110 protein-coding genes, 2 tRNA genes and 2 pseudogenes (1 of these 114 cut by a window edge) are annotated in these 110,938 nt (G+C 69.6%); 64 read left to right on the plus strand and 50 right to left on the minus strand.

The features are described 5' to 3' along the window. The coding region (locus NO889_RS07780; RefSeq protein ID WP_256411723.1) for a transposase at positions 1-257 on the plus strand (257 nt) is incomplete at its 5' end. Positions 258-268: 11 nt separating this feature from the next. On the opposite strand, the gene NO889_RS07785 is transcribed toward NO889_RS07780, so the two are convergent. Beyond that, a complete protein-coding gene (locus NO889_RS07785; protein ID WP_256411539.1) occupies positions 269-421 on the minus strand; it encodes a DUF2080 family transposase-associated protein in 153 nt (50 codons plus the stop codon). 245 nt (positions 422-666) lie between these two features. On the opposite strand from NO889_RS07785, the gene NO889_RS07790 reads away from it, so the two are divergent. From NO889_RS07790 to NO889_RS07805, 4 genes are all read left to right on the plus strand, one after another. Further along, positions 667-1,155 carry a hypothetical protein gene (locus NO889_RS07790; protein ID WP_256411538.1) on the plus strand — a complete coding sequence of 163 codons (489 nt, stop codon included), beginning with the start codon at positions 667-669 and terminating at the stop codon, positions 1,153-1,155. Between the two features lie 98 nt (positions 1,156-1,253). After that, the gene (locus tag NO889_RS07795) at positions 1,254-1,988 is read left to right on the plus strand and encodes a hypothetical protein (RefSeq protein ID WP_256411537.1); all 735 of its coding nucleotides are present in this window, start codon (positions 1,254-1,256) and stop codon (positions 1,986-1,988) included. A 184-nt stretch (positions 1,989-2,172) separates the two neighbouring features. After that, the gene (locus NO889_RS07800; RefSeq protein WP_256411536.1) at positions 2,173-2,466 is read left to right on the plus strand and encodes a hypothetical protein; all 294 of its coding nucleotides are present in this window, start codon (positions 2,173-2,175) and stop codon (positions 2,464-2,466) included. Next, positions 2,459-3,193: a DUF4382 domain-containing protein gene (locus tag NO889_RS07805; RefSeq protein ID WP_379787464.1), complete on the plus strand. Its 735-nt coding sequence runs from the start codon at positions 2,459-2,461 to the stop codon at positions 3,191-3,193. The genes NO889_RS07800 and NO889_RS07805 overlap by 8 nt, the downstream gene beginning before the upstream one ends. Positions 3,194-3,273: 80 nt before the next feature. On the opposite strand, the gene NO889_RS07810 is transcribed toward NO889_RS07805, so the two are convergent. Next, positions 3,274-3,504: a hypothetical protein gene (locus NO889_RS07810; protein ID WP_256411534.1), complete on the minus strand. Its 231-nt coding sequence runs from the start codon at positions 3,502-3,504 to the stop codon at positions 3,274-3,276. Between the two features lie 341 nt (positions 3,505-3,845). On the opposite strand from NO889_RS07810, the gene NO889_RS07815 reads away from it, so the two are divergent. The 5 genes from NO889_RS07815 to NO889_RS07835 all read left to right on the plus strand — a co-directional run bounded on the left by NO889_RS07815 (position 3,846) and on the right by NO889_RS07835 (position 9,316). Continuing rightward, the gene (locus NO889_RS07815) at positions 3,846-5,618 is read left to right on the plus strand and encodes a glutamate--tRNA ligase (protein ID WP_256411533.1); all 1,773 of its coding nucleotides are present in this window, start codon (positions 3,846-3,848) and stop codon (positions 5,616-5,618) included. A 110-nt stretch (positions 5,619-5,728) separates the two neighbouring features. Then, entirely contained in the window at positions 5,729-6,058 is a 330-nt protein-coding gene (locus tag NO889_RS07820; RefSeq protein WP_256411532.1) for a 4Fe-4S dicluster domain-containing protein, read from the plus strand. A 65-nt stretch (positions 6,059-6,123) separates the two neighbouring features. Then, positions 6,124-7,515: a phosphoglucosamine mutase gene (gene glmM, locus NO889_RS07825; protein WP_256411531.1), complete on the plus strand. Its 1,392-nt coding sequence runs from the start codon at positions 6,124-6,126 to the stop codon at positions 7,513-7,515. 107 nt (positions 7,516-7,622) lie between these two features. Continuing rightward, positions 7,623-8,807: a bifunctional sugar-1-phosphate nucleotidylyltransferase/acetyltransferase gene (glmU, locus tag NO889_RS07830; RefSeq protein ID WP_256411530.1), complete on the plus strand. Its 1,185-nt coding sequence runs from the start codon at positions 7,623-7,625 to the stop codon at positions 8,805-8,807. A 14-nt stretch (positions 8,808-8,821) separates the two neighbouring features. Beyond that, the gene (locus tag NO889_RS07835) at positions 8,822-9,316 is read left to right on the plus strand and encodes a metal-dependent hydrolase (protein WP_256411529.1); all 495 of its coding nucleotides are present in this window, start codon (positions 8,822-8,824) and stop codon (positions 9,314-9,316) included. 91 nt (positions 9,317-9,407) lie between these two features. On the opposite strand, the gene NO889_RS07840 is transcribed toward NO889_RS07835, so the two are convergent. Continuing rightward, positions 9,408-10,388 (minus strand): NAD-dependent epimerase/dehydratase family protein, encoded by a 981-nt coding sequence (locus NO889_RS07840; protein WP_256411528.1) that lies wholly within the window; start codon positions 10,386-10,388, stop codon positions 9,408-9,410. Positions 10,389-10,581: 193 nt separating this feature from the next. Beyond that, positions 10,582-10,735 (minus strand) — tRNA-Met (locus tag NO889_RS07845). A 156-nt stretch (positions 10,736-10,891) separates the two neighbouring features. Between NO889_RS07845 and NO889_RS07850 the strand changes: the two genes are divergently transcribed. Further along, complete coding sequence (locus NO889_RS07850; protein ID WP_256411527.1) at positions 10,892-12,124, plus strand: DUF7115 domain-containing protein; 1,233 nt, start codon at positions 10,892-10,894, stop codon at positions 12,122-12,124. Positions 12,125-12,129: 5 nt separating this feature from the next. On the opposite strand, the gene NO889_RS07855 is transcribed toward NO889_RS07850, so the two are convergent. Next, a complete protein-coding gene (locus tag NO889_RS07855; protein ID WP_256411526.1) occupies positions 12,130-12,510 on the minus strand; it encodes a DUF5830 family protein in 381 nt (126 codons plus the stop codon). A gap of 140 nt (positions 12,511-12,650) precedes the next feature. Here NO889_RS07855 and NO889_RS07860 point away from each other — a divergent pair, with 140 nt between their 5' ends. The 6 genes from NO889_RS07860 to trpG all read left to right on the plus strand — a co-directional run bounded on the left by NO889_RS07860 (position 12,651) and on the right by trpG (position 18,928). After that, a complete protein-coding gene (locus NO889_RS07860) occupies positions 12,651-13,934 on the plus strand; it encodes a tRNA pseudouridine(54/55) synthase Pus10 (protein ID WP_256411525.1) in 1,284 nt (427 codons plus the stop codon). 147 nt (positions 13,935-14,081) lie between these two features. Continuing rightward, positions 14,082-14,753, plus strand: coding sequence for a universal stress protein (locus tag NO889_RS07865; RefSeq protein ID WP_256411524.1), 672 nt, complete (start codon positions 14,082-14,084; stop codon positions 14,751-14,753). 146 nt (positions 14,754-14,899) lie between these two features. Beyond that, the gene (gene trpD / locus NO889_RS07870; protein ID WP_256411523.1) at positions 14,900-15,964 is read left to right on the plus strand and encodes an anthranilate phosphoribosyltransferase; all 1,065 of its coding nucleotides are present in this window, start codon (positions 14,900-14,902) and stop codon (positions 15,962-15,964) included. Continuing rightward, positions 15,964-16,608, plus strand: coding sequence for a phosphoribosylanthranilate isomerase (locus tag NO889_RS07875; protein WP_256411522.1), 645 nt, complete (start codon positions 15,964-15,966; stop codon positions 16,606-16,608). The genes trpD and NO889_RS07875 overlap by 1 nt, the downstream gene beginning before the upstream one ends. After that, positions 16,605-18,299, plus strand: coding sequence for an anthranilate synthase component I (trpE, locus tag NO889_RS07880; RefSeq protein ID WP_256411521.1), 1,695 nt, complete (start codon positions 16,605-16,607; stop codon positions 18,297-18,299). The genes NO889_RS07875 and trpE overlap by 4 nt, the downstream gene beginning before the upstream one ends. Then, positions 18,296-18,928 (plus strand): anthranilate synthase component II, encoded by a 633-nt coding sequence (gene trpG / locus NO889_RS07885; RefSeq protein WP_256411520.1) that lies wholly within the window; start codon positions 18,296-18,298, stop codon positions 18,926-18,928. Before trpE ends, trpG begins: the two co-directional genes overlap by 4 nt. An 89-nt stretch (positions 18,929-19,017) precedes the next feature. Here the strand turns inward: trpG and NO889_RS07890 are convergent, their stop codons facing one another. Then, entirely contained in the window at positions 19,018-20,622 is a 1,605-nt protein-coding gene (locus NO889_RS07890; protein ID WP_256411519.1) for an amidohydrolase, read from the minus strand. Positions 20,623-20,741: 119 nt separating this feature from the next. On the opposite strand from NO889_RS07890, the gene NO889_RS07895 reads away from it, so the two are divergent. Beyond that, the gene (locus NO889_RS07895) at positions 20,742-21,191 is read left to right on the plus strand and encodes a universal stress protein (RefSeq protein ID WP_256411518.1); all 450 of its coding nucleotides are present in this window, start codon (positions 20,742-20,744) and stop codon (positions 21,189-21,191) included. 503 nt (positions 21,192-21,694) lie between these two features. Here the strand turns inward: NO889_RS07895 and NO889_RS07900 are convergent. Further along, positions 21,695-21,765: transfer RNA gene (locus tag NO889_RS07900), tRNA-Gly, on the minus strand. 120 nt (positions 21,766-21,885) lie between these two features. Between NO889_RS07900 and NO889_RS07905 the strand changes: the two genes are divergently transcribed. Next, complete coding sequence (locus NO889_RS07905; RefSeq protein WP_256411724.1) at positions 21,886-23,289, plus strand: M28 family metallopeptidase; 1,404 nt, start codon at positions 21,886-21,888, stop codon at positions 23,287-23,289. A 66-nt stretch (positions 23,290-23,355) separates the two neighbouring features. Here the strand turns inward: NO889_RS07905 and NO889_RS07910 are convergent, their stop codons facing one another. Next, on the minus strand, positions 23,356-24,324 hold the full coding sequence (locus NO889_RS07910) for an NAD+ synthase (RefSeq protein WP_256411725.1): 969 nt from the start codon (positions 24,322-24,324) through the stop codon (positions 23,356-23,358). Positions 24,325-24,629: 305 nt separating this feature from the next. Between NO889_RS07910 and NO889_RS07915 the strand changes: the two genes are divergently transcribed. Beyond that, positions 24,630-25,199 (plus strand): TrmB family transcriptional regulator, encoded by a 570-nt coding sequence (locus NO889_RS07915; RefSeq protein WP_256411726.1) that lies wholly within the window; start codon positions 24,630-24,632, stop codon positions 25,197-25,199. On the opposite strand, the gene truA is transcribed toward NO889_RS07915, so the two are convergent. From truA to NO889_RS07930, 3 genes are all read right to left on the minus strand, one after another. After that, positions 25,196-26,098, minus strand: coding sequence for a tRNA pseudouridine(38-40) synthase TruA (truA, locus tag NO889_RS07920; RefSeq protein ID WP_256411879.1), 903 nt, complete (start codon positions 26,096-26,098; stop codon positions 25,196-25,198). The genes NO889_RS07915 and truA overlap by 4 nt on opposite strands. Then, positions 26,098-26,535: a universal stress protein gene (locus tag NO889_RS07925; RefSeq protein ID WP_256411727.1), complete on the minus strand. Its 438-nt coding sequence runs from the start codon at positions 26,533-26,535 to the stop codon at positions 26,098-26,100. The genes truA and NO889_RS07925 overlap by 1 nt, the downstream gene beginning before the upstream one ends. A 99-nt stretch (positions 26,536-26,634) precedes the next feature. Continuing rightward, complete coding sequence (locus NO889_RS07930; protein ID WP_256411728.1) at positions 26,635-26,865, minus strand: DUF7999 family protein; 231 nt, start codon at positions 26,863-26,865, stop codon at positions 26,635-26,637. 263 nt (positions 26,866-27,128) lie between these two features. On the opposite strand from NO889_RS07930, the gene NO889_RS07935 reads away from it, so the two are divergent. Continuing rightward, the gene (locus tag NO889_RS07935; RefSeq protein ID WP_256411729.1) at positions 27,129-27,695 is read left to right on the plus strand and encodes a peptidylprolyl isomerase; all 567 of its coding nucleotides are present in this window, start codon (positions 27,129-27,131) and stop codon (positions 27,693-27,695) included. Positions 27,696-28,377: 682 nt separating this feature from the next. On the opposite strand, the gene NO889_RS07940 is transcribed toward NO889_RS07935, so the two are convergent. Both NO889_RS07940 and NO889_RS07945 read right to left on the minus strand, forming a co-directional pair. Further along, on the minus strand, positions 28,378-28,962 hold the full coding sequence (locus NO889_RS07940) for a hypothetical protein (protein WP_256411730.1): 585 nt from the start codon (positions 28,960-28,962) through the stop codon (positions 28,378-28,380). A gap of 380 nt (positions 28,963-29,342) precedes the next feature. After that, the gene (locus NO889_RS07945; RefSeq protein WP_256411731.1) at positions 29,343-30,596 is read right to left on the minus strand and encodes a KaiC domain-containing protein; all 1,254 of its coding nucleotides are present in this window, start codon (positions 30,594-30,596) and stop codon (positions 29,343-29,345) included. 117 nt (positions 30,597-30,713) lie between these two features. Between NO889_RS07945 and NO889_RS07950 the strand changes: the two genes are divergently transcribed. From NO889_RS07950 to NO889_RS07960, 3 genes are all read left to right on the plus strand, one after another. Then, positions 30,714-31,535 carry an NAD(+)/NADH kinase gene (locus NO889_RS07950; RefSeq protein ID WP_256411732.1) on the plus strand — a complete coding sequence of 274 codons (822 nt, stop codon included), beginning with the start codon at positions 30,714-30,716 and terminating at the stop codon, positions 31,533-31,535. A gap of 72 nt (positions 31,536-31,607) precedes the next feature. Further along, a complete protein-coding gene (locus tag NO889_RS07955) occupies positions 31,608-32,150 on the plus strand; it encodes a hypothetical protein (protein WP_256411733.1) in 543 nt (180 codons plus the stop codon). 23 nt (positions 32,151-32,173) lie between these two features. Continuing rightward, entirely contained in the window at positions 32,174-32,848 is a 675-nt protein-coding gene (locus NO889_RS07960) for a TVP38/TMEM64 family protein (RefSeq protein WP_379787516.1), read from the plus strand. Between the two features lie 186 nt (positions 32,849-33,034). Here the strand turns inward: NO889_RS07960 and surE are convergent, their stop codons facing one another. Beyond that, positions 33,035-33,961 (minus strand): 5'/3'-nucleotidase SurE, encoded by a 927-nt coding sequence (gene surE / locus NO889_RS07965; protein WP_256411735.1) that lies wholly within the window; start codon positions 33,959-33,961, stop codon positions 33,035-33,037. A 194-nt stretch (positions 33,962-34,155) separates the two neighbouring features. Then, positions 34,156-35,217, minus strand: a complete 1,062-nt coding sequence (gene carA / locus NO889_RS07970) for a glutamine-hydrolyzing carbamoyl-phosphate synthase small subunit (protein WP_256411736.1) — start codon at positions 35,215-35,217, stop codon at positions 34,156-34,158. A 415-nt stretch (positions 35,218-35,632) separates the two neighbouring features. Here carA and hisI point away from each other — a divergent pair, with 415 nt between their 5' ends. From hisI to NO889_RS07990, 4 genes are all read left to right on the plus strand, one after another. Then, the gene (hisI, locus tag NO889_RS07975; RefSeq protein WP_256411737.1) at positions 35,633-36,013 is read left to right on the plus strand and encodes a phosphoribosyl-AMP cyclohydrolase; all 381 of its coding nucleotides are present in this window, start codon (positions 35,633-35,635) and stop codon (positions 36,011-36,013) included. Continuing rightward, complete coding sequence (locus NO889_RS07980; protein WP_256411738.1) at positions 36,013-37,236, plus strand: DUF7118 family protein; 1,224 nt, start codon at positions 36,013-36,015, stop codon at positions 37,234-37,236. The genes hisI and NO889_RS07980 overlap by 1 nt, the downstream gene beginning before the upstream one ends. Before the next feature lie 69 nt (positions 37,237-37,305). Then, positions 37,306-37,704, plus strand: coding sequence for a DUF7975 family protein (locus NO889_RS07985; RefSeq protein ID WP_256411739.1), 399 nt, complete (start codon positions 37,306-37,308; stop codon positions 37,702-37,704). Between the two features lie 79 nt (positions 37,705-37,783). Further along, positions 37,784-37,948 (plus strand): DUF7838 family putative zinc beta-ribbon protein, encoded by a 165-nt coding sequence (locus tag NO889_RS07990; RefSeq protein ID WP_256411740.1) that lies wholly within the window; start codon positions 37,784-37,786, stop codon positions 37,946-37,948. Between the two features lie 28 nt (positions 37,949-37,976). On the opposite strand, the gene NO889_RS07995 is transcribed toward NO889_RS07990, so the two are convergent. After that, positions 37,977-38,882: an AEC family transporter gene (locus NO889_RS07995; RefSeq protein WP_256411741.1), complete on the minus strand. Its 906-nt coding sequence runs from the start codon at positions 38,880-38,882 to the stop codon at positions 37,977-37,979. Positions 38,883-38,974: 92 nt separating this feature from the next. Then, a complete protein-coding gene (locus tag NO889_RS08000) occupies positions 38,975-39,772 on the minus strand; it encodes an SDR family oxidoreductase (protein ID WP_256411742.1) in 798 nt (265 codons plus the stop codon). Positions 39,773-39,889: 117 nt separating this feature from the next. Here NO889_RS08000 and NO889_RS08005 point away from each other — a divergent pair, with 117 nt between their 5' ends. From NO889_RS08005 to NO889_RS08035, 7 genes are all read left to right on the plus strand, one after another. Continuing rightward, the gene (locus NO889_RS08005) at positions 39,890-41,140 is read left to right on the plus strand and encodes a CaiB/BaiF CoA transferase family protein (RefSeq protein ID WP_256411743.1); all 1,251 of its coding nucleotides are present in this window, start codon (positions 39,890-39,892) and stop codon (positions 41,138-41,140) included. Positions 41,141-41,230: 90 nt separating this feature from the next. Continuing rightward, positions 41,231-42,445: a threonine synthase gene (locus tag NO889_RS08010; protein ID WP_256411744.1), complete on the plus strand. Its 1,215-nt coding sequence runs from the start codon at positions 41,231-41,233 to the stop codon at positions 42,443-42,445. A 110-nt stretch (positions 42,446-42,555) separates the two neighbouring features. Next, positions 42,556-44,049: an SLC13 family permease gene (locus NO889_RS08015; RefSeq protein ID WP_256411745.1), complete on the plus strand. Its 1,494-nt coding sequence runs from the start codon at positions 42,556-42,558 to the stop codon at positions 44,047-44,049. A gap of 53 nt (positions 44,050-44,102) precedes the next feature. Then, positions 44,103-45,056, plus strand: a complete 954-nt coding sequence (locus tag NO889_RS08020; protein WP_256411746.1) for a decarboxylating 6-phosphogluconate dehydrogenase — start codon at positions 44,103-44,105, stop codon at positions 45,054-45,056. A gap of 596 nt (positions 45,057-45,652) precedes the next feature. Next, positions 45,653-45,997: a DUF5802 family protein gene (locus NO889_RS08025; protein WP_256411880.1), complete on the plus strand. Its 345-nt coding sequence runs from the start codon at positions 45,653-45,655 to the stop codon at positions 45,995-45,997. A gap of 467 nt (positions 45,998-46,464) precedes the next feature. Continuing rightward, positions 46,465-47,388: a Vms1/Ankzf1 family peptidyl-tRNA hydrolase gene (locus NO889_RS08030; protein WP_256411747.1), complete on the plus strand. Its 924-nt coding sequence runs from the start codon at positions 46,465-46,467 to the stop codon at positions 47,386-47,388. Positions 47,389-47,580: 192 nt separating this feature from the next. Then, complete coding sequence (locus NO889_RS08035) at positions 47,581-49,830, plus strand: PGF-CTERM sorting domain-containing protein (protein WP_256411748.1); 2,250 nt, start codon at positions 47,581-47,583, stop codon at positions 49,828-49,830. Between the two features lie 19 nt (positions 49,831-49,849). On the opposite strand, the gene NO889_RS08040 is transcribed toward NO889_RS08035, so the two are convergent. Beyond that, positions 49,850-50,209, minus strand: a complete 360-nt coding sequence (locus tag NO889_RS08040) for a response regulator (RefSeq protein WP_256411749.1) — start codon at positions 50,207-50,209, stop codon at positions 49,850-49,852. A 178-nt stretch (positions 50,210-50,387) separates the two neighbouring features. Between NO889_RS08040 and NO889_RS08045 the strand changes: the two genes are divergently transcribed. From NO889_RS08045 to NO889_RS08065, 5 genes are all read left to right on the plus strand, one after another. Next, entirely contained in the window at positions 50,388-51,419 is a 1,032-nt protein-coding gene (locus NO889_RS08045; RefSeq protein ID WP_256411750.1) for a phosphate signaling complex PhoU family protein, read from the plus strand. A gap of 94 nt (positions 51,420-51,513) precedes the next feature. Further along, a complete protein-coding gene (locus NO889_RS08050; protein ID WP_066418014.1) occupies positions 51,514-51,696 on the plus strand; it encodes a DUF7525 family protein in 183 nt (60 codons plus the stop codon). Positions 51,697-51,745: 49 nt separating this feature from the next. After that, positions 51,746-51,970: a DUF7123 family protein gene (locus tag NO889_RS08055; protein ID WP_256411751.1), complete on the plus strand. Its 225-nt coding sequence runs from the start codon at positions 51,746-51,748 to the stop codon at positions 51,968-51,970. A gap of 106 nt (positions 51,971-52,076) precedes the next feature. Beyond that, on the plus strand, positions 52,077-52,505 hold the full coding sequence (locus NO889_RS08060; protein ID WP_256411752.1) for an SRPBCC family protein: 429 nt from the start codon (positions 52,077-52,079) through the stop codon (positions 52,503-52,505). A 622-nt stretch (positions 52,506-53,127) separates the two neighbouring features. Further along, on the plus strand, positions 53,128-54,108 hold the full coding sequence (locus NO889_RS08065) for a presenilin family intramembrane aspartyl protease PSH (RefSeq protein ID WP_256411753.1): 981 nt from the start codon (positions 53,128-53,130) through the stop codon (positions 54,106-54,108). Positions 54,109-54,136: 28 nt separating this feature from the next. On the opposite strand, the gene NO889_RS08070 is transcribed toward NO889_RS08065, so the two are convergent. The 3 genes from NO889_RS08070 to NO889_RS08080 all read right to left on the minus strand — a co-directional run bounded on the left by NO889_RS08070 (position 54,137) and on the right by NO889_RS08080 (position 56,916). Then, on the minus strand, positions 54,137-54,640 hold the full coding sequence (locus NO889_RS08070) for a PUA domain-containing protein (protein ID WP_256411754.1): 504 nt from the start codon (positions 54,638-54,640) through the stop codon (positions 54,137-54,139). 67 nt (positions 54,641-54,707) lie between these two features. Further along, positions 54,708-55,988: an MFS transporter gene (locus tag NO889_RS08075; protein ID WP_256411755.1), complete on the minus strand. Its 1,281-nt coding sequence runs from the start codon at positions 55,986-55,988 to the stop codon at positions 54,708-54,710. A gap of 106 nt (positions 55,989-56,094) precedes the next feature. After that, a complete protein-coding gene (locus NO889_RS08080; RefSeq protein ID WP_256411756.1) occupies positions 56,095-56,916 on the minus strand; it encodes an HD domain-containing protein in 822 nt (273 codons plus the stop codon). 140 nt (positions 56,917-57,056) lie between these two features. On the opposite strand from NO889_RS08080, the gene NO889_RS08085 reads away from it, so the two are divergent. Continuing rightward, complete coding sequence (locus tag NO889_RS08085; protein ID WP_256411757.1) at positions 57,057-58,295, plus strand: MFS transporter; 1,239 nt, start codon at positions 57,057-57,059, stop codon at positions 58,293-58,295. A gap of 16 nt (positions 58,296-58,311) precedes the next feature. On the opposite strand, the gene NO889_RS08090 is transcribed toward NO889_RS08085, so the two are convergent. Next, the gene (locus NO889_RS08090; RefSeq protein ID WP_256411758.1) at positions 58,312-60,777 is read right to left on the minus strand and encodes a GH32 C-terminal domain-containing protein; all 2,466 of its coding nucleotides are present in this window, start codon (positions 60,775-60,777) and stop codon (positions 58,312-58,314) included. Positions 60,778-61,128: 351 nt separating this feature from the next. Between NO889_RS08090 and dapA the strand changes: the two genes are divergently transcribed. The 6 genes from dapA (at position 61,129) to NO889_RS08120 (ending at position 67,428) form a co-directional block, all read left to right on the plus strand. Beyond that, positions 61,129-62,115 carry a 4-hydroxy-tetrahydrodipicolinate synthase gene (gene dapA, locus NO889_RS08095; RefSeq protein WP_256411759.1) on the plus strand — a complete coding sequence of 329 codons (987 nt, stop codon included), beginning with the start codon at positions 61,129-61,131 and terminating at the stop codon, positions 62,113-62,115. Continuing rightward, positions 62,112-62,969, plus strand: coding sequence for a 4-hydroxy-tetrahydrodipicolinate reductase (gene dapB / locus NO889_RS08100; protein WP_256411760.1), 858 nt, complete (start codon positions 62,112-62,114; stop codon positions 62,967-62,969). The genes dapA and dapB overlap by 4 nt, the downstream gene beginning before the upstream one ends. Positions 62,970-63,030: 61 nt before the next feature. Continuing rightward, positions 63,031-63,870 (plus strand): 2,3,4,5-tetrahydropyridine-2,6-dicarboxylate N-succinyltransferase, encoded by an 840-nt coding sequence (locus tag NO889_RS08105; RefSeq protein ID WP_256411761.1) that lies wholly within the window; start codon positions 63,031-63,033, stop codon positions 63,868-63,870. Then, the gene (lysA, locus tag NO889_RS08110; RefSeq protein WP_256411762.1) at positions 63,867-65,204 is read left to right on the plus strand and encodes a diaminopimelate decarboxylase; all 1,338 of its coding nucleotides are present in this window, start codon (positions 63,867-63,869) and stop codon (positions 65,202-65,204) included. Before NO889_RS08105 ends, lysA begins: the two co-directional genes overlap by 4 nt. Continuing rightward, positions 65,201-66,175, plus strand: a complete 975-nt coding sequence (locus tag NO889_RS08115) for a diaminopimelate epimerase (protein ID WP_256411763.1) — start codon at positions 65,201-65,203, stop codon at positions 66,173-66,175. The genes lysA and NO889_RS08115 overlap by 4 nt, the downstream gene beginning before the upstream one ends. Continuing rightward, complete coding sequence (locus NO889_RS08120; protein WP_256411764.1) at positions 66,172-67,428, plus strand: M20/M25/M40 family metallo-hydrolase; 1,257 nt, start codon at positions 66,172-66,174, stop codon at positions 67,426-67,428. The genes NO889_RS08115 and NO889_RS08120 overlap by 4 nt, the downstream gene beginning before the upstream one ends. Before the next feature lie 49 nt (positions 67,429-67,477). On the opposite strand, the gene NO889_RS08125 is transcribed toward NO889_RS08120, so the two are convergent. From NO889_RS08125 to NO889_RS08145, 5 genes are all read right to left on the minus strand, one after another. After that, on the minus strand, positions 67,478-67,867 hold the full coding sequence (locus NO889_RS08125) for a zinc ribbon domain-containing protein (protein WP_256411765.1): 390 nt from the start codon (positions 67,865-67,867) through the stop codon (positions 67,478-67,480). A 60-nt stretch (positions 67,868-67,927) separates the two neighbouring features. Beyond that, positions 67,928-68,596, minus strand: coding sequence for a class I SAM-dependent methyltransferase (locus NO889_RS08130; RefSeq protein WP_256411766.1), 669 nt, complete (start codon positions 68,594-68,596; stop codon positions 67,928-67,930). A gap of 82 nt (positions 68,597-68,678) precedes the next feature. Next, positions 68,679-70,607 carry an ABC transporter ATP-binding protein gene (locus NO889_RS08135; protein ID WP_256411767.1) on the minus strand — a complete coding sequence of 643 codons (1,929 nt, stop codon included), beginning with the start codon at positions 70,605-70,607 and terminating at the stop codon, positions 68,679-68,681. A gap of 135 nt (positions 70,608-70,742) precedes the next feature. Then, positions 70,743-71,096: a hypothetical protein gene (locus tag NO889_RS08140; RefSeq protein ID WP_256411768.1), complete on the minus strand. Its 354-nt coding sequence runs from the start codon at positions 71,094-71,096 to the stop codon at positions 70,743-70,745. 127 nt (positions 71,097-71,223) lie between these two features. Further along, positions 71,224-71,721, minus strand: coding sequence for a LabA-like NYN domain-containing protein (locus tag NO889_RS08145; protein ID WP_256411769.1), 498 nt, complete (start codon positions 71,719-71,721; stop codon positions 71,224-71,226). A gap of 144 nt (positions 71,722-71,865) precedes the next feature. Here NO889_RS08145 and NO889_RS08150 point away from each other — a divergent pair, with 144 nt between their 5' ends. After that, the gene (locus NO889_RS08150) at positions 71,866-73,155 is read left to right on the plus strand and encodes a glycoside hydrolase family 68 protein (protein ID WP_256411770.1); all 1,290 of its coding nucleotides are present in this window, start codon (positions 71,866-71,868) and stop codon (positions 73,153-73,155) included. Here NO889_RS08150 and NO889_RS08155 read toward each other — a convergent pair. From NO889_RS08155 to tpiA, 5 genes are all read right to left on the minus strand, one after another. Further along, complete coding sequence (locus NO889_RS08155) at positions 73,143-73,934, minus strand: hypothetical protein (protein WP_256411771.1); 792 nt, start codon at positions 73,932-73,934, stop codon at positions 73,143-73,145. The two genes, NO889_RS08150 and NO889_RS08155, sit on opposite strands and share 13 nt — an antisense overlap. 4 nt (positions 73,935-73,938) lie before the next feature. Continuing rightward, positions 73,939-74,259 (minus strand): cupin domain-containing protein, encoded by a 321-nt coding sequence (locus NO889_RS08160; protein ID WP_256411772.1) that lies wholly within the window; start codon positions 74,257-74,259, stop codon positions 73,939-73,941. 55 nt (positions 74,260-74,314) lie between these two features. Then, positions 74,315-75,484, minus strand: coding sequence for a molecular chaperone DnaJ (gene dnaJ / locus NO889_RS08165; protein ID WP_256411773.1), 1,170 nt, complete (start codon positions 75,482-75,484; stop codon positions 74,315-74,317). Between the two features lie 116 nt (positions 75,485-75,600). Continuing rightward, on the minus strand, positions 75,601-77,538 hold the full coding sequence (dnaK, locus tag NO889_RS08170) for a molecular chaperone DnaK (protein WP_256411774.1): 1,938 nt from the start codon (positions 77,536-77,538) through the stop codon (positions 75,601-75,603). 204 nt (positions 77,539-77,742) lie between these two features. Continuing rightward, positions 77,743-78,387 (minus strand): triose-phosphate isomerase, encoded by a 645-nt coding sequence (tpiA, locus tag NO889_RS08175; protein WP_256411775.1) that lies wholly within the window; start codon positions 78,385-78,387, stop codon positions 77,743-77,745. A gap of 150 nt (positions 78,388-78,537) precedes the next feature. On the opposite strand from tpiA, the gene NO889_RS08180 reads away from it, so the two are divergent. Next, entirely contained in the window at positions 78,538-79,329 is a 792-nt protein-coding gene (locus NO889_RS08180) for a DICT sensory domain-containing protein (protein ID WP_256411776.1), read from the plus strand. An 81-nt stretch (positions 79,330-79,410) separates the two neighbouring features. Here NO889_RS08180 and NO889_RS08185 read toward each other — a convergent pair whose 3' ends face one another. Further along, positions 79,411-79,929 (minus strand): multiprotein bridging factor aMBF1, encoded by a 519-nt coding sequence (locus tag NO889_RS08185; protein ID WP_256411777.1) that lies wholly within the window; start codon positions 79,927-79,929, stop codon positions 79,411-79,413. Between the two features lie 196 nt (positions 79,930-80,125). On the opposite strand from NO889_RS08185, the gene NO889_RS08190 reads away from it, so the two are divergent. From NO889_RS08190 to NO889_RS08215, 6 genes are all read left to right on the plus strand, one after another. Further along, positions 80,126-81,094: an aldo/keto reductase gene (locus NO889_RS08190; protein WP_256411778.1), complete on the plus strand. Its 969-nt coding sequence runs from the start codon at positions 80,126-80,128 to the stop codon at positions 81,092-81,094. Positions 81,095-81,215: 121 nt separating this feature from the next. Further along, on the plus strand, positions 81,216-81,944 hold the full coding sequence (locus tag NO889_RS08195) for a hypothetical protein (RefSeq protein WP_256411779.1): 729 nt from the start codon (positions 81,216-81,218) through the stop codon (positions 81,942-81,944). 89 nt (positions 81,945-82,033) lie between these two features. Beyond that, the gene (locus NO889_RS08200) at positions 82,034-83,932 is read left to right on the plus strand and encodes a DEAD/DEAH box helicase (protein ID WP_256411780.1); all 1,899 of its coding nucleotides are present in this window, start codon (positions 82,034-82,036) and stop codon (positions 83,930-83,932) included. Between the two features lie 107 nt (positions 83,933-84,039). Further along, positions 84,040-85,737 carry a thiamine pyrophosphate-binding protein gene (locus tag NO889_RS08205; protein WP_256411781.1) on the plus strand — a complete coding sequence of 566 codons (1,698 nt, stop codon included), beginning with the start codon at positions 84,040-84,042 and terminating at the stop codon, positions 85,735-85,737. A 102-nt stretch (positions 85,738-85,839) separates the two neighbouring features. Next, complete coding sequence (locus NO889_RS08210) at positions 85,840-86,904, plus strand: Gfo/Idh/MocA family protein (protein WP_256411782.1); 1,065 nt, start codon at positions 85,840-85,842, stop codon at positions 86,902-86,904. A 101-nt stretch (positions 86,905-87,005) separates the two neighbouring features. Then, complete coding sequence (locus NO889_RS08215; RefSeq protein WP_256411783.1) at positions 87,006-88,214, plus strand: DUF418 domain-containing protein; 1,209 nt, start codon at positions 87,006-87,008, stop codon at positions 88,212-88,214. 13 nt (positions 88,215-88,227) lie between these two features. On the opposite strand, the gene NO889_RS08220 is transcribed toward NO889_RS08215, so the two are convergent. From NO889_RS08220 to NO889_RS08250, 7 genes and pseudogenes are all read right to left on the minus strand, one after another. Continuing rightward, the gene (locus NO889_RS08220) at positions 88,228-88,977 is read right to left on the minus strand and encodes a fumarylacetoacetate hydrolase family protein (protein ID WP_256411784.1); all 750 of its coding nucleotides are present in this window, start codon (positions 88,975-88,977) and stop codon (positions 88,228-88,230) included. A gap of 48 nt (positions 88,978-89,025) precedes the next feature. Further along, a complete protein-coding gene (locus NO889_RS08225; protein WP_256411785.1) occupies positions 89,026-89,424 on the minus strand; it encodes a DUF8048 family protein in 399 nt (132 codons plus the stop codon). After that, positions 89,424-89,744 (minus strand): MoaD-like domain-containing protein, encoded by a 321-nt coding sequence (locus tag NO889_RS08230; protein ID WP_256411881.1) that lies wholly within the window; start codon positions 89,742-89,744, stop codon positions 89,424-89,426. Before NO889_RS08230 ends, NO889_RS08225 begins: the two co-directional genes overlap by 1 nt. A gap of 45 nt (positions 89,745-89,789) precedes the next feature. Then, positions 89,790-90,068: pseudogene (locus tag NO889_RS08235) on the minus strand (ubiquitin-like small modifier protein 1); the annotation flags it as partial. 593 nt (positions 90,069-90,661) lie between these two features. Next, positions 90,662-90,787, minus strand: a pseudogene (locus tag NO889_RS08240) (IS5/IS1182 family transposase); the annotation flags it as partial. A gap of 122 nt (positions 90,788-90,909) precedes the next feature. Next, positions 90,910-91,827 carry a sulfurtransferase gene (locus NO889_RS08245; protein WP_256411786.1) on the minus strand — a complete coding sequence of 306 codons (918 nt, stop codon included), beginning with the start codon at positions 91,825-91,827 and terminating at the stop codon, positions 90,910-90,912. Continuing rightward, positions 91,824-92,543, minus strand: a complete 720-nt coding sequence (locus tag NO889_RS08250) for a helix-turn-helix domain-containing protein (RefSeq protein ID WP_256411787.1) — start codon at positions 92,541-92,543, stop codon at positions 91,824-91,826. The genes NO889_RS08245 and NO889_RS08250 overlap by 4 nt, the downstream gene beginning before the upstream one ends. Positions 92,544-92,718: 175 nt before the next feature. Between NO889_RS08250 and NO889_RS08255 the strand changes: the two genes are divergently transcribed. Further along, a complete protein-coding gene (locus NO889_RS08255) occupies positions 92,719-92,958 on the plus strand; it encodes a hypothetical protein (protein WP_256411788.1) in 240 nt (79 codons plus the stop codon). 112 nt (positions 92,959-93,070) lie between these two features. Here the strand turns inward: NO889_RS08255 and NO889_RS08260 are convergent, their stop codons facing one another. The 3 genes from NO889_RS08260 to NO889_RS08270 are packed head-to-tail and all read right to left on the minus strand — an operon-like array spanning position 93,071 to position 95,742. Beyond that, on the minus strand, positions 93,071-93,316 hold the full coding sequence (locus NO889_RS08260; protein ID WP_256411789.1) for a hypothetical protein: 246 nt from the start codon (positions 93,314-93,316) through the stop codon (positions 93,071-93,073). Between the two features lies 1 nt (position 93,317). Then, on the minus strand, positions 93,318-94,325 hold the full coding sequence (locus tag NO889_RS08265) for a cytochrome d ubiquinol oxidase subunit II (protein ID WP_256411790.1): 1,008 nt from the start codon (positions 94,323-94,325) through the stop codon (positions 93,318-93,320). Next, positions 94,318-95,742, minus strand: coding sequence for a cytochrome ubiquinol oxidase subunit I (locus tag NO889_RS08270; RefSeq protein WP_256411791.1), 1,425 nt, complete (start codon positions 95,740-95,742; stop codon positions 94,318-94,320). Before NO889_RS08270 ends, NO889_RS08265 begins: the two co-directional genes overlap by 8 nt. 295 nt (positions 95,743-96,037) lie before the next feature. Between NO889_RS08270 and NO889_RS08275 the strand changes: the two genes are divergently transcribed. From NO889_RS08275 to NO889_RS08300, 6 genes are all read left to right on the plus strand, one after another. Further along, complete coding sequence (locus tag NO889_RS08275) at positions 96,038-96,217, plus strand: DUF8073 family membrane protein (RefSeq protein WP_256411792.1); 180 nt, start codon at positions 96,038-96,040, stop codon at positions 96,215-96,217. Between the two features lie 110 nt (positions 96,218-96,327). Further along, complete coding sequence (locus tag NO889_RS08280; protein ID WP_256411793.1) at positions 96,328-96,573, plus strand: sulfurtransferase TusA family protein; 246 nt, start codon at positions 96,328-96,330, stop codon at positions 96,571-96,573. Continuing rightward, positions 96,566-97,711, plus strand: coding sequence for an NAD(P)/FAD-dependent oxidoreductase (locus tag NO889_RS08285; protein ID WP_256411794.1), 1,146 nt, complete (start codon positions 96,566-96,568; stop codon positions 97,709-97,711). Before NO889_RS08280 ends, NO889_RS08285 begins: the two co-directional genes overlap by 8 nt. Next, a complete protein-coding gene (locus tag NO889_RS08290) occupies positions 97,711-98,376 on the plus strand; it encodes a helical membrane plugin domain-containing protein (RefSeq protein WP_256411795.1) in 666 nt (221 codons plus the stop codon). Before NO889_RS08285 ends, NO889_RS08290 begins: the two co-directional genes overlap by 1 nt. Before the next feature lie 18 nt (positions 98,377-98,394). Next, positions 98,395-99,570 (plus strand): NAD(P)/FAD-dependent oxidoreductase, encoded by a 1,176-nt coding sequence (locus tag NO889_RS08295; RefSeq protein ID WP_256411796.1) that lies wholly within the window; start codon positions 98,395-98,397, stop codon positions 99,568-99,570. A 3-nt stretch (positions 99,571-99,573) separates the two neighbouring features. After that, positions 99,574-100,494, plus strand: a complete 921-nt coding sequence (locus tag NO889_RS08300; RefSeq protein WP_256411797.1) for a DUF1641 domain-containing protein — start codon at positions 99,574-99,576, stop codon at positions 100,492-100,494. Positions 100,495-100,731: 237 nt separating this feature from the next. Here NO889_RS08300 and NO889_RS08305 read toward each other — a convergent pair whose 3' ends face one another. Continuing rightward, complete coding sequence (locus tag NO889_RS08305; RefSeq protein ID WP_256411798.1) at positions 100,732-101,409, minus strand: TIGR00266 family protein; 678 nt, start codon at positions 101,407-101,409, stop codon at positions 100,732-100,734. A 127-nt stretch (positions 101,410-101,536) separates the two neighbouring features. Continuing rightward, positions 101,537-102,361: a polysaccharide deacetylase family protein gene (locus NO889_RS08310; RefSeq protein ID WP_256411799.1), complete on the minus strand. Its 825-nt coding sequence runs from the start codon at positions 102,359-102,361 to the stop codon at positions 101,537-101,539. A 141-nt stretch (positions 102,362-102,502) separates the two neighbouring features. Between NO889_RS08310 and NO889_RS08315 the strand changes: the two genes are divergently transcribed. Further along, positions 102,503-103,819, plus strand: a complete 1,317-nt coding sequence (locus tag NO889_RS08315) for an ArgE/DapE family deacylase (protein WP_256411800.1) — start codon at positions 102,503-102,505, stop codon at positions 103,817-103,819. A gap of 75 nt (positions 103,820-103,894) precedes the next feature. Here the strand turns inward: NO889_RS08315 and NO889_RS08320 are convergent, their stop codons facing one another. The 3 genes from NO889_RS08320 to NO889_RS08330 all read right to left on the minus strand — a co-directional run bounded on the left by NO889_RS08320 (position 103,895) and on the right by NO889_RS08330 (position 108,746). Continuing rightward, the gene (locus tag NO889_RS08320) at positions 103,895-104,545 is read right to left on the minus strand and encodes an HVO_0476 family zinc finger protein (RefSeq protein WP_256411801.1); all 651 of its coding nucleotides are present in this window, start codon (positions 104,543-104,545) and stop codon (positions 103,895-103,897) included. 149 nt (positions 104,546-104,694) lie between these two features. Continuing rightward, positions 104,695-106,692 carry a HAMP domain-containing methyl-accepting chemotaxis protein gene (locus tag NO889_RS08325; RefSeq protein WP_256411802.1) on the minus strand — a complete coding sequence of 666 codons (1,998 nt, stop codon included), beginning with the start codon at positions 106,690-106,692 and terminating at the stop codon, positions 104,695-104,697. A 1,010-nt stretch (positions 106,693-107,702) separates the two neighbouring features. Continuing rightward, positions 107,703-108,746, minus strand: a complete 1,044-nt coding sequence (locus tag NO889_RS08330) for a disk-shape morphogenesis protein volactin (RefSeq protein WP_256411803.1) — start codon at positions 108,744-108,746, stop codon at positions 107,703-107,705. Between the two features lie 157 nt (positions 108,747-108,903). On the opposite strand from NO889_RS08330, the gene NO889_RS08335 reads away from it, so the two are divergent. Next, a complete protein-coding gene (locus NO889_RS08335; RefSeq protein ID WP_256411804.1) occupies positions 108,904-109,737 on the plus strand; it encodes a geranylgeranylglycerol-phosphate geranylgeranyltransferase in 834 nt (277 codons plus the stop codon). Positions 109,738-109,866: 129 nt separating this feature from the next. On the opposite strand, the gene yciH is transcribed toward NO889_RS08335, so the two are convergent. Together yciH and NO889_RS08345 are read right to left on the minus strand one after the other, a co-directional pair. After that, positions 109,867-110,160 (minus strand): stress response translation initiation inhibitor YciH, encoded by a 294-nt coding sequence (gene yciH / locus NO889_RS08340; RefSeq protein ID WP_004046732.1) that lies wholly within the window; start codon positions 110,158-110,160, stop codon positions 109,867-109,869. A gap of 106 nt (positions 110,161-110,266) precedes the next feature. Then, a protein-coding gene (locus NO889_RS08345) for a transglutaminase TgpA family protein (protein ID WP_256411805.1) crosses the window boundary here: on the minus strand, positions 110,267-110,938 show its 3' end. 1,599 nt of this gene lie beyond the right edge of the window; the window shows 672 of its 2,271 coding nt (coding positions 1,600-2,271); the start codon falls outside the window, past its right edge; its stop codon occupies positions 110,267-110,269.

Consider the following 110,938-nt stretch of genomic DNA (forward strand, 5'->3'; position numbering starts at 1 on the left):
CGACGTGTGGTGTGGAGACAGCGAAACCCATCTGGGTCAGAGAGCACTCGTGTCCGAGTTGTGGGTTCGAGTGTAACCGTGACGCGAACGCGGCGATGAACGTCTTGCAGAGAGGCTTTGCTGAACTAGGGCTGGGATGGCCCGAATCAACGTCTGTGGAGACTGCGTTCCCTACGGACACCCATTCGGTGTCTGCAAAGCGCGTCGTGGAAACAGGAAGCCCCACCCTCAACGAAGCCACACCTGTGGCTGAGTAGGGTGGGGTAGTTCACTCCTCGGGTTCGGCAGGCTCAGAGGTGCGGACTACTTTCACGTCTGCCCCGATCCACCGCTTCGGGATGGTAATATGAGCACCACCGCTTCCGAAGGGCTTCACTTCCCGGTCGAGAGCTTCTTGACCTTCAACTGTGAATGATGCCATGCTGATCTATATGCGAGATATATAGGGAAGCGTTCCGGCGCGTTGGCCTGCGGGTCGGCTGTATCGGAGGAATGAGCAGGTGATGACGGCGTTGACGAATCGCTTTGCGATTCGTTCGCACACCAGAAATCTTCGATTTCTGGGGACGCTGTATCCCCTCCCTACTCGCTCCCTTCGGTCGTTTCTTGAGGAAGTGGACTTAGCGCCTACAAACTGTTAAATCCCTCCCGGCGAAACGGGGGGCAATGAGCGCCAACGTCTTTCTCGTCCCCGTCGACCCGGAGAACTTCGATCGAACGGTCCGGTCCGCGGTCGATCTCTCCGAGTACCCCGACCGGCCGGAGCCGCTCGCGAGCGTCGAGGAGGCGCGGCTGTGGGCCGTCGACGACGAGAGCGGGAACGGCTCGACGTTCGACCGCATGGAGTCCGGCGACCTCGTCCTGTTCTATCACGACGGCGAGTACGTCGCCACCGGGCGGATCGGCCGGACGTTCGCCGACGAGGACCGGTGGGTCAGCGGCACGTTCTGGACCGCGTTCCCGACCACACGGGTGTACACCGTCGAGTCGTTCACCCCGATCTCGGTTCCCAAACGCGGCGTCAACCGGATCTTCGACTACTCCGCCTCGTACACGCCGGGGTTCATGCGCGTCGCCGACGGCCGCGTCACCCGCGACCTGTCCACGATCGAGACGGCGCTCGACGCCTACACCAAGCGGAACGCCGAGGCGTAGGCCGGACCGGGCCGTCGACTGCCCGGACCGACCCGCGAACCGCCCGACCGGCGCGTGTCGTCAATAGAACTATACGACATCGGGCGGTAGCCCGGCGCATGTCACTCGCGGAGACGCCGGTGGTGTTCGCGTTGCTCTGTGTCAACACGCTCGTCGGGGGCGTGCTGGTGGCCGCCGCCTACGACCTCACGGACCGCGTCCTCGGCTGGACCGGGTGGATCGCCGGGGCGGCCGGCGGCGGGGTGGTCGGCTGGATCGTCGTCCCGAGGGTCGCCTCCGGGACCGTCTCGACCGGCGGTCGGATCGGGTTCGCCGCGTCGCTCGTGCTGATCGGCGCGTTCCTCGGTCGCGGGCTGGTTCCGCTCGTCGCCCGGTTCGCCGTGGCGATCTCGGCGTTCCTCTTCTCGACGCTCGCGACGCTCGTGTTGACGGTCGGCGAGTCGGTCCTCGGTCGGGTGTACGACCCGGCCGGGTCCGAAGCGCCGGTCGTCGAGGCGATCGACCCGGCGGCGCTCGCCGGATCCGGCCTGTTCGCGCGACCCGAGTTCCAGCGGTTCCTCCTCGCCTCGCTTTTCGTCGGCATCGTCGCCGGGATCCTGGCGATGCGGTACGCCGACCCGATCATGTCGCTGGCGCTGACCGGACTCGGTGCCGGCGTCCTCGCGACGGCGTACCCGGTGTGGCGGGCCGTCCTCGCCGGCGAGGCGCTCGCGATCACCCAGCAGGCCGCCCCGTCGACGCCGGCGTTTCTCGCGTTCCTGATCGGCGGGGCCGCGATCCAGTACCTCCGTCACGGGGGCGACGGGGACTCGGCGTTCCCGGCCGCGGGGTAGGGAACGCCCGCCACGCGTCGCCCGCTCCTCTCGCTCTCGGCGTAACCGACCCCACCGAACGACGGGTCGTTCGATATCGACCGCCGCACGGATGCTCGAACCGGATTAATCCGAGTTAATCCGGACCGAACCGGGCGAAGCGAGTGGGTCATTGAAGTCGATAGCCGCTCGTGTGCGAGTCGCAATGAACGCCATTCGAACCGCGCTCCTCGGAGCGCTCGCCGCGGTCGTACTGATCGGAACCGGCGTTGCGGCCGGCGGGGTCGCCGCCGACGTCGGCCCTGACGGGAACGTCGGCGACGACGCCGGGCTGCCGAGCGATCTGCCGGACCCGGTTCCGGAGTTCGTCGGCGAGCTCCTGAACGAGATCGACGGCTTCCTCTCCGGCGAGATCGGGAACCTCGGCGACGCGGTGAGCGATCTCGCCGGCAACGATATCGGCGGAAACGACCGCGCCGGCGGTGCCGGGGGTGTCTGACGTGAGCGGGACGCGAGATCGGTTCGACGCGTTCGGCCGCCGCGACTACCTCCGGGCGACCGGTGCCGCCGCGCTCGGGACCGCGGGGATCGCCGGCTGCGTCGGCCGCGCGACCGGCACGCTCGCGACTTCGGTCACCGACCAACCGGCCGACATCGACGACTTCGAGTCGCTCGTCGTCACGATCGACGGGATCTGGCTGGGGCCCGAGGGCGGTGACGGAGACGGCGATGGGGCGGAAGACGGAGACGAGGACGGCGGAGGGGACGACGCGGGCGGCAACGAGACCGATCCCGACGGCGGCGGGAACGATGCCGACGAGGGATCGGACGATGACGAAGCCGCCGACGAGACCGACGACGAAGAGGACGACCCGCAGGGACGCGAGTACCACGAGTTCGACGAACCCCAGGAGGCCGACCTCGTCCAGCTACGGGGCGAGGAAACCCAGCTGATCGACGAGCGCGATCTGGCCACCGGGACGTACCTGTACCTCCAGCTCGACGTCTCCGGAACCGACGCGAGGCTCGTGGACGGCAGCGACGCGACCGTCGAACTGCCCGGAAGCGCGCCGATCACGTTCGATCGGGAGTTCGAGATCAGAGAGGACACCGTCACGAGCTTCACCGCCGATTTCGCGCCGGTCGAGCGCGGAAACGGGACGTACCTCCTCCGGCCGGTGCCGCGCGGCATCGAGGTCAGTTACGGGGGAGAGGAAAGCGAGTAGCGCGGACTCGAACGTGACCGGTCCGACACGAGCCGCGATCCGGCAAAACGGTTCCGAACGGAGCGGCGGGGGATCGATCGCTATCGCAGCCGCCGAGCGCCCGCGGTGAACTCCGACGCGAGCCGACCCAGGTACCAGACGAGGAGCAGTCCGAGGATCAGGCCTCCGGCGGTCGCGGCCGCCAACTGAACGGGCGTCGGGTCGCCGAGGAGCGTGATGAGCGGCGGCGAGACGGCCACCAGAAGCAGGAACCCGAGCTTTATTTTCCGGTTGCCGGCGTCGCGTTCCTCGCGCGACATCGGCTCTACCATCCCGCACCTCCGGGGCGCATACGTTCCGACTCGGTCCGGCGCGTCTCCATACTCGACCTCAGAACCCGAGCGGCTATAATTCCGCGGACCGATCTCCTCAGTAGGTCGTCGTGAACACATAAACGTCGCGACCGTTCACGTCGCTCGTTCCGGCTCGACGGCGTGAACGGTCTCGACCGTTTATGTTCGCGTGTCTCCGATGGTTCCACGCCCCTACCCGCGGCCCCGACGGCGGGACGGGAGCGGGCGGGTCGCCTGCGTCTCGCCGACGCGATCCGCGTCTCCCGCCGTGACGCCGACGGTTTCGCGGCGTTTTTGAGTCGCCCCGACGAGCCGACGGTATGGACGACGAACTCCGCGAGCGGGTCGAGGCGGCCGGCGAGACGGCCGCGCTGTTCAACGCGCTCAAACACGACAGCGACCCCGACGTGGGCGCCATCATGGGTCCGCTGATGGGCGAGAACCCCGAGTTCCGCCCGCACGGCGACGAGATACCCGGCGTGCTCGCGCCGATCGTGAACCGGGTCGCGGCGATGGACGAGCCGGAGCGGCGCGATCGGCTCGGCGAGTTGGCCCCCGAGCGACTCGCGGAGCTTGAGGCCGACGACGAGGAGGACGACCGCGTCCTCCCCGACCTGCCGAACGCGGAGGCGGGCGAGGTCGTGATGCGCGCCGCGCCGAACCCCAACGGCCCCTGGCACATCGGCCACGCCCGGATGCCCGCGGTGATCGGGACGTACAAACAGCGCTACGACGGGGAGTTCATCTGCCGGTTCGACGACACCGACCCGGAGACGAAGCGGCCCGACCTCGAGGCGTACGACGCGATCCTCGAAGACATCGAGTACCTCGGCTTCGAGGCCGACCGCGTTCTGCGGGCGTCCGACCGCCTCGAAACGTACTACGAGCACGCCCGCGACCTGATCGACCGCGGCGGCGCGTACACCTGCTCGTGTTCCGGCGAGGCGTTCTCCGAGCTGAAGAACGACGGCGAGCCGTGTCCACACCGCGGGAAGGACGAGGCGACCGTCCGCGAGGAGTTCGAGGCCATGGTCGACGGCGAGTACGACGCCGGCGAGATGGTCCTCCGGGTACGTACCGACATCGACCACAAGAACCCCGCGCTGCGCGACTGGGTCGCCTTCCGGATGATCGACACGCCCCACCCCCGCGAGGCGGCCGCCGACTATCGCTGTTGGCCCATGCTCGATTTCCAGTCGGGCGTCGACGACCACCTCACGGGGGTCACTCACATCATCCGCGGCATCGACCTCCAGGACTCCGCGAAGCGCCAGCGGTTCGTCTACGACTACTTCGACTGGGTGTACCCCGAGGTGCTCCACTGGGGGCACGTCCAGGTCGACGAGTACGACGTGAGCCTCTCGACGTCGACGATCAAGGGACTGATCGAGGCCGGCGATCTGACCGGGTGGGACGACCCGCGCGCGCCGACGATCCGGTCGGTCCGCCGGCGGGGGATCCGCGGCGAGGCGCTCGTCGAGTCGATGACCGAACTCGGGATGTCGACCTCCGACGTGGATCTGGCGATGTCGTCGGTGTACGCCAACAACCGCGACCGCGTCGACGACGAGGCGGACCGGTTCTTCCTCGTGCGCGACCGCGAGGACGACCCGGCCGTCGAGCTCCCGGTCGTCGACGGCGACGCGCCCGCGCCGGCCGCCGGCCGCCCCGCGCGACACCCCGACCACCCCGACCGCGGCGACCGGACGATCCCGGCGGGACGGGTCCTCGTGGAGGCATCGGACCTCCCGCCCACCGGCGAGCGCGTCTGGCTGAAGGGGTACGGCCCCGTGCGCCGCGAGGCCGACGAGCTCGTCTACGTCGACGCCGACATCGACGTGGTCCGCGACGGCGACGTCGACGTGGTCCACTGGGTGCCCGCCGCGGAGTCGCTCGAGACGCTTCTCCGCACCCTCGAGGGCGACGTGCGCGGGTACGCCGAGCCCGAGGTCGCCGACGCCGCCGTCGACGACGTGGTCCAGTTCGAGCGGATCGGCTTCGCCCGGCTCGACTCGTTCGATCCCACGGGCACCGACGAGCCGGACGGGCCGACCGGCGGAGAGGACCTCGTGGCGTACTTCGCGCATCCCTGAGATCGGGGGAGCCGTCGCTCGGAGGGGCCGCCGCTGACCCGCCGCTCGGGAGAGCACGGCTCGGCCGGCGTCGCGGAGTTTAACTGTCGACGCGCGAAAGTCCCGTCAGGATGGGCATCGACCCGAACTTCGAGCGGAACTCGGAACGGACCGGCGAGGAGCACGGCGTCGACGTGTGGGGGCCGGTCGAGCCGCCGGAGACGCTCGGGATCCGCGGGACCCACGTCGCCGTCGACTTCGACATCTGTCTGGCCGACGGCGCGTGTCTGGAGGACTGTCCGGTCGACGTCTTCGACTGGGTCGACACGCCCGGCCACCCGGAGTCCGACCGCAAGGCGAACCCGACCGACGAGGACCAGTGTATCGACTGTATGCTGTGTGTCGACGTCTGTCCGGTCGACGCCATCGACGTTGACCCCGGCCGCGAGAACCGGATCTGAGATCGGTCGTCGCCTTCTCGCCCCTCTTCCCGAGGTTACAAGTCTCCCCGACGGGAGCCACGGGTATGTTCGGAACCAGCGGGATCCGCGGGCCCGTCGGCGAGGCCGTCACCGCGGCCGTCGCGCTCGACGTGGGGCGTGCAGTCGGCACCGAAACTGACCGGGTCGTGGTCGGACGCGACGCGCGGAAGACGGGCGAGACGCTCCGCGACGCGTTAGTCGCGGGGCTCCGCGAGACGGGTGCGGACGTAGTCGACGTCGGCCGCGCGGCCACGCCCACGGTCGCGCGGGCGATCGGAACGCTGGACGCCGACGCCGGGGTCGTCCTGACCGCCTCGCACAACCCGGCACCCGACAACGGGCTCAAGCTGTGGACCCCCTCGGGACGGGCGTACCCGCCGGCGCGACAGGACGTCATCGAGGAACGGATCCGCGAGGAGGCGTTCGACCTCGCGGACTGGGAGGGACAGGGCGGGTACGAGCGCCGGACCGACGCGACGGCGCGCCACCGCGACGCGCTCGTCGCGGCCGGCGAGCGCGCGGCGGAGACGAACGGGGACGGAGCCCCCGCCTCCGAACCCCTCGCCGGCCTCTCCGTCGTCGTCGACGTTGGCAACGGGATGGGCGGCGTGACCGCCGACGCGCTCCACGAGTTGGGTGCCGACGTCGAGACGCTGAACGCGACCCCGGACGGCCGGTTCCCCGCCCGCCCGAGCGAGCCGACCGCCGAGAACTGCGGGACCCTCGCGGCCACCGTCGAGGCGGTCGACGCCGACCTCGGGATCGCCCACGACGGCGACGCGGACCGCATGATGGCGGTCACGGACGCGGGCGAGTTCGTCCCCGGCGACCTGCTCCTCGCCGTCTTCGGCCGGGCGGCCGCCGGCGAGGGCGACCGCGTCGCCGCGCCGGTCGACACGAGCCTCGCGGCTGCGGACGCGCTCGCCGCGGTCGGCGCGGAACTCGTCTACACGCGCGTCGGCGACGTGTACGTGGCCGAGCGCGCCGCGGAGGCGGGGGTCGCGTTCGGCGGCGAGCCCTCCGGCGCGTGGATCTTCCCCGAGGAGACGCTGTGTCCGGACGGCCCGCTCGCGGCGGTCCGGCTCGCCGCGTTGGCGGCGGAGACACCCCTCTCCGAGCGGGTCGCGGCGATGGAGCGGTACCCGATCCGGCGGCGCTCGGTCGAGACCGAGCACAAGACCGCCGCGATGGCGCTGATCGCGGAGCGCGTGACCGACGGATTCGCCGACGTCTCGACGCTCGACGGGGTCCGCGTCGACGCCGAGGAGGGGTGGTTCCTCCTCCGTGCCTCGGGGACCGAGCCGCTGATCCGGATCACGGCTGAGGCCCGCGAGGCCGACGCCGCGGACGCCCTCCTGGAGCGCGCGAGCGGGATCGTCGACCGCGCGCTCGACGAGGCGAACGGAGGGGACGGACCGAGTGAGCGGGCCGAGTGAGGCGGGGACTGACGGAGAGTAGCCGGCGGATAACCGGGAGCCGACGACGCCACCCAGGGGGCGTAGCGTCGCAATACCTTTCCCGGAGTCCGGCGAGTTGCGGGTATATGCAAACCGTCGTACTCGCGGCCGGCGAGGGGACCCGGATGCGCCCGCTGACGGCGAACACGCCGAAACCGATGCTGCCCGTCGCCGGGCGGCCGCTCGTCGTCCGCTGTCTCGAGGACGCGATCGACTCGGGCGCGAGCCGGATCGTCGTCGTCGTCGGCTACGAGGCGGACGCGGTCCGAGCCGCGATCGCCGACCGCGACTGGCCGGTCCCGATCGAGACCGTCACGCAGGCCGAACGGCGCGGGACCGCCGACGCCGTCCGCACCGCCCGAAGCGAACTCGAGGAGGGGCCGTTCGTCGTGTTGAACGGCGACGCCCTCTACGACCGCGAGTCGCTCGCGGAACTGTACGACTCTGACGCCGCGGTCGGCTCCTACCGCGTCGAGAACCCCTCGTCGTACGGCGTGTTGCGCGTCGCCGACGGGCGTGTCGAGGGCGTCGTCGAGAAGCCCGCGGAACCGCCCTCGAACCTCGTGAACACGGGCGCGTACGTCTTCCCCGCCGAGGCGCTCGCGTGGCTCGACGTCGACGAGAGCGAGCGCGGCGAGCTGGAGCTCACCGACGTGCTCCAGCGGGCGTGCGAGACGACCGACGTGCGGTCGATCCCCTTCGAGCGCTGGCTCGACGTGGGTCGGCCGTGGGAGCTGCTCGCGGCGAACGAGTGGAAGCTCGCGGAGTGCGACCGCGAGGTCGGCGGCGACGTGAGCGACGACGCCGAACTGCGGGGCACGGTCGTCGTCGAGAACGGCGCGACGATAGAGCCCGGCGTCGTGATCGAGGGGCCGGCGTACGTCGCCGCCGGCAGCCACGTCGGGCCCAACGCGTACGTCCGCGGCGCGACGTACCTCGGTCCGGACGCCAGGGTCGGCCACGGCGTCGAGGTGAAAAACAGCGTCGTGATGGCCGACTCCGCGGTTCCCCACCTCACGTACCTCGGCGACAGCGTGCTCGGCGAGGACGTCAACCTCGGCGCGGGCACGACCGTCGCGAACCTCAGACACGACGGCGAGCCGGTCGAGCTCACGGTGAAGGGCGACCGGGTGAGCACGGGCCGCCGGAAGTTCGGAATCGTCTGTGGCGACGGCGTCCGAACCGGGATCAACTGTACGATCAACGTCGGGATCGTCCTCTCCGCGGGCGCGACGGTCGCGCCGGGCGAGACGGTCCTGCGGGACCGGTGAGGGAGCGATAGACCGTGTACAGGACGGGCCACGTCGGGGCCGCGCTCGCGGCGTACGCGCCGGTCGGGTTCGGCCTCGCCGCGTTCGCCGGGCTCGAACTCGCGGCGGGAGCCGCGGCGGTCGTCGTCTGGACGGCGATGGTCCCCGACCTGGACACGCAGATCCCGTTCGTGAACCACCGCGGGATCACGCACACCGTCTGGTTCGCGCTCGCGGTCGGCGTCGCGTTCGGGCTCGTCGGCGGAGCCGTCGGACTCGAGAGCGGCCCGGTCGTCGTCCTCGCGCTCGCCGCGCTCGCGTTCGTCCTCGGCGCGGGGACGGTCGTCTCACACCTCCTCGCCGACGTGATCACGCCGATGGGGATCCGGCCGTACGCGCCCGTCAGGGACGACCACTACACCCTCGACCTCGTGAAGGCGGCGAACCCGATCGCGAACTACGCCCTCCTCGTCGCCGGCGGCGCGGTCGCCGGGATCGCAGTGCTGGCCGGGGCGGTCGTCGGCGGGTGAGGCGGTCGTCGGCGGGTGAGGGGAGTGAGGCGGTCGTCGGCGGGTGAGGCGGGCGACGGCGATCAGCCGGGGCGACGGCGATCGGCCGGGCTCAGTCGACGGGATCGAGCCCGGCGTCGCGCCGGACCGCGTCGACGTACCCGCGCGTGAGGTCCTCGAGCCCGTGCTCGATCCGGTAGTCGAGATCGGACCGGGCACGTGTGAGCGCGAGTCGCTGGGCCGACCAGTCGCGGTCGGCGTCGTCGGCCACGGTCACCGCCGCGTCCGGGAGGAGCCGTCGAACCGTCTCCGCGGCCGCCGCGACGGTCGCGACCTCGCCGCGGACGTTGTAGACGCCGTGTTCGAGGTCGCTCGCGGACGCCAGCGCGGCACGCCGGAACGCGTCGGCGGCGTCCCGCACGGAGAGCCAGCTCACGGCGGTTCCGCCGCCCTCGACGCGAACGAGATCGCCGACCGCCGGGCGCTCGAAGAGGTCCGAGAACGCCGTGAAGCTCCGTCTGAACGGCCCGAAGACGCCGGTCGGTCGGAGCGCGACCGCGGGGACGCCGTGGTCCTCCCGGTAGCGTCGCGAGAGACACTCGGCGTGGCGTTTCGCGGCGGCGTACGGCGAGTCGGGCGACAACAGCGCGTTCTCGGGGACGGACCCGTCGTACGCCGATCCGGGGCCGTACACCGTCTCGCTCGACGTCACCACGACGCGGTCGATCCGATCGGGGAGGAGCCGGGCGGCCTCGAGCACGTGGTTCGCGCCGAGCGCGTTCACCCGCGTGGCCGCGAGCTCGTCGGTTCGAACGTCCTCGCTCAAGAGCGCGGCCAGGTGGACGATCCGGGTGGCTCCGCTCTCGCGGATCGCCCGAACGATCGCGGCGACGTCCGTCACGTCGCCGCGCCGGACCTCGACCGTCCCCGCGACGCCGAGCCGTTCGAGGAGGGCGGCGTCGGGCGCGGCGTCGAAGGCGACGACCTCGTGGCCGTCGTCGACGAGCCGCCGGGCGAGGTGTGATCCGATGAAGCCCGTACCGCCGGTCACCAGTATCGTCTCGGTCCCCGCGTCGGTGTCGGAGGCTGTCACGGCTCGATCGGCGTCCGGTACCCATTGGCTGTATCGATCCCGGCAGTATCGGACGGTTCGATCCCGCGGAACGAGGTTCGACCGTTCGCGTGACGTGGTCGCGGAGGGCGTCACGCGAACGTCGAGACCCGGACTCGTCAACACGGGAGATACGTCGGCGACTGGCGGACTCGAGTGTCAACAAATTGTTGTATGGCCGGGGTGGGCTCCGAACCCACGATCTCCGCATGTCCCAGGTCCGAGGCTCGGCGGAGCCACGGGAAGGACGCGGACGCTTCCAAGGCGTCACCGCACCGAATCTCTGAACCCTATGAGTGCGGCGCTATGTCCAGCTAAGCCACCCGGCCTCACGCTTACGTATCGCGATGACACTCTTTAACCTTCCCATCCGTCGGGGGGATGAGAGGAGATCGCACGCCGTCCCGCGAGCGTCGTCGCGACCGGATCCACGACCGAGAACCGGACCCCGCGGATTTATGCCGGACGCCCCGGACGTTCGGCGTATGAGCCTTCCGGAACTACTGTCGGGGGCCGCCGGCGACGAGGAGGTCGTCGCGCGGGTCCCGCTCGGGGGGGACGACCTCCTCGCGGTCACGCCCACGCGAACGCTCGTGTACCGCGCCGACGGCCTGCTCTCCGACGAGACCGTCGAGGAGTACCCGCACGACGCCGAGCGGATCGCCGTCTCGACCGGCCGGCGGAAGTCGAAGGTCGTCTTCGGCTACGGCCTCGACGGCGAGGAGACGCTGGCGGTCCCGTCGAAACGCCTCGACGACGTGGTCCACCCCGTCCTCGCCGGGGTGCTCTCCGCGCGCGGCGTGACCGACGCCGGCGAGTCGGTCGAGCGCACGTTCCGCTTCTCGGAGCTCACCCTCGTCGTCACCGACAGCCGGCTCGTGAAACACGTCGGCTCGGCGGTCTGGGACGAGGAGTTCGAGGAGTTCCCCTACGCCGACCTGACCGACCTCGACTTCGAGGAGGGGACGGTCGCGACCGCGGTCGTGCTCACGCACGACGGCCGCTCCGAGCGGTTCAAAGCGCCCAACGAATCGGCTCGAGCCGTCAAGGAGAGCCTCGTCGACGCGGTGTGCGCGTTCCACGGCGTCGGGAGCCTCGAGGAGCTTCGGGTGACGGTCGCGGACGACGTCGACGAGGACGAGGGGACCGCGACGTCCACCGGGACGACCGACTTCGGCGAGGGCCCCGACCCGCTCTCGGCGTCGCCGGCGGCCGACGCGGAGATCGAGGCGGAAACGAGGACGGAGTCGGCGTCCGATCCGGGAGCCTTCTCCGAGACGAGAGCGGAAGAGACGGAACTCGGCGACTCCGCCGAGGGCGACCTCGACCGCGGCGGAACCGACGGCACGGCCGGGGGCACGAATGCGGCCGGACGCGCGATCGACGCCGACCCGGTCGAGTCCGACGGCGCCGACGGTGACCCGCTTGCGGACGAGTTCGAGACGTCGACGGCGGACGCGAACGGATCGACCGCGAACCACGAGGCGTCGACGGACGTCTCGAACGCGGCGAACTCGACGGGGTCGACGGCCCCGGCCGACGCCGTCGACGGCGACGGATTCGAGGGGTCGCCCTTCGAGAGCGCGGGCGTCGAGGACGACGGCCTCGCCGCGGAGGTCGCGGCGCTCCGACAGACCGTCGAGGCGCAGTCGGCGACCATCGAGCGGCAGTCCGAACTCATCGAGCGGCTCATCGAGGAGCTTCGACAGGGCAGATAGCTCCGTCACTCGGCGTCCCGGCCGGTCACCTTTCGAACGCACGAGGAGCCGAACGGCCCGAGTTCGCCGGCCTCGAACCGGACGAAGTGCCCAGTCGTGATGCCTGCACCACATCGCTTACACTCGAACTCGCCCTCGCGGGCGACCACTTGGCTGTCGTACTTCACGTAGGTTCCGCCCCGAAGAACGCGTAGTCGGGCGTTCTCGCGGTCGATCACGCCACGTTTCTCAGCCGTATCGAGTATCTCACGGGTGAGCGCGGGGTTCGTGGTCACCGTCTCGATCCGGTCTACCGCCTCGGGAAGCGAGAGCTCCTCGCGTTCGAGGTGTGCGAGGAGCTCGACGCCGAGATCCACCTTCTCCGCGCGCGTCGCCGGCTCGCTCACGCCTGAGGCGACGGTCGTGACGGACATAAGTCGGTCGGGAGCAGGCGAGCGCGGAGGCGACCGAGAGCGAGCGGGATCGAAGTCGATGGGGGACGGGTCACAAGGGCAAGACAGTTACCCCGCGGCCGGCTTCCCACCGCATGGACGTACTGGAAGTCGCCGCGCGTGCGACCGCGACCGGGCCGGTGTGTGACGCCTGTCTCGGTCGGCTCGTCGCCGACCGGAGCTTCGGGCTGTCGAACGCCGAGCGCGGGTCGGCGCTGCGGGTCTCGCTCGCGCTGCGCGAGGACGACGACCACGAGCCGGTCGCGACCGCGGACTGCTGGGTGTGTGAGGGACGCTGTGCCGAGTTCGACGCGTGGGCCGAGCGTGCGGCCGAGGCCGTGGAGGGGACCGAGTTCGCCACCTACAACGTCGGGACGCGGCCGCCGCCGCTGATCGAGGAGAACGAGGCGCTGCTCCGCGAGGAGGCCGGGGTGGAGGCGGACGCCGGCGAGCCGTTCAAATCCGAGTTCAACCGCGAGGTCGGCAAGCGGGTCGGTCGGCTCACGGACGCGGAGGTCTCCTTCGACCGCCCGGACGTCCAGTTCACGATCGATCTCGCCGAGGACGCCCTCGACGCCAAGGTCAACTCCGCGTTCGTCTACGGTCGCTACCGGAAGCTGGAGCGCGACATCCCCCAGACCGAGTGGCCCTGCCGGGAGTGTAAGGGGTCCGGGCGGCAGGGGGCGGACCCGTGTGACCACTGCGGCGGATCGGGCTACCTCTACGACGACAGCGTCGAGGAGTACACCGCGCCGGTCGTCGAGGACGTGATGGACGGCACCGAGGCGACGTTCCACGGCGCGGGCCGCGAGGACGTCGACGCGCTCATGCTCGGTACCGGCCGCCCGTTCGTGGTCGAGGTCGCGGAGCCGCGCCGCCGCCGCGTCGACACCGACCGGCTCGAGGCCGACATCAACGCCTTCGCCGAGGGGTCGGTCGAGGTCGAGGGGCTCCGGCTCGCGACCTACGACATGGTCGAGCGCGTCAAGGAACACGACGCCTCGAAGCGCTACCGCGCGCAGGTGACGTTCGACGGCGACGTCGATGCCGACGCGCTTGCGGCCGCGATGGACGAACTCGCGGGCGCGACCGTCGAGCAGTACACCCCGAACCGCGTCGACCACCGGCGCGCGAGCCTGACCCGCGAGCGCGACGTGTACGCGGCGACCGCCGATCTCGAGGATTCGCGGCACGCCACCGTCGAGATCCACGGTGCGGGCGGACTCTACGTCAAGGAGTTGATCTCCGGCGACGAGGGACGGACCGAGCCGAGCCTCGCCGGGATCCTCGGCGTCGGTGCCGAGGTCACCGCCCTCGACGTGATCGCCGTGGAGGGCGAGGACGAGCCGTTCGAGGACGAGGCGTTCTTCCGGGAGTAGGAACGCCGGCGGCTTCCGTTCCGGACGGGTCCGACCCCGCCCTCGAGGGGGGAAGGACGACCAGAGACCCACGGAGCGGGGCTCGGCGGAATACCGAAACGGGAACGACCATCGGGATTTATCATGCGTCTGTCTGACGCGTAGGGTATGTACGGGAGCGACGCCGACGACGGGAGCGGTGAGGGCGGCGGGGTCGGCGAGGGCGTCGGTGACGTCGGCGGGGAGACGCCGACCGATCCGGCGACCGAGAGCCGACTTCCCGCGACGGGTCCGTCGCTGGAGACGGCCGTCGAGGAGGCTGCCGCGTCGGTCGGGACCGCGGCGCGCGCGACGCTGAACGGGGCCGATCGCGCGACCGGACCGGAACGGACCTCCTCGATCCTCGTCGCGGTCGCGGTCGGCCCCCACTCCGGCGTGACGGTCGACGTGGCGAAACGCGTCGCCGAGGCGACCGACGCGTGGCTCGAGCTGTTCCACGTGACCCCGTCGATCGACGGGATCGACGGAGGCGCGTCCGACGCCGACTCGGTGGACGAGGACGGCGCCGAGGAGGCGGCCGGCGAGCGCATCCTCGACGCCGCTCGCGACCGGCTCGGCGCGTTCGACCGCGTCGACCGGTGGCTCCTCGAAAACGACTCGGTCGCCGGGGCGATCGTCGAGCAGTCGCCCTACTACGACCTCGTGGTCGTCGGCGCGCCGACAACGGGGACCGTCGGCCGGCTCGTCTTCGGCTCCACGACCGACACGGTCGTCGACGAGTCCGCGGTCCCCGTGGTCGTCGTCGAGGCCGACGGCGAGACGCCGATCGTCGAGGAGTAACGACCGGAGCCCGCGGTCCGCCCCCGATCCGCCCCCGATCTGCCGCCACCGTCGCCACGAGCGCCGAACGCACAGCGACGGCGACAGGGTTAAATCGGTGTACATACTTGTACATTACAACACGGACTCATACATCGGTGAACATTATGGACATTCAGCACACGGTCGAACGCGTGACGAACGGGGAGGACCTGTCGCTCGAGGAGGCGCGCGAGGCCGCGCGGCTCGTCTTCGAGGAGATGACGGAAGCGCAGATCGGGGCGCTGCTCGCCGCGTTGCGTGCGAAAGGCGAGACCGAGGCGGAGATCGCGGGATTCGCCCGAGGGATGCGCGACGCGGCCCGGACGATCGATCCCGACCGAGCGCCGCTCGTCGACACCTGCGGGACCGGCGGCGACGACTACGACACGATCAACGTCTCGACGACCGCGGCGATCGTCGCCGCGGGCGCGGGCGTGCCGATCGCCAAACACGGCAACTACTCCGTCTCCTCCTCCTCCGGCAGCGCCGACGTGCTCGAGGTCGCCGGCGCGAACGTCGAGGCCGAGCCCGCCGCGGTCGAGGCCGCCATCGAGGCCGACGGGATCGGGTTCATGCTCGCGCCCGTCTTCCACCCCGCGATGAAGGCCGTCATCGGCCCGCGGAAGGAGCTCGGGATGCGGACGATATTCAACGTGCTCGGCCCGCTGACGAACCCCGCGGGGGCGGACGCCCAGCTGCTCGGCGTCTACGACCCCGACCTGGTCGGCCCGATCGCCCGCGCGCTCGCGCACATGCCGGTCGATCGCGCCCTCGTCGTCCACGGCGCGGGGATGGACGAGATCGGGATCCACGACGAGACGGTCGCCGCCGAGGTCGACGGCGGCACCGTCCGAGAGTTCACGATCACGCCGGAGGAGCTCGGCGTGGAGCGAGCGCCGATCGAGGCGGTCGCGGGGGGAACGCCTGAGGAGAACGCGGCGGACCTCCGCGGCATCGTCGACGGCTCGGTGACGGGACCGAAACGCGACCTGATCTTAGCGAACGCGGGCGCGGCGATATACGTCGCCGGCGAGGCCGACTCGCTTTCGGCGGGCGTCGAGCGCGCCGCGGCGGCGATCGACTCGAGGGCGGCCGCCGAGAAGTTCGCGGCGCTCTGTGAGGGGACGACCGCGGAGCCGGCTGCGGCCGGGTCTGGTGCGGCGACGGGGTCCGGGTCGGAGGGCGAGTGATGGCGCGGGTGAAGGTGTGCGGGTTCACCGACGAGGCGGACCTCCGCGCGGCCGTCGAGGCGGGGGCGGACGCGGTCGGCGTGATAACCGAGGTTCCGGTCGACACCCCTCGCGAGGTCGACCCGGCGCGCGCGGCCGACCTGCTCGCCGACGTGCCCCCGTTCGTCACGGCGACGCTCGTCACGATGCCGACCTCGGCCGAGCGCGCGGTGGAACTCGTTCGGACCATCGGCCCCGACGCGCTCCAGTTACACGGCGAGTGGACGCCCGACGAGGTCCGCTTCATCCGCGCGGAGACGGAACGGAAGGTGCTGGTCGCGATCGACGCGACCGATCCGGCGCGCGCCGAGGCGTTCGACGGCGTCGCCGACGCGCTCGTCGTCGACTCGACGCGCGAGTCCGGCGCGGGCGGCACCGGCGAGACCCACGACTGGGCGGCGACCGGCGAACTGGCCGAGCGGCTGACCGTCCCGATCGTGCTCGCCGGCGGGCTCACCGCGGAGAACGTCGCCGAGGCGGTGCGGGTCGCGGACCCGTACGCGGTCGACGTGGCCTCCGGCGTCGAACACGTCGAGGGACGGAAGGACCACAACGCGGTCGCCCGCTTCGTCGCCAACGCGGGCCGCGAGATGGAGGTCGCATGACCGGGGACGCTCCGCGGACCGTACTCGACCGCTCGCGATCCGAGTTCGTCGAGCTGGTCGCGGACGCCGAGCGGCCGGTCGTCGTCCGCACGGCCGCGTCGCTCGACCCCGAGACGACCCCGCTCTCGGCGTACGCCACGCTCGTCGGCGACGAGCCGTACGGCTTCCTCTTAGAGTCCGGCGAGAAGGTGGCCTCGAGCGACCCCGACGGCGCGTTCACCGCGGGCGGGAAAGCCGACAGGCACGCCCGCTACTCGTTCGTCGGCTACGACCCCGAGGCGGTGGTCTCCGTCCACCCGGACCGCACCGAAGTGACCGAGCTCGGCCCCGCCGCGACGTTCGTCGGCGACGTGGACGCGGGCGGCGACGGGGTCGACGATGCCGACACCGACGACGGGGGCGTCGACGACGACCGCGACGCCATCGACCGGCTCCGGGCGGCGTTCCCCGACGTCGCCCGTCGGGGCTTCCCCGAGACGGACCGGCAGATCCTCTCGGGCGGCTTCGTCGGCTTCCTCGCGTACGAGGCGGTGTACGACCTCTGGCTCGAGGAAGTCGGCGTCGAGCGCCCGGCGACCGAGTTCCCCGACGCCGAGTTCCTGTTGACGACGCGGACAGTCGTCTTCGACGAGAAGGAGGGGACCGTCGATCTGGTGTTCACGCCGGTCGTCGGCGTCGACGACGACCCCGGCAAGGTGTACGACGAACTCGCCGCGGAGGCGGACCGCGTCGCCGACGACCTCGCGGCGGCCGGCCCGCCGGACCCCGGCGGCGTCCGCGTTCGGGAGGAGGAGGCCGACCCGCAGGCGGCCTACGAGGAGGCCGTCCGGACCGCGAAACGCCACGTGCTCGACGGAGACATCTACCAGGGCGTGATCTCCCGGAGCCGGCGGCTCCGCGGCGACGTCGACCCGCTCGGGCTGTACGCGGCGCTCCGGGAGATCAACCCCTCGCCGTACATGTACGTCCTCAGCCACGACGACCGGACGGTGGTCGGCGCGAGCCCGGAGACGCTCGTCTCGGTGAAGGGCGACCGCGTCGTCTCGAACCCGATCGCGGGCACCTGCCCCCGCGGGACGAGCCCGGTCGAGGACCGGCGGCTGGCCGGCGAGATGCTCGCGGACGGGAAGGAGCGCGCCGAACACACGATGCTCGTCGACCTCGCGCGCAACGACGTGCGCCGGGTGTCCGAGCCGGGGTCCGTCCGCGTCGAGGAGTTCATGAACGTGTTGAAGTACAGCCACGTCCAGCACATCGAGTCGACCGTGACGGGGACGCTCGCGCCCGACTGCGACCCGTTCGACGCCACGCGGGCGGCGTTCCCCGCGGGCACGCTCACCGGCGCGCCGAAGGTGCGCGCGATGGAGGTCATCGACGACCTCGAGACGACCCCGCGGGAGGCGTACGGCGGGGGCGTCGGCTACTACTCGTGGACCGGCGACGCGGACTTCGCGATCGTGATCCGGACGGCGACGATACGCGAGGGGATCGACGGCTCCGGCGAGACGGGCTTCGAGGACGACGAGCGCGCCGGCACCGACGAGATCACGGTCCGCGCCGGCGCGGGGATCGTCGCCGACTCCGACCCGACCGCGGAGTACGAGGAGACCGAGCGCAAGATGGAGGGCGTCCTCGCCGCGATCGAGCGGGTTCGCGAGGACGACCCTCGGATCGAGGGGATGGGCCGATGAAGGTCGTCGTCGTCGACAACTTCGACTCGTTCACCTACAACCTCGTCGAGTACGTCTCGGAGCTCTCGGTCGGCGGCGGAGACGGTGAGGACGGCGGCGGTGAGGACGCGAGCGAGGACGTCGACATCGCGGTGTTGAAGAACACCGCGTCGCTGTCGGCGGTCGAGTCCGAGGCGCCCGACGCCGTGGTGATCAGTCCCGGACCGGGCCATCCGAAGAACGAGCGCGACGTCGGGGTTTCGGCGTCGGTGCTCCGGGAGCTGTCCCCCGACGTCCCGACCCTCGGGGTGTGTCTCGGGCTGGAGGCGGCCGTCCACGAGTACGGCGGCACGGTCGGGCACGCGCCGGAGCCGGTCCACGGCAAGGCGTTCCCGGTCGACCACGACGGCGCGGGCGTCTTCGCCGGGCTCGACCAGGGCTTTCGGGCGGGGCGGTACCACTCGCTCGTCGCCACGGAGGTGCCGGACGAGTTCGCGGTCACCGCGACGACCGACCACGCGGGCGAGCCGGTCGTGATGGGGATCCGGCACCGCGATCACCCGATCGAGGCGGTCCAGTTCCATCCCGAGAGCGTCCTCACCGCGGTCGGTCACGACGTGATCCGGAACTTCCTCGAGTCGGTCGCGTAGGTCGCGTCCCCTCTCTCCCGCTCCCACCCAGTCTCTCCCGCTCCCACCCAGTCTCTCCCGCTCCCACCCAGTCTCTCCCGCCCCGTTTCTCAGCGCGCGTCGTGAACGACCTCGCCGTCGACGACCGTCATCGCCACGTCGACGTCGCGGATCGTCTCCGGGTTCTCCCACGGCGACTCCTCTAAGACGACGAAGTCGGCGCGCTTGCCGACCTCGACGGTGCCCAGCCGGTCCTCGTCGAAGCCGGCGTACGCCGCCCCGCGGGTGTACGCACGGAGCGCCTCCGTCACCGAGAGCCGCTGGCCCGCCGCGGGGGCGTTGACGGCGTGGTGGATCCCGAGGAGGGGGCCCATCGGCATCCCGTCGGAGCCGAACGCGAGCCGGACGCCCGCGTCGAGCATCTCGCGGTAGCGGTTGGTCTCCGCGGTGCGCTCCTCGCCGAGGCGCGCCTCGTAGAGCCCGTCCTCCCGTGCCCACTTCAGGAAGTTCGGCTGGACGCTCGCGACGACGCCCGTGTCCGCGAGCCGCTCGACGGCGTCGTCGTCTGCGAGTTCGACGTGCTCGATTCGGTGGCGGTCCGCGCCCGGATCGCCCGCGGCCGCCCCCTCGTAGGCGTCGAGGGTCGCCCGGATCGCCTCGTCGCCGATGGCGTGGGCCGTGAACTGGTAGCCCGCCTCGGTGGCCTCGCGCACCCACTCGTCGAGTTCGGCGGGCTCGATAACCCACTGGCCGGTCTCCTCCGGGTCGTCGGCGTACGGCTCGGAGAGCCGGGCGGTCCGGCCGCCGAAGCTCCCGTCGGTGAACGACTTGATCGCGCCCGTCCGGACGAACGCCGATCCCGCGTTCGTCGCGAGCCCCACCTCCCGGAGCGCGTCCAGGTGGTCGGTCCAGTAGTTGATCCGGACGCGCGCGGTCAGCTTTCCCTCCGCGTCGAGGTCGCGGTAGACCCGCGGAGCGTGCGAGTCCCGGACCATGTCGTGAAAGGCCGTGATCCCCCGTTCGGCGCAGAGTTCGAGGCCCGCCTCGACGGCCGCGCGCGTCCCCGCCACGCCGGGCTCGACCGCCTCGTAGACCGGGTCGATCGCGCTCTCGAGGAGGACGCCCGTCGGCTCGCCCGCGTCATCGGTCGGGACGGTTTCCTCGGGGACCGACTCCAGCGCGTCGGCGAACCGATCGAGGACGACCCCGTTGACCGCGGCGACGTGCATGTCCTCGCGGAACGCGGCCACCGGGCGGTCGGTCGAGACGCGGTCGAGGTCGTCCCGCGTCAGGTACCGCTTTTCCTCCCACGTCGACTCGTCGTAGCCGTAGCCGAGCGCCCACTCCGTCGCGGGGTCGGCGGCGGCGGCGGCGGGATCGGCGGCGTCTCCGTCCGCCCCCTCCAGTTCCTCGGCCCGTTCCGTCAGCAGATCGATCGCCTCAGCGGGCGAGTCGGCCGCGGAGAGGTCCGCGTGGACGAGCGACCGCCCGACGGTCGTCAGATGCGTGTGCGCGTCGACGAACCCCGGCAGGAGGACGCGTCCCGCGAGGTCGACGACGTCGGTGTCGACGCCGGCGAGGAACTCGACGTCGTACGTCCGGCCGAGCCGGACGACCTCGCCGTCGCGGACGGCGACCGCCTCGTGGGTCTCGTCGGGCTCGGCTAGCGTGTGGACCTCCCCGTTCAGGAAGACCCGGTCCGCGGCTTCGCTCATGAACGTCCTCCCGCGCGGGACGGATTAACCGTTTGGGGCGGACCCTGACGAATCCTCTCGCTCTCCCGGTCCGGGAACCGGGCACACCTTTTATTCGGTCACCGGACGAACCCTCGCACATGTACGATCGAATACTGTTCCCGACGGACGGCACGAAGGGCGTCGACCGCGCGACCGACCACGCCATCGACGCGGCCGACCGCTACGACGCCACGCTCCACGTGCTCTACGTCGTCGACAGCGACATCGTCAACGCCTACTCCGGCGACGAGTTCGTGGACGGCTCCGAGGGAGCGGAGGAGACCCTCGAGGACAACGGCCGCGACGCGCTCGAGGCGGTCGCGGAGCGCGCGGCGAGCGCGGGCGTCGAGGTCGTGACCGACCTCGTGTACGGAAAGCCGGACGAGGCGATCCTCCGGTACATCGACCGCGAGGACATCGACCTCACCGTGATGGGATCGAAGACGCGGCCGGGTGAGTACCGGCGGATGCTCGGCTCCGTCACGGAACGCGTCTCTCGACAGTCGCCCGCGCCGGTGAGCATCGTGAAGACGACCGTCTCGGGCTGAGCTCGAGTCGCAGGCAGCGTCGTCGCAGTCGACCTCGTCGATTTTCACTTCATCAGACACGTTCTCGTTCGAAACGGACAGTCTATACTGTCTGCTTGTGGTACGGGTGTTTTGGTGGGGATCGGGGTGAGTAGAACGGGACCCTTGCTGTCGCGGTGACGATCCCCAAAGCCCCAGTCGCGAGGACTCGCGCGGCTCGCTGTGGTCCTCGTCACTCGCTCCGCTCGTTCCTGCGGCCCTTGCTTCGCCGGGCTTCGTCCTCGCGACTGCCCCTTTGAGTCCCACCCACCCCGCACCGCACCGCACCTCACGCCTCCCCAACCTCGCGGCTCCTTTCAGTCGCCGCGTCCCTCGCGGGCGGTTCGCGGTCGCCTACGGCGACCACTCACCGGCGCGCCACCGAGATCGCTCGTTCCTTCGCCTGTAGTGAGAGATTCTCGGTGTGGAGTGATGGTTTAGCGTTCGGATGTACCCGTGGCTCGCGGTATTGCTCGCCGCAGGCATGCACCGTCCGGGAATTGAACCCGGGCTATTAGCTTGGGAAGCTAATGTCCTACCACTGGACCAACGGTGCTCGATTCGGAGTACCCGACGGCGTCACTTTAACGTAGCGTTTCGCGGGTCTCGGGTCGGGCGAGGCGATCGCCCCCGTCGATTCCCACAGGATTAACCCGACCGCCGGGAACGGAGTCGCATGGACGACGCAGCCTCCACCGAACCGGACGCGGTCGAGCGGGTGCGGGACCGGTACGCCGATCTCGCGCCCGCGCTCGCGCGGACCTGGGCGGACGACGAACCCTGGAAGTTCCTCACCGACCTCACCGCGATCGGGAGTCGGATGGCCGGCAGCGACGGCGAGCGACGGGCGGCGGACCTCGTCGCCGACGCCTTCGAGCGCGCCGGGCTCCGCGAGGTCCGAACCGACCCGTTCGAGTTGACCGCGTGGGAGCGCGGCGGGGCCGATCTCCGGGTCACCGTTCCCGGTCGGGACGGAACCGATCGGACCCGCGAGTTCGAGGCGCTGGCGCTCCCGTACTCGCCGGCGGAAACGGTCGAGGGCGAACTGGTCGACGTGGGGTACGGCACGCCCGAGGAGATCGACGCCGCGGACGTGACGGGCCGGATCGCGGTCGCGTCGACGACGACGCCCTCGGAGTCCCGGTTCGTCCACCGCATGGAGACGTTCGGGCACGCGCTCGCGGCGGGCGCGGTCGGGTTCGTCTTCGTCAACCACCTCGAGGGGCAGCTCCCCCCGACGGGGTCGCTCACGTTCGGCGAGCCGGCGACGGCCCCGGCTGTCGGCGTCTCCGCGGAGACCGGCGGCTGGCTCCGCGAGTACGCCGCGAACGCCGAGGGCCCGGTCGCGAGCGTCGAACTCGGAGTCGAGGCGTCGTTCCGGTCCGCGGAGTCGCGGAACGTGATCGGGCGGGCCGGCCCCGACACCGACGAGCGGCTCCTCCTCCTCGCCCACTACGACGGCCACGACATCGCGGAGGCGGCGCTCGACAACGGCTGCGGGATCGCCACGGTCGTGACCGCGGCGGGGGTCCTCTCGGAGGCGGACCTCCCGATCGGCGTCGACGTCGTCGCGGTCGGCTGCGAGGAGGTCGGGCTGCTCGGCGCGGAGCGGCTGGCGGCGACGACCGACATCGAGACCGTTCGCGGCGTGATCAACGTCGACGGGGCGGGGCGGTTCCGCGACCTCCGGGCGCTGACGCACACCTCCGAGGCGGCCCGGTCGGTCGCGGCGGCGGTGTCGAGCGCGATCCGACACCCGATCGAGGTGGATCCGGATCCGCACCCGTTCTCCGACCAGTGGCCGTTCGTCCGGCGCGGCGTGCCCGCGCTCCAGCTCCACAGCGACTCCGGCGAGCGCGGACGGGGGTGGGGCCACACCCACGCGGACACGCGCGACAAGGTGGACGATCGAAACCTGCGGGAACACGGGATGTTGACGGCGCTGCTCGTCGCCGAGTTCGCGGCCGAAGGCCGGGAGCCGGAGCGGCTCGACGCGGACGCGCTCGCCGACGCGTTCCGCGAGACGGACTTCGAGACGGGGATGCGCGCGGCCGACCTGTGGCCGGCGGCGTGGGAGTGAGCGCGGCGGCGTGGGAGTAACGTGGTGAGTGTGACGAAGGGGAGCGAGCGTCGAGACTGGAGCGAGTCACTCGGGCCGGCCGCGGGTCGGCATCGGGGGCGAAGCCCGCTTGTGCTCTGTCGCCCGGTGGCGCTCGAGGAGATCGTCGACCACTTCGCGGTCGAGGTCGAGCCGCGAGGCCACCTCGTCGGCCGGCAGTCCCTCGTCTATCGCGAGCCGCAAGGCGGGATCGACCGCGTCGTAGTCGGCCCCGAGGTCGTCGGCGTCGCGCTGACCCGCGAGCATGCCCGCTGTCGGCGGCTTCTCGAGGACGAACCCCGGAACCTCGAGCGTCTCGGCGAGCTCCCGGACCTCGGTCTTGTAGAGGTGTCCGACGGGGAGCAGGTCCGCCCCCCCGTCGCCGTGTTTGGTCAGGTAGCCGAGCAGGCGCTCGCTCCGGTTGGTCGTCCCGCAGACGAGTCGGCCGGTCGCGTTGGCGGCGAGGTACGCGAGCGTCATGCGCAGGCGTGCGATCGCGTTCCCGACGAGCGTCGGCTCGTCGTGGAGGCCGAAGCGGTCGGGCGCGACGCTCCCGAACTGCGCGAGAAGCGGCTGGAGGTGGACCGTGTCGTGGTCGATCCCCAGCGCCTCCGCGAGCCCCTCCGCGTCCCGCGCGTGGTGGGCGCCGATCTTGTTACACGGGAGGACCAGCCCGTAGACGCGGTCGGGGCCGAGCGCCTCGACCGCGATCGCGGCGGCCACCGTCGAGTCGAGCCCGCCGCTCATGTTGATCACGACGCCGTCGGCCCCCGCCGACGACACCGTCTCGCGAACGAACGAGGCGACGCGTTCCAGCTCCGTCGCCGGGTCGATCGGGTCACCGGGAGCGGTCGGAGCGGCCGGATCGGACCCGGCCGCGCCGCCTTCCAGGGGAGAGTCCGGATCGTGACCGGACGAACCCGGATCGTGACCGGGCTCGACTCGGGTGGACGTGTACGGTGCGTCGCCGTCGTCCTCTCCGCCCGTCCTCGGGTCGCTGCGTGTGGAGGTGTCCATTGCGTCTCGCCGTCACGAACGGACGCGTAAATACGCTCCGTGAGTATTGTTTAAGGTCGTTATCGGGTGAACGGCGAGAATCCGACGCGGCGGAGACGTCCGCGACCGGTCGGTCGATCACGGGACGATGCGTCGCCGACGGATGTCGGCGGAACCCGCTCCGCCGGGCGGGGAAAACCGCACGTTCGTTTTCGCCGACCAGATCGGTGGAGATCGTAAAGAATAATCCAGTTGTTGAACCCGATACAAGTGTATTAGGTGTTTATAACCAAACGTTTATACAAGAATGCCTCTTCCATCGTCACATGTCCGCAATACAGTTGAGTTCGAGTCAGAAGCGGATCCTCACGTCGCTCGTGAACCTCGTCGACGACGAGGACGGCGTCGTCTGTGGGCGCGAGATCGCCGAGGCGATCGATCGGAACCCCGGAACCGTCCGCAACCGGATGCGGAGCCTCCGTTCGCTCCAGTTGGTCGAGGGCGTTCCCGGCCCGGACGGGGGGTACACGCCGACCCGCAGCGCCTACGAGACACTCGATCTGGACCGGATGGAGGAGGCCGAGCCGGTTCCCGTCGTTCACGACGGGTCGCCGGTAGAGGGCGTCACCGTCCGCGAGATCGAGCTCTCGAGCGTCAACAACCCCGAACTGTGCCGCGCGGAGGTCGTGTTGTGCGGGTCCGCCCGGCCCTTCGCGCGCGGCGACCGCGTGACCGTGGGGCCGACGCCGACGTCGGGGCTCCGCGTTTCCGGGATCGTCGACGCCGCCGACGTCGACGGCGACACCCTCATGCTTCGCGTCGAATCGATGGAGACGGTCGCCGACCCGACGAAGGCGACCGCGGGCTCGATGGGCGGACGGTCCGCGAGCGACTAACCCCCCGTCGCCCCGTCCGCGGATCCGGCGATCCGGTTCCGGATCGCGCCGGTCGCCGCGGCGACTCGCCGGGCGTCGCGATGGCGCTCGCCGAACGCGGCGACCGCGCTCGCGGCGGCCTCGTCGTCGGTTTCGAACTCGACGCCGTCGTACGCGACGTCCCACAACACGAGCGGTTCCGGCGCGGCGGGGCCGACGCCGTGCTCGCCGGGGACCGGATCGTCGGCGAGGAGTCGGTCGACGAGTTCCGGCGTCGCGGTCCCCCGTCCGACGGCCTCGACCGCGCCGACGATCCGCCTGACGAGCGCGCGCGGAAAGCCGTCCGCGACGACCTCGACGACGAGGAAATCTCCCTCGCGCGTCGCGGTCGCGCGGAGGTCGCGGACCGTTCCGTCGTCGTCGTTCGTGAGGTTGTGGAAGTCGTGCTCGCCCGAGAGCCGCGCGAGCGCGTCGTGAGCCGCGTCGTCGTCGATCGCGTCCCGGTCGCTCGCGTCGTCGTCCCCAACGGTTCGCTCGGCGACCCCCGACTCCGCCGCCGGCGCGTACAGGAAGTACCGGTACGTCCGCCGGACCGCGTCGTGGGTGGCGTGAAACCCCGCGTCGACGTCGGCGGCCGCCCAGACCCGAACCGATCCGGGGAGTCGCCCGTTGAACGCGCGCGGCGTGAGCCACGCCGGGGCCTCGAACGCGACGGTCTGTGCCACCGCGGAGACGCCGGCGTCCGTTCGGCCCGCCGCGGCGTACCCCGACGGCGTCGCGTGGGTGGGCCCGTCGCCGCGCGCGACGAGGCCGTGATCCGAGAGCGCGGCGAGCAGCGTTCCCTCGACCGTGTCGGCGTGCGGCTGGCGCTGGAACCCGGCGTACGCGCGGCCGTCGTACGCGACCCGGAACGCCCGGATCACGCCTCGCTTTCGGCCATCGGGACCGTGACGACCGGCACCGGGGAGGTTCGGACGATCTTCTCCGTGACGCTCCCGAGGAGGACGCGCTGAAGGCCCGTGCGCGTGTGCGTCGGCATCACCACGATGTCCGCGCCGGTGTCCGCGATCGCGTTCTCGATCACTCGGAGCGGCTCGCCGTGGATCACGCTGCCGACGGCGTCGATCCCGGCCGCCTCGAGCTCCGCGGTCACCGTCTCGACGCGCCGCTCCGCGCTCGACTCGACGCGTTCCGCGAACGCCCCGGCCCGCGGCCCCGCGAGCGTGTGCTCGAGCGTGTCGACCGCGCTCACGACGTGGACCGTCGCGCCGTAGCGCTCGGCGAGGCTCCGCGCGTGCGGGACCGCGTCGTTCGCGGCGCTGCCCGGCGCGACCGGCAGGAGGATGTCGTCGTACATGACGAGAGATGGAGTCGCCGGCCGCAAAACGCTACCGGCGGACGACGGCGTTCGGACCGCTCACGCATTCGTCCGAGAGAGGGGTCCGTCGTCGTCGGGTTATCCTTCGATCCCCACGATCCGCCAGCCGTCGCCGCGACACCGGACCGGTTCGAGCACGACCGTGACGGCGTCCCCGCGGGACAACCTCTCGAGCGGTCCGAGGACGGCGTCGTCCGCGCTGACGACCTGGTACGTTCGACCCCGGCTTCCCCGTAGCGTCAGCGCTCCGTTGCCGTTCGGGTTGGCCGTCACGACTCGCCGCCGCCGGACGTCGGTCGTCGTCCCCATACTGGCGAGCGCGTACGGGGAGCTCATAAACCGGACTATGAGCCGCCCGTACGAACAATGAGACCTATTGAGGGGAATCTATCGAGGGGTACCTACTGAGGGGGACGTACCGAGTGGCACCTATCGAGAGGCACCCGTCGAGTAGCGTTCGACCGCTCGAGTCACCGACGAGGGAGGATCGACCGCAAGGCGTCGCTCGGAACGCGACCGGCCCAGCGCGGCGGATGGGTAGCGTTTTCCGGCCGGACGACCTTCCCCGGACCATGGCACGAGACGTTTCCAACGCCGACAACCCGCAGGTGACGCTTCACACCAACCACGGCGACGTCGTCGTCGAGCTGTTCGCCGACCGCGCGCCGCGGACGGTCGAGAACTTCCTCGGGCTGGCCCGCCACGACCCCGCCGCCGACGCCGACCCCGCCCGCGACACCAACACGTGGGAGGACCCCGAGAGCGGCGAGGTCCGCGGCGACTCGCTGTACGAGGGGAACGTCTTCCACCGCGTCATCGACGACTTCATGATCCAGGGCGGCGACCCGCTGGAGTCCGGCCGCGGCGGCCCCGGCTACCAGTTCGACGACGAGTTCCACGACGAGTTGACCCACGACGGCCCCGGCATCCTCTCGATGGCCAACTCCGGGCCGAACACCAACGGCTCGCAGTTCTTCATCACGCTCGACGCCACCCCGCACCTCGACGGCAAACACGCCGTCTTCGGCCAGGTGATCGAGGGGATGAACGTCGTCGAGGAGATCGGCTCGGTCCCGACCGGCCGCAACGACGAGCCGCGCGACACGGTCTCGATCGACCGCGTCACCGTCGAGGAGTAACGCCGCGACGCGCCGGCGAAATCTTCGGCCGGTGACCCCTCGTTTGGACACGGCCGCGGTCAGTACAGACGAAGCAACGAGCGATCGCGGTGGCGCGCCTCCGAGTGCCCGACAGGGCACGAGGAGCCCGCGAGGGACGCTGCGAACGCAGTGAGCAGCGAGATTGGGGAGGCGTGAGGTGCGGTGCGGTGCGGGGTGGGTGGGACTCAAAGGGGCAGTCGCGAGGACGAAGCCCGGCGAAGCAAGGGCCGCAGGAACGAGCGGAGCGAGTGACGAGGACCACAGCGAGCCGCGCGAGTCCTCGCGACTGGGGCTTTGGAGACGATCACTGCGCCAGCAACGATCCCATTTCCATCACCACGATCTCCATTGAAACAACCATACAACTACACTCCTCAGCGACCAAGTGTTTCGGACAATAATATAGCTGAATAATAGAATTTTAACAGATCCAATAGCTTCTAATCCTCGTGCCGTATCTCTTTGACTTGTCCAGAAATCCTGCTTTCCACAAGAATTAATTTTCCAGTACAGTCATCATGTGGGCACGGTTTTTCAGTTTCATATACTATGAATCCCATGTCGATTTCCTATAATTCTCGGTACTTAATCCTATTCTCTTTTAAACACCAAAATATAATGCTTCATGAGTTATATTATTATAATACTTGAGAGTAACGAATTAATTTTGGAATGTGATATCAGCAGTTCCTAGCCTATCTCGATTCAGAACCATCCATAATATTGGCGTTGGGATATCTTCATCTAACGTATATTCCTCCTCTTCAATCTTGATCTGATTGGGATAGCCTTCCATATTAGACATTAGCTCTAGAACACAGCTTTTCCAGTCCTGACGTATACGATCTAGCGATTGATTGATTGAACTATAGTCGTGAAGTTGTGGATTGTCTGATTGAGATATTAGATCTCTGGCTGTCTGAATACTCTGATTCACTAGTATAGCACCCGTATAGAATCTGATCACTGCTTCAGCCTCCTCGGGCGTTAATAGCGATATTTGGGAAGAGTTTGATTTGTACACCTCCGCAGTAATAATCTCATTACCAGGAACCTGAGTCCTGTAATTCGATGATTTCTCATTGGCTAATTCATCAAGACAGCTCAATTCTGCGATCAATGACTGTCGAAGTTGCCTGATTTTTTCTTCCTTTTTATTTGCTCTGATTTTCTCTTGTACTATATAGGTCCCAACACCACCCGCTATTCCACCTATAAGTGCGGATCCGACACTTGAGATTATCATGTCTATTCGTTAGGATTCAGGAGTCTTGTCGTTTCCTTCGCTCTCTCGTCTAATCCGATTCAATGCCCGATCGATACATTCCTGCGGCGAGTGAAACTACGATGTGCGAGGATACTGAGGTCCTTACTGACGCGCCGGACATTGATGTCATCAATCCATATAATTGCTTGACTTTGGATGGACAGAAACCGCCTCCAAAGCCCCAGCCCCGCACCTCACACCTCCCCAGCCTCGCGGCTCACTTCGTTCGCCGCGTCCCTCGCACGGGCTCCTCGTGCCCTCCGGGCACTCGAAGGCGCGCGCCACCGCATCTCCATGCTCTCACTTATAAACAATCGCCACAAGCACGTTTCCATTTTAAACACTGCTCTCGGTCCACCTCAGAAGATGTTCGCCTGTCGGTAGACGGAGATGCCCTCGCTCGTGATCTCGTAGGGTTTCGTCTCGCGGGAGTGGTTGGCGTCGCGGATCTTCTGGATCTCGACGGCGAGGCGCGTCTCCCGGAAGTCGGAGCCGCGGACGTACTGGAGGACGAACACGCCGTCGGTCAGGTACTCGACGAGGCCGTACCGCGAGCCGTACGGCGTCTCCTCGCTCGCCTCGGAGGTGAGAAGCGTCGTCACGCCCGCCTCCTTCAGCAGGCGGGTGAACCCGAACACCTCCGAGCGTCGCTTCGCGGGGTGGTCGTACATCATCTCGAGCAGCGAGACGGAGTCGAGCACGAGCCGGTCCGCACCGAAGTCCGCGATGAGGCGGGTGAGGTCGTTGCGGATCGACGCCAGCGAGTTCGCCATCTCGATCGGGTCGAGCGAGACGACCGCGAGCCGGCCCTCCTCGACGTACTCCTCGAACGGCCATCCCTTCTCCTCGGCGGTCGCGATGATCGACTCCCGGCTCTGCTCGAGCGTGATGTACACCCCTCGCTCGTCGGACTCGAGGGCCTCGTTGAGGAACTGTAACGAGAACGTGGTCTTGCCGGTCCCCGCGCCGCCGATGACCGTCAGGAGCGACCGGCTCGGCACCCCTCCGAGGATCATCTCGTCGAGCCCGTCGATCCCGACGTTCGTCCGATCGATATCGGAGTCGAACTCCTCGGCGTCCGCGTCGTCGAACCCCGTCGGTCCGTCCGTTGTACCGCTCTGGCCGCCACCGCCGAAGGGGTCACCCTCACCGAAGGAGCCGCCGCTATCGCCACCGAACGGATCGCTCTCATCGAAGGAGCCGCCGCTACCGCCACCGAACGGATCGCTCTCGCCGAAGGAGCCGCCGCTATCGCCACCGAACGGATCGCTCTCGCCGAAAGAGCCGCCGCTACCGCCGCTATCGCCGTCCCCACCACCGCCTCCGAAGGGGTCGCCGACGGCGTCGTCGCCGTCGTTCTCCGGTTCGACGTCCGACTCTGACGCTGGACCGTCGCCGCTCTCGGCTCCGTCGTCGACGCCCGGATCGCCGTCTCCGTCCGTCTCGTCGTCCATCTCCCAGCCGTCCTCGACTTCGGGGGTCGGTACCACGGTGTCGTCGCGTTCTTGCTCGTCCCGTTCACTCTCGTCGCGGTCGCCCTCCTCGTCGCGGTCGCCCTCCTCGTCGAGTTCCCGCAGCGCGCGCTCGAACCAGTCGTCCTCTCCGTCGCTCATGGTTCGAGGCGTCCGTTCGGGATCGCCATGTACCGGGAAACGAGGGCCGCCGGCTTGAACCTTTCCGGCAGCAGGGAGGTCCACACGCTTTTATTCGGCGCGGAGAAACCCGCGGACATGGAAGTCGGGATCGTGGCGCGAAAGGGAAACCCGGAGGCCGCGTCGGTCGCCACCGGGATACGCGACGCCGTTCGGGACGCCGGGGAGGCGGTCTGGATCGACGAGGAGACCGCGAGCGACCTCGACGTCGAGGGGAAACCCGTCGACGCGCTCGGCGACTGCGATCTGGCGGTCGCGGTCGGCGGCGACGGGACGTTCCTGTTCGTCGCGCGAAACGCCGGCGACACGCCGATACTCGGGGTCAACCTCGGAGAGGTCGGGTTCCTCAACGCCGTCCCGCCGGCGGCCGCAAAAGAGGCGGTGCTCACGGCCATCGAGGGGTTCCTCGACGGCTCGATGGCCGTTCGAGAGGTCCCGAGACTCGCCGCGCGTGCGGACGGATGGGAGTCGATCCCCGCGGCCAACGAGATCGTCGTTCAGGGCGCGCGTCGCGGCCCCGGCGGCGGCGTCGACTACGAGCTCCGCGTCGACGGCTCGCCGTACGCGAGCGGCCACGCCGACGGCGTCCTCGTGGCGACGCCGACCGGCTCCACCGCGTACAACCTCTCCGAGCGGGGGCCGCTCGTCCATCCCGACGTCGCCGGCCTGATCGTCAACGAGATGGCCCCCGATGCGGGAATGGCCCCGCTCGTGGTCGACGTCGACGCGACGGTCACGGTGTCGGTGTCTGACCCCGACGGGGCCGTCGTCGTCAGCGACGGACGAAACGCTCGGGATCTCTCCGGACCGGTCGAGGTGACCGTCGAGCGGACCTCGCCGCCGATGCGGATCGCGGGCCCGGAGTCCGACTTCTTCGAGGCGCTGAAGAAGCTGTCCTGACGGGACTGCCGTCCGGACCGTGCCGAGGCGAACGCGCAACGTTCAACCCGACGCCGACTCGACTCGCGATCGATGACGCTCCCGCTCGGGTTGGAACCGTTCGTCGATCAGTCCCCACGCGATCACGCGCTCGTCCTCGTCGTCGGGGCGTTCGCGTGTCTCGTCGGCTACGTCGGTTCCGCCGCGCTGTTCTTCGGATTCGATGTGCTCGGTCACGGCGGACCGGCCGGCCCTCGACGGGTGGCGGCGGTTTTCGCGTCACTGGCCTGCTGGGCCGCGTACACGGTCGCGTTCGTGCGCGGAAGAGGAGGTCCGGTGACGGACGTGCTCGCGTACCCGATCGCGACGGTGGCGGTCGTTCCCGTCGCGACGCGCTGGATCGTCTTCGGACCGGCGTGGGGAGCGCTTCGCGACCGGCTCGGGTTCTTCCTCTTTCGACCCGACCTCCTCGTCGACGCGGCCGTCCTCGTGGCTCCCGGCGTCGCGCTCTGTGCCTCCCTGCTCACGCTGTGGGCGAACCGGCTCGGCGAGACGGAGATCCGCGAGTGGCAGCGGCGACACCTCTCCGCGGCGTTCCGCGAGGCATTCGTCGAGGAGACCGACGTCGAGGGATGACTGCGACCTCCCGTCTCCCCGGTGTGAACCGCCGTCACGTTCTCGGGGGCGCGATCGTCGCGGTCGCGGTCCTTCTCGCGTGGATCGCGTCGCCGGCGGCCGCGCTCGCGACCCTCGAGTGGCTCGCCGCCGACCCGCTTCGGTTCGGGGTCGCGCTCGTCGCGCTGGCGGCGATCCGGCCGTTTCTGGCGTGGCCGACGACGCTGCTCGCGGTCGCCGCCGGCTTCGGCTACGGCTGGGCCGGCATCCCGATCGGCGTCGTCCTCCTCACTGCGACGGCGGTTCCTCCCTACTGGCTCGCTCGCGCCGGCCGCGCTCGTCTGGCGGACGACTCTCGGACGATCGAGCGGGTCTCCGCGGCCGGCGGGCGGCTCGTCGCCGACGCGGGGGGCCTCCGAGCGGTCGCGGGGAGCCGGTTCCTGCCCGTGCCCGCCGACGCGGTCTCCGTGACCGCCGGGGTGTCGGGGGTGGCTCCGCGCCCGTTCCTCGCCGGGACCGCGGTCGGCGAGTTTCCTTGGGTGGTCGCCGGCGTCGCCGTCGGCGTCTCCGCCGACCGGCTCGCGAGCGACGAGTTGTCCGTCGTCGACCCGACCCTGTTCGTCGCGCTCGGAGTCGCGGGCGCACTCCTGCTCGCGCGACCGCTGTATCGCGCGTGGCGTGGCGATCCGGCGGCCGCGAACGACGCGCCCGGAACCTGACACCCGAGATGTACGGGATACACGATGGTGGGCTCCTCAGCGGAGACGACACGCTGGCTCGAACGCGATCGCGTGAAGCACCGACCGATCGCGGTGGCATCGCCGGCGACGAAGCCACGGGTCGGGCGGTCGAGACGGCAGCGGGAGTCACCGCGGACCGGACGTCACCGCGGAGTTCAACGACTCCTACTCCTCGGCGACGTCGACCGTCCCGTCCGCGACGTCGACCGTCTCGCCGACGCGGTCGCCGACGACGGATCGCGAGGAGGACAACGGGGAGACGCTCACCTCGCCCTCGACCGTCGCGCGTCGGTCCGAGCCGGGATCGTCGGCCACGTCCCCGCGGAGGAACTCCCGCCAGAAGCGATCGCGTAGCTCCATCCCCATCTCGCCGCGGCGCTCGCCGAACCCCGAGGCGTCGCCGCCGGGGTCGCCGTCGCCCGCGGTTCCGCGCTCGCGTTCCCCGTCCTCCCCCGACACGTCCGACCCTGCCGCGTCCGTTCCGGGATGGAACTCGATCACGTCGAAGCCGCGGGCGGGCTCCGTCAGCCGATACGTCGGGGCGGCGGCGGCCTCGTCGTCCGCGGCGGGGACGTTGACGTTGAGCACGTCCGCGCCGAACGGCAGGCGATCTTCCTCGTCGACGCGACCGACGAGATCCGCCGCGACCTGCCCCGCGAGCGCGAAGTCGTCGTGGCTCACCGTCGGGGGGATCGGGAGGTTACCGCGGTCGTAAAGCGAGATAGCGATCGCGGGCGTCCCGAGGAACGCGGCCTCCATGGCCGCGCCGACGGTCCCCGACTGCCCGAGGACGTGCGCGCCGATGTTCGGGCCGTGGTTACAGCCGGAGACGACCACGTCGGGATCCAACTCGAGCGCGACTTCCGCGACGGCGACGCAGTCGGCTGGCGTCCCCTCGACCGCGTAGCCGAGGTCGCGTTCCGTGTACTCGACCGTGGTTTCCCACCACGACCGGTTGCCGCCCACGCCCGACTGGTTCGTCGCCGGCGCGACGACGGTCACGTCGTACTCGGCGGAGAGCGCCTCCGAGAGCGCTCGGATCCCGGCCGCGTCGATCCCGTCGTCGTTGGTGAGGAGGACCTCGCGTGTCATGGGAACGCCTCGGAGGGCACGGGTGAAAACGCCGCCGGAAGCGGCCGCGGCGGAGCAGGCGGAGCGAAGCGGACGGGTACGGCAGCGCGAAGCGAAGCGTCGGGGAGGACTGGTACTCCAGCGGTCAGGCGGGTGCGGGGACCGTCTGTCGCGAGCCGAATCCGTCGATCGGGCGAGTTCGGGTGCGGGGACCGTCAGTCGGCGGCGACGGGCTGGCGCGACTCCGCCAGCTCCAGCACCTCGTCGAAGAAGCCGAGCGAGTCGTGCGGGCCGGGGTTCGCCTCGGGGTGGTACTGGCGGGTGATGACGTCGAGCTCCGTGCTATCGAGCCCCTCGACGGTGTCGTCGTTGACGTTCACCTGCGTCACCTCGAGCGGGCCGGTGTCGGAGACGGTGTAGCCGTGGTTCTGCGTCGTCATCACGACCCGGTCGGTTCGGAGGTCCTTCACCGGCTGGTTGACGCCGCGGTGGCCGAACGACATCTTCTCCGTCGAGCCCCCGAGCGCGCTGGTGATCACCTGCTGGCCGAGACAGATCCCGGCCATCGGCAGATCGCCGGCGAAGGCGTCGACGACCTCGTGGGCGGCGACGAAGTTCTCCGGGTCGCCGGGGCCGTTCGAGACGAATAGCACGTCGGGTTCGACCGCCGCCACGTCCTCGGGGGTGGCGTCGTACGGGAGGACGTGGACGTCCGCGCCACGCTCCGTGAGCGAGGAGATGATCGAGCCCTTCGCGCCGCAGTCGAGCAGCGCGACGGTCGCCTCGTCGCCGCCCTCGTGGACGGTCGGCTCCGTCACCGAGACCTGCGCGCCGATGTCGACGTGTGCGCTCATCGGCTCGCACGCCTCCATCTCCGCGACGGCGTCCTCGGGCGTCGCGTCCTCGCCGGCGGCGATGCCGCAGGCCATCGCGCCCTCCTCGCGGACGGTGGTGACGATCTCGCGGGTGTCGAGGTGGTCGATCGCCGGGACGCCCTCGCTCTCGAGCCACTCGGCGACGTCGTCGGTCATCTCGCGGGCGATCGCCGCGCGGGGCTGGACGGAGTCGGACTCGAACCGTTCCGCTCGGACGCCGTAGTTCCCGATCAGGGGGTACGAGAAGGTCAGCACTTGCTCGGCGTAGGAGGGGTCGGTCAGCGATTCCTCGTAGCCGGTGTACGCGGTCGTGAACACGAGTTCACCGCGTGTCCGCCCCGGCGCACGGGTGCGCGCTTCGAGCACGCGTCCGTCGGCCAGCGCGATGTAGGCGTCCGACATTACGAGATACGTACGCATGAACCGTATTAAATGCGTCGTTCGAAGTTCAATTACGAAATTCGTAACAGGATCCGGGTGGCGAGACGTCCGAGGTGACGCGCACCGGCGAGGATCTTCGAATTCGATACTCCGTGAAATCCTCGATCGCTGGAGACTGCCAGTGGTACGAACTCCGTGAATAGCGATTCGTCGTTGCTGTCGCGGTGAACGTCTCCAAAGCTCCAGTCGCGAGGACTTGTGGGCCTTGCTGTGGTCCTCGCTCAGTCGCTCGCGCTCATTGGTTGCGGTCCTTGCGTCGGCCGCCGGTGACGTCACCGCGAATCTCTCGCTTCTTCGTCTGTACTGACCGATTCACTGGTACTTCGAGGCAGGAACAGACACAAGGACTATTCGAGGGGCCCCCCTCGGGCGAGGTATGAGCGAGGCCGACGTGGACGCCGACGTGACGGTGGAGTTCGGCGAGGACGGGCTGGTCCCCGCCATCGCACAGGACGCCGAGGACGGCGAGGTGTTGATGCTGGCGTACGTCTCCCCCGAGGCGCTCGAGCGAACTCGCGAGACGGGCGAGGCCCACTACTACTCCCGGTCGCGCGAGGAACTGTGGCACAAGGGCGGCTCCTCGGGTCACACCCAGACCGTCGAGGAGATCCGCGTCGACTGCGACGCCGACACGCTGTTGTACCTCGTCGACCAGTCGGTCGGCGCGTGTCACACCGGCCACCGGTCGTGTTTCCACCGCACGATCGACGGCGAGCACGTCGGCGAGCGAGTCTTCGACCCCGACGAGGTGTACTGATGGCTCGCGGCGAGACCGAAACCGAGCGGATCGTCGCCGACGGCGGCACCGATCTCGACGCCGATTCGAACCCCGACGCCGATTCGAACCCCGACGCCGACGCGATCCGGTCCGCGGGCGAGGCGGCCGCGGAGCTGCGCGAGCGGTACGACGAGCTCTCCCGACTCGAATCGCGGATCGCGGATCTGGGGCGGGATCGAGTGGAGACCGCAGTCGACGCCTATCGGCGGGCCCACCGCGTGCTCGACCAGTACGAGGAGGACGCGGTCGGCACCGGCGACTTCGGCTCGTACGTCCAGTTCGAGGGGGAGTTCGCGAACGCGGTCGACGTCGACGACGACGTGCCCGCGGCGGACGCGTTCGCCGCCGCCGACGAGGCCGTCGACAAGCGGCGGCTTTCCGAGTCCGACTTCGCCGCGGCCCGCGAGGCGCTCGAGCCCGCCGGCGACTACGTCGACCTGCTCGCCGACCGCGACGACGCGGTCGACGCGTACCGGCGCGCCCGGAAGGCCGCCACCGACGCCCGCGGCGCGCTCGCCGACCGCCTCGAGGAGCTCCGCGAGGTCGCCGACATGGCGGACGCCGACCTCGACGCCGACGTCTCGCGGCTCCGCGAGCCGATCGAGGAGTACAACGACGCGGTCCGCGAGGGGTTCCGCGAGTTCTACTCCTCGGAGTCGGCCCGCGACGTCCTGGACTTCCTCGAGCGCGCGGACGCGACCCCCTTCGTCGACGCCGACGTCCCGCCGACGGACCTCCGCGAGTACGTCGACGACCACGCCGCCGGCGAGGAGCCGATCCCCACCCTCCTCGAGTACGCCGACTACTCCAACTCGAAGCTCGACCACTACGTCGACGACGTGGGCGCGCTCCGGACCGCGGTGGCCGTCCACCGGACGTTCCTCGACCGGATCGACGCGGAGCCGCTGACGCTCGACTGGCCGCCCGCCCCCGGCGGCGAGGTGGCTTACGAGATCGACGAGCTGATCCCGCTCGTCTCGCGGATCGCCGCCGACGAGACGGTCGCGGAGCTCCGGTCGATCCGCGACCTCGCCCGCGACGAGGAGTACGAGCGGCTCCGGCGCGCCGCGGTCGTGCGGGACGCGCTCGACGACGAGGAGCTGGCACTGATCGAGCGCGATGAGGTCGACGACCGGGTCGCCGAGGCGGAGCGGACGCTCGCGCTCGTCGACGACGTGTTCGCGGAGACGGAACGCGGGTAGCGCCGCTCTCTCGGAAGCGTCGGGACCCGACCGCGGCAGTTTAAGTCGCGAGGGCGACGAGACGACGGCATGACACGATTCGACGCCGCGACGGAGTCCGAGCGGCTGGCGCTGTTCGCGGACGCGGCGGCGGCCCACCGCGCCCGGTCGAGCGACGTGATGACCGTCGACATCGACCCCGACAGCGACGTCACGGACGGCGGGGAGCTCCCCCCGTGGATCCAGCTCGCGGGCACCGAGCTCGTCATGGACTGTACCGACGAGGAGCTCGACCGACTGACGGACCTCCTCGGCGAGTTCCCCGAGTTCCGGATCGACGAGCTCGTGACTCCGGAGGAGGCCGAGGGCACGAACGCGGTCGTCACCGCGCGGTCGGACGCGAACCGCGTCGCGGGCTTCATCGAGCGCGCCTTCCGGGAGGTGTACGGGCTCGAGGAGACGTACAAGGCGTGGGTCACCGCGGTCTGACTGGCGTCGGTCGCCCGCTTTCGTCCCGATGGTCCACGGGACCAATAGCTTGAAACGGGCTCCGGACCCGTACACGCACATGGTGCTCGAAAAGGACGTGGACTGTCCGGCCTGCGGGGAGACGAACGCGTTCTACCGGACGGCGGCGACGACCCTCCACCTGGGGGAGAAGACGAAGTGGCGGTGTCCGGAGTGCGGCTTCGGCTACGTCGAGATCAACGGCATCAGCACGCTGTCGGCCTGAATATCTCCTTCTTCGATTTCCGGTCGGCTCACCCGACCAGCCCGATGAGCGCGTAGAGCGACGCGATCGACGCGACCGTCGTGACGAAGACGTTCCGCGAGGCGAACGCCGCGTCGCCGCCGAGCTCGGTCGCGAACACGTACGTCGAGACCGCGGTCGGCGTCCCGAGCATGACCACGCCCGCCGCGAGCGTCGCGCTCTCGACGCCGAATCCCGAGAGCGTCGTCCACGCGATCGTCGGTGCGAGACCGAGCTTGAGCGCGAGGACCGACCCGGTCGCGCCGGGGTCAGCCAGCGGGAGATCGACGCGGAGCGACGCGCCGACGCAGAGCAGCGCCAGCGGGAGGACGAGCGACCCGAGCAGGTCGAGTCCGGCGGCGACCGCGACGGGCACGGGAGCCCCGACGGCACCGATCGTGACCCCGGCGACCAACGCGATCAGGACGGGGTTTCGCGCGAGGGTGCTCGCCTCGCGGGCGACGCTCGTCTCGGTCCCGTTGACCGTGCTCAACACGGTCACGGTGAGCGGCACCTGGACCAGGAGCGCCACGCCGAGGACCACGCTCGCGAGCGCGGTCACGGCCGGCTCGAACGTCGCGGCGACGAGCGGTAAGCCGAGGTAGCCGAGGTTCGAGTGGTACGACTGGACGACCGCCACGCTCCGTCGTGTAGCCGGCCGGTTCCGGTGGAGGACCCACGCGACCGCAGCGGTGCCCAGAAGGGAGGCGAGGACGGCGACGACGAGCGCGCCGGAGAGGAGGTCCGCGATCGACCGATCGTACGTCGCAACGAAGACGAGCGAGGGGAGCGCGACGTAGTAGGTGGCGGCGTTGAGTCGGTCGGTCCGGGACGCGTTCAACGGCCCGACGCTCCGGAGTCCCGTGCCGACGAGCAGCACCGCGAGCATCCAGAGAAGCCGCAGGAGAACGTCCATGTCGCCCGGACGCGTCCGGCGGTGTTGACCGTTCCGGCGGGGCGGAGGCGACGGGTCCGACGGCGACCGAACCGAGCCGAGTCGGAGCGGCCCTACAGGTTCGCGCTGCCCGCGCCGCCGTCGAGGACGATCGACTGGCCGTTGATGTACCCCGACTTCGGCGAGGAGAGGAACGCGGCGGTGTTGCCGAGCTCCATCGGGTCGCCGATGCGCTCGACCGGAATTCCCTCGCCCCAGGCGGCGAGCCCCTCCTCGTAGGAGTCGTACTCGCCGCGCTCGACGGCCTGGTTCACGAGGTCCTCGATTCGGCTCGTCTCGTGGGGGCCGGGGAGGACGGCGTTCGCGCGCACGTCCGGCGCGAGCTCCTTCGAGAGCGTCTTCTCCAGCCCGATCACGCTCATGCGGACGGAGTTCGAGAGGACGAGCCCGTCGATGGCCTCCTTGACCGACCGGGAGGCGACGTTGACGATGGTGCCGCCGTCGCCCTCGCGGAGCGGGTCGGCCGCCTCGCGGCAGAGGCGGACGACGCTCATCACGAGCAGGTCGTACGCGTGGTACCAGTCGTCGTCGTCGGTGTCCAGGAACGGTCCCGACGGGGGGCCGCCCGCGCTCGTGACGAGGTGGTCGAGCCGGCCGAACTCCTCGAGCGTCTCGTCGACGAGCCCGACCACGTCGTCCTCGTCCGTCAGGTCGCCCTGGACGGGGTGGACGCGCGCGTCGCCCGCGGCCTCCTCGCGAAGCTCCTCGGCGGCCGATGCGAGTCGATCCCCGTCGCGGCCGTTGATCACGACGTTGACGCCCTCGCGGACGAGCGCGGTCGCGGCGGCGTTCCCGAGCCCGTCGCTGGACGCCGTCGTCAGCGCCACGTTGCCCTCGATGTCTAGGTCCATACAACCCGTGTCTCACCCGATGATTTAATGATTACCGACTCGGCCACCGGGGCCGGCGACGAGGGCTTTATGCCGGTCGGCTCGGAGGTGCGCGTATGCGAGGAATGCGAGGCAGCCATGGTCGGTGAGGCGCGCGACCCGTCCGGCGACACCGGACCGCTGGACGGCGTCACGGTGCTCGACGCCTCCCGCGTGCTCGTGGGGCCGTTCTGTACGATGCAGCTCGGCGACCTCGGGGCCGACGTGATCAAGATCGAACGACCCGGCGTGGGCGACCAGACGCGGACGTGGGTCCCGCCGGCGTTCGGCGAGGGCGAGCACGCACAGAGCGCCTACTACACCAGCGTCAACCGGAACAAGCGATCGGTCGTATTGAACCTCGCGAGCGAGGAGGGACGGGACGTCTTCCGCGACCTCGCCCGCGAGGCCGACATCGTCGTCGAGAACTTCCGGGTGGGAAAGACCGCCGAGTGGGGACTCGACTACCCCGACCTCGTCGAGGAGAATCCGGGGCTGATCTACTGCGGCATCTCCGGGTACGGCGAGTGGGGTCCCGACCGAGACGCGCCCGCCTACGACATCGTGATGCAGGCGAAGGGCGGGTTGATGTCGATCACGGGCGTCGAGGACGGCCCGCCGGTCCGGATCGGCGTCGCGCTCGCGGACATCGGCGCGGGGATGTACGCCACCCAGGCGATCCTGGCCGCGCTGCTCGAGCGCGAACTGGGCGACGGCACGGGCCAGAAGGTCGACGTGAGCCTGCTCGACGGGCAGGCCGCGTGGATGAGCTACATGGCGGCGAACTACTTCGCGAGCGGCGATCCGCCGGGGCGGATGGGGAGCAAACACCCGAACATCGCGCCGTACCAGGCGTACGAGACGAGAGACGACTACGTCGTCGTCGGCTGTTCGGCGGACTCCTTCTGGCCGCGGCTGTGCGACGCGCTCGACCGGGCGGACCTGCTCGCCGACGAGCGGTTCGAGGTCAACGAGAAGCGGGTGAACAACCGGGACGCGCTCGACGCGGAGCTCGAAGCGGAGTTCGGCGCGATGACGACGGAGGAGGCCGTCGAGACGCTCACCAGCCACGACGTGCCCGCGAGCCACGTCCGCGACATGGCGGAACTGTTCGACGACCCGCAGATCGAGGCGCGGGACATGCGGCTGGAGATCGACCACCCCGAGGTCGGCACGGTGGAGGTTCCGGGGTCGCCGATGAAGTTCTCGCGGACGCCCGTGACGGTCCGCCGACACCCGCCCATGCTGGGCGAACACACCGAGGACGTCCTCCGCGAGTACGGGTACGCCGAGGACGACCTCGCCGACCTCGCCGCGGCCGACGTGATCCCCGAGCCGGTCGAGGATTGAACCCCGAGCCGGTCGAGGACCGAGTTCCCGACTCGACGGCGACCTTCCCCGACCGATGGAGGGAAGTCCCCTGGTGTGCGATCCCCGCGCATGGAAACGACCGCGGCCTTCGAGGGACTCACGTGTGTCGACTGCGGGGAGACGTTCGACGCCGGGACGGCCACGCACCGCTGTCCGGACTGTGACGGGATCCTGGACCCGAGCTACGACCTCGACCGGATCGATCTGACGCCCGCGACCCTCGCGGGCCGCCCCGGCGAGTCGATGTGGCGCTACGAGGAGCTGCTCCCGTTCACGCGCGAGGTCGCGGTGACGCTCGGGGAGGGAGACACCCCGCTCGTCGAGTGTCCCGCGCTGGCGGCGGCGATGGGCGTCGGACGGGTGCTTCTGAAGGACGAGGGTGCGAACCCGACGGGAACGTTCAAGGACCGCGGGCAGTCGCTCGCCACGACGGCGGCGCGCGAGCACGGCGCGAGCGACGTGGCGCTGAACAGCGCCGGCAACGCGGGACAGGCGGCCGCGGCGTACGCGGCCCGCGCCGACCTCGACGCGCACGTCTTCCTCCCGTCGCGGGCGGGCTTCACCCAGAAGGCGATGACGGAGGTCCACGGCGCGGACCTGACCGTGACCGATCCCGTCGGCGGCAACTCGCAGATCGGCGACGCCGGCCGGGCGTACGCCGCGGCGATGGACGACCACCCCGACTGGTACTCGACGAAGACGTTCGTCACGCCGTATCGCCACGAGGGAAAGAAGACGATGGCGCTGGAACTCTTAGAGCAGCTCGACTGGGAGGCACCCGACGCGGTGGTGTACCCGACCGGCGGCGGCGTCGGGCTCGTCGGGATGCACAAGGCGGCCCGCGAGGCCCGCGAGCTCGGTTGGAGCGACGAGCTCGTGCCGATGTACGCGGCGCAGGCCGCCGGCTGCGCGCCGGTCGTCGACGCCTACGAGGCGGGCGCGGACCGCCACGAGCCGCTCTCCGACGACCAGGTCGACACCGCCTGTAACGGGATCGCGATCCCCGACCCCGGCGCGAGCCCCCTGATCCTCGAGGCGATCCGCGAGTCCGACGGCGGCGCGGTCGCGACGACCGACCGCGAGATCCTCGACGCCGCGATCACCGTCGCCCGCGAGGAGGGGCTCGAGATCGGCGCGACGTGTGCGGCGGCGGCCTCGGGCGCGTTCGCGCTCGCGGACTCGGGGGAGTTCGGCCCCGACGACACCGTCGTCCTCCTGAACACCGGCGCGGGCAACAAGGACGTCGACACGCTGCGGGCGCACCTCGGCGAGAGCGAGGCCTGACGCGCACGTCGTCGTCCTCGGGGACGACCGCGCATCGTCGACGGTGTAGACGTCCGTCGTCGTCCCGCACGCGGCGATCCTTTTAGGTCGGCTTCGATCGATCCCGGACCATGCGGATCCCGTCTCGGAGCGGCGTCGGACGACCGCTCGGACCCTCAGCGTTCGCGGTCGTCCTGTACGTCGGGATTCCTGGGCTCGCGTCCGACGCGGTCGCGGCGGTGGCGTGTACCGCGTGGATCGTGACCTGGTGGATGACGGAGGCGGTCCCGATCCCCGTGACGAGCCTGCTGCCGGTCGTCTTGTTCCCGACCACGGGCACGCTCGACGCCGCGGGAACGACGACCGCCTACGGCGACCCGATCGTGTTCCTGCTTCTGGGCGGGTTCCTGCTCGCGCTCGCGGTCGAGCGGACCGGGCTCCACGAGCGGATCTCGCTTCTCGTCATCACTCGCGTCGGCGTGAGCGCGCCGGGGCTGCTGTTCGGCTTCATGGCCGCGACCGCGCTGTTGTCGATGTGGATCTCGAACACCGCGACCGCGATGTTGATGGTGCCGATCGCGGTCGCGGTGCTCTCGCAGACGCACACGGTGACTGGGGGTCCGCAGGTTTCCGTCCCCGACGACGTCGGCGACATCGTCCGCGACGCCGACGCGGACCCGCCGGCGCTTCCCGCGACGCGGTTCGGGGTCGCACTCATGCTCGGGATCGCGTACGCGGCCTCCGTCGGCGGGGTCGGAACGCTCATCGGCAGCCCGCCGAACGCGGTGCTCGCGGGGGTCGCGGAGAGTCGGCTCGGCGTCGAGGTCGGCTTTCTCGAGTGGATGCGGTTCGGGCTCCCCGTCGCGGCCGTCGGCACGCTCGCGGTGTGGGCGACGCTGATCGTCGTCCTCCGACCGAGCGTCGACGTGGTTCCGGGACGCGAGCGCGTCGCGGCGCACAAGCTGTCCGAGCTCGCCCCCGCGTCGACGGGCGAGCGGCGCGTGGCGGCCCTGTTCGGTCTCGTCGCGGTCGGGTGGCTGACCCGCCCGTTCCTGATCGCGCCGGTCCTGCCCGCAGTCACGGACGCGACGATCGCCGTCGCGGGCGGGATCGCGGCGTTCCTCGTGCCGACGGGCCCACGCCGGGAGTTCCTGCTCGACTGGGAGTACGCGCTCCGGCTCCCGTGGGGCGTGCTCCTGCTTTTGGGAGCCGGGTTCGCGCTCGCCCGCGCCTTCCAGCGAACCGGTCTCGACGGGCGGGCGGCAGACCTCATCGCGGGCGCGGGGGTCTCGGGCGGGCTGGGGCTCGTCGTGCTGCTCGCGGTCACCGTCGTCCTCCTGACGAACGTCACCTCCAACACCGCGACCGCGTCGGTGTTCACGCCGATCGCGGTCGCCGTCGCGGGCTCGGCCGGCGCGCCGCCGCTGACGCTCATGGCGACGGTCGCGCTCACGGCGTCGTTCGCGTTCGTGCTCCCCGTCGCCACCGCGCCCAACGCCATCGTCTTCGGCTCGGGATACCTCACGATCCCCGAGATGGCGCGGGTCGGTGCCGCCGTCAGCGTCGTCGGGATCGCGGTCATCGTCGCCGGCGTCGTCTGGTGGCTCCCGATCGTCTGGGGGTGAGGCGGCCCCGCCGAACCGGAACCACTAGGGCGGGCGGCGGCCACCCCTCGCGCATGGAACTCGGCGTCATCGGACTCGGGCGGATGGGGCGGATCGTCGTCGACCGGAGCCTCGCGGCGGGTCACGACGTGGTCGCGTTCGACCTCTCGGCGGAGGCGACCGCGGCGGCCGCGGAGGCGGGCGCGGAGCCCGCGGACTCCGTCGCCGACCTCTGTGACCGGCTCGACGGGTCGGGCGAGGAGGACGGAGGCGAGTCGAGCGCGGGAGACGGCAAGCGGATCTGGCTCATGGTTCCCGCGGGCGACGCGGTCGACGCCACGCTCGCCGACCTCGAGCCGCACCTCGGGAGCGAGGACGTGGTCGTCGACGGCGGCAACTCACACTTCGAGGCGTCGGTCCGCCGCGCGGAGGGGACCGACGCGGCCTACCTCGACTGCGGGACCTCGGGCGGGCCCGCGAGCGCCGAGGAGGGCTTCTCTCTGATGGTGGGCGGCCCGGAGCCGGCCTACGAGGAACTCGTGCCCGTCTTCGACGCGGTCGCGACCGGCCCCGACGGCCACGACCGGATGGGCGGGTCCGGCTCGGGCCACTACGTGAAGATGGTCCACAACGGCGTGGAGTACGCGCTGATGCAGGCGTACGGCGAGGGGTTCGAGCTGCTCGCGGAGGGCCGGTACGACCTCGAGATGGAGTCGGTCGCGCGCACCTGGAACAACGGCGCGGTGATCCGGTCGTGGCTGCTCGAGCTCTGCGAGGAGGCGTTCCGCGAGGAGGGGAACGACCTCGGCGACGTCGCCGACCACGTCGCGGGCGGGTCGACCGGGACGTGGACCGTCGAGGAGGCGCTCGAGCAGGAGGTTCCCGTTCCGCTCATCTACGGGGCGCTCGCCGAGCGGTTCGACTCGCGCAACGAGGGCCGGTTCTCGCGGCGGCTCGCCAACCGGCTGCGCTACGGCTTCGGTCGCCACGAGGTGAAACGCCGGAACGAGGAGAGCGCGGAGGAGTAGCGGACTAGGAACGCGTGATCGGAGCCGAATACATCCCATCGGTGGAGTGTTCTTCCGCGGTGGCGTCGCCGGCGGCTCCGCCGCCGGCTGCCAGAGGCGCGTAGCGCCTCGCTGCGCCGGTGAGCGGGCCGAAGGCCCGCGAACCCGACCGCGAGGGACGCGGCGAGCGAGGTGCGAGTGTGAAACGAGCACCTCGATTGCGAGCGGTGAAACCGCGAGCAACGAGCCGCGAGGCTGGGGAGGCGTGAGGTGCGGGGCTGTGCGGTTCGGGTGGGATTCAAAGGGGCAGTCGCGAGGACGACGGCGGCCGACGTAAGCACCACAGGGAGTGAGTGAAACGAACGACCGAGGAGCGCAGCGAGGCCCCCGAGTCTTCGCGACTGGGGCTTTGGAGACGGCCTCTCCAGCCGTGTTTTCAGCATCGTACAGCCGACCGGCTGGGGCTTCGACGGTGTTCTCCGTGCTGGCACGATGAACCACTGACTAACCGAGACCCGAACGCCGGCTCTCGTATTGTCGTCACGCGACGAGTATCAGGATCGTCCATCCGCGAGTAACGCTTATGTGTGATCGTGGCAGAGGTTAGCACGCACAGAATGTTCGAACGCTTCTCGAGCGGATACTACCTGGGCGAACTGTACGTGGAGCCCCACGACGGCGACCGAGCCGCCATCCAGCGGGCCGACCACGAGCGGGTCAACGAGCAGCTGTACGCGGACGGCGAGGGGATCGAGCGACTCGACGCGCCGCTGGTGATGAAACTCGATTCGGGCCACATCCCGGTCGACGGCGACGAGGGCGTCCCGAGCGGGACGCTCGCGGTTCCCCGACCGCTCGCGGACGACGACCTGCCGTCCAGGCGGAACGTCCTCCTGGCGGACGCCGACCGCGCCGAGAGCCTCCTCCGGTGGGAGGGATGGGAGCCGTACGTGGACGTCTGAGGACGCTCGATCGAAGCGTTCGGCGGGTTTTTCCGGGGCGAACAGTATCTTCGAGGTCCAGTCGCTCGGCTATACTCGGTTGCTGGCGCGGTGAACACTTCCAAAGCCCCAGCCGGGAGGCGGGCGCACGCTCGTTGCGCTCCTCACTCAGTCCCTATCGCTCCTTCGTTGCGGTGCTTACGTCGCCTGCGCCCGCCTCCCGGCTGCCCCTTTGAGTCCCGCCCCGCACAGCACCGCACCTCACGCCTCCCCAGCCTCGCCACTCGCGCTTTTCAAGCGCTCGTGGCGTCCCTCGCGGGCCGGTCGCGGGCCTCCGGCCCGCTCACCGGCGCAGCGAGGCGCTACGCGCCTCTGGCAGCCGGCGGCGGAGCCGCCGGCGACGCCACCGCGCTCGGGTAGACTTCTCCGATCGACGCCTAAACGTCGCCGGTCGACGCACCTTTGAGGGCGGCGCGGGACCTGCCCCCATGATCGACCGGCTGCTCGGGCGCGCCGAGCTGAAAGAGCGGATCGCGGAGCTCGAAGCGGAGAAACGCCACCTCGAGCGACGTGCGGAGGCCGAAGAGGAGCGGCGGTCGGACGCGGTCGCGGACCGCCAGCGCGCCGAGGAGCGCGTCAACCGGCTCGAAAAGCGGATCGAGTCGCTGGAGGACCGTGTCGAGCGCGCCGAAGGCGACGAGGAGACGGTTGAGTTCCGCCGCGTGAGCGACGCCCACGGCCGGCGTCTCGACGACGTGCTCGGCCGACTTCGGGGGATCGAGAGCGACGACCCGGAGGGCGTGCTCACCGCGTTCGTCCCCGACGGCGCGCTCCCCGAGAGCGTCGGCGAGCACCTCGGCGACCGGTCGTCGCTCGTCCGGCGGGCCGCGCCCGCGGTCGTCGTCGCCGACGACACCGGCGCGGTGAGCGCCGCGCTCTCGACGCCGATCGAGCCGGACCCCTTCGACCGGTGGGCCGACCGCGTGCGACTGCCCGACGAGTGGTTCCGCCCGACCGGGCGGTTCGCGTTCGCGCTGGTCCGGTCGGACACGTTCGCACTGGGGATCTACGAGGGCGACGAGCGGGTCGACTTCGAGGGGTTCACCTCCGACGTGAAGGCCGCCCACTCCAAGGGGGGGTTCTCGCAGGGGCGCTTCGAGCGCCGGCGCGAGGGCCAGATCGACGACCACCTCGATCGTGCGCGCGACGCCCTCGTCGACCGCGACGACGACGGGAACGGCGGGGGAACGGAGGCGATCGACCGAACGATCGTCGTCGGCGAGCGAAGCGTGCTCGGGGAGGTCCGAGATCTCGCCGATCACACGGACGTGACCGACGCGACCGGTCGGCCCGAGGACGCGCTCGAGGACGCGTTCCGCGACTTCTGGACCGTCCGAATTCACGCCATCTGAGGGGACAGCGTCCGCCGTCCCCCGTCGGAGCTGGGTGAGGCCCGAAAAATGGTGCCAATAACTATGGCATTCGCACGCGAACGTCATCTCGGAGGGACTCGTCACACGCTCCCTCCCCCCTTTCTCGACTCGAGCGGGGACCGCGGCGGCTGACCCCCATAACACTAAACCGAGGACGGACGGTTATCGGCCATGCATCGGTTGAGGTCGTCTCCCGGCGTTCGTACCGTCGTCGTCGCGTTGCTGACCGCCTCGCTCCTCCTGTGTGGCGCCGTCGTCGTCGCGGGCGGCGGGCCGGGCGTCGCGGCGTCGACGGGCGGTGTCTCTCCCGTCGATTCGACCGGTCCTCCAGTCGAGCCGGCCGACACGTTCGCGTTCGCGGACGGCGCGGCCGCGGACGGTTCGACGGGGTCGCTCGGCGAGGTGGGAGCGGGAACCGCCGACGTGGGCGACGAGGACACCATCGGCGTCCGGAACGAACTCTCCGCGGACGACGAGCCGGGGACCGTCGCCGTCACCACGACGGCGCACCTCCCGGACCGCGTCACGGGCCTCGAGATCACCCTTCTGACCGCGAACGACGACGCGATCGAGGCGGACGGGTTCGAGCGCGTCGACGACGCGGACGGAGAGACCTGGGAGTGGGACGGCGAGACCGAGCGTCCCTCGCTGGCGTACGCGATGGACGCGAACGTCTCGGCTGAGGAGTCGGGCCCGCTGGCGACGGGCGGGACCTACCGCTTCGTCGATACGGGCGAGTGGGCGCTCGTGCGGACGCCGCGGGTCGCCATCAGGGGATCGTACACCGGTCAGACACGGATCCGATCCGCTCGCGAGAACGCCGTCGACGGCGAGGGCGTCGCCTCCCAGGCGATGGCGTTCCTCGGCCCCTACGAGGAACACGTCCGCGAGACCGACGACCAGCGATACCGGCTGATCGTGCCCGAGGCGGCGGAGATGGAGGCGCCCCCCGACGACGTCTTCGGCGCGTTCGAGGGGGCGAGCGACGCCCTCCGCGTGGGCGGCGTCGACGACGAGGTCGTCGCGATCGCGGCCCCCACCGGCGAGGTGACCTGGGCGGTTCGCGGGCTCCAGACCGGCGACGCCGACCTGTGGGTCCGCGACAGGGAGCCGGCCGGGACCGCCGACGACGTGTGGACACACGAGTACGTCCACACGCGACAGGCGTACGAGCCGGAGGCGAGCGCGCGGTGGTTCACCGAGGCGAGCGCGACCTACTACGCCGCGCTGTTCGCGCTCGATCGCGGCGCGACCGACTTCGATTCCTTCGAACGGACGCTGGCGCGCGGCGAGCGCGACCCGGCCGCCTCGTCGGTCCTCGCCGATCCGGGGACGTGGCAGCGGAACGCCGACTACACCAAGGGATCGCTCGTCGCCGGCGAGATCGATCGCCGGATCCGGCTGGCCAGCGACGGACGCGCGTCGCTCGCGACCGTCTTCCGCGACCTCAACGACGACGCGGATCCGGTCACGAACCGCGCGTTCCTCGACGCGGTCGAGGAGGCGGCCGCGGAGAGCGGCGACGACGAGGCGGCCGCCGCGGTCCGCGAGGCGGCCGAAGGGTGGATCACGACGAGCGAGGTCCCGGAGACGTGGGACCGCGACGCCCACGCGGAGGCGTTCGGCGAGACGCCCGCGCAGATCGGGTACGCGCTCGCCGCCGACGGCGTCCGCGCGACCGGCGAGTACCGGAACCGAACCGTCGACCGGGATCCGGTCCGGCTCGTCACCGGAGAGTCCCTCGCGCTCGCGGTCGACGTCTCCAACACCGGCGGTGTCGAGGGAGGCTACGACCTGTCGCTGTCGCTCGACGGCGAGACGGTCGAGACTCGAAACGGAACGCTCGACGCGGGCGAGGCGGCGACGGAGCGGTTCGACCGCGAGTTCGCGGAACCCGGCGAGTACGCGATCCAGGTCGGCAGCGAGACGCTCACCGTCGTCGTCTCGGAACCCGCCGACCCGCTCGTTCGTGACGTCGCGGTCGACGCCGATCGCGTGACCGCCGGCGAGTCGGTGGTCGCCACCGCGACCGTCGCCAACGACGCGTCGATCCCCGCGGGATCGGACGTCGAGTTCGTCGTCGACGGCGAGACGGTCGGGACGGAGCCGGTCCGTCTCGACGCCGGCGGCGAGACGACCGTCGAGCGCGAGGTCCGCGTTCCGGGCTCCGGCGACGCCGACGTCGTGACCGTGAGCGTCGTCGGCCCGGCGGACGAGGCCTCGACGACGGTGGGGGTCGACCGCGACTCCGGGGGGGACGACGGCTCGGCCGACGGTGCGGAGGGCGGCGGCGGCGAAACCGGGGGCGACGCCGGACCTGGGGGAGTCACCGACGACGGCGTGCCCGGATTCGGTCCGGTCGTCGCGCTCGTCGCGTTGCTCGCGCTCGCCGGACTGGCGGTTCGGCGCGAGTCGCGGTGAGGGGCCACGGCGAAGCCGGTCACCCGACGCTGTTCCGTAGTTCCGGGACCAGCTCGCCGGCGTCCACCGGCTTGGTCACGTAGCCGTCCGCGCCCGCCTTCACCGCCTCCATCATCTTCTCCTCCTGGTCGACGCTCGTACACATCACGACCACGGCGTCCGGCCACCGGTCCTTTATCTCTCGGGTCGCCTCGATACCGGTCATCTCCGGCATCACGACGTCCATCGACACGGCGTCGGGTTCGTATGCCTCGAACAGCTCCACCGCCTCCGCGCCGTTCTCCGCCTCGGCGACGACCTCGAAGGGCCCCTCCAGCGCGTCCCGAACGACGGTCCGTTGGAACGAGGAGTCGTCGACGACGAGCACCCGGTCGGTCATGTCAGTCCGTCGGTACAGATCGATTTAAGTCCGCGGATCGACTCCGAGAATTGCCCGGATCGCGCCCGGCAGGTCGCTCGCGAACACCCGATCCGACGTTCGATCACCTTGTATATTTGATCGAGCGTATAATGAACATAGGAACAAGGTTAAGGTATCTCCCACGATACTGACGGCCATGGAAACGCGGAAGGTCCAGCGGCTGGGGCCGTCGACGTTGGCGATGACGCTCCCGGCCGAGTGGGCACAGGAACACGGCGTGAACAAGGGCGACGAGGTCTCCCTGCGGATGGGCGGGAAGGGAACGCTCACGGTGCTGCCCGAGTCGGTGAGCTCGGAGGAGTCGGAGGCGGTGATCAACGCGGACGGGCTCGACGCGCAGGCGCTCGAACGGGCGGTCGTCGCCCAGTACGTGCTCGGTCGTCGCGTGATCCACGTCCGGAGCGAGGGGACCCTCGACAGCGAGCACATCAACGCGGTGTACAAAGCCGAGACGCAGCTCATGGGCCTCGGCGTGATAGAGGAGACGCCGGAGGACATCTCGATCCGGTGTTCCGTCGACCCCGAGGACTTCACGCTCGACAACCTGCTCGAGCGGCTGGAGAACACCGGCTCGACCATGCGCGGCGAGGCCGTCAAGGCGCTCGCACACGGTAACGCCGACCTCGCCCAGCGCGCGCTCAACCGCGAGCGGCAGGCGAACAAGATCTTCGTGCTCCTGCTCCGGCTGATCTTCACCGCCTACCAGAACCCGAACCTCGCGCGCGCGGTGGGACTGGAGGAGGGGTTCCCGCTCATCGGCTACCGCTCCGTCGCGAAGAACCTCGAGCTCACCGCCGACAACGCCGAGGACATCGCCGACATCGTGATGGAGGCCGACGGGCACACCCTCGACGTCGACAAGGCCACGATGCGGCAGATCCGCGAGTTCACGGACCAGGTGGACGAGCTGACCGCGCTGGCGGTCCGGGCGGTCGTCGAGCGCGACTACGACCTCACCGTCGAGTGTCGGGACCTCTTCGCCCGGCTCGAGGACCGCGAACAGGAGATCCTCGGCGAGCTTCCCGACGACCTCGACAACGAGGTGTTGTTGATGACCCGCGAGGTGCTCGTCAGCCTCCAACACACCGCGGAGTACGCCATGCGGAACGCCGAGATCGCCGCGAACCTCGCGCTCAACGAGGCCTCCGACCACGTCGACATCGTCTGAGCGACGGGATTCCCCCCGAGACCCGACGACGCCGCGCCGCCACGCGGATCGCCAGGTTCGCATGAACTAAGTGTCCACCCGCGAAGCGACTCGTATGACCGAGGGATCCATCGCGTCCGACAAGGGGATCGGCGTGACGCTCGCGCTGTCGGCCGTCGCGGTCGTCGGCGCAGTCGTGATGTACGGCCACCCGACCCAGTACGGCAAGGCATGGGGGTTCGCGGCCGCGTTCGTCTTCGCGCTGTTGGCGGTCGTCGCCGTCCAGGCGTTCGAGTGAGGCGCCCGGACGAGAAACCGTTAAGCGCGTCTGACACCAACGTCCACCGATGACCGAGTACACCGAGGAGGAGCGGCGGATCCTCGCGTACCTCACGGACAGCGTCACCCGCGGCGAGCGATACGTCCGCTCGAAGACGATCGCCGACGCGATCGGTCTCACCGCCAAACAGGTCGGCTCCCGGCTCCCGCGGCTCGCCGAGAAGGCGGACGACGTCGAGATCGAGAAGTGGGGACGCGCCCGTTCGACGACGTGGCGCGTGAGTCAGGAGTGAGGCGGGCTCCGATCTCGCGCCGACCGACCTCGATCCGATCGGGCCCGAACCGGGATCGGATCCGCGACTCCTCCCTTTTATTCTCCCCCCGCTCGTATCCGGATCCATGACCGTCCGAGTCTCCCGGACGTTCGAGTTCGACGCGCCCGCCGAGGACGTGTGGGCGTTCATCTCGGACGCGGAGAAGCGCGCAGGAGCGATCAGCGTGGTCGACACCTTCGAGGTCCACGGCGACGGAACGGCGACGTGGCACGTCGGACTCCCGATCCCGATGATCCGGTCGACGATCACGGTCGACACCGAGGAGGTCGAACGCGACCCGCCGAACCGGGTGAAGTTCGTCGGACGATCGAGCGCGTTCCGGGTGACCGGCGAGCACGTCATCACGGAGGTCGACGGCGGTTGCCGACTCGCGAACGAGTTCGTCGTCGACGGGAAGCTCCCCGGCGTCGAGTCCTTCTTCAAGCGCAACTTCGACGCGGAGCTCGACAACCTGGAGGCGGCGCTCCGCCGGTCGCTCGCGCTCGACGCCTGAACCGACGTGGATCGACGACGGCCCGGTTCGACACGATCCGCTCCGGCGCGCTCCGATTCGGCCCGGTCTCCGTGGTTTTATACGCGAGCGCACCGTACGGATGGCTGCCGAAGTTCGACGCTTTTCTCGTCGAAGTTCGGCGACAACGACCCGCGCCCGTCCCACCTCGGGCGACGGCCCGACACAGCCTGGGGGTCCGCTGTTCGGTGCCGTCTCCCGTCCGCTCGCCGCTCGTTCACCCCTTCGCCTTCCGCCGCTCTCAGCCTCCGTGATCCGCGTTTGGTCGCTCCGATCCGAAGCCGGTCGAGTTCCATCGTCCCTCGCCCCTCCGAGTATCAGCGGGGATAATTCGGCCGACAGCTTCTTGACCCGTTTGGGCCTGCGTTCGAACGCCGCGGGCGAACCCGGTCGACCACCCGTTTCGGGCATGGTCGGCCCGACCACTCGCTTCCACCGTCCGTCGTCCGTCGGCGAGGGTTCGGGCCACCCGCTCCCACCACCACCCGAACCCGTTCGAGGACGTGGAGCACGATCCCCCCTTCGACTCGACGCGAACCGTCGAGTCACGACGCCGTCGCCGAAACGCAAGGACGATAGGCCTCTGTGGAGTACGTCCGCTCGAATGTTCCCCCGCGAGTACCGCGGCGTCGCCTTCGCTGTCGGCCTCTTCCTCGTCGTCCAACTGGGCGCGCTGGCGTTGGTCCCCGAGTTCACGGAGAGCGGCTATCAGCCGGTCGAGGACCCGCAGAACCCGGCGAACAGTCTCGTGTACATCCTCGCCATCGTCGTCATGACGGGGTTGATGCTCGCGGCGTTCCGTTACGAGTTCGACTGGGCGATCCGGCTCCTCATCGTCGGCGTCTCCGCGTGGCTCTCGTGGTACGTCTTCGCCGCGTTCGCCCCGCCGCTTCTCGCCGCGATCCCCGCGGTCGCGGTCGCGGTCGGCCTGCTCGTTCACCCCGAGTGGTACGTCATCGACGCCGCCGGGGTGTTGATGGGGGCGGGGGCCGCCGGGCTGTTCGGGATCTCCTTCGGCATCCTGCCGGCGCTCGTCCTCCTGTCCTTCCTCGCCGTCTACGACGCGATCTCGGTGTACGGCACCGAACACATGCTCTCGCTCGCGGAGGGCGTGATGGACCTCAACATCCCCGTCGTCCTCGTGATCCCGCTCTCGCTCTCCTACTCGCTTCTCGACGACGACGATCCCGGAGACGGCGACGGGGTCGACGACGAGCCCGCTGACGACGGCACCGACCGCGGCACCGCGGACGACGTCGGCGACGCTCCCGACATCGAGGACCGCGACGCCTTCTTCATCGGCCTCGGCGACGCCGTGATCCCGGCGGTGATGGTCGCCAGCGCGGCCACCTTCTCGCCGGCCGCGGCACTCTCGGTCCCGCTTCTCGGACTCAATCTGCCGGCGCTGTTCGCGATGGGCGGCACGCTCGTCGGCCTCCTCCTCCTGTTGCGCTGGGTGATGAAGGGGCGTGCACACGCCGGCTTGCCCCTGCTCAACGGCGGAGCGATCGGCGGATACCTGATCGGGTCGCTCCTCGCGGGGGTCTCGCCGGTCGAGGCGCTCGGGCTGTCGGTCGTGTTCTGACCGCGCGGCGCCACGTTCACGCCGGCGCTCACCGGTCGCCGACGCCGTGACGGACCTTCACGGCGACGCCGCTCTCGAACGCGAGCGCCTCGTCTCCGGAGAGCTCCGCGCGCCCCACGGCGAAGAGGACGTCGTCGCCGTCGACGACGAGGACCTCGTCGCCGGGGCGGACGTCCTCGTCGACCGCGGTCACGAACTTCGCGAAGGCGTTCCGCCCGTCGCGGACGAAGGGCTCGCTCTCCTCGCCGACGACGACCCGGTGGACCGGTTCGGGGAAGACTCGCTGGAGCCGCCGCGCGCCGGTCTCGCCGAGGGTGAACCGCCCGTCGGTGCCGTACGTGACGATCCGGTCCCCCTCGGCGCTTCCGGGGGTGTCGTCGACGTCGCCGGCGATGACCTGGCGGGGACGTCCACCGCTCGATCGCCGGATCGTGGTCGGCTCGTCGGGCGGGAAGAGCGCCCTCCCGGCCCCCGACCCGAACTGGTAGTTTGCGCCGGTCCGCAGGTCGGCGAGGTCCTCGCTGTCGCTCATGGCCGCGGTACCGCCGCCGCGCGCAAATCGGTTCCGGTCCGGCCGCCGCTCCCCGTTCGGTCGCCGCTCACGCCGCGGTCGGCTCGACCGCGGCCGCCCGCCGCGCCTGGAGGGCGAACAGCGTCGTGGCGAACCCGATGAACCCGGCCGCGAGCAGGAAACCGGTCTCGGTGCTGGTGACGTCCATCGTCGCGCCGACGAGCACCGGCCCGACCACCTGCCCGACCTTCCAGGAGATGGAGCGCAGCGACATCGCGCTGGCGACGGAGTCGTGACGCCCCCCCTCGTCGACGAAAAGCGACATGCTGGCGGGCAGTCGGATCGAGTCCGCCACCCCGAGCAGCGAGTAGGCCGCGAACAGCGCGAAGAACGCGCCGCCGAGCGTCTGTGCGTCGCCGAGATACGAGATCGTGACGGGATCGACGGTCCCCTCGAAGTACGTCGCCAGCGGGATCGCGGCGGTGCCGACCCCGTACAACAGCGCCCCGATCGCGACGAAGGCGTGTCGCCTGCCGTACCGGTCCGTCAGGTCGCCGACGAACCCCTGTGTGACCGCCTTCGTGGCCTTCCCGCCGGCCATGATCCACCCGATGGCGAACGCGGAGATGTCGAAGGTCGTCCGCGCGTAGATGGGGAGGAAGATGATGACCGCCATCTTGCCGACGCTGAAGGTGAACCGGAAGACGACGAGCGAGCGGAGCATCGGCAGCGCCAGAAGCGATCGGAACGTCTCGGCCCCGTCGACCGCCTCCGGGTCGGTCTGTCCCCCCGGATCGTCCCGGAGAAAGCGGTAGACGAGGAGGAAGCTCACGAGGGTAATCACGGAGAGTACGGCGTACGTCTCGGTGAACCCGTACGCGTACAGCAGGTAGCCGCCGAGGAGGTCGCCGGTGAGAGAGGACACGGACGCGAACTGGTTGTACGACCCGAGCCAGAGGCCCTGTTCGTCGTCGGGGCTGATCTCGCCGATTATCGTCGCGCCGGTGATCCAGAGGACGCTCGCGCCGAGCCCCTGGACCATCCGGACGAGGATCACGTGGATCGGGCTCGAGACGAACGCGAACCCCACGAAGACGACGACGTTGAGCAGGAAGCCTGCGAGCAGGAACCGCTTGGCGTTGCCCGTATCGACCGCCCGGCCGAGCGGCAGGACGACGAGCAGTTGAACGGCCGCGAAGGCGGTGCCGAACAGGCCCTCGATGAACCCGGTGGTTCCGAAGAGGTCGGCGTACAACGCGAGCGCGATGAGGATCGTCGAGTACGCCTGGCTGCGCGCGAAGGCGGTCCCCGCGAGCGAGGCGAACTCCAGATCGCCGAGGAGCCGTACCGAGTTGCCGAAGCGGGCCACGATCGAGTACCGGCTCGGGGGACGAGGTCCACGTAGTAAAGGCCGAGCGAGCCGGCGGTCCCTGCTGGATTTCGCGGCCGCAGTCGATCGGTTCCGGGATGACCGCTCAGAGTTCGATCCGTTCGACGAGCGAGCCCTCGCCGTTCTCCTTCGTGTTGATCGCGACGATCCGGACGAGGTCCTGGAGCATCGACCCCTCCACTTTGGCCTTCAGGAGCGAGTCGACCTGGTAGACCCCCGCGGCGTTGTTCATCCGGATCTCGACCCGGACGGGCAGCTCCTCGTCGGGGTGGAGTATCACCGACTCGATGGCCTGCGAGGAGACGGTGTTGATGCCGCGCCCGCCCTTCTCGTAGGGGACCCGCGAGCGACCGCGCTCCATGTCGAGGCCGTCCGCGATCCGGATCACGCCCGCCTCCAGCGTCAGCGGCTCCTCCTCGGTGTGGTGACAGAGGATCGCGTGGAGCACCTCCGCTTTCACGCGAACCTGCTCGGCGACGTCGTAGAACTCGGGCAGCAGCCGGTCGAGCACGTCGGCGGCGAGCGGGATCGAGTAGTAGGAGTGGTCGTCGCGGTGGACGACGTGGCCGATGTCGTGGAGCGTCGCGGCGAGCGCGAGGATCACCGATTCGTCGGCCTCTTCGAGCCCCTGCTGGCGCGCCCCGTTGAACTCGACGCCGCCCGCCTTGAGCAGGTCGTAGAGCCGGAGCGCGCGGTCGCGGACGATCTCGATGTGTTTCGTCCCGTGGTCGTTGTACCCCTTGCGGTCGACGGCGTTGACGTTCTGCGCCTCGAGGTAGGTGGCGATCTCCGGGTCGTTCTCGATCCGGTCGAGCATCTCGTTGAGCCGGCCGTCCGGAAACGCGTGGTCCGCGGCCTGGTCGTACTCCTGTCTGACGACGTGTTCGTCGTCCGCCGCCTTCGTCATGGGATGTACACGGACGCGGCGGGGAGATAAAAGGGTGTGGCCCGCGGTCCGGTCGCCCACGGGACGCCGATCGTCGCCGGGACTCCGGTCGGTCGACACGGCAACCTATTCGGACGCCCCCGTGATACACTCCTCCATCGATGGGGTCGGGACCGGCCGTCGGCCGCCGCGAGTACGGGATCACTCTGGTCGCGAGCGCGAGCTACACCTGTCTGCTCTTCGTTTGGTTCTCGCTGCCGGCGTACCTTCCCACGATCATCGACGACGTGGGACTGACGAGCACCCAGGCCGGAGTCCTCGCGGGGGCGATCCCGCTGACGTACGTCCCGCTCGCGCTGGTCTCCGGGCTCGTCGTGGACCGTATCGGGCCGGCGAGGGTCATCGCCGCGGGCGTCCTCGTCTACGGCGGGGGACAGATCGGCCGGAGCGTCGCACCCGGTTTCGCGTCGCTCCTGGCGTTCACGCTGGCGATGGGCGTCGGCGCGACGACCGTCACCTTCGGCCTCCCGAAGCTCGTCTCGACGCTGTTCCCGTCCGGGCGGACGGGCCGCCCGACCGCGGTCTACCTCGTCGCCGCCTCGGCGGGGTCGGCGGGCGTCTTCGCCGTCGGTCGCCCGGTTCTGGGGCCGGCCCTCGGCGGATGGCGGCCGCTGTTCCTCTGGAGCGGCGTCGTCGCGGTCTGTTACGGTGCGGTCTGGTCGATCGTCGCGATCCGGACCGGTATCGACGACGCCGGGAACGACGGGGACGCGGCCGAGAGCGCCGTCGACGCCTTCGAACCCCGAGCGCTCGCGGCGGACCTCCGACGCGTGCTCACGCACCGCGAACTCCAGCTGCTCGTCGTGATCGGGACGATGTACCTGCTCATCAACCACGGGATACAGGGGTGGCTCCCGACGCTCCTGGAGTCGCGGGGGCTCCCGGCCGCGCTCGCCGGGCGGGCCACGAGCGCGTTCGTCGTCGCCCACGTCGCCGGCGTCCTCGGCGTCCCCGAGCTGGCGGACCGGTTCGCGGTCGAGCGACCGGCGCTCGTGGGCTGCGGCACTGCGGCGTTCCTCGGGATCGGGGTCCTGATCGCGGGCGACGCGGGCACCGTGGCGCTCCTCGGCGTCGTCGCCGCCGGCCTCGGAAGCGGCGGGCTCTCGCCGCTGATCCGGACGATACCGCCCGACTTGGAGGGGATCGGGACCGAGCTGACGGGAACGGCCGTGGGGTTCATCTTCGCGGTCGGCGAGGTCGGCGGGTTCCTCGGTCCGGTGCTCGTGGGAACCCTCTACGACGCGACCGGGTCGTACGCGCCGGGGTTCGGGGTTCTCGCGTCCGGCGGCGTCGGCGTCGCGGCCGCCGGAGTCGCGCTGCTCGCGCTGGACCGGCGGTGAGGACGGGTACCGTCCGCTACCGGGAATAGGCCCGCCGGTCCCCGCCGGCCACCCCCGGCCATGCCCCCTCCATCCGCCACATCGAGAGGTCGACCTCGACGCCGGCCGCGTCGGCGTTCGCCTCCTCCTCGGAGCGGGCGTCCACGCTCCTTTCGGATCCGACATCCGCCTCCCCCTCCGCGTCGGCGACGATCGAGACCCCCGTCGCGTCGTGACGGGTGGGGTAGATCCGGGTCGCGAGCGCCCGCCGTCCGTTCACGAACAGTTCGAGGACGCTCGCGTCGACGAAGAGGCGAACGTCGAGGGGACGCTCCAGGTCGGCGACGGCGACGCAGACCGGCGAATCCCGCGCGTCGCGGTCGAGGCTGCTCTCCGAACGGTCGACGACGACGCGGTCGCCCCCGATCCGGATCGTCGTTCGCTCCGCGCCGTCGGCCGACTCGCGAACGTGGAGAGAGACGACCGAGCCGGGTCCGACGTCGGGGTCGAGACGGGCCCGGATCTCGAACGCCTCGCCGGTCGCGTCGAGCCGCTCGGGCGTCGAACCCGCGGTCAGGACCCGGTCGACCAACTGCCTCCCGCGGAGTCGGTCGACCTCCCGCGCGGGTCGCTGACGGAGCTCCCCGTCGACGACCGCGACCTCGCGCGGGAGGCTCATCGCGCCCGCCCAGCCGGCGTCCCACCGGCTCTCGGCCGACCGCTCCTCGCGGAGCCACCCGACGGTTACCGTCCGGCCGTCTGGTGCCGTGAGCGACTGCGGCGCGTAGAACGCGCCGGGGTCGAGGACGCCCTCGTCGTCGACGCGGAACCGACCGGCGTCGGCGTCGAACGCGCCGAGGACGTACCGCACGTCCTCGTAGTCGGAGACGTGGAGCAGGTCGCCGTCGGGAAAGCGGAGCAGTTCGGGACACTCCCAGACGACGCCGGGCTCGGCCGCCTCGGTGACGAGGGCGGGGCCCTCGTAGCTCCACTCGCGGAGGTCGCGGCTCGTGTACAGTATCGCCGCGCCGCCGCGGTCCTGGAGGCCCGCGCCGACGAGCTGGTGCCAGCGGCCGTCCTCGTACCACAGGCAGTGGTCCCGGAAGTGCGCCGGTTCGCCGGGCGTCGACAGCAGGTCGAGTTCGGCCGGCGGCGACCGGATCACGGGGTTCGCCGCGTCGGGTTCGAGGCGCGTCAGGTCGGCGTCGGTCGCGGTCGCGAGACACGGCCGCTGCCAGCCGTCGCGGCCGCCGGTGTAGAGCGCGTACACCGCGTCGGCGTCGCTCGCCTCGACCGGAGAACCCGCGTCGTCGCCGGCGGGTACCACGCGCGGTCCGGATCCGGGGTCCCCGTCATCGAGCACGTCGACCGCGACCGCACACCCCGACCAGCAGCCGTCCCGGTCCGGGCCGCCGGGATCGGGCGACATCGCGACCGGCCGGTCCTCCCAGCGGACGAGGTCCTCGCTTACGGCGTGGCCCCAGTGGACCGTGCCGTGGAACGGCCCGGCGGGGTTGTACTGGTAGAAGAGGTGGTAGGTCCCGTCGTGGTGGATCATCCCGTTCGGGTCGTTGAGCCAGTTGACCGGCGGCGTGACGTGGTAGGACGGACGGTCGCGGTCGCCCGAGAGCGCGTCGCGGTAGCGTTCGAGTTCGCGGCCGCTCTTCGGTCTGCCCGTCGCGAGCGCGGTGTCGTACTCGCTTTCCCCGGCCAGCCAGCGGATGGTGTCGGCCGCGAAGCGCTCGCGGGTCGCCTCCGTGGTCGCGTCGTCGTGCTGGGCGAACTCCATGCCGACGCCGACCCCGATGACGGTTCCCGACCCGATCCGCCACTGGAGGACGGCCACCTCGCCGGGGACGTCCTCGACGCCGCGGTAGGTGGACGCCAGGACGTCCGCGCGCTCCGGGAGCACGTTCTCGTACCGGGCGTACGGGGCGGTCGAGCCGGCGGGGCGGATGTGGTGGCGGAGGCCGGAGAGCCCGTCGACCGCGGGGTGGCCCTCGTACAGCGGGTGCCACAGCGGCCCGACCGGGTCCGTCACCTCCTCGGTGCCGGTCGCGTCGGGCGGAACCGGGTCGATCCCGAGCGCGCTCACCTGCGCGAGCGCACGCGCCGAGCAGAACAGCCCGCCGCCCTCCGCGAGGAACGCCCGGATCGGCTCCGCGCAGTCCGCCACCGCCCCCGGATCGCTCACGGGGTCGTACGCGTGCCACCAGAGCGCGTCGAAGCGGTCGAGGTCGGCCTCGCCCGCCGCGACCGCCGAGAGCGCGACCCTCTCGACGCGTCCCACCACGTCGCGGGCGAACGCGAGCGCGGCCGCCGCCTCCGTCCCGCTTTTCCTCCCGCCTCCCGTCTCCTCCGTCCCCCCGTCGCTCGCCGGACCGTCGCTCGTCGGAGCGCCCGCGCTCCCGTCGATCCCGTCGCTCGCGCTCCCGTCACCCGCGTCCCCTCCGCCCGCCGATCCCTCGACGAGGAATCCGAGGCGGGGTTCGTCGTCGGTCATGCTCCTCGGTTACCACGCTCGTAGTAAAAACCGTTCTCCCGACGACGGCGCGGGCGACGCTCCCCGGCGAACCCGCGGCCGATCGGGGTGGTCGGCAGATTCGGTCGGGGACGAAACGCATAAACGGCCCATCGACGTACGCCTGGGCGTGACTCGAACCGCGTCGTCGCTCGGCTCGCATTCGCCGGCAGCGACGCGGCTCTTCTCGAAGAAACGCGCGTGACGCGTCCACAGGCGGGAGTGGCGACCCCGTTCCGGACGACTCCCGACCCCTGTGCGATACCGTACCGAACGCACTCGTCGCGACGGCCCGCCCGCGACGCTGCGACCGACACCACCACCACGACACCGATGACGAACGCCACGACCACGACACCGTACGCGACCGACCGAGAACCGACCGACGAACCCTTCGAGGGGGTCTACCCCGCGATGACGACCCCGTTCACCGGCGAGAACGGGATCGACCACGACCAGCTCGCCGAGAACGCGCGCGACCTCGAGCGCGCCGGCGTCGACGGGGTCGTCCCCGTCGGCTCCACCGGCGAGTCCGCGACGATGACCCACGACGAGCACATCGAGGTGGTCGAGACCGTCCGCGACGCCGTCGACGACGTGCCCGTGATCGCGGGCACCGGCTCGAACAACACCGCCGAGGCGCTCTCGCTCTCGCGCCGGGCCGCGGAGGCGGGCGCGGACGGGCTGCTCCTCATCTCGCCGTACTACAACAAGCCCGAACCCGAGGGGTTCCGCGCCCACTACCGGACGATCGCCGACGCGGTCGACCTCCCGCAGATCGTCTACAACGTGCCCTCGCGGACGGGACGGTCGATCCCCGTCGACGTCGTCGTCGACCTCGCGGAACATCCGAACGTCCAGGGGTACAAGGCCGCCTCCGGCGACTTGAACCGGATCAGCGAGATCGTCGAGCGCACCCGCGGAGAGACGTTCTCCGTGCTCTCGGGCGACGACGGGCTCACCCTCCCGACGCTCGCCGTCGGCGGGACGGGAACGATAAGCGTCGTCGCGAACGTCGAGCCGGAGCGCTCCTGTGCGATGGTCGGGTCGGCGCTCTCGGGCGATTACGACCGCGCACGGGAGCTCCACCACGAGCTCGCGCCGCTGGTGCGGGCGCTGTTCGCCGAGACGAACCCGATCCCGGTGACGGAGGCGATGCACGTCCGGGATCGCGGCGGCCCGCACGTCCGGTCGCCGCTCACCCGGCTCTCGGCGGACCGGCGCGAGGAACTCCGCGACCTGCTCGCGGCGTACGAGGAGGGGACGCCGGAGGAGACGGAAGCGACAAGGGAGACGGAGACGACGGGGGCCTCCGAATGACCGCCAGAAACGCGGCCGGCGACGGGTCGACCGGCGGCGGCTCCGACCCCCTCCGGATCGCCGTCACCGGTGCGGGCGGTCGGATGGGTCGGGAGGTGATCGAGGCGGCGAGGGCGCGGGCGGACGTCGCGGTCGCGCTCGCGGTCAACCGCACGCCGACGGACCCGATCGCGGGCGTCGACGTCGCGGACGCGGGCCACCTCGCCGACCTGCTCGTCGACGCCGACCCCGACGTGCTCGTCGACTTCACGGGGCCCGAGTCGGCCGCCGAGTACGCCGAGACCGCGGCCGAGGCGGGGGTGGCCGTCGTCACCGGCACGACGGGGTTCGACTCCGGGGGGACGGCGCGGCTCCGGGCCGCGAGCGAGGCGGTCCCCCTGCTCAAGGCGTCGAACTTCGCGCGCGGCGTCGCCGCGCTGCGCCGGGCGGTCCGCGAGGCGGTCGCGGCGGTTCCCGGCTACGACGTGGAGCTGACGGAGACCCATCACAACGGGAAACGCGACGCCCCCTCGGGGACCGCGAAGACGCTCCTCGACGACGTGGAGGGCGTCCGTGAGGAGGTCCGCGGAGACCCGGCGGGAGGCGACGACCGCGACCGCCGGGTCCACGGCCGCGAGGGCGACGCGCCCCGCGAGCCGAACGAGATCGGCGTCCACGCGCGTCGCGCCGGCGACGTGACCGGCGAACACGAGGTACTGCTCGCGGGCAACCGCGAGACGCTCGCGCTCACCCACCGCGCCGGCGACCGCGGCGTGTTCGCGGCGGGCGCCCTCGACGCCGCGGCGTGGCTGGTCGACCGCGACCCGGACTGGTACGACTTCGACGACGTCCTCGGTGACGGTGTGAGCGAATGAGTGCGATAGGCATCGACACACATCGACGAATAAATACCGTCGGTCGGCATCAGGGAGAACGATGACGCTCGAATCCGACGTGTCCGACCTCTGGGAGCAGTACGAGGCCGGACTCTCGGCGGCGGAGACGACGGCGGACGACGTGGCCGTCCTCGACGACTTCCTCGCGGCGCTGGAGGCCGGCGACGTCCGCGCCGCCGAGAAGGCCGGCGACGACGTGACGACGTGGGAGGCCAACGAGTGGGTCAAACGCGGCATCCTGCTCAACTTCGGGCTCCGCGAGACCGAGCCCCGCGAGTACGGCGGGGTGACCTACTACGACGTGTTGCCGCTCCGCGAGACCGCCGACCTCGCCGAACGGGGCACCCGCAACACGCCCGACGGCACCGTGCTCCGGCGCGGCGCGTACCTCGGGAGCGACTGTATCGTGATGAGCCCGGCGTTCCTCAACATGGGCGCGTACGTCGGCGACGGGACGCTCGTCGACTCCTGTGACACGGTCGGCTCCTGCGCGCAGATCGGCGCGGACGTGAAACTCGGCGCGAACACCCTGATCGGCGGCGTCTTGGAGCCCATCGAGGACGCCCCGGTCGTGATCGAAGAGGGCGTCTCGCTCGGCGCAGGCTGTCGGGTCACGAGCGGGTTCCGCGTCGGCGAGAACTCCATCGTCGGCGAGAACACCCTCCTCACGCCGCGGATCCCCGTCTATGACCTCGTCGAGGAGGAGGTCGTCTACGGCCACCTCCCCGCCGAACGCCGGGCGTTCACGCGGATGGTGGAGTCCTCGGTCGGCGACCACGACCTCTTCTCGGGCGGCGCGTACAAGCCCGCGGTCGTCGCCACCGACGTGGAGGCGGAGACGCTCGAGGCGACCCGACGCGAGGGGGCGCTACGGGAATGACGACGGAAACGGTACGCGATACGGGCGCGAACCCGGTCGTCCGCCGCGTGAGCGACTGGGACGCCGACCGGCTCGCCGCGCTCGCCGACGAGCACGGCACGCCGCTGTACGTCCAGGACCTCGATCGGACCCGCCAGAACTGCGAGCGCCTGCTGTCGGCGTTCCCCGACGCCGACGTGCGGTACGCCGTCAAGGCGCACACCGGCCGCGCGGTGCTGGAGACGGTCCGCGAGGCGGGACTCGACGCGGAGTGCGCCTCCGCCGGGGAGGTCGATCGGGCGCTCGCGGCCGGCTTCGGCGGCGACCGGCTCCACTACACCGCGGTCAACCCGCCCGCCCGCGACCTCGACTACGTCGTCGACGTCGTGGAGCGCGAGCCGGCGATCACGGTGACGGCCGGCGCGGTCGACACCCTCGACCGGCTGGCCGAGCGCGGCTACGACGGCCGGCTCTGTCTCCGGGTGAACCCGGGCGTCGGCGCGGGCCACCACGCGAAGGTCACCACCGGCTCGGCGCCGAAGTTCGGCGTCCCCTACGACCGCGCCGCGAGCGTCGCCCGCGAGGCGGCGGAGCGGTTCGACGTGGTGGGCGTCCACGCGCACGCGGGGTCCGGGATCGACCCGGACCAGCTCGACAGCCACCGCGAGCTCGTCGCGCGGATGGGCGACCTCGCGCGGGAACTGATCGGCGCTGAGCCTGACGGAAACGACGAACCGGATCCGCTCGACCTCGAGTACGTCGACGTCGGCGGCGGCTTCGGCGTCCCGTACCGCGAGGACGCGGAGCCCCTCGACCTCGACGCGGTCGCGGAAGCGACGCGGGACGCGGTCGGCGACCTTTCCGGACTCGCGCTCGCGATCGAGCCCGGCCGGTACGTCGTCGCGGACGCGGGGGTCCTCGTGACGCGGGTGAACACCGTGAAGCCGACGCCGGAGGGGACGGTCGTCGGCGTCGACGCCGGAATGACGGACCTGCTCCGCCCCGCGATGTACGACGCGTACCACCCGATCCGGAACCTCGGCGGCGCGGTCGACGAGCCGGACCCGGCGGACCGGGAACCCGAGCCCGTCACGGTCGCAGGACCTATCTGTGAGACCGGCGATAGCTTCGGTACGGACCGCGCGCTCGCGCGGCCGGCCCGCGGGGACCTCCTCGCGGTCGGCGTCGCGGGCGCGTACGGATACGAGATGGCGAACCAGTACAACTCGCGGCCGCGGCCCGCGGAGGTCGCGCTCGCGGACGGGAAGGCGACGGTCGTCCGGCGGCGCGAGCGGCTCGTGGACCTCACAACGGTCGAGCGGGAGGCGACCGGAGCGGAGGTGGCCGACCGATGAGCACCCACGCCGTCCCGGTGGAGAAGTACCACGGCACCGGCAACGACTTTCTCGTGGTCGACGCCGGCGAGGGCGTCGGCGACCGATCGGCGTTCGCGCGGGCGTACTGTGACCGCGAGACCGGGATCTCGGCCGAGACGGTCGACGGCGCGGGCAGGGAGGGGGACGCGACCGGCGACGCGTCCTCGGGCCGCCGCGGGGCCGACGGCGTCCTCTTTTTAGAGATCGGCGAGCGCTACCGACCCACCCGCGTCGTGATGACGCTCGTCCAGCCGGACGGCTCGACGGCCGCCATGTGCGGCAACGGCGCGCGCGTCGTCGCCCGGTGGGCGCACGACCGGACCGGCGACCACGAGTTCATGATCGACACGCAGGCGGGGACCCGCCGGGCGACCGTGAGCCCCGACGGAAGCGAGGCGACCATCGAGATGGGGACGCCGCGGTTCGATCCCGCCTCGGTCCCCGTCGACCGCGACGAGCCGCTCGTCGAGGAGGAGACCGAGGGGCTGGTCGTCACCGCGGTCGACACCGGCGTCCCGCACGCCGTGTCGTTCTTCGAGGGCGGCCGCGGCGACCCGGATGGGATCGATAGCGTCGATCTCGACGCGGTCGCGCCCCCGGTCAGGCACGCGGACGTCTTCCCGCAGGGCGCGAACGTGAACCTCGCGGCGGTCGTCGACGCGGGCGGCGGGGACGAGCGGGGACGTGACGGGGACGGCCACGAGACCCCGGCCGTCATCGACCAGCGAACCTTCGAGCGCGGCGTCGAGGGGGAGACGCGTTCGTGCGGCACCGGCGCGGTCGCGATCGTCGCGGTCGCGCGTCGGCTGGGGCTGATCGACGGCGACACGGCCGTGACCCGGCCGCCGGGCGGCGAGCTGCGCATCACGGTCCCGGACGACGACCACGCGACGCTGACCGGCCCGGTCGCCCGCGAGTTCTCGGGGCGGGTCGCGGCCGATCCGCGATGACCGACGCGACCGACGACGCCGACGCCTCGCCCGCGCTCGACGCGACGGATTTCGACCCGGTCGGATTCCTCGAGACGGCGGTCGCGACCCCCTCACACGAGGACGTCGAGGGAATGCGTCGGCTGCTCGTGGAGACGCTCGAGGAGTTCGGCGTCGACGCCGCGGTCGACGACGCCGGCTGCGTCCTCGCGCGAAAGTCCTCGCCGGCCCCGGAGGAGGGGCCGCACGTCGTCGCGAACACGCATATCGACACCGTCACCCCACACGTCGCCTTCGAGCGCGACCGCGGGGCGACCGGCCCGGAGGCGGGAGAAACGGAGGGGTCGGACGGAACCGGCCCCGCGGACGTGATCCGCGGCCGCGGGGCGTGTGACGCCAAGGGGCCGCTCGCGGCGCTCCTGTACGGCTTCCTCGCAACGGATCCGGCGCGCGGCCGGCTCACGCTGGCGGTGACGCCCGACGAGGAGACGCTCTCCCGCGGGGCCGCGGCGCTGACCGGCAAGCTACCGGGGACCGAGGACGGACTCGACGGAGACCAGTACCTCGTCGGCGAACCCACCGGGCTGGACGCCTGTACGGCCGCGAAGGGGCGATTCCAGGGCCGCGTCGAGCTCTCGGGGGAGGCGGCACACGCCGCGGAGTTCGCGGGCGCGAACGCGGTCGCGGCCGCCGAGGGGGCGCTCTCCGCGATCCGGCGGTTCGACGCGGACGCGGACGACCACCCGCAGCTCGGCCCGCCGAAGCTCACGCCGACCGTCGTCGAGGGCGGCGGCGCGACGAACCAGGTGCCGGCCGACTGCGCGGTCACGGTCGACCGGCGGAGCGTTCCCCCGGAGACCGCGGAGGGGTTCCGGAGTGGGCTCGAGGACGCGGTCCGGGCGGCGATCGGCGGGATGGACGGGAGCGCGGCGACCGTCGACGTCGACGTGGCCCTCACCGACCGCGAATCGCCGTTCTTCGAGGCGTTCTCGACCGACCCGGACCACGAGTTCGTCGGCACCGTCGCGGAGGCGGCGCGGGCGGCGGCCGCGGACGCCGGACTCCCGGCCGGTCGCGGCGGCGCGGTCCGCCCGTTCGGCGCGGCCACGGAGGCGTCGTACTTCGCGCCGGCACCCACGGTCGTCTTCGGGCCGGGCGACCTCGCGGACGACGCCGGCGCGGTCGCCCACGCCGAACGCGAGTACGTCAGGGTTCGGGAGGTCGAAGCCGCGGCCGCGACGGTCGCGGAGGTCCTCGATCGGACGCTCGGCTGAGGCGGGGCGCTCGATTGAGGCGGGTTCGCGGGAGCGGTTCTCCCCCGCGCTACCCGACGAAGAAGTCGATCGCGTTGCCCTTCGACTGGCCCTTGTACAGCTCCGAGTAGCCGCAGTTCGCACAGGAGACGACGACGAACCGGCGGTTCTGGACGTCGAACAGCTTCGTGAGTCCCGTCCCGCTCGTCGCTATCTCGTCGGTCTCGGTCGCCTCGCTGCCACATTTAGGACATCCCGGATCGCCGTCCGAGCCGAGCGTCTCCGGATCGGGGTCGGCACGGCTCTCGTTCCAGGCGCGGGTCCCCTCGTCGTACTCCGCTCTGCCGGGTCCGGGGCCGTCGTCGGTGGAGTCGGTGTCGGCGGAGCCGGTCTGCGGTGGTTCGTCGTCGGTCGAGTCGTCGCCGAAGACGGAGTAACTCGTGTCGTCGTCGGAGGGCATCGTCTCGACCCAGGCTCGTCGTTAATAAAGCCTTTCCGGCGGTCGCGGGGGCGTCCGGAATCATCTCCGTTCGACGCCCACGAAGTACGCCGGGTTACTGCTCCATCGACGCTCGAACGTCGTCCGGATGGCGAAGACGACGTCCCACCCGTCGACGGCCCGGAATCGGGCCCGGAGTTCGTCGGGCGATATCCCGTACGACCCTCCACCGGCGCGGCGGGCGTCACCGAGTACGCAGTACAACCCCCCGCTCGGGACGACCGCCGACAGCCCGTCGACGAACCGATCCCGTTCGCCGTCTCCGAGGACGTGGAGCATCGCCGAGTCGACGACGGTTCGGAAGGAGAACCCGGCGTCCCGGAGCCCGTCGAGATCCAGCGCGTCCCAGACGAGGAAGTGCGCGGGCACCCGCCGCCAGCGCGCTTTCTCGGCAGCCTGCCGGATGGCGAGCCGTGAGAGGTCGATGCCGAGGACTTCGTGGCCCTGTCGAGCGAGAAACAGCGAGAGCTCGCCGGTGCCACAGCCGACGTCGAGAACCGGCTCGCGGACGAGTCCGACCTCGGCCAGACGGACGAACGCCCGCTGTGGTCGACCGATGTCCCAGTTCGGGACGCCGGCGTACGCCGCATCGTACACGTGGGCGATGGGGCGATCGGGCGGGGGACCGGTCCCGGCCATCACCCCGTCACCGCCGGTGATCGCATGGAGGCCGGTTCCGCGGGCGGCCACCTAGTGGTTCCGGCCCGACCGCCCGTGGCCGATACCCGCGCCGGCCGGGGCGGGCCGGATCGTCCGTAACCGGTCCGATCGTTCATTCCGTCTCCTCGTCGTCGAAGTCCACGACCGCCTGCCGGCGGAGCGCACGTTCGAGGAACTCCCGCGGTAGTGACGCGATATCGCCGGTCTGGACGCGCCAGAAGTTCGCGTACAGCCCGTCCCGTTTCAACAGTCCCTCGTGAGTACCGTCCTCGACCACTCTGCCGTCGTCCAACACGAGGACCCGGTCCGCCGTCCGGACGGTCGAGAGCCGATGGGCGATGACGAAGGTCGTCCGGTCGGCGGCGAACTCGGCGAGCCGGTCCTGGATGAGCGCCTCGGTTTCGGTGTCCACCGCCGACGTCGCCTCGTCGAGGACGAGGATCGCGGGGTCCTTCAGCATCGTCCGGGCGAGCGCCAGGCGCTGGCGTTGGCCGCCGGAGAGTTTCACGCCCCGTTCGCCGACCGGGGTGTCGTATCCCCGCGGGAGGTTCCGGATGAACTCGTGGGCTTGGGCCCGGCGGGCGGCCCGCTCGACCGCCTCGTCGCTCGCGTCGAAGGTTCCGTAGCGGACGTTCTCTCGAACGGTCCCGTAAAAGAGGAACGGCTCCTGGCTGACGTAGCCGATCGACCGTCGGAGACTCCGTAGCGTCACGTCCCGAACGTCCTGGCCGTCGATCCGAACGACCCCCTCGTCGACGTCGTACAGCCGCGGGAGCAGTTTCAGGAGCGTCGACTTGCCGGCGCCGGTCGGCCCGACCACGCCGACAGTCGTCCCGCCCGCGACGTCGACGTCGACGTCGGTGAGCACGGTCTCGTCCGAGTAGGCGAAGCGGACCCCGTCGTAGGTTACGGCACCCTCGTCGACCTCGAGGGGACGGGCGTCGGGACGGTCCCCGACCGCGGGCTCCCGAGAGAGGATCCCCTGGACGCGACTGCCGGCGGCCTTGGCCCGCTCGTAGTCGTCGACGACGTCCCCGAGCCGGATGATCGGCCAGAGGAACTGCTGGGCGTATATGACGAACGTGACGAACGCCCCTGGGGTGAGCGTCCCCGTCAGGCCGAGCGGCGGGCGTTCCAGCACCCACAACCCGCCGACGAGGAAGGTTATCGCGAACCCGATCCCGGAGATCACGTTCAGCCCCGGGAAGTAGGTGATCCGGACCCTGATCGCCGAGAGGTTGGCGGCGAGGTACTCGTCGGAGGCCTCGGCCACCCGCGCCGTCTCGAACCGCTCTGCGCCCTCGCTTTTGATCACCTCGATGCCGCTGACGTTGTTCTCCAGCCGGGAGTTGAGGTCGCCGATCTCCTCGCGGATCGAGAGGTAGCGCGGTTCGATGAGTCGGGTGAAAACCAGGGTGAAGGCGGCGAGTATCGGGAGCGGAAACAGGGTGACCGCCGTCAGCGGGACGTTCAGCCCGACGAGGATCAACCCGATGCCGCCGACGGTCGCGAGAACCCACAGCGTCGCGCTCAGCCCGTCCTCCAGGAACGTCTCCAGCGCGTTGACGTCGTTGTTGAGGACGCTCATGAGATCGCCCGTCCGACGCCCGGTGAAGTACGCGAGTTCGAGGTCCTGGAGGTGCTCGTAGGCGTCCACCCGGAGGTCCCGCTGGACGCGCTGGGCGAAGACGCTCCAGCCCCAGTCCTCGACCCAGGAGGCGACGGCACCGGCGAGGGTGGCTCCGAGGAGGATCGCGATCGAGAAGTACAACTGCTCGGCGTCGGTTTCCGGGACGAACGCCTCCGGCACCAGGGGGAACGCGAAGGGTCGCTCGGCGAGGAAGATCGCGTCGACGGCCAGTCCGATGACGAACGCCGGGACCAGTCCGAACGCCCGACCGAGGACCGTCGCGACCGCGCCGAGGACGGCGTACCGGCGGCCGGTTCCGTACTCGGCGTAGAGCTGCCAGATCGGGTTCTCCCTCCACGATCCCGGCACCTCCGGGTCGACGTCGGCCGGGGGGTCCCGGTCCGTGCTCATACTACCCTCCCTGTCCTGCCCAGGACAAGAGGGCACGGGTGACGGTAACCCTGTGTCCGGTCTCTCCAGGCGACACCGTTTCCGACCGGAACGGTCCGTCCGCGGTCGGGCGTCCGTACCGTCCCGTCCGGCTGCTCAGCCCGCATCGCGAACCACCCACGCCGGACCTGGCGGCGGGAGGTCCGCGATCGCGGCACGGAGTTCTCTCGCCGCCGTCCACGGGAAGTGCCGATCGTGCGATTCGAACCGCGTTTCGTGTCGAACGTACGTGTCACGTGCGCCATCGACCGGTCGGGTTCGGATATGCCGGTTCCACGGGAGGACTTGAAGCCGATCCTCGACGGCGAACAGCAGGAAGGCGGCCGTGGCGGGCCCGAAGGACGAACCGTACTCCTCCGGCCGGAACGAGGCCGTCACGCGCTCCTCATCGCCGTCGGACGGGGCGTCTCCCTCGGTGTCGGCGTCCGAGCCGTCGACGACCGTCGCCACGCTCGGATCGTCGACGGCGACGGTCAGGTCGTACGCGCCGACGCCGCCGGGATCGGCGCGATCGATTCGTCACGCGCCTCGGCCACGGGCGCGATCGATTACGTCGGTAGTCCGACCGGTGCCCCGGCTACAACAGGAAGCGGTCCTCGTGCTCGTCGATGTCGACGAAGTCGTCGACGGCGGCGACCAGCTCGTCGGCCGTGGAGCTGCCGAGCCCGATCGCCTCGACGCGGACGCCCTCGTGTCTGAGGTGTGAACAGAGCCGGGCGAAGTCGCCGTCGCCGGTACACAACACGACGGTGTCGACGTGGTTCGCGAGCGTCACGGCGTCGAGGCTCATCCCCACGTCCCAGTCGGCCTTCTTCGAGCCGTCGGCGAACGTCTTGATGTCCTTGATCTTCGTCTCGAAGCCGATGTCACGAAGCGCCTCGAAGAAGCTCTCCTCCTCCGGCGAGTCCGCGCGGATCACGTAGGCGATGGCCCGGACCAGCGATCGCTCGCGGACCGCCTCCTCGAGCAGCGCCGAGTAGTCGATGTTCCGCGAGTAGCGGCTCTGTGCGGAGTGATAGAGGTTCTGTGAGTCGGCGAGGACGCCGACGCGCTGTGCGGGATGAGTGTCGACCATACCGGACCGACCACCGGCTCCGGCTAGGGTCTTGGGATCCGTCGCGGACCCGCGACGGCGCGAGGGGTCGACCGCGTCGACCCGGACGCACCCGTTTTCTACGGGTGTAGTAACCGTTTTTTGCCCCACCGTCGAAGGGCCGGTATGACGAACGATCGTGACGGTCGATCCGCCTGGACCCGCGAGGCGGCCGGCCGGATCGAGCGCACCGACGACGCCGTCGCGCCGATCATCTACCCGCCCGAGACCGACCGCTTCGACGGGTTCCACGTCTGGGACACCTGGCCGCTGCGGAACCGCGACGGGAGCCTCGCGGAGATAGACGGCCGCCGCGTCGTCTGCGCGCTCACGGCGACCGACGACCTGCTTCCCGGCAAGCGCCACGACGTGGCGTCGATCCACTACTTCACCTCGCCGGACGGCGAGACCTGGAGCCACGGCGGCCCCCTCTTCTCCGGCGGCGCGCTCGGCTCCCGACAGTGGGCCGGCTCGACGATGGTCGACGACGGCGAGGTCTACGCCTTCTACACCGCCGCGGGCGAGCGCGACGAGGCCGACCTCGCGTACACCCAGCGGATCGCGGGCGCGACCGGCGGACGGGTCCGCGTCGACGACGACGGCCTCCGGATCGACGGCAAGTGGGACCACGAGGTACTGTTGGAGCCCGACGGCGACCGCTACGAACGCGAGGACCAGTCGCGCGGGATGACCTACACCTTCCGCGACCCGTGGTTCTTCGAGGATCCCGGAAGCGGCGAGACGTACCTCCTCTTCGAGGCGAACACGCCGGTACCGGAGGGGACGGATCCCTGCGAGGGCGACGCCGAGGCCGCGGCGTTCAACGGGAGCGTCGGGATCGCGCGCTCGCCGACCGGCGACCCGACCGAGTGGGAGCTGGCACCGCCGCTCCTCGACGCGGTGTGCGTCAACCAGGAGCTGGAACGCCCGCACCTCGTCGTCCGCGACGGCACCTACTACCTGTTCGTCTCCAGCCACCAACACACGTTCGCGCCGGGGATCGTCGGCTACGACGCGCTGTACGGCTTCGTCGCCGACGACCTCCGCGGCGAGTACCGGCCGCTGAACGGCCACGGGATGGTCGCGACCAACCCCGCGAACGCGCCGTTCCAGTCGTACTCCTGGACCGCCTACGACCACGGCGAGGAGGTGCTCGTCGTCAGCTTCTTCAACTACTACGAGTACGTCGGCGAGAGCCTCGACGGGATCGCGGACCTCCCCGAGAGCGAGCAGCGCCGCCGGTTCGGCGGAACGCTCGCGCCGACGCTCCGGATCGGCTTAGCTGACGACCGGACCGAGCTGCTCGGGACCCTCGAACACGGCTCCCTGCCGCTCCCGTCGGAGGAGCTGTCCCCGGTCGACCGCGGCGGTCGGCCGCGCGGAACCGGCCGGGACGGCGGCTCCTACCGGTCCTGACGGACCACCTCCGGTAGCGACCCCAGGTCGATCCGCGTCGGCTCGGGCGGCTCCGCGGCCGGCTCGTCGACGACCGCCAGGTCGCCGCGCGGATCCGATCCCGTCGACGACTCCGCGGCCGATCCGGCTCCTCCCGCGGGCCCCGCGAGGACGACCACGCCCCCGCGAGCGAGCGGCGCGATCACCCCCGCCGCGACCGCCCGCGGGTCCGCGAACGTCGTCCGGACGACGACCCGCGTCCCGGCGTCGATCCCGCGGTCCGTCGCCACCGACTCCGCGGCGTCGAGCAGCCGGCGGTGCGAGACGTCCCCGTGCTCGCCGCGGATCACCGGGTCGCTCGGGGAGACCGTCGTGGGCGGCGTGGCGGGGTTCTCGCTCCACAGCTCCTGCTCCCAGTGTGTCGTCTCGGCGCGCTCGGGCGAACCGCCGAAGACCGCGAGGTTCGTCCCCGGCTTCGGGTCGAGCGACCGCTCGCGGCCGACGGGGACCACCGCGACCCGATCGCCCGCCGCGACGCCCGCGGCCGGGTCGAACCGGACCGCCGCGCCGAGCCCCGCCGCGCCGAGGAACGCGAGCGCGGCGTGGAACCCCGGCGTCGGGTCGACGGCGACCGTCGACCCCTCCCGCGCGCCGAGGTACCGAAGCACGTTCGCGGCCTTGTACGCGTTGGTGATCAGGTCGTGGGCGGTCCGCTCGCGATCGTCCGGGGTGACGAGCGCGGGATCGCGGCTCCGTCGGTCGCGCGCGAGCAGGTCGCCGACGACCTCGGTTCCGGCCACCGCCTCAGGGCGCGCCCGCGACGACCATCCGGGAGCCGTCCGCCTCGAAGGAGAGCGCGCGGCTCGACTCGGGGTCGACGCGGACCGCGTCGCCGGCCGCGAGCGCGATCGACTCGCCGTCGACGTCCATCGTCGCCTCGCCCTTGAGGAGGACGTACACCTCCTCCTGGCCGTCCTCGCCGTGGTCGTGTTCCATCCCCTCCCAGTCGGCGTCGCCCTCGACGACCGTGACGCCGAGCTCCGCGCAGTCGAGCGCCTCGCGCAGGAAGTACATGCCGGGCGCTTTCGATTCGACGTCGGCGTACGTGGCTTCGTCGTAGCCCATACCGTCGCTTGGGCCGGACGCCCGAAAAGGCTACCTGCGGATCCGGTTCTCTCGGTCAGAACGTGCTCTTCAGCTTCTCGAAGAAGCCGCCGCCGACGTCGATGTCCTCGCCGCCGGCCTCCGCGAACGCCTCCAGCGCCTCGCGCTGCTCCTCGTTGAGCGACTCGGGGACGACGACGGCGACCTGGACGTACAGATCGCCGCGGCCGCGCCGCCGGAGGTGGGGCATTCCCTTCCCCTTCAGCCTGAACGTCTCGCCGCTCTGGGTGCCCGCGGGCACGTCCATCTCGACGGTACCGTCGACGGTCTCCACGTCGATCGTGTCGCCGAAGACCGCCTGCGGGAACGAGACGGCCTCGTTGACGCGGAGGTCGTCGCCGTCGCGCTCGTAGCGGTCGCCCACGTCGACGTCGACCTCGATCAGTAGGTCGCCGTTCGGGCCGCCGTTCTCGCCGGGCGCGCCCTCCCGCTCCATCCGGAGGCTCTGTCCGGACTGGATCCCCGCCGGCACCTCGACGGTGAGCGTGGCCTCCTCGCGAACGATCCCGTCGCCGTCGCAGTCCGGGCAGTCCTCGCTGTACACCTCGCCCGTGCCTTCACACTGCGGGCAGGTGGAGGTCTGCTGGACGCGTCCGAGCGGCGTCTGCTGGACCTGTCGAACCTGCCCCTGTCCGTTACACTGCGGACAGGTGCTCACGTCGGCGTCGGGCGGGTGGCCGTCCCCGCCGCAGGTGTCACACCGGGTGGGCCGCGTGATCGTGAACTGCTTTTCGGTCCCCTCGAACGCCTCCTCGAGGTCGATCGTGAGCCCCGTCCGGAGGTCCTTGCCCTGTCGCGGGCGGTCGTCGCGTCGGCCGCCGCCGCGCCCGCCCGGACCGCCGCCGCCGAAGAACTGGTTGAATATGTCCTCGAAGCCGCCGGCACCGCCCGCGCCGCCGAAGGGGCCGCCAGCACCGCCGCGGCCGCCCGGACCGCCGCCGCCGGTCGCGCCGCGCTTGTCGGCCTCGGTGAACCGCTCGTGGCCGAGCTGGTCGTACTGGCGACGCGTCTCCTCGTCCGTGAGCACCTCCTTCGCCTTCTGTATCTTCTTGAACCGCTCCTCGGCGTCGTCGTCGTCGCTGACGTCGGGGTGGTGTTTCGCGGCCTTCTTCCGGTACGCCTTCTTGATCTCGTCCTCGCTGGCGTCCCGGGAGACACCCAAGACGTCGTAGAAGTCCTCGCTCATGCGTTGCGTTGGTGGTGTGGTCGTGGTTCCGTCGTGTTAAGCGGCGCGGCCGACCGCGATGACGCGGCCGATGCGATGTGGCCGTTCACGGCGCGGTCGATCGCGGCGCTCGGCGACTACGCGTCGTTCTCGTCGTCGTTCTCGTCGACGTCCTCGAAGTCGGCGTCGACGTACTCCTCGTCGTCGCCGTCGCCGTCGGCACCGCCGGGACCCGCGCCGGCCGCGCCGCCGGGCCCGGCTCCGCCCATGCCACCCATGCCGCCGGGACCCGCGCCGCCCGCGCCGCCGGGACCGGCCTGTGCGGCCTGCTGTTGCTGGTACATCTGCTTGCCGATCTCCTGGAGCTGCTCCGAGAGCGCCTCGGTGACCTCCTCGATCTCCTCGGTCTCGGCGTCGTCGTCCTCGAGCGTCTCCTCCACGTCCTCGATCGCCGACTCGATGTCGGTGACCAGGTCATCGTCGACGTTCTCCTCGTTCTCCTCGAGGAGGGTCTCCGCGCGCTGGATCGCCGTCTCGGCCTCGTTGCGCGCCTCGATGCGCTCGCGGCGGGCCTCGTCCTCCTCGGCGTGCTTCTCGGCCTCCTCTTGCATCTCCTCGATCTCCTCGTCGGAGAGGCCGACGCCGCCCTCGATGGTGATCGACTCGGCGTTACCCGAGCCCTGGTCCTCGGCCTCGACGTTGACGATGCCGTTCTCGTCGATGTTGAACGAGACCTCGATCTGCGGGGTCCCCGCCGGAGCCGGCGGGATACCCGACAGCTGGAACGCGCCGAGCAGCTCGTTCTCCTCGGCGATCTCGCGTTCGCCCTGGAAGACGCGGACGTTGACGGAGGTCTGGTTGTCCGCGGCGGTCGTGAACACCTTCGACTCCTCCGTCGGAATGGTGGTGTTCTTCTCGATGAGCCGCTCGAAGAGGCCACCTTTCACCTCGATCCCGAGCGAGAGCGGGGTCACGTCCAGCAGGACGATGTCGTCGACGTCGCCGGAGAGCACGCCGCCCTGGACCGCCGCGCCGAGCGCGACCGCCTCGTCGGGGTTGACGTTCTTCTTCGGCTCCTGACCGACGAGCTCCTCGACCTTCTCCTGGACCTGCGGCATCCGGGTGGAGCCGCCGACGAGGATGACCTCGTCGATGTCGCCCTTCTCGTAGCCGGCGTCGGCGAGCGCCTGCTCGGTCGGCTCGACCGTGCGGTCGAGCAGGTCGGTGGTGAGGCTCTCGAAGGTCGCCCGCGTGATCGACTGTTCGAGGTGGACCGGGCCGCTGTCGGTCGCGGTGATGAACGGGAGGTTGACGGTCGTCTCCTTCTTGTTCGACAGCTCGATCTTCGCCTCCTCGGCGGCGTCCTTCAGCCGCTGGAGCGCCTGCCGGTCCTCCCGGAGGTCGATGCCGTGGTCGTTCTCGAACTCCTCGGCGATGTGGTCGATGAGCGCCTCGTCCCAGTCGTCGCCGCCGAGGTCGTTGTCGCCGTTCGTGGCGACGACCTCGTAGACGCCGCCGCCCAGGTCGAGGACGCTCACGTCGAAGGTGCCGCCCCCGAGGTCGTACACGAGAACCGTCTGGTCGGACTCGTCGTCGAGGCCGTACGCCATGGAGGCCGCGGTCGGCTCGTTGACGATTCGCTCGACGTCGAAGCCGGCGATCTCGCCGGCGTCCTTCGTCGCCTGCCGCTGCTTGTCGTTGAAGTACGCGGGGACCGTGATCACGGCCTTCTCGACGTCGTCGCCGAGGTACTCCTCCGCGTCGCGTTTGATCTTCTGGAGGATCATCGCCGAGATCTGCTCGGGACTGTACTCGTCGTCCCCGATCTCGACGGTGTAGCCGTCCTCGCCCATGTGGCGTTTGATCGACTGGATCGTCCGGTCGGGGTTCTGGACGGCCTGGTTCTTCGCCGGTTTCCCGACGAGCCGCTCGCCGTCGTCCGAGAAGGCGACGACCGACGGCGTCGTCCGGTCGCCCTCCGCGTTCGAGATGATCTCGGGCTCGTCGCCCTCCATCACCGCGAACGCGGAGTTGGTGGTACCGAGGTCGATACCGAGGATCTTGTTGGTCGCCATCTTGCACGTGAATACCGGCTTGTGTCGGTTAAAGGTTACTAGACGGTCCGGCACGCGAGTCGAATCGATCCCGATTACGTCTTGCGGTTTCCGCGATCGTGGTAGCCACTCACATCGGTGTCTTTATACTGACCCGCAAGCCCAGCCGCCCGACGCCGAGAGGGGTCCGCCGTCCGCCCGACGCCGCGGCGGGAGTCGGTCGGCTCAGAGTCCGGAGACGAGGTCCTCGAGCACCGTCGCCGGGTCGTCCGCCTTGGCGACGCCGGACGCGAGGAGGACGCCCGACGCGCCCAGCTCGCCCGCGGCCTCGACGTCGTCCCCGGTGGAGACGCCGGCCCCGCAGAACACGTCGACGTCGGGATCGACCGCCTCGGCGGCCGCGACCGCGTCCTCGACGATGCCGGGATCGGCCGTCGCGACGGAAACGTCGCCGCCGATGAGCTCGGGCGGCTCGACGGCGACCGCGTCGGGGGAGAGCGCCGCGGCCGCGCCGACCTGCGCCGGGTTGTTCGCGCAGACGACCGTCTCCAGGTCGGCCCGCTCGGCCGCCCCGACCGAGCCGTCGACGTCGGCGAGCTTCAGCCGGTTCTCCGAGTGGTTGATGAGCGTCCCTTCGGCCCCGTTGTCGGCGACCGCCTCCGCCAGCGTCGATCCGGTGTGGGAGCCGTGCGCGTTCGGCGAGACGTGCTGGCCCCACGTCTCGACGCCCGTCTCCGCGACGCGGGCCAGGTCGGCCGCCTGCGGGGCGACGCCGATCCGCGCGCCGGAGGCCTCGGCGACGTCGCGGGCGGCGGTCGCGACCTCGATCGGATCACAGGGATACGCCTTGAGGTTCACCAGGATGAACATACCCGGCGTAGCGGACGGGGCCGCAAATACCTTCGTGGTCGGGTCGTCCGTAGCCACGCGCCTTCCGGAACGTGGATCTCCCGGAGCAACACTCTTAACCCGCGGGGGATACCGACACACGAACCCGCGTTCCGACGGGTCGACTATCGCATGTCGCTCATCGAGATCATCTCAGGGGTGGAGGCCCGCGAGGCCACGCTGACGGTGTTCGATCCGGACCCGAGCGTCGCCGAGTCGCTGGCGGAGCACTTCGCCGACCGAAACCTCCGCGTGGTCGCCGAGGACCCGACCGAGGGGCCGACCGGCTACGCCGTGCTCGCTCGCGACGGCGAGTTCGTCACCGCGACCGCGATCGACGACCTCCTTCCCGACCGTGCCGACGACGGCGACGATACCGCCGGTGCCGTCGCCGACGCCGAGGGAGCGGCCGGAGAGGGCGAAGCGGCCGCTCCCCGTCGAGTCGGCCAGCCTATCCTCGATCACCTCGACGAGACGCTCTTCACCTCCTACTCGCGTGCGGACATGGTCGCGGCCTCCCGCGAGATAGAGGACCGGGCCTGGCGCGTCGGCGACGGCGAGCTCCACGCGGGGTTTCAGACGCTCGACGTCCTCTCCGGCGAGTCGAACACCTACGATCGGCTCGGCGAGAAGGAGCGGCTCGACGTTCACGCGTACGCGGCCGCCGAGGGCGACGCGCCGAACACCGAGCAGTACGAGGTACACATCGGTCGCACCGCGGAGATCCGGGAGACGTGGTTCGTCGCCTACGACGGCGGCGGCTTCGACGGCGCGAAGTGCGTGCTGCTCGCCGAGGAACGCGAACCCGGCCGGTTTTACGGCTTCTGGAGTTACGACCCCGACACCGTCGACCGGGTCATCGACTACCTGACCGATCGATACTGGGAGTCGGAGCACCCCGGCGAGGGCGACGCGACGGTATGACGGACGCGAGGTCCCGTCTCGACCGTGCGGGGGTGTGGCTGTCGAGCGCGACCCTCGTCGCGACGGCCGGAAGTCTCGGATTCACTCCTTCCGTTTGACCACGTCGCCGAGCGTCATCGTGCCCGCGTCGTTCGACTCCCAGTCGGCGTCGACGTCCTCGCCCTCGACGAGCGAGACGTCGAGCGCGCGCTCGAGCTTCCGCTGGATCTCGTCGGTGGGGAGAGTGTCGCCGCGCTCGAGCTTCCGGATCAGGCTCGCCTTCTCGTTGAGGTCGTCGGCCAGCTCCTCCTGGCTCAACCCCTTCGACTCCCGAGCGTTGCGGATCCGGTCGTCGTAGTCGGTGGCGATCTCCTCCATGTCGTCGAACATGTCGCGGCGACGCCGCGATCCGCCGGAGCCGCCGGAGCCGCTCGAGGAGGACGACGAGGGGGTCCCCGAGCTGGAGCTCGTCGAGTACTTGCTCCCCGCCGAGCTGCTCTGCTCCTCCCGGACTTCCGTGCCGAAGTCCGTACAGGAGCTACACAGCTCCAACTCGGCGCCTTCGACCTTCGTCGTCGTCAGGGAGGCCTGCTCGGCGCCACACATTTCACACTGGGGCATACGCGACGGTAACGCAGCCGGTCGTATAAAGGGTGCGCCGCGGCTGGCGGTGCGAGGGACGAACGGAGTGAGCCCCTCGATACGCGAGCGGCGAAGCCGCGAGCAGGGAGCCGCGGGGCGGCCGCCGGGGATCGATACCGGGGTCGACGTTCGAAGTCGCCACGGGACTTATGTCGTGGGCGAGGGGACCGGACGTATGGAGTACACGACGCTCGGGAACACGGGCACGACCGTGAGTCGCCTCTGTCTCGGCTGTATGAGCTTCGGGAGCGGTCACGACTGGATGCTCGACCGAGCGGCGAGCGAGGAGCTGATCGAGCGCGCGATCGAACTCGGGGTGAACTTCTTCGACACCGCGAACGTCTACTCGAACGGCGAGAGCGAGGAGATCCTCGGGGACGTACTCGCCGAATACGACCGCGACCGGCAGGTCGTCGCAACCAAGGTGTACGGCGAGATGGACGAGTCGAACCCGAACTCCGGTGGACTCTCCCGGAAGGCGATAGAACAGGAACTCGAGAACAGCCTCGACCGGCTCGGGATGGAGACGGTCGACCTCTATCAGATCCACCGCTGGGACGAGGAGACGCCGATCGAGGAGACGCTCGCCGCCCTCGACGACGCGGTCCGGCGCGGACGGGTCCGCTATCTCGGGGCCTCCTCGATGTGGGCCCACCAGTTCGCCGACGCGCTCCACACGAGCGAGCGGGAGGGCTACGAGCGGTTCGTCACGATGCAGAACCTCTACAACCTCGCGTACCGCGAGGAGGAGCGCGAGATGCTCCCGCTGTGTGAGAAGGAGGGGATCGGCACCATCCCGTGGAGCCCGCTCGGCGCGGGCTACCTGACGCGTCCGTACGAGGCCGACGACGCGACCGCGCGCGGGGAACACGAGACCGAGATCGGCCGACCGTACCGCGAGGGCGGCGGCGAGGAGGTCAACGCCCGCGTCGAAGAGTTGGCCGACGAGAGGGGGGTGAAGATGGCACAGATCGCGCTGGCGTGGGTTCTCGAGAAGGACGTGGTCGACGCGCCCATCGTGGGAACCTCGAGCGTCGAGCACCTCGAGGACGCGGTGGAGGCGCTCGACATCGACCTGTCGGGCTCCGACGTCGAGTGGCTCGAGGAGCCGTACGAGCCGGTCCGCGTCTCCGGACACGAGTGAGCGCTCGGTCTCGAGTCCGATCGCGAACGGCGGCCGTCCGTTTCCTCACCCGGCCGCTCTCCGTACTCGGGGTCGTGTGTCGCCGTAACACACTTAAGGGGAGACTCTATATCCACACGCAGTGGCATCCCGACAGGGCGGGTCGGGGGCCGAGGAGGTCCCCCGTCCCGGATCGACGGAGCGTCGGACCGCACCGCACGCGGCGTCACCCGAGGCCGATCGACGCCGCGCGTCGACCGCGCGACCCGGTTCGCCCGAGACTCACCCGGCGCGGGGGTGGACGCCCGGTCCCGACCGCGGACGGCCGATCCCGCCACGAAGCCGAACCCCGGAGGACCCTCCCCTCCGCGACCCCGGCCTGTACGCGCTCACGAACCACTTCCGCGAGCGGCTCCAACAGCCCGGTCGGTACGTCTCCACGCGGATCGTGACGGAGGCGATCCGGCGGGGGCAGCTCCGCTGGAACCGGACGGACGGCTGGCGGTTCGCGCTCGTCGACGGAGGAATCCGGTTCGTCGTCGTCGTGAGCGACACCGAGACGGACTCCCCAGTCGTCGTCACCGGGTGGACGGAGGTGGCGGACCGCGAGGCGGCGCTGGAGGCGGGCCGGTTCGATCCGGTCGACGTCGACACCATCGGCCTCCGGGCCGCGTTGAGCGAGACGCCGGAGGCCGCGATCCCCGACCGGATCCGGCCGCGAACGGTCACCCGGCCGTTCGTCGTCGGCGGACACCGCCTGGAGACCGAGCCCGGCGAGGCGTTCGTCCGCTGTGTGGAGTGCGGGTGTCGGTTCCGGTCGAAGGAGGCGATCACCTCGCGCGGCTGTCGCGGGTCGTCCGCCGGGCGGTAGCGGAGGACGGGCGCGGAGCGCCTCGGAGGGGCCCGTCACGGTCGAGCGCGGACGCTACCCATTTCCGCGTCGCGGTCGAACCGAAGACGATGACCGACGACACCGGCGACCCCGCCGCCGGCACCGACGACCCCGCCGCCGGCGACGACGCCGAGTCCGCACTCGACGACGATCCCGTCGAGGTCCCGCTCGACCGCTTTCACGAGGCGCTCGAGGCCGAAGAGCGCCCCGTCGCGACCGCCAGCGAGGTCGCGCGACGGCTGGGGACGACGCAGGCCGCCGCCAGCGACGCGCTCGCCGACCTCGTCGAGCGCGGCGACGTGGACCGGCTCGACGTCGAGAGCGACCCCGTCGTCTTCTACCCGAACGACTGGGGCGCGTTGGCGTCCCGCGAGCGCGTGGTCGCCTTTCCGAGCCGCCGGGAGATCGTCGTCGACCGGCCGACGCAGTTCACGCGGGCGCGGCTCTCGCAGTTCGCCTACCTCGTCGATACCACGGGGACCGAGCCCGGCACGCGGGGGTATCTCTACCGGATCCGCCAGGAGGACGTGTGGGCCGCGCCGTTCGAGGACGCCGACGCGCTGATCGCGAGCCTGCGCTCCGTGCTCCCGCGGCGCTTCGACCATCTGGAGGAGTGGATCCGCGACCAGTGGCGGCGCGCGCACCGATTCCGGCTGTACACCCACGAGGACGGCTACGTCGTCCTCGAGGCCGCGAACGAGAGCCTGATGGGCAACGTCGCCGAGAGCCACCTCGAGGACGGCCAGCTCCGCGCGCCGATCTCCGAGACGGAGGCGTGGGTGAACGAGGACGCCGTCGCGGGCGTCAAGCGCGCGCTGTACGACGCGGGCTACCCCGTCGAGGACGACCGCGACCTCGAGACGGGCGACCCGGTCGACGTCGACCTCACGACCGAGCTCCGAGACTACCAGGAGACCTGGGTCGAGACGTTCCTCGAGTCGCGCTCGGGGGTGTACGTCGGGCCGCCGGGGTCGGGCAAGACCGTCGCCGCCATCGCGACGATCGCCACCGTGGGCGGCGAGACGCTGATCCTGGTCCCCTCCCGCGAGCTCGCGGACCAGTGGCGCGAGGAGCTGCTCTCGCACTCGACGGTCGACCCCGCCGACGTGGGGTTGTATCACGGCGGAAGAAAGGAGATACGCCCGGTCACGATCGCGACCTACCAGATCGCGGGGATGGACCGACACCGCTCCCTGTTCGACTCCCGCGAGTGGGGGCTGATCTGCTTCGACGAGGCGCACCACGTCAGCGCGCCCGTCTACTCCCGTACCGCCGAACTCCAGAGCAAACACCGGCTCGGGCTGTCGGCGACGCCGGTCCGCGAGACCGGCAGCGAGGAGGAGATCTACACCCTGATCGGCCCGCCGATCGGGGCCGACTGGGACGCGCTGTTCGAGGCGGGGTTCGTCCAGGAGCCCGAAGTCGAGATCCGGTACGTCCCGTGGCGCGAGGACCTGGCGCGAAACGAGTACGCCAGCGCCGACGGGCGGGAGCGCCGCCGGCTCGCCGCCGAGAACCCCGCGAAGGTCGCGGAGGTCCGCTATCTGCTCGCGGCTCACCGCGGCAAGAAGGCGCTCGTGTTCGTCGAGTACCTCGACCACGGCGAGGCGATCGCCGACGCGATCGGTGCGCCCTTCGTCAGCGGGGAGACGCCCCACCGCGACCGCGCGGAGCTGTTTCGACGATTTCGCGAGGAGGACGACGACCTCGACGCGCTCGTCGTCTCGCGGGTCGGCGACGAGGGGATCGACCTCCCCAACGCGGAGCTGGCGGTCGTCGCGAGCGGGCTCGGCGGGAGCCGTCGACAGGGCTCACAGCGCGCCGGGCGGACGATGCGCCCCGCGGGGTCGGCGCTCGTGTACGTGCTCGCGACCCGCGGGACGAGCGAGGAGGAGTTCGCCCAGCGGCAGATGCGCCACCTCGCCCGCAAGGGCGTCCGGGTGCGCGAGACGAACGTCGCGGAGTGACGTATGGACGCGGCAGAGTGACACGCGTGGACGCGGCGGAGTACCACGTGACGGAGTGACGGCGCGCACAGCGAAGCTTTCAATTCCCGACCGGGTGACGTCGTCGTATGGACCCGACAGACGGCTCGGAGAGGACGGTCGGCGAGGCGGTCGTGGACTGCCTGCTCGACCGCGGGATCGACACGGCGTTCGGCATCCCCGGCAAGCAGACGCTCCCGCTCAACCGGGCGTTCGCCGACCGGGACGCGCGGTTCGTCGTGGCGCGACACGAGACCGCGGTCACCCACCAGGCGTGGGGGTACGCGGAGACGGCCGAGCCGGGCGCGATGGCCGCCACCGTGGTCGTGCCCGGTCCGGGCGACATGAACGCGATGAACGGGCTGAAGAACGCCAAAAACGACAACGTCCCGCTGCTCCACCTCGCCGTCGAGACCGAACGCGACGTGCGCGGCGGCGACGGGATCCACGAGACGCCCCCGGAGACGTACGACACGGTGGTGAAAGAGAACGTCCTCGTCGAGTCGCCGGCGGGCGCGGTCGCGGCCGTCGCCGACGCGATCCGGGTCGCCCGCGAGGCCCCGCAGGGGCCGGTGCGGGTCGGGATCCCGAAGGACGTCCTCGCGAGCCGGACGCCGCAGGCGACGCCGCCGGAGGCGGAGCCGGCGGAGCCGCCCGCGCCGTCCGCGTCGTCGGTCGAGGCGGCCGCGGACCGCCTCGGCGACGCGGCCGCGCCGGTCGTGATCGCGGGCGGGGGCGTCCGGCGCGCCGGCGCGACCGAAACACTACGAACGGTCGCGGAGGCGCTCGACGCGCCGGTCGTCGGGACGTACAAGGGGAAGGGGGTCCTCCCGGAGACGCACCCGCTCTCGGCGGGCGTGCTCTGTGGCGGCACGAGCACGGAGCTGCGCGAGCTGCTCGACTCGGCGGACGCGGGGCTCGTCGTCGGCTCGGACCTCGACGCGGTCTCGACCGCCAAGTGGTCGGTGCCGATGCCGGAGACGCTCGTCCACGTCACGCTCGACGGCGACGACATCGGGTTCGGCTACGAGGCTGACCTCGGCGTCGTCGCCGACGCGGACCGGTTCCTCGGCGCGCTCGCCGAGCGGCTCGATCCCGCCGAGTCCGAGGGATCTCCGGAGGCCGAGACGTCGGGTGCGACCCGCGCGGCCGCGGTTCGCGAGGCGGACCGCGGCCGGTTCGACGCGGTCGCGGCCGCTCGCGACGCGGCCGCCCCGCTCCGGTCGGTCGAGGTGCTCCGTGAGGTCCGCGACGTGCTCCCCGAGGAGACGGTCGTGGCCGCCGACGCGGGCGGGTTCCGGCTGTGGACGCTCGTCTCCTTCCCGGCCGCCGGCCCCGAGTCGTACGTCAACCCCGGCTCGTGGGCGACGATGGGGACCGGGCTCCCGTCGGCGATCGGGGCGAAGCTCGCGAACCCCGACGACGACGTGGTCGCGCTGACCGGCGACGGCGGGCTCATGATGTGCGTTCACGAGCTCCACACGCTGGCGTCGGAGGGGATCGACGTCACCGTGGTCGCGTTGAACAACGACGACTACGCGATCATCAGCGAGGAGGCCGAACGGACCTACGGCTTTCCCGCGCAGGCGTACGGCTGGGTCGACACCGGGCTCGACCTCGTGTCCATCGCCGCCGGCATGGGCGTTCGCGCGGAGCGCGTGAGCGACCTCGACGCCGTCGGTGACGCCGTCGACGGCGCGCGTGCCCACGACGGACCGGCGCTCGTCGAGATCGTCACCGACCCCGACGAGCCGCAGGCCAGCGAGTGGATGACCCGCGACCGGTAGCCCCCCGAACCGCGAGCGACGGGACGATCCGCCAAGCGGCGACGTATCACTCGTTTCGGTCGGAGCGTGAGTCTTAACAACTCCCGTTGTGAATTCCGAGACATGACCAGCGCCAACGACGTCGCCGTCGGGATCGTCGGCCTCGGCGGGATCGGCACCCACCACGCGAGACAGTTCCTCGAGCGGGACGCGAACCTCGTCGGCGGCATGGACATCGACGCGGACGCGAGACGCCGCTTTCACGAGGAGTTCGACCTCCACGCCTACGAGGAGGCCGAGGACCTCTACGACGACTGCGAGGCCGTCCTGATCACCACGCCGAACCGGTTCCACGAGGAGTACGCGACGGGGTCGCTGGAGGCGGGTCTCGACGTGCTCCTGGAGAAGCCGCTCGCACACACCCTCGAGAGCGCGGAGCGCATCGCCGACGCGGCGGCCGACGCGGAGGGGTTCTGTATGGTCGGGTTCAACAACCGCTTCCGCCACCCCGTCCGGGTCATCAAACACTACCAGGACGAGGGACGGTTCGGCGAGACGAAACACGTGGAGGCGAACTACGTCCGGCGTCGGGGGGTCCCCGGCCGCGGCTCCTGGTTCACCTCGAAGGCGGTCGCCGGCGGGGGGGCGCTCATCGACATCGGCGTCCACGCGATCGACCTGGCGCTGTACTTCCTCGATCACCCCGAGATCGTCGAGGTCAGCGGCGAGACGCGCTCGGAGTTCGGCGGCCGCGAGGACTACGCGTACATCGACACGTGGGGCGCGGACGAGGGCCCGGAGGGGTTCGACGTCGACGACTCCGCCTCGGCGTTCATCCGCGGGGCGGACGGCAGCACGGTCTCGCTGGAGGTCGCGTGGGCAACGAACCGGCCGGCGACCGACGAGTTCGTGATCCGGGGCAGCGAGGCGGGCGCGACGTTCGACCGCGGCCGTGACGAGCTCACGCTCCACGAGGCGAGCGTCGGCGGCGGCCACCACCTCTCGGACACGGAGGTGACGACCCGCGACGACAACAGCCACGGGGCCGAACAGGACGTCTTCCTCGAGGCCGTCGCGGCGGGCGAGCCGCCCGCGATCAACACCGTCGAGGAGGGACTGGCCGTTCAGCGCGTGATCGACGCGCTCTACCGCTCCTCGGAGACCGGCCGCGCGGTCCAGTTGGACTGAGCCGTTCGGGAGCGGATCGGCCCGCGTCGTCCGATCGCGAATCCGTCTCTCGCTCCGGATCACGAACCTATTCGTCGCTGTAGTCCGTGGACCCGCGTATCGTGAGCGACTCTCCCGGACCCACCCCGCCTTCCGAACGCATCGTGAGCCTCGACGCGCTCCGCGGCGTGGCCGTCCTCGGCATCCTCGTGATCAACGTCCGGGTGTTCTCGATGCCCGAGACGACGCTCCTCAATCCCACCGTCTTCGGCGACTTCTCCGGCGCGAACTACTGGGCGTGGCTCGTCGGACACGTCCTCGCCGAACAGAAGTTCATCACCCTCTTCTCGGCGCTGTTCGGGGCGGGGATCGTCCTCTTCATCGAGAGCAAGGAGCGGAAGGGCCAGCCCGCCATGCCGCTTCATTACCGCCGGACGCTCTGGCTGATCGTCATCGGGCTGGCGCACGCGTACCTGCTCTGGTACGGCGACATCCTCGTCGCCTACGGCTTCTGCGGGCTGGCGCTCGTCTTCGCACACGACTGGGAGCCGCGGGCGCTCGCCGGGCTCGCGGCCGTCTTCCTGCTCGTCACGCCACTACTGGAGGTGTTCGCGGGCCTCACCGTCGGCGGCGAGGCGATCGCGAGCCAGTGGCAGCCCGCCGAGTCCGTCCTCCGCGCGGAGGTCGAGACCTACCGGAGCGGCTGGATCGCCCAGCTCGACCACCGAGTTCCCACCGCCTTCGAGCGGCAGACCGTCGGCTTCCTCGGGGGGACGTTCTGGCGGGTCGGCGGGACCGTCCTGCTCGGCATGGCGCTGTACAAGTGGGGCGTGTTGACCGGCGAGCGCTCCTCGGCGCTCTACCGGCGGCTCGTCGCGGGCGGGCTCGTCGGCGTCGCCGTCGTCCTCGCGGGCGTCCAGTACATCGAGGCCAACGACTGGAGCGCGGACGCGGCGCTGTTCTGGCGGCAGTTCAACTACGTCGGGAGCCTCCTCGTCGCCGGCGGCTACGTCGGCGTCGTCACCCTCTACGCGCGGCGGCGGCCGGACGGTCCTGCGACCCGCGCGTTCGCGGCGGTCGGCCGGACCGCGTTCACGAACTACCTCCTCCAGACGGTGGTCGCGACCGCCGTCTTCTACGGGCACGGGCTCGGGCTGTTCGGCTCCGTGAGTCGCGTCGAGGCGCTGGGGATGGTGGTCGCCTTCTGGGCGATCGAGGTGGCGCTCTCGGTGCTGTGGCTCCGGCGGTACCGGTTCGGCCCGGTCGAGTGGCTCTGGCGGACGCTCACCTACGGCGAGCGCCAGCCGATGCGGTATCCGGACGCCGACTGAGTCGAGCGAGCCGCTACTCCTCGATCGGCCCCGTCCGCTCCTCCTCGTCGCCCGCGACGACCCGGTTCGAGAGCGTGCCGACGCCCTCGTAGGTTATCTCCACGCGCTCGCCCGGCTCGACGAGTCCGGGGTTCGCGGGGCTCCCGAACGCGACGCAGTCGCCCGGTCGGAAGGTGAACCGTTTGGAGAGGTACGAGACGATCTCGTGAGGAGAAAACAGCATGAGGTCCGTGTTCGCGTCCTGTCGGCGCTCCCCGCCGACCGTCGTCGACATCTCCGTGTCCGCGGGGTCGACGTCGGTCTCGATCCAGGGGCCGAGCGGGCCGGAGCCGTCGAACGCCTTCCGCGCGGTCCGCCCCTGTTGGTCGAGCGCGTCGAGGTCGTTCATGACCGTGTAGCCGCGGACCGCGTCGGGCACGTCCTCGGGCGCGAGGTCGCGGGACCGCTCGTCGATCACGGCGACGAGCTCGCCGGCGTAGGTCAGCTCGTCGGTCCACTCCGGGTAGCGGACCGGTTGTCCGTGCGCGAGGATGCTCGCCGGCGGCTTGATGAAGAAGTCGGGCTCTTCGGGGCGCTCGTACGCCATCTGCTCCAGCGTCTCCGCGTAGTTGCGGCCGACGCAGTAGAGCGCGCTGGGCTCACACGGCGGGAGAAGCCGGCCGTCGCGGCCGACCTCGTACCGGCCGTCGTCGGCGACGACGGTCCCGTCCTCGTATCGACCGGCGACCGGTCCCTCGGGCGTCAGCAGGCGGGCGAGTCGCATGCGGGCCCCTCTCTCGCGGCCGGCAAAGGTCCGTCGATGCGGGCGGTCTCACCCCTCGCGCTCGTCGACGCCGATCACGACCGCCGACCGGATCTCGAGGGCGGCCTCGAACTCCGCGCGGCGGCCGGTCGTCGACCCCCACCGCTCGACCGCGGTCTCGTGGGCGCGGGCGACCGCGTCGCGCTCGCGGTCGGCGAGGCCGAGCCGGGCCCCGACCGCTTCCCAGTGATCGGGCTCGACGAGGAACGTTTCCCGGTCGGGCGCGGCCTCGATCCGCTCGTACCGGCGCCGGTACTCCTCGAGACGCGGTCCGAGGTCGGCCTGAACGCGGGCGAGCAGCGCCGGGAGCCGGTCGGCCGGCACGCTCGCGAGCGCCGCGGTCTTCACGAGCGCGGTGCCGTCGATCGGGTGGTCGCCGCCCGCCTCCCCGTCGGATCCAGCGCCCATCAGCCGCCCGCGCGCATCGCCTTCCGCCTGAACTTCGGCAGGAGCTCCTCAAGGACCGCCTCCTCGCCCGCGAACGACGCGGTCACCTCGGTGAGCGTGATCGACGCGGCCGCGGTCACCTCCGCCGCGGCCAGCGTCGCCCGCCAGCCGTCGCCGTCGACCCGCGTCGCTTCCGCGGGGTCGTCGGTCCCGACGAGGTCGCCGCCGAGGTTCCGGAGGTAGTGGGCCGCGAGCCGCCGGGAGATGCCCCGGTACGCGACCTCCCGGCGGACCCATCCGGGTTCGGCGGGCGGCTCGGCCGCGGGTCCGTCGGGATCGATCGCGCCGCCGTCGCCGTCCGCGTCGGCGGCGGCGTCCGCGTCGGTCGTCCCGCCGGCGACGGGCGGGAAGACGGAGAGCCGGTCGCCGTTCGCGAGGTCGGTGTCGAGCCCTTGGAGGTGTAACACCTCGCGTCCGTTCTTCAACACGTTGATCTGGGGGGCCAACTCGCCGTCGACGATCAGTCGGCCGTCCATGCCGTCGTACTCCGCCTCCAGGGCACGAAGCACGTCCCCGACGTCCGACCCGTCCTCGAACTCGCGGACGACGGTCTTCCCCCCGGCGGCCTCCCGAAACGTCGCGAAGAACCGCAGCTCTAGTTCCATACCGATCCGGTCGGGCCGCGGCGGCTTAAAAACGGGCGTCGCCGGCGGTACTGGCGGGTGCCGTCGTGGTCCCCCGCCGAGTGCGCGAGCCGCCCCTCCGACACGTAGGGCGTGACCGGATCCGTCCGAGACGACCGTGCGCGTCGCTCTCGGCGGTCGGAAGTGGTGGCTCGGTGGAACCGATCATCACAAGGGGCTCAGTGGGGGTAACGGATCGTCATGGCCACCACACGCGGAGTAACCGGTTGACGAATATAAACCGTCCGTGATTTGTCGACCGAATAATGTCAGATGTATAGTAAATCAACTCGGTCGTTGAAAAGTGCGTATCGAAGAGATGTCTCGATAGCCTCGCCAGAGACAGAGCACGTCTCTTGGACGGGGTCGCTTCCCGCTCTCAGGCAGGCGAACGAGTCAGTACCGGTAAGCGTGGCTGATCCCTCCCCGAAGACGGGTTTCAGCCTTGAATCAGCCACGGTCCCGATACGCTGGTGAGGAGCTAATCGACGTACTCTCGCGTTCTCAAACTCATCTAATGGAACGTGATGGTGGGTTGAGAGAGTTCCATTGTGCTGTGTCGAAGAGATGCTCAGTCACGATTCCACCGGCTCAGACGGCGCTTCCATGTTGGTGACGGCGAACATCGGACCGATTTCTCGGAGCTGCCGATACCAACCGAGCGCTCGCACGGCATCGCCGAGCGAGCGCTTCGCTGTCGAGAGCATTTCATGGGTTTGGCTGTCATCCGGCGATCGGACGTGCGTGGGCGAGTAGTCCGACATCTCCGAACGGACCCCAAAGCGTGAACCAGTCCACACGCCCGTCGGCCGTGAACAGGAGCTCACTCGCCGACTTCGATCGGGACGCCGATCATATTGCCCCACTCGGTCCACGAGCCGTCATAGTTCCGCACGTGCTCGTACCCGAGCAGTTCTTCGAGAACGAACCAGGTGACCGACGAGCGCTCGCCGATCCGACAGTAGACGATCACGTCGTCGTCTGGATCGATACCGTGCGACTCGTACACCGCTCCGAGGTCGTCAGGCGGTTTGAACCGACCGTCTGGGCGGAGGTTCTCCGCCCAGAAGACGTTCGTCGCCCCAGGAATATGCCCGCCCCGCACCGCCCCCTCGTCGATTCCGGGCGGCTTCGTGATGTCTCCGCGGAACTCCTCTGGCAGGCGGACGTCGACGAGCACGGTCCTCGTGTCGAGAGCCTCCTGTACGTCCTCACGAGAGGCCCGAGCTTCCGGGTTCGCGGGCGGATCGAGCATTCCGCCGTACTCCACGGTGGGCGGATCGACCGGATCGGTCGTGCTCGGATAGTCATACTCTACCCAGTACTCACGGCCGCCGTCCATGATTCGGACGTCGGGATGGCCGTAGTAGGTGAGCTGCCAATAAAGGTGCGCTGCGAACCAGTTCCAGTTGTCGCCGTAGACGACGACGGTCGTTTCCTCGGCGATTCCGTGTGATCCGAGAAACGAGGCCATCTCTTCGGGGGCGAGTATATCGTGAGCGTCTGCCGACCGGAGATCGGTCTTCCAATCGACGCGACCGGCGCCAGGCACGTGACCGCTCTCATAGAACGCAGTGTTGACGTCGACTTCAAGCAGCCGGAGATCGGGCTCGTCGGAGGCGAACCGGTCAAGTCGCGCGTCAACCCAGTCGGGACTAACGAGCACGTCCTCCGGATACTGATTACCCGCCGATGCGTCAGTCTTCGTCCGCTCGTCGTCTGGTGGGTTCTCTGCCGTCATAGTTGCTGCTCTGTGAATCGTTTCGCCAGCTCTGCGGTCGCTCGTCGGAGCCGATACGACACGGTCGACCGGGGTAACTCGAGCTCGTCAGCGAGCTCGTCGAGCGTCACTTCCCGCGGCGTCTCGAAGTACCCGCGCTCGACGGCCACGGTCAATGTCTCGCGCTGTTCCGCACGGATGTCCGCTCGGGAGAGGAGCCCGCTTTCCCAGTGGTCGACCTCCGTCAGGTGCTCGAACGAGAATGACAACCCCTCGCCGAGCTTCGCGGACAGCGTGTCGTACAGGTGTCCGATCTTCGAATCGTCCTGTACCAACACGCGCCACCGGACCCTGTCGTCGGTTCGCGTCTGCTCGAAAAGGACACCGCCGTCGATGTACGTCGCCGCGATGAGCGGGACGGACTCGCAGTACTCCACATCGGAGACGTACGTGTACGCGACTCTCCGCCGTTGCGATTCGGTCAACAGGCTCGTCGTTCGGGTCGAATTACACGCTCGGGCGCTGAACGACTGCCGATCGACGGATTCGTCCAAGAGCAGTTCGTCGACGGCCGAAAGATCGGCCGGATCGCCCGTCACCGACTCGAGCATCCATAGCTCTGTCGGGTCGAGACACGAGTAGATCGCTTCCGACCGGAGGGACTCGCGATCGATGAACAGGTCGACGTACTCGTCGGCACCGGGGTCGTACGTTATCTCGAAGGTGAAGTCGTACATCTGGCAGTGAACTCGGTTGGTAGGGGTGGCCTCAGTTCGGGGCGTCCGCGGTGTCGGTGACTGAGCGGGCGCGCTGGGGTGTGCGCCGGCACTCGACAACAGTACATCGGCACTCGGTCCGGTTGGCTCTCGACAACACGTGTGGTATGCGTTCGACGTACTTAGCTCGTCTCGTATGGTACTCTCACGTCCACCCCGCGAGGTACTGGGTCCGCTTCGAAACCACCTCCTGGTCCCGGCGTCCGTCGCACTCCTCGCCGGGCTCGGCGGGATCGCCTTCGGACTCGCCCGCGACGACATCGTCACCGCGCTGGGTGCGCTGTTGTTCCTTCCGAGCGCGGTGCTGCTGTTCGGCATCGTCGCCAAGCGCCACGTAGCCGGATCGTTTACGTCGTCGGGGGATCGCACGAGCTGACTCCCGTCAGTCCGCCGTTCGGTCGGGTTCAGTCCGTTCACGGGCGCCGAGGGGTCGATTCTCGCCCGGGAACGGACGCCGAAACGCCACGGCGGCATCATCTACCCCCCGATCACGTCACGTCCCGGATCCGGGCGACGACGAGTCGATCGACGTTGTACATGACTACCGCGACCGATGCCAAAATCGTCGCGAAATAGACGATGAGCTGCGGCGGGCCGGACGCTGCCCCGCCGAGTACGGCTCCCGTGAACCCGACGACGAGCAGTTCCCCCCACGTGAGTAACACGCGAGAGAGCAACAGCGTCCCGGCCGTCGACGGCCGCACCGGCGTTCCGGTCCGCGAGTCCTCGCCCATGTCAGTAGGCCTCCTCGGCCGTGATCGGCCCGCTGAACGCCGAGTACAGGACGACGAAGTACGTCGCGATCAGCGGGAGCAGCAGCGCCGCCCCGATCGACATGAGGTTCAACGGCAGCGTCGAGACGATGGCCTCTCTGACGGTCATCCCCGTCGCCGGATCGATGCTCGGATACATGAGGATCGCGACCACCGCGATCAGTCCGTACGTCAGCCCTGCGGCCGCCGCGAGCGCGACGGCGTTCGCCCCGTGTCGAAGCGCGACCCCGTAGCCGACGCCGAGCACGACGGAGACGGCAACCAGCGCGAGCACCGGCGCCGACAGTAGCGCGTCGATGCCGGCTGGGAGTCGAGCCGCCACGACGCCGAGGGTCACGACTACCGCGAAGAGATACGCTACGACAGCCCCGAGTCCGATCCGAGTCACCGTCTCGGGAAGCGCGTCTCGAGTTTTCAATCTGAGGAATGCGGCACCGGAAACGACGGTCAACGTCGTGACGGTGACCCCCACGACGACGCCGACGAGCGTGAACGATCGGGGGGCCCCGACGAGCCAGTTCCCCGCGAACGCACCGAGGAGGAACGGCGCCAGGACGCTGCCGGCGACGAACGACCGCCCCCACCACCGCTGCCAGCGTTCGTCGTGGCGCTGTTCGTACATCTCCGGGGCGAGCCCGCGGAGGATGAGCGCGCCGAGAATGCCGAACATCAACAGGTAGTGACGGCTGAACAGCTCGGCGTACACCGGGGGGAACGCGGCGAACAGCGCGCCGCCGAAGACGACGAGCCACACCTCGTTGCCGTCCCAAAACGGCCCGATCGCCGACAGCACCGCCTCACGCGCCTCGTCGTCCGCGAGCGTCGCGAAGATGGCGCCGGCGCCGAAGTCGAAGCCGTCGAGGAACAGAAACGTCCCCAGCAGGCCGAACACGAGTGCGAACCACAGTTCCGGAAGCGGCAGGCCGAACAGCGGTCCCGACGCGAGCGTCTCGACGCTCGCGCTAGTCATCGCCGGGCACCCCCGCGGGCGGAGCGTCGCGATCGCTCGCCGACTCAGATGCGTCCACGTCCGGCGGACCATCGCGGATTACGCGCGCGACGACGTACGTGTATAGCGTCAAGATCGCCGTGTAGACGCCGACGAAACCGACGAGCGTGATGAGCGCCTCGGTCCCGGTGAGACCGGGTGAGACGCCCTCGCTCGTCTTGAGGACGCCCTGGATCACCCACGGCTGGCGGCCCACCTCGGTGACGACCCAACCGAGTTCGACCGCGACGAACCCGAGCAGGCTGGAACCCATAAGCGCCTTGTGGAGTAGTCCGTCTTCGAACAGCTCACCCGTGTACCACCGGTAGCCGCCCCAGAACGCGAGCAGGATGAACCAAAACCCCATCCCGACCATCGCGCGGAACGACCAGAACACGATGGCGACCGGCGGTGCCTCCGCGTCGAACGTGTTCAGACCGCGTATCTCCGCGGTCGCGTCGCCCCCGCTGGCGAGCCACGACGCGCCGCCGGGAATGCCGATACCGAACAGCTCCTTCGCACGCGGATCGGTGAGTTGACTCAGGTCCGTCGGGATGGCGAAGATGTACTCGGGAACGTACGACTCGGTGTTCCAGACGGCCTCCATGGCGGCGAACTTCTGCGGCTGCGTCTCGTACACGTGGCGCGCGTACAGGTCACCCTGGAGCACCTGTAGCGGTGCCGTGATCAGCAGCGCGACCAGTGCGATCTTGAGCGTCTCGTGCCAGAAGACGATGTTCTTCGTCTTGTTCCCCCAGACGTGGTGCCGGTAGACGTAGTACGCCGCGACGCCGGCCATGAACAGCGCCACCGACTCGACGGCGGCGTTTTGCATGTGGACGTACATGAACCCGAAGCGCGGGTTCAAGTACGCCGCGACCGGGTCGACGAGGTGTACCACTCGGTCGCCGTTCTCGGTGGCGAGCTCGTAGCCTCGAGGCATCTGCATCCACGAGTTCGCGATGAGGATCCAGACGGCCGACAGCCACGTTCCGACTCCGACGGCGAGGCTGGAAACCATGTACAGCCGGTCTGAGACGCGTTCGCGGCCGAACACGAAGATACCGAGGAACGTCGCCTCCAGCATGAACGCCATCATCCCCTCGATGGCGAGGGGGCCGCCGAACAGCTCCCCGGCAGTCGTCGAGAACGCAGCGAAGTTCGTCCCGAACTCGAACTCGAGCACGATTCCAGTCACCGTCCCGACGACGAACGAGATGGCGAATATCTTCGTCCAGAACCGGCGCAACTGTTCGTACACCGGATCGCCGCCCCGGATGTCCTTCCACGTGAAGTAGATGAGGAAGGGAGCCAGTCCCATGCTCATCACCGGGAAGATGATGTGAACGATGGTCGTCAGGGCGAACTGAAACCGGCTTGCGAGTACTGGGTCGATCATTTGGTACGTGTGATGGATGGTGTGGTCGTAGCGGCCGTTCGACGCGATCGACGATCCGTTCCCCCCTCGTTGCTGTGTACTCCGCCCGGATAATCTCGGAGTTGGCACAGGACAAGGGACGATCGACGCTCGGTTCGGGGAACGGCAGCGAACAGCCGACTCTGGTGCCACCACGGGTCCTGTGTGCCGTCCGTTATACGAACGCGAGGCGAACGCCCGCCCGAAGGCGAGGGCACGCGCTCGATTGTCTTCTGCCAACCGATCCTTTTCGGTGACCAGGCAGCTGTGTTCAGTCATGAAAACACGTCACGCCGTGCTGGCGCTCGTCGCACTCGTCACACTGGTGATGACGGTCCGCACAGTCGTCGCCGGCCTCACCGGTAACGTCGGCACGGTCGGTCGGCAGGTCGGCGTCGGCGGAATCGTCCTCGCGTTCGGCGTGGCGCTGTATCGAAGCTGGGACTCGATCGGCTGAGACACGACCGTCGACCGATCCCGCCCGACCGACGCGATCTCCACAGTTGTCGTGCGACAACTCAATACGAATGTGTATCGATCATGAAAGTCTCTCAGGGGAGCGACTGTATGAGCGACACACAACTCGACGCCGATGTAACGGTAAACGCGGTCGGATCGTCGTGTCCCGGTCCGATGATGGATCTGATCGGCAAGGCGAAAGACGTCGAGCCGGGGACCGTGATCCGACTTCAGAGCTCGAACGAGAACACTGAACCGGACGTCTCGGAGTGGGCCGAGAAGTCCGGAAACGAACTGGTAGAGGTGGTCGAGCGCGAGGAACACTGGGACCTATACGTACGGATCAATGACTGAACGAGTGGTCATCGTCGGCGGTGGGACGGCCGGGTCCGTCCTGGCGAACAACCTCGCCGAAGAGGTCGACACAGCGATCGATACGGGCGACGTCGAGGTCGTCCTCGTCAACGATCGGAAGGATCACGTATACAAGCCGACATGGCTGTACGTTCCCTTCGGGGAGAAGACGCCCGAGGACGCGAAGCGGCCGCTTGACGATCTGATCGACCGGCGCGTCGATCTGTTGATCGATCGGGTCGATGGTATCGACACCGAATCGAAGACGGTGTCGTTCGACGGTGGACGAGGCCCCCTCGCGTACGACCACCTCGTGCTCGCGATGGGCGCACAGGTGGTGCCGGAGGAGACTCCAGGACTGGCCGAGGGCGGTCATCACTTCTACGGACCCGAGGCGGCCGAGGAGCTCCGCGAGGAGCTCGCGGAGTTCACTGACGGCCATCTCGTGGTGTCTGTCGTCGGCGTGCCGCACATGTGTCCGGTCGCACCGCTCGAGTTCCCGCTCATGGCCGACACATGGCTGCGCGAGCGTGGCTTGCGCGAAGACGTTGACATCACGTACACGTACCCGATCAACCGTCCCCACGGGATCCAGTCCGTCGCCGACTGGGTCGGACCGCTGATGGAAGAACGAGACATCGGCGTGGAGACGTTCTTCAACCCCGAACGGGTCGATCCCGACGAACAGAGCGTCCACACGGTCGAGGGACGGGAGCTGTCGTACGACCTGCTGGTGTCGATCCCGCCCCACGACGGGAGCGACATCGTCCGGGAGGCCGGCCTCGGCGACGACGGCTGGGTCGACGTCGACCCCGCGACGCTGGAGGCAACGAACGCAGAAGACGTGTACGCACTCGGCGACATCGCAGAGTTACCGACAAGTAAAGCCGGTAGTGCGGCCCACTACGCCGCCACGTCGCTCGCGGGCCGGCTGGCGAGCGCCGTCCGCGGTCAGCGTCCTACCACCGAGTACGACGGGAAGACCGTCTGTTTCATCGAGAGCGGCGAAGGCGAGGCGACGTACATCGCCTTCGACTACGACGCGGAGCCGACTCCGAAGCCCCCCTCCAAGCTGATCCACTGGTCGAAGCTCGGATACAATCGGTCGTACTGGCTGACCGCTCGGGGGGCGTTGTGATGAGCACGACCGATGAGGGGACGGACGACGCGAGCGCCGACACGGGGGCGCTTCCGACCGAGGTCCGCGAGGCGGTCGCGGAAAATCCCGAGGCCGTCGCCGCGCTGCTTGAACGGTCGGGCCAGCTGTCGACGCTCCTCGATGCGCTCGCGCTCGTTGAGGACGGCCTCGATGACGAGACGGTCGAATCGGTCGCGAGCGATGCGACGACGCTCGGGCTGGCCGCGACCGAGCTGGCTGACGGAGAGACGGTCGAACTCGGTGCGGCCGTCGGCGAGAACGGCGGCGAACTCGCCGACGCCGTCCGGCGGATCGCGAGGCTTCAGCGGACCGGTACGCTCGATCGGCTGGCAGACGTCGCCGACGCAGTCGCGCTGGTAACCGACGCGACGGACGACGATATGGTCGAGACGGTCGCTGCGACCGGGACCTCGCTGGGCGAACTCGCCGACACGGCCACCGACGACGAAGTCAGGCGCGGTCTGGTCCGGTTGCTCGAGGGCGTCGGCGCGGCTGGGGCCGAAGAGGCCGGCCCGATCGGCCCCGTCGGCTTACTCGGAGCCTTGCGTGACCCGGAGGTGAAAGCCGGAATGGGGTATCTCGTCTCCGTCGCCCGCGGCATCGGCACGGCGGGTCCCGACCCGGACGGGTCAAACGACGACTGACGACACACGTACATCACCATGACACTCACACGACCGAACGTCCTCGTCCTCGGTGCCGGCACTGCTGGAACGATGACGGCGAACGCGCTCCGTCGCCGCACCGACGCCGACGTGACGGTGATCGATAAGAGCCGGACGCACAGCTACCAGCCCGCGTACTACCTCATCCCCTTCGACTACATGGACCTCGACGAGCACCAGCGCGACACGCGTGACCTGCTTCACGACGAGGTCGAGTTCGTCCAGGACGAGGTCGTCGGGGTCGATCCGGACGAGCAGACCGTCTCCGGTGAAACGGACACCTACGAGTACGACGTCCTCGTCTCCGCCGTGGGGAACAACCGCCGCCCGGACGCGGTCCCAGGGATGCTCGAAGGGTGGAACCGGACGGATTCGGTGTACCCGTTTTACCACGCCTCCGCCGCACGGGCGTTGGGCGACGCCGTCGACGAGTTCGACGGCGGCCGCTTCCTCGTGACAGTTCCCGACACGCCGATCAAGTGCGGCGGGGCGCCCCTGAAACTCACGATGCTGATGGAGGAGTATCTCCGCAAGCGTGGCGTTCGCGAGGACGCCGAAGTCGTGATGACGAAGCCAGGGTCCGAGGTGTTCGGAACCGGACCGAAGGCACCGTATCAAGAGCGGATCGAAGCGATCTGGGACGACCGCGACATCACCTTCGTGCCCGACTTCACCGTCTCCGAGGTCGACTACGAGACCCGGACGGTCCGCTCGGTGGAGGGCGACTCGCTCGAGTACGACCTGTACGCGCCAGTTCCGCCGCAGTACGGTCACGAGTTCATTGTCGAGGGCTCCCCGCTGACCGACGGCGGCGAGTACGTCTCCGTCGACGACAACACGCTCCAACACGAGACGTATCCGAACGTGTTCGCGCTGGGCGACAACGCCGATGTGCCCACCTCGCGGACCGCCTCGGCCGCACGCAAACAGTCGCACGTCGTCGTCGATAACGTCGAACGATTCCTCGACGACCGCTCGCTGGCGCCCGACTACAACGGCTACACCGCCTGCCCAATTCTCGTCGAAAAGGGGAGCGCGATGATAGCGGAGTTCGACTATGAGGACGCGATCTCCGCACCGGTGGTGAGCCGACTCAACTGGATCCTCGACATCAACGTGATCCCACCGCTGTACTGGAACGTCTGGATGCGCGGGTACGACCCGGTTCCCTGAGCCATGAGTGAGACACCATCCAACGCGGACGCGCTCGCGGCCGATACCGACATGGAGGAGTTGGCCGATCGCGTCGATGCGCAGGCGGACGATCTGATCGCGCTATTGGACCTTCTCACGGTCGTGCGAGGGCTCAGCGAGGACCTCGTGCCGGAACTCCGGGCGGCTGTGGCGGAGAACCGCGAACCGCTCGCGGGCCTGCGGACCTCCTTGGAGAACGGAGAGACGATGCGGCTGGTCGAGCAGGTAGGCGACAACGCCGACGCGCTGGCGGACCTGCTCGATCTGGTCGTCGTCGCTCAGGATCTGTCGGCGGAACTCGTCCCCGAGTTGCGCACCGTCGCCACCGAGAACCGCGGGGAGATCGCTCGGCTTCGCGTGGCGTTCGAACGCGAGGAGACCCTGGTCCTCCTTCGTCGGATCGGCGACGACACCGACATGTTCCTCGACCTGTTGTCGACGCTCGAAGTCGCGAGCGACGCACTCGCGGACGTCGCTCCCGAAGACGAGGCAGCCGCCGAGGCCGCCCGCGAGGACGTGCGCCGCCTCGCCAGTGCGTTCGACCGCGCCGAATCGGTCGAGGCGCTCGTCGCGCTCGGAGAGAACATGGACACCGTTCGCGGGCTACTCGCGCTCGTGGAGGGTTTCGGCGACGCGGCCGACCGCAGCACCGAAGAGTACTACCGGCTCGGCACGCAGTTGGGTCAGGCTGCCGACGTTGCCGAGCGCGCGACCGATCCGCGGGTCGTCGAGACGCTCGACGCCGGCGCGAGCGCGTTCACCGACGAGACGGTCGACCGACGAGTCGGGCTGTTCGGCTTGTTCTCGGCTCTCCGCGACGACGACGTCCAGCGGACGCTCGGGACGGTCGTCGAGGCAGCCGAGCGCGCCGGTCGGACGCAAACCTCCGGCCAGTCCCGGTGACGGTCGACGAGCGCCGAACGCGCCCCGGACCCGCAACGATGGCCGAGACGGACCCGATCGCCGTCGGGACGTTCACGCCAGTGTGGCCTGCTGGGGGGCAGTGGTCATGGGCGGTGCTACCAGCAGCAGTGGACGGTACGTCCTGCTCGCGGCCGATCGGCTATGCCTCAGGGCGGGCGTTCCGATCGGGGCCTGACGATCGCGATCGCCGGGGCCGAGCGGTGAAACGGAACGCGATCACTCCCCCTGGCTCGGCATCCGCCGCGCGAGCACCGACACCAGCGCGTCCATGTCGCGGGTCTGGTACCAGGCCGTCCCCGGCCCGGTGAACTCGAAGACGAGCCCCTCGCCGCCGAGGAGGCTCGATTTGAGGCCGCCGATCCGCTCGACGGAGTAGTCGATCGTGTCGTCCCAGGCGACCAGGTGTTGGTTGTCCAGGACGTACGACTCGCCGGCGTCCAACTCGATCCGCTCGAGACCGCCGTAGGAGTCGACGAAGGCCGTGCCGGTTCCCCTCAGCGCCAGCGGCGTCAGGCTGGCCTCGCCGAGCATCGACTTGAGGCCGCCGATCTCGGAGTCGATGTCGATGCCCTCGGTCGCCGCGAGAAACGCCCCGTCGACGGTATAGAGCGTCTCGTCGCGAAGCTCGTGGGCCGCGACGTCGCCGGGGGACGGTGGGGCGAACGTCACCGTGCCCGATCCGCCCTCGGCGGTGAACTCGTTGACGAAGGCGGACTCCCCGCCCAGGAGCGACTTCGCCGAACTCAGCAGGCCGTCCCGGCTCGTGCCGGTGTCCATCGAGACGGTCGCGGAGTGGCCGACCAGCGCGCCCGGCTCGGCGATCACCGACTCGCCCGGCTCCAGCGTGACGATCAGGTGCGTGTACGACGGCTTGTGGGTGAACTCGTACTCCATCGTGGACCTCCGGGCGTGAGTTCCGCGGATCAGTATTTAAATTGATGGCTCCGTGGCGGGAACGATTTCGACGCCGCTCGTCTGCTCGTGACCCGTGCGTGACCGCTCGGGGTCCGCTCCGGGTCCGTCAGCTCTCCCCCGAGTCCCACCGCTCCGCGATCTCCTTTCCCGTCGTTATCCACGCGTCCTCCCTCGCGAGGACGTGCTGGATCAACTCCTCGAGGGCGTCGATGCGGCCGGCGCGACCGACGATCTGTGGATGCATCGTCAGGGTGAACGCGCGTCCCCGTTCGTGGAGACCGTCGAACTCCGCCCGCCACGAGTCGAACACCGGTTCCGTGGCCGCGATCCCGTTCTGATACGGGAGCTGTGGGTACATCTGATAGCCGAAGTACGGCCAGTCGTCGAGCGACCAGTCGAACGGGACCTCGACGATCCCCTCCTCGTGGACGTACGGGAGGTCGTCGTCCATGAACGTCGACTCCCAGCGGATGCCGTGGTCGGCGAGCAGCTCGAGCGTGTGGTCGCTCAGGTCGGAGGCCGGGCTCCGGTACCCCACGGGCGTCTCGCCGAGGAGGTCGTCGAAGACGTCGAGCGCTTCCGTGACGTCCGCCTCCTCCTCGGCCCGCGAATCGAAGTTCGAGGGGTTGCGGTGGCGGTATCCGTGGTGGCCGATCTCGTGGCCGGCCTCGTGGATGGCTCGGACCGTCTCCGGCCAGTCCTCGGCCACCTTTCCGGGAACGAAGAACGTACACCGGAGATCGTACCTGTCGAACAACTCCAGTATCCGCGGGACGGCGACCTTCGGGCCGAAGTCACCGCGCGTTCGGATCGGCGGCTTATCCCAGGCGTCGTCGCTCTCGATGCGGAGGTTCCAGATCTCGTCGGCGTCCAGATCGAAGGTGAAGCAGGCGGCGCTCCGGTATCCGTCCGGCCATGGGGAATCGGACATGGTACACGCCGCGTCTCTCCGGCGACGAGAGTATACCTTTCGGCGGGTCCGGTGGCGGCGGTCGCGCCGGGGGCAGAGCGAGCGGGCGGGGCCGTTCCTCTACCGGTCGATTTATAATCGGCTTGTTCGCAGTGATCGAGCATGACAACGAGTGTCTCACGGGAGGCGATCGGCGAGCACATCGAGGAGAACCGAGATCGCTTGGTGACGTTCCTGGAGGAGCTCGTCTCGGCTCGCTCGCTCCCCGGCGAGGAGGGGCCGGCACAGGAGGTGATGAAGGCGAAGTTCCGGGAGTTGGACCTCTCCGTGGACGTCTGGGAGCCGGACGCCGACGCCCTCCGTGACCATCCGGGCTTCTTCGAGACGACGCCGTACCTGGAGTACGGGTACGAGGGACGCGAGAACGTCGCGGCGGTCGACGAGGCGTCGGAAGCGGGCGGGCGCTCGCTCGTCGTGAGCGGCCACGTCGACGTCGTCAACCCGGATCCCGTCGACGACTGGACGTACGACCCGTGGGACCCCACGGTCGAGAACGGGCGCATGTACGGTCGGGGGACGATGGACATGAAGGGTGGAATCGCCGCGTTCGTCCACGCTTACGAGTGTCTCCGGGAGCTCGGCGTCGACCTCGCCGGCGAGCTGACGCTCCAGACGACGATCGAGGAGGAGGCCGGCGGGGTCGGCGGCGTCCTCTCGGCGCTGGAGCGCGGGTACCGACCGGACGCCGCGATCGTCGCGGAGCCGTCGGGCGTCCCGAGGGTCGGCGTCGCCAGCGCCGGCGTCCAGTACTTCCGCGTCACCGTTCCCGGAAGGACGGCGCACACCGCCTACAAGTTCCTCGGCGTCGACGCCGTCGGGAAGGCGTTCGAGGTGTATCGGGCCCTGGAGGCGTACCACGACGAACTCAACGACCGGATCGAGGACTACGGGCCGGCGCTCAGCCAGTACCCGGAGGCGGCGGGCAGCACCGCCAATCTGAGTCTGACGGACATCGCGGTGCCGGGCTCGTGGACGTCGACCGTTCCCGGCGAGGCGGTCATGGAGTTCCGGGTCGGGTGGCCGCCGAGCGCGGGCCTGGACCGACACGAGGTCCGCGAGGAGGTGGAGGAGGTCGTCGCTTCGGTCGCGGCCGGGGACGAGTGGCTGAGCGAACACCCGCCGGAGATCGAGTGGTTCGGCTGGAGCACGGACCCGCACGAGATCGACTTCGAGAGCGACTTCTACCGCCTCGTGTGTGAGGAGACGGAGGCGGTCACCGGCGGGAGCGTGGAACACCGGGGCGGCCTCGGCGGCAACGACGAGCGGTTTTACAACCGGTATTACGACATTCCGACGCCGAGCGTCGGCCCGGAAGGTGGCAACGGGCACGGAGCCGACGAGTTCGTCGAGATCGACTCGCTCGTGGAGACGGCGCAGATCCACGCGCTCACGATGGTCGACTGGTGCGGAGTGACGTGAGACGGGTCGATTCGGGGTGACGTGAGACGGCGTCGGTTCCGGGGCTCGTCGCCGCGCCGATCGGCCGATTCGAGCCTACCACGCCGACCAGGCGGTCAGGCTCTCGTCGCGGCCGTACATCCGCTTGAGGTCCTTCGCGTACGCCATGTCGCCCGCGTGATCGAGTTTCTCGTGGCGGTACTCGGGGGCGTCCTCTCGGATGTGGAGCCCCTCGATCGTGAACTCCTCGTCGCCGAACTCGACGGTCTCGCCGACGACGAACTCCATGTCGCCGGGGACGTTCACGCTGATCGACCGGGTCCGGTCGGCGTCGCCGTCCTTCGGGTGGAGGGTGACGTCGACGGAGACGTTGTCGACCGCGCGGGTCCACAGCGTCTCGACGCTCGTGATCGCTGCGTCCTCGACGCGGTGTTCGGGCCCGAGTTCGATCCCGGTGACCCGGACCTGCATCAGCGCGTCCTCGGTGTCGACGACGAACTCCTCGCCGGTCTCGACGCCGCCCTCGGCGGGGACCTCCATCTCGGTGGAGAAGGACTCGCCGTCCTGTGAGACGACGATCGTGAGGTCGATCGTCTCCTCCTCGGGGATCTCCGTTTTGTGCGTGTGGTCGCAGTCGGTACACCGGACGGTGGCCTGTCCGCCGGGTCGCAACACCTCGTGGACGGTCTCCTCGCCCGGCGAACACGACGGGCAGACGAGACCGACTCGGTCTCCGGTTTCGTTCATTACGGCGTCGTTCCCGCCGCGCGCGTAAATATCCGCTCCCCTGTCGGCCGTGTGCGTGCCAGTGGCAGCCGTGTACGGGAGCGTGTCATAGAAGACTTCCCACCCCAAACAGGAATCGCTCGGTACAAAGTTCGCGATCAACAGCAGTTTTACTTCCCGACAGTTTCGTCACCGCGAATGTCGAACATCGAGACTTGGTCGTGAAGCGTCTCCGAGAGTTGCGAGAGGTCCTGGACGTTCTCGGCGACTTCCGAGAGTGATGCAGTCTGTTCTTCAGTGGCAGCGGAGACGTTGTTCGCTTCTGCCGCGGATTGCTGGCTCACGCCCAACACCTCGTCCACCATCGCAACGACTTCTTCTGACGAGGCCGCCTGGTCGTCGGTCGCGTCGCTGATCTCTCGAATGCCCGACTCTGCCTGTCGAACAGCGGCGGCGATCTCGTCGAACATCTCGATCGCCTCTTCGATCGTTTCCGACCCGCGTTCAACACGCTCGCTCATCGTCTCCATCCCCTCGACGGTCTCCGTCGTCGTCGCCTGAATCGCAGTGATGCGCCGTTCGATATCGGTCGTCGCATCGGCGACTTCCTCGGCGAGCCCCTTGATTTCAGTTGCGACAACGGCGAACCCTTCCCCGGCTTCGCCCGCACGAGCGGCCTCGATAGACGCGTTCAATGCGAGAATATTCGTCTGATCTGCAATATCAGTGATCATCTCGACGATTTCACCGATCTCGTCCATCTTCTCGTCGAGTGATTCCACGTGCGTCTTCGTTTCGTCTGCTTGGACTTCGATCGCCTCGATTTCTTCAGTCGCGTCAGCAGCGTACGTTTGGCCCGTCTCACTCCGCTCGACAGCGGTCGTCGCTGTCGAAGCGACTTCTTCCGATGAAGAGGCGATCTCTTCGACAGTTGCCGACATGTCGTTCATTTCACTAGCAACTTCTTGTAAATGCTCGCTTTGCGTCTCCGCGCCGTGCGAGATCTCTTCGACCGAGTCAGCGACGTCTCCACTGGCCTGCTCGATTTCTTCTGTGCTGCTCGCAACGTTCTCGCTGGACGCGGCGACTTCGTCAGCGACTTCCTGGACTGATCTGACGCTGTCGCTTAACTGCTGGACCGCCTCGTCGAGGTTCGTGAGAGTCTCGCCGTACTGTCCGGGAGAGTCGGTCTGGAGGCGCTTATCGAGGTCGCCAGTTCTGAGGCCCTCGCTTGCTCGATGGATCTCGTCGAAACTGGCGTTGAGTTGGTCAGTGCCGGAATCAAGGCGGTTCATGATGTCGCCGTAGGTACCGGGGTACTCGGTCGCAATGTCGCGTTCTAGTTCCCCGGTTTCAAGGTTCTCACTGACGGCATCGAGTTCAGAGAAGATGCTTTGGAGGGTTGCTTGCATCTCCTTGAACGCGTCAACCATGCGCCCGAGTTCGTCACGTTCTGTGTGGTCTTCGAGATCGGTATCGAGATCGCCGTTGCTGGCGGCGATAGCGGCTTCTGAGAGTTGCGTGATGGGAGACGTGATGCGTCTCGAAACAAACAGACCGGTGACGACGGCGAAGATGAACGCGCCGATAGTGAGTCCGATAATCTCTATTTTCGCCGTCCTCGTCGTGCTGTCGGCGATCTCGACTTGGGAATCGAGATCTGCTCGCGCCGATTGCTCGATCGAGTGCGCGTGTTCCTCCATTGGAGATACCAGTGACTCCAGTTCGTCAGTCTTCTGAGCGGCTCGTTCCGTGTCACCGGCTCGTTGTGCTTCGAAGAACTCGCTTCCCAGCTCGTTGTACTCCTCGTGTTGGGATTTGAGGGTTGAGAACTCCTCTTCCTGCTGCGGGCTCAAATCCGTTTGTTCGAGAGTCCGTTCGTGTTCGTTGAATCGTTGATTGGCTTCCTCGAACTCTTGCTGTGCGTTTTCGTCGCCGAGTTGGGAAGCCCGTATCGCCCCCTGTTGCTGTTCGATTGCTATGATCATCTCGGCAGACGCGTCCATCTTCTGTCCATCTTCTGCGATAACGTGTGCCTCCTCGTCGACGGTTGTAACCGAGGTGTAGCCGATCGCCCCGGTGATGAGAACCAACACGGCGACGAGCACGAACGCGATGATGAGTTTCGGTCCGAGGTCGAGACTGTCGATCGTTAGTTGGTTCAGCATGAACGATCCTCCGTGAGAGATTCAGCTACTGTGGGCCGATCGCGGGGCAGACTGGACTGGATCCAACGGGTTTCGATCCCGAGCGAAGACCTCCCAGGATACGTCTCACGATTGTTAGGAGCGGTATTATTGGTTATTTCCATCGTTCTGATACTACGTCAGACGTTTGTTAATTAAATCCTGCTCACAAATTATCAACGGCAAAAATAACAGCTCAGGACAACGGATGGACATAACTCTGCTGATGTATAACATATATGGTGTGTTCGACACGCACGCTCAGTCCCGGCGCGTAGATGGCACTTCGGCCGCTGACCACATACGCGAACCGCACGACTGGAACGGGGAGAGACCGTGACCTGCGAACCCGATGGGTGTCGCAAAACGGGGGATCGCGTAACGGAACGGTCGTGTGTGAACCCGTCGAACGTACAACCGTCTCTTCTCTGGAGGTAGTAGAGAGGATTTCTCGACGTTCGTGTACTTCACTTCGAAAGTGTGTGGATAGAAGATCGGCCTCGGTACTCATAGGGCTCGTCGCCGCCGGGTGCCGAGTCCGGCTCGGAGCGGTGGATCGTCATCGGCCGCTCGGCGGTACTCGGCGGTCCGCCTAAAAGGGTCCGCTACGGGGTCACTCCGCGTCGTGACACGATCCTGCGTACCCGTTCCACTCGTCGGTCCCGTTCGGGATCCGCCGGGTGTCCGTCGGGTCGAACGTCGCGGCCGCCCGCGCGACCGCCTCCGCCGCCGTCGGTAGTTCGTCGTCGGTGCCGCCCGTCTCGTGATCCTCGCCCCGGTGGGGAACCGCACCCGCCGGTCCGGGCTCCGATCGTCGATCAGTCGTGTACTACGGATGCCACGCTCACCCCTATTCGCCTATCCTTAATAATCGTTCGTGTTGGATTGAGCGTTGCCGCCGCATGAGCAACGCACGATGTCGGCGTGGCCGCCGCTCGCGGGAGGTGAACCGGAGAACCGGGAGGGGGGCGGGGCGGGAGCGGGCGGCGTCGTCAGTCCTCGGACTCGGGAGCCGCCTCGGCCGCTTCCGCCTCCGCGGAGCCGGCGTCGTCGGTCGCGCCCTCCTCGGAACGGGCCGCCACCAGCGCGCCGCTGGCGACGCTGTACATCGGCTCGTCGGGCGAGCGGACGCCGCTTATCGAGAACGGGATGGTCGCGTCCGCGAGGTGGTCGGCGAAGAGGTCCTCGAAGCCGTTCGGGCTGGAGGTGCCGCCGGTGACGACGACGGGCACGTCGAGTCCCTCCTCCACGTCCTCCTCGTCGACCTCGCGCGTGATGTTCTCGATCACGTAGTCGAGTAAGTTCTCGTAGTAGATGGCGAGCGCGCCCTCGACGCCGCCGACGTCCGTGCGGAAGTCGAGCTCGAAGTCGTCCTCCTTGATGCTCGTGACCTTGTCGACGGGGGTGCCGGTCGCCTGCGCGGTCTGCTCGTCGACCCAGTCGCCCCCGCGGGCGATGGAGAACTTCATCACGGGTACGGCGTAGTACGCGAGACAGACGTTCGTCATCCCCGCGCCGAAGCTGATCCCGAGCCCGGTGAAGTTGTTGTCCGCGAGCTCGGAGTAGATGACGGCCATCCCCTCGTTGATCGGCTCGGGGTCGTACCCCATGTCGCCGAGCATCGACTCGAGCGTCTTCTCGTGATACAGCGTCGTGAGCGGCGAGTCGATCGGGTCGGCGGGGCTGGAGTAGAACAGCCGCTCGTTGGGGCGGGCGGGCTCGCCGACCACCTGCTCGGTGATGAGCTTGATCATCGGGATCGCCGAGGACTCGTCGCTCGATAAGATCCCGTGTTGCATCGGTCGCCGCGTCTCCTTGTTGAAGATGTTCGCGAAGTTGAGGGCGTCGTCGCCGACGACGTACACCTTGTCGTCCTTTCGGATGTGAAGGACCTCGCTTCTGGAGAGCATCTGTTCGGCCATATCGCTGTACTCGATCTCCACGAACGAGTTGCGCTGCTGTACGAACACGGTCTCGGAGCCTTCCTGTCGCCCCGAAAGGATGTTCATCGTACCGACGTCCAGGCCTTTGGCCATGTGCGCACGTTCCATGTCTCATGGCATAAACGTTAGTGAGGCGTAGAGGCGGATCGAAGTCTTCGGCACGGGGTCGACGAGGCGGCCGCCTCGACCGCCGTCGATCCCAGCCGATCCCGCGTCGTTTATGTCGTCTGCGCCGGAGGACGGAAACGAGTTGCAAGACACGTTACGCGGGGCACTGGAGCTGACGCGGCCGGCGAACTGCGTCGCCGCCGGCGTGCTGACGGCGACCGGCGCGTTCGTGGCCGGGGCCGGCGATTCGACGCTCGTCGCCGCGGTCGCGGTCGTGACCACCGCGGTCGCGGTCGCCGCCGGCAACGCGATCAACGACTACTTCGACCGCGAGATCGACGCGATCAACCGACCGGACCGCCCGATCCCGCGCGGCGCGGTCTCCCCGCGCGGCGCGCTCGCGTTCTCGGTGGCGCTCTTCGCCCTCGCCGTCGGGTTGGCCGCGCTGTTGCCGGTCGCCGCCCTCGTCATCGCCGCCGTCAACCTGGTCGCACTCGTCACCTACACCACGGTGTTCAAGGGGACGCCGGGGCTCGGGAACGCGCTCGTCTCGTATCTCGTCGGCTCGACGTTCCTCTTCGGCGGAGCGGCCGTCGGGAGCCTCGACGCCCCGCTGGTGTTGGCCGCGCTGGCGGCGCTCTCGACGTTCACTCGTGAGGTCATAAAGGACGTCGAGGACCTCGCCGGCGACCGCGAGGAGGGGCTCCGGACGCTCCCCGTCGCGGTCGGCGAGCGCCGGGCGCTGTGGATCGGAGCCGGGACCCTCCTCGTCGCCGTCGCGGTCAGCCCGCTTCCGTACCTGCTCGGCACCTTCGGGGCGGTCTACCTCGTCGTCGTCGCGGTCGCGGACGCGGTGATGCTGTACGCCTGCTTCGAGGGCTTTTCGGACCCGAGCGCCGCACAGAGCCACTTCAAGTACGGGACGTTCCTCGCGGCGGCAGCGTTCGTCGTCGGGCGCGGGGCGCTTCTACTCTGAGCGCGGTCGTCGTTCCGCTGAGCGCGGTCGTCGTTCCGGCGGCGACGCGACTCCTCCGGGAGAAAGCCGACGACTCGCGAGGCGTGAAAAACGGCGAGGAGCGCTCGACGGCGGGTACTCAGGTGACGGTCACGCGACGTTGAATCCCTTATCGCGGAGGAAGTCCTCCACGCGACCCGAGTGGTTCCCCTGAAGCTCGATGGCCCCGTCCTCGACGGTGCCGCCGCAGGCGAACTTCGATTTCAGGTCCGAGGACAGCGAACTCATGTCCACGTCCTTCGGGTCGAACCCTTCGATGACCGTTACCTCCTTACCGTACCTGCGCTCGTCGATGCGGATGCTGATCTGCTGGGACTCCTTCGCGACGTCCTCGCAGACGCAGAGTTCCTGGGGCAGCCCGCACGTCGAGCAGACTTCCGACATTACAGTCCGAGACTACATGGTGCCCGTATTAAATAGTGTCGGCACCCCTCCCCGATCCGACCGAACCGCGAGCGCCCGTGACGCGAGAGCGTCCCGAACCGACCGCTCACTCGTCGGGGGTCGACTCCCGCTGGAACACGCGGCCGACGAGCGGCGTCGACTCCAGCGCGAGCCGCCGCACCGTCCGCCTCGCGGCGTCGGCCTCCGCGCGGGTCACGTTCCCGGCGTAGACCGCCCGCTCGTAGGTCTCTGCGACCGCGTGGACCCGGTCGTCGACGCCGCGCGTCCGGAGTTCCTCGAGGTACGCCCGCGGCGTCTCGCCCGCGCGGCGCTCGCGGTACCGCCGCGAGAGGATCCGCTCGAGGTCCGCGAACGCGCGCTCCGCGTCCGCGCGCGGCGTCCTCGACCGACCCGGCAGCCGGATCCGCGCCGCGTGGTACGCTCGATCCGTCGCACCGACGCGGCGCGCGCCCGCCGTCGCGACGATCACGACGAGGAGCCAGTACCCGAGGACCTCCCGCGAGGGCAGCGAGGGGCCGTCGTCGCCGGCCGGCGCGGTATCGAAGACGCTCCGCTCGGGACGCGCCTCCTCCGGCACGGAGTCGTTCACGGTCGAGTTCGTCCCGTTGAACGTCGTCGACCCGTTCTCGTCGTCCGTCCCGTTTCCGGTCGCGTTCGCTTCCGGGAGCTCGTTCGGCTCCTCCTCGACGGCCGTGGAGATCTCGAAGCCGGAGCGGTTGGTGTCGATCCCCTCGACGCCGTCCGAGCGGGCCTCCGA

Source organism: Halorubrum rubrum (genome assembly GCF_024494685.1).
In the GTDB taxonomy this organism is placed as follows: domain Archaea; phylum Halobacteriota; class Halobacteria; order Halobacteriales; family Haloferacaceae; genus Halorubrum; species Halorubrum rubrum.

What these genes read in the sequence shown, in the direction of transcription:
- NO889_RS07785 (WP_256411539.1), bottom strand. Translation starts at nt 421, where the DNA reads ATGGCATCATTCACAGTTGAAGGTCAAGAAGCTCTCGACCGGGAAGTG.
- NO889_RS07790 (WP_256411538.1), top strand. Translation starts at nt 667, where the DNA reads ATGAGCGCCAACGTCTTTCTCGTCCCCGTCGACCCGGAGAACTTCGAT.
- NO889_RS07795 (WP_256411537.1), top strand. Translation starts at nt 1,254, where the DNA reads ATGTCACTCGCGGAGACGCCGGTGGTGTTCGCGTTGCTCTGTGTCAAC.
- NO889_RS07800 (WP_256411536.1), top strand. Translation starts at nt 2,173, where the DNA reads ATGAACGCCATTCGAACCGCGCTCCTCGGAGCGCTCGCCGCGGTCGTA.
- NO889_RS07810 (WP_256411534.1), bottom strand. Translation starts at nt 3,504, where the DNA reads ATGGTAGAGCCGATGTCGCGCGAGGAACGCGACGCCGGCAACCGGAAA.
- NO889_RS07815 (WP_256411533.1), top strand. Translation starts at nt 3,846, where the DNA reads ATGGACGACGAACTCCGCGAGCGGGTCGAGGCGGCCGGCGAGACGGCC.
- NO889_RS07820 (WP_256411532.1), top strand. Translation starts at nt 5,729, where the DNA reads ATGGGCATCGACCCGAACTTCGAGCGGAACTCGGAACGGACCGGCGAG.
- glmM (WP_256411531.1), top strand. Translation starts at nt 6,124, where the DNA reads ATGTTCGGAACCAGCGGGATCCGCGGGCCCGTCGGCGAGGCCGTCACC.
- glmU (WP_256411530.1), top strand. Translation starts at nt 7,623, where the DNA reads ATGCAAACCGTCGTACTCGCGGCCGGCGAGGGGACCCGGATGCGCCCG.
- NO889_RS07850 (WP_256411527.1), top strand. Translation starts at nt 10,892, where the DNA reads ATGAGCCTTCCGGAACTACTGTCGGGGGCCGCCGGCGACGAGGAGGTC.
- NO889_RS07860 (WP_256411525.1), top strand. Translation starts at nt 12,651, where the DNA reads ATGGACGTACTGGAAGTCGCCGCGCGTGCGACCGCGACCGGGCCGGTG.
- NO889_RS07865 (WP_256411524.1), top strand. Translation starts at nt 14,082, where the DNA reads ATGTACGGGAGCGACGCCGACGACGGGAGCGGTGAGGGCGGCGGGGTC.
- trpD (WP_256411523.1), top strand. Translation starts at nt 14,900, where the DNA reads ATGGACATTCAGCACACGGTCGAACGCGTGACGAACGGGGAGGACCTG.
- NO889_RS07875 (WP_256411522.1), top strand. Translation starts at nt 15,964, where the DNA reads ATGGCGCGGGTGAAGGTGTGCGGGTTCACCGACGAGGCGGACCTCCGC.
- trpE (WP_256411521.1), top strand. Translation starts at nt 16,605, where the DNA reads ATGACCGGGGACGCTCCGCGGACCGTACTCGACCGCTCGCGATCCGAG.
- trpG (WP_256411520.1), top strand. Translation starts at nt 18,296, where the DNA reads ATGAAGGTCGTCGTCGTCGACAACTTCGACTCGTTCACCTACAACCTC.
- NO889_RS07890 (WP_256411519.1), bottom strand. Translation starts at nt 20,622, where the DNA reads ATGAGCGAAGCCGCGGACCGGGTCTTCCTGAACGGGGAGGTCCACACG.
- NO889_RS07895 (WP_256411518.1), top strand. Translation starts at nt 20,742, where the DNA reads ATGTACGATCGAATACTGTTCCCGACGGACGGCACGAAGGGCGTCGAC.
- NO889_RS07905 (WP_256411724.1), top strand. Translation starts at nt 21,886, where the DNA reads ATGGACGACGCAGCCTCCACCGAACCGGACGCGGTCGAGCGGGTGCGG.
- NO889_RS07910 (WP_256411725.1), bottom strand. Translation starts at nt 24,324, where the DNA reads ATGGACACCTCCACACGCAGCGACCCGAGGACGGGCGGAGAGGACGAC.
- NO889_RS07915 (WP_256411726.1), top strand. Translation starts at nt 24,630, where the DNA reads ATGTCCGCAATACAGTTGAGTTCGAGTCAGAAGCGGATCCTCACGTCG.
- NO889_RS07925 (WP_256411727.1), bottom strand. Translation starts at nt 26,535, where the DNA reads ATGTACGACGACATCCTCCTGCCGGTCGCGCCGGGCAGCGCCGCGAAC.
- NO889_RS07930 (WP_256411728.1), bottom strand. Translation starts at nt 26,865, where the DNA reads ATGGGGACGACGACCGACGTCCGGCGGCGGCGAGTCGTGACGGCCAAC.
- NO889_RS07935 (WP_256411729.1), top strand. Translation starts at nt 27,129, where the DNA reads ATGGCACGAGACGTTTCCAACGCCGACAACCCGCAGGTGACGCTTCAC.
- NO889_RS07940 (WP_256411730.1), bottom strand. Translation starts at nt 28,962, where the DNA reads ATGATAATCTCAAGTGTCGGATCCGCACTTATAGGTGGAATAGCGGGT.
- NO889_RS07945 (WP_256411731.1), bottom strand. Translation starts at nt 30,596, where the DNA reads ATGAGCGACGGAGAGGACGACTGGTTCGAGCGCGCGCTGCGGGAACTC.
- NO889_RS07950 (WP_256411732.1), top strand. Translation starts at nt 30,714, where the DNA reads ATGGAAGTCGGGATCGTGGCGCGAAAGGGAAACCCGGAGGCCGCGTCG.
- NO889_RS07955 (WP_256411733.1), top strand. Translation starts at nt 31,608, where the DNA reads ATGACGCTCCCGCTCGGGTTGGAACCGTTCGTCGATCAGTCCCCACGC.
- surE (WP_256411735.1), bottom strand. Translation starts at nt 33,961, where the DNA reads ATGACACGCGAGGTCCTCCTCACCAACGACGACGGGATCGACGCGGCC.
- carA (WP_256411736.1), bottom strand. Translation starts at nt 35,217, where the DNA reads ATGTCGGACGCCTACATCGCGCTGGCCGACGGACGCGTGCTCGAAGCG.
- hisI (WP_256411737.1), top strand. Translation starts at nt 35,633, where the DNA reads ATGAGCGAGGCCGACGTGGACGCCGACGTGACGGTGGAGTTCGGCGAG.
- NO889_RS07980 (WP_256411738.1), top strand. Translation starts at nt 36,013, where the DNA reads ATGGCTCGCGGCGAGACCGAAACCGAGCGGATCGTCGCCGACGGCGGC.
- NO889_RS07985 (WP_256411739.1), top strand. Translation starts at nt 37,306, where the DNA reads ATGACACGATTCGACGCCGCGACGGAGTCCGAGCGGCTGGCGCTGTTC.
- NO889_RS07990 (WP_256411740.1), top strand. Translation starts at nt 37,784, where the DNA reads ATGGTGCTCGAAAAGGACGTGGACTGTCCGGCCTGCGGGGAGACGAAC.
- NO889_RS07995 (WP_256411741.1), bottom strand. Translation starts at nt 38,882, where the DNA reads ATGGACGTTCTCCTGCGGCTTCTCTGGATGCTCGCGGTGCTGCTCGTC.
- NO889_RS08000 (WP_256411742.1), bottom strand. Translation starts at nt 39,772, where the DNA reads ATGGACCTAGACATCGAGGGCAACGTGGCGCTGACGACGGCGTCCAGC.
- NO889_RS08005 (WP_256411743.1), top strand. Translation starts at nt 39,890, where the DNA reads ATGGTCGGTGAGGCGCGCGACCCGTCCGGCGACACCGGACCGCTGGAC.
- NO889_RS08010 (WP_256411744.1), top strand. Translation starts at nt 41,231, where the DNA reads ATGGAAACGACCGCGGCCTTCGAGGGACTCACGTGTGTCGACTGCGGG.
- NO889_RS08015 (WP_256411745.1), top strand. Translation starts at nt 42,556, where the DNA reads ATGCGGATCCCGTCTCGGAGCGGCGTCGGACGACCGCTCGGACCCTCA.
- NO889_RS08020 (WP_256411746.1), top strand. Translation starts at nt 44,103, where the DNA reads ATGGAACTCGGCGTCATCGGACTCGGGCGGATGGGGCGGATCGTCGTC.
- NO889_RS08025 (WP_256411880.1), top strand. Translation starts at nt 45,653, where the DNA reads ATGTTCGAACGCTTCTCGAGCGGATACTACCTGGGCGAACTGTACGTG.
- NO889_RS08030 (WP_256411747.1), top strand. Translation starts at nt 46,465, where the DNA reads ATGATCGACCGGCTGCTCGGGCGCGCCGAGCTGAAAGAGCGGATCGCG.
- NO889_RS08035 (WP_256411748.1), top strand. Translation starts at nt 47,581, where the DNA reads ATGCATCGGTTGAGGTCGTCTCCCGGCGTTCGTACCGTCGTCGTCGCG.
- NO889_RS08040 (WP_256411749.1), bottom strand. Translation starts at nt 50,209, where the DNA reads ATGACCGACCGGGTGCTCGTCGTCGACGACTCCTCGTTCCAACGGACC.
- NO889_RS08045 (WP_256411750.1), top strand. Translation starts at nt 50,388, where the DNA reads ATGGAAACGCGGAAGGTCCAGCGGCTGGGGCCGTCGACGTTGGCGATG.
- NO889_RS08050 (WP_066418014.1), top strand. Translation starts at nt 51,514, where the DNA reads ATGACCGAGGGATCCATCGCGTCCGACAAGGGGATCGGCGTGACGCTC.
- NO889_RS08055 (WP_256411751.1), top strand. Translation starts at nt 51,746, where the DNA reads ATGACCGAGTACACCGAGGAGGAGCGGCGGATCCTCGCGTACCTCACG.
- NO889_RS08060 (WP_256411752.1), top strand. Translation starts at nt 52,077, where the DNA reads ATGACCGTCCGAGTCTCCCGGACGTTCGAGTTCGACGCGCCCGCCGAG.
- NO889_RS08065 (WP_256411753.1), top strand. Translation starts at nt 53,128, where the DNA reads ATGTTCCCCCGCGAGTACCGCGGCGTCGCCTTCGCTGTCGGCCTCTTC.
- NO889_RS08070 (WP_256411754.1), bottom strand. Translation starts at nt 54,640, where the DNA reads ATGAGCGACAGCGAGGACCTCGCCGACCTGCGGACCGGCGCAAACTAC.
- NO889_RS08080 (WP_256411756.1), bottom strand. Translation starts at nt 56,916, where the DNA reads ATGACGAAGGCGGCGGACGACGAACACGTCGTCAGACAGGAGTACGAC.
- NO889_RS08085 (WP_256411757.1), top strand. Translation starts at nt 57,057, where the DNA reads ATGGGGTCGGGACCGGCCGTCGGCCGCCGCGAGTACGGGATCACTCTG.
- NO889_RS08090 (WP_256411758.1), bottom strand. Translation starts at nt 60,777, where the DNA reads ATGACCGACGACGAACCCCGCCTCGGATTCCTCGTCGAGGGATCGGCG.
- dapA (WP_256411759.1), top strand. Translation starts at nt 61,129, where the DNA reads ATGACGAACGCCACGACCACGACACCGTACGCGACCGACCGAGAACCG.
- dapB (WP_256411760.1), top strand. Translation starts at nt 62,112, where the DNA reads ATGACCGCCAGAAACGCGGCCGGCGACGGGTCGACCGGCGGCGGCTCC.
- NO889_RS08105 (WP_256411761.1), top strand. Translation starts at nt 63,031, where the DNA reads ATGACGCTCGAATCCGACGTGTCCGACCTCTGGGAGCAGTACGAGGCC.
- lysA (WP_256411762.1), top strand. Translation starts at nt 63,867, where the DNA reads ATGACGACGGAAACGGTACGCGATACGGGCGCGAACCCGGTCGTCCGC.
- NO889_RS08115 (WP_256411763.1), top strand. Translation starts at nt 65,201, where the DNA reads ATGAGCACCCACGCCGTCCCGGTGGAGAAGTACCACGGCACCGGCAAC.
- NO889_RS08120 (WP_256411764.1), top strand. Translation starts at nt 66,172, where the DNA reads ATGACCGACGCGACCGACGACGCCGACGCCTCGCCCGCGCTCGACGCG.
- NO889_RS08125 (WP_256411765.1), bottom strand. Translation starts at nt 67,867, where the DNA reads ATGCCCTCCGACGACGACACGAGTTACTCCGTCTTCGGCGACGACTCG.
- NO889_RS08135 (WP_256411767.1), bottom strand. Translation starts at nt 70,607, where the DNA reads ATGAGCACGGACCGGGACCCCCCGGCCGACGTCGACCCGGAGGTGCCG.
- NO889_RS08145 (WP_256411769.1), bottom strand. Translation starts at nt 71,721, where the DNA reads ATGGTCGACACTCATCCCGCACAGCGCGTCGGCGTCCTCGCCGACTCA.
- NO889_RS08150 (WP_256411770.1), top strand. Translation starts at nt 71,866, where the DNA reads ATGACGAACGATCGTGACGGTCGATCCGCCTGGACCCGCGAGGCGGCC.
- NO889_RS08160 (WP_256411772.1), bottom strand. Translation starts at nt 74,259, where the DNA reads ATGGGCTACGACGAAGCCACGTACGCCGACGTCGAATCGAAAGCGCCC.
- dnaJ (WP_256411773.1), bottom strand. Translation starts at nt 75,484, where the DNA reads ATGAGCGAGGACTTCTACGACGTCTTGGGTGTCTCCCGGGACGCCAGC.
- dnaK (WP_256411774.1), bottom strand. Translation starts at nt 77,538, where the DNA reads ATGGCGACCAACAAGATCCTCGGTATCGACCTCGGTACCACCAACTCC.
- tpiA (WP_256411775.1), bottom strand. Translation starts at nt 78,387, where the DNA reads ATGTTCATCCTGGTGAACCTCAAGGCGTATCCCTGTGATCCGATCGAG.
- NO889_RS08180 (WP_256411776.1), top strand. Translation starts at nt 78,538, where the DNA reads ATGTCGCTCATCGAGATCATCTCAGGGGTGGAGGCCCGCGAGGCCACG.
- NO889_RS08185 (WP_256411777.1), bottom strand. Translation starts at nt 79,929, where the DNA reads ATGCCCCAGTGTGAAATGTGTGGCGCCGAGCAGGCCTCCCTGACGACG.
- NO889_RS08190 (WP_256411778.1), top strand. Translation starts at nt 80,126, where the DNA reads ATGGAGTACACGACGCTCGGGAACACGGGCACGACCGTGAGTCGCCTC.
- NO889_RS08200 (WP_256411780.1), top strand. Translation starts at nt 82,034, where the DNA reads ATGACCGACGACACCGGCGACCCCGCCGCCGGCACCGACGACCCCGCC.
- NO889_RS08205 (WP_256411781.1), top strand. Translation starts at nt 84,040, where the DNA reads ATGGACCCGACAGACGGCTCGGAGAGGACGGTCGGCGAGGCGGTCGTG.
- NO889_RS08210 (WP_256411782.1), top strand. Translation starts at nt 85,840, where the DNA reads ATGACCAGCGCCAACGACGTCGCCGTCGGGATCGTCGGCCTCGGCGGG.
- NO889_RS08220 (WP_256411784.1), bottom strand. Translation starts at nt 88,977, where the DNA reads ATGCGACTCGCCCGCCTGCTGACGCCCGAGGGACCGGTCGCCGGTCGA.
- NO889_RS08225 (WP_256411785.1), bottom strand. Translation starts at nt 89,424, where the DNA reads ATGGGCGCTGGATCCGACGGGGAGGCGGGCGGCGACCACCCGATCGAC.
- NO889_RS08245 (WP_256411786.1), bottom strand. Translation starts at nt 91,827, where the DNA reads ATGACGGCAGAGAACCCACCAGACGACGAGCGGACGAAGACTGACGCA.
- NO889_RS08250 (WP_256411787.1), bottom strand. Translation starts at nt 92,543, where the DNA reads ATGTACGACTTCACCTTCGAGATAACGTACGACCCCGGTGCCGACGAG.
- NO889_RS08255 (WP_256411788.1), top strand. Translation starts at nt 92,719, where the DNA reads ATGGTACTCTCACGTCCACCCCGCGAGGTACTGGGTCCGCTTCGAAAC.
- NO889_RS08260 (WP_256411789.1), bottom strand. Translation starts at nt 93,316, where the DNA reads ATGGGCGAGGACTCGCGGACCGGAACGCCGGTGCGGCCGTCGACGGCC.
- NO889_RS08265 (WP_256411790.1), bottom strand. Translation starts at nt 94,325, where the DNA reads ATGACTAGCGCGAGCGTCGAGACGCTCGCGTCGGGACCGCTGTTCGGC.
- NO889_RS08270 (WP_256411791.1), bottom strand. Translation starts at nt 95,742, where the DNA reads ATGATCGACCCAGTACTCGCAAGCCGGTTTCAGTTCGCCCTGACGACC.
- NO889_RS08275 (WP_256411792.1), top strand. Translation starts at nt 96,038, where the DNA reads ATGAAAACACGTCACGCCGTGCTGGCGCTCGTCGCACTCGTCACACTG.
- NO889_RS08280 (WP_256411793.1), top strand. Translation starts at nt 96,328, where the DNA reads ATGAGCGACACACAACTCGACGCCGATGTAACGGTAAACGCGGTCGGA.
- NO889_RS08285 (WP_256411794.1), top strand. Translation starts at nt 96,566, where the DNA reads ATGACTGAACGAGTGGTCATCGTCGGCGGTGGGACGGCCGGGTCCGTC.
- NO889_RS08290 (WP_256411795.1), top strand. Translation starts at nt 97,711, where the DNA reads ATGAGCACGACCGATGAGGGGACGGACGACGCGAGCGCCGACACGGGG.
- NO889_RS08295 (WP_256411796.1), top strand. Translation starts at nt 98,395, where the DNA reads ATGACACTCACACGACCGAACGTCCTCGTCCTCGGTGCCGGCACTGCT.
- NO889_RS08300 (WP_256411797.1), top strand. Translation starts at nt 99,574, where the DNA reads ATGAGTGAGACACCATCCAACGCGGACGCGCTCGCGGCCGATACCGAC.
- NO889_RS08305 (WP_256411798.1), bottom strand. Translation starts at nt 101,409, where the DNA reads ATGGAGTACGAGTTCACCCACAAGCCGTCGTACACGCACCTGATCGTC.
- NO889_RS08310 (WP_256411799.1), bottom strand. Translation starts at nt 102,361, where the DNA reads ATGTCCGATTCCCCATGGCCGGACGGATACCGGAGCGCCGCCTGCTTC.
- NO889_RS08315 (WP_256411800.1), top strand. Translation starts at nt 102,503, where the DNA reads ATGACAACGAGTGTCTCACGGGAGGCGATCGGCGAGCACATCGAGGAG.
- NO889_RS08320 (WP_256411801.1), bottom strand. Translation starts at nt 104,545, where the DNA reads ATGAACGAAACCGGAGACCGAGTCGGTCTCGTCTGCCCGTCGTGTTCG.
- NO889_RS08325 (WP_256411802.1), bottom strand. Translation starts at nt 106,692, where the DNA reads ATGCTGAACCAACTAACGATCGACAGTCTCGACCTCGGACCGAAACTC.
- NO889_RS08330 (WP_256411803.1), bottom strand. Translation starts at nt 108,746, where the DNA reads ATGGCCAAAGGCCTGGACGTCGGTACGATGAACATCCTTTCGGGGCGA.
- yciH (WP_004046732.1), bottom strand. Translation starts at nt 110,160, where the DNA reads ATGTCGGAAGTCTGCTCGACGTGCGGGCTGCCCCAGGAACTCTGCGTC.